Here is a 113673-nt window from a genome sequence, read left to right as displayed (position 1 = left end):
GGCCATCCTCACGCTCGATCTCTACTTCTATTACCTCGCCGATATAATTAGCCTCAAGCCAGTCCAGAATGGACTCTAAGGGCACGACGTCGCCTCGCTGCACTTCACTGTGCAACGCTTCCCAGTGTTGATCACCAATGGCACTACCGGCCAGCGCAATGGCAAACACCGTGACAACGACGTTCACAGGCAGCGCTTTGCGCAAGCGCATGCGTGGCAGGCGCTGCCAATAACGTGAAAGGGTGAGCGTGAGGGGCATCTTTTTCATCGTACTAGAATGCCAAAAGCAACATGAACGTTAGATGAATGGCTTTGTCAGCTTACGGAAAGAACCGCGGTGTTATAACTGTTTTGCCTTATGACGAATGCTGTCTCATTCAACAGACGACGTCATTCAACAAACCAAGAAGGAATTTGATATGAACGCTATGAAAAAAATATTGCTGATCCCGACCTCTGCACTGCTGTTCACTGCGGCTGCAGGTAGCGTGCAAGCGGATACATTGCCGGTTGATCAGATTGATAGTGTGCTAACCCATGCCATTGACTATGGGTTCACCCATTACGAAGAGATCAGTATTAAGAGCCGTGGCCGTGCCGAGGTTGAAGGCTGGCTTGATGACGAATGGTACGCTGACATTGAATTTTCCATCGATAGTGGCGAAACACTGCAAGAAGAGCGTGAGCGTTTAATTACCGGTGCCTGGGGCATGAGTGAAGATGACATTCGCCAAGCGCTCGAGGTAGCAAGCCAAGAGGGCATGGTCGAATTTGAAGATATCGACATTGATAAAAGCGGCATGATCGATGTTGAAGGTCGCGATGAAAATGGCCGTGAAATAGAAATCAGCCTACGCCAAGGCTCCTTTCAAGTAAGCGAAATTGACCGCGATTAACTGGATAGCACAATCCAGCATTAACTAACGCAAACCATTATGCGGGCCACTTAGGCCCGCTTTTGTTGGCAGCTCATAATGTTTGATACGACAAATAAGCGCCGTAAGTTACTTTTTTAATTAGCCAGTGGGACATTGCCAGCAACGCGCTGTAATGTGGTACGCATCATCAATAGTCATTGACTGTGTACTTCTGGGAGATGCCTTTGACGCTACCCGCCACCGCAGAAGGCGTAAGCGACCGCTTAGAAAACGCGGTATTGCGTGATCTTGCCTGGTTGCTCGCCACGCCTGATTTGATTGAGCTACCGGGACCTATTACCTATCCAGGCAGGCCAACACGCCAGGAGCTTGGCCTAGTAGATTCAATTGATGACTGGTTGGCGAATCTTTCGTCACTAGTGGGTGCGCTAGATGGCCAACTGGCGACACGCATGGGGCACTACCATGAGCGGCTGTGGCACCTGATGTTAGATAACGCGCCTAACACACGACTGCTCGCCAAGAACCTGCGCATTACCCAGCGGCGCAATACCCTGGGCGAACTGGATATGCTCTATCGAACACGGGACAACCCCAACCCCATCCATTTGGAAGTGGCGATAAAGTTCTATCTTGGCCTACCAGAAGGGCCTGGCGATGCCACCTGTCAAAGCCGCTGGATTGGCCCTGGCGGGCTGGATAGCCTGGCGCTGAAATGTAGCCATCTTCGCCATCATCAGTTGCCAATTTCGCGCACTGCCACCGCGCAAGCGATTATCGCCCATTGGCTAGCGCCCAGAGATATAGGCCCCACCCCACCACTCCATCATCCACTGACGCAGCGCCTAGCGATGCCCGGCGTACTGTTTTATCCCTGGCACGCAACGTTACCGCCGCCCAGCGGTGCAACGGTCGATCATCGACGTGGTAAGTGGTGTTATTTAAGGGATTGGCCGCAATTCGCAGCCCAGCGAAGCGAGACACTGAAAATGGCATGGCTAGAGAAGCCTCACTGGCTAGCACCGCCACCATTGGCTAGGTTCTACTCTGCCAAGAAACATATGGCAGACGTGACGCCCCTCATCCATCGCTACGGGCCGCAGCAAGTAGTGCTATACGACCCTCAGGCAAAAGCATTAACTGAGGAAAAGCCGTTTGAGCGGCTAGTCATCGTGCCTGATGACTGGCCACGCCAAGTACCGCTACCGCCCCGTACTCGCGATTAAACAACCAGCTCGTTAAACAACCAGCTCGTTAAACAACCACCAAGTTATCGCGATGGATCAGCTCGTGAGCCTCCACGTAACCCAGAATTGCTTCAATCTGGTGGCTCGGCTGGCCCGCTAACTGACGGGCTTCATCAGCGCCGTAGTTCACCAATCCTTTGGCCACGCGTGCGCCCTGCTCATCCACGCACAGCACCATATCACCACGCTTAAAGCTGCCCTGCACTTCACGTACACCCACCGCCAACAGGCTAGAGCCTTTGCCACGCAGTACATTGACAGCCCCAGCATCCAGCACCAAGGTGCCACGCACCTGCAACTGACCTGCCAGCCAGCGCTTGCGAGCAGCGATGGGCGCTTGAGCTGGGCGCAACAGAGTGCCCAGCGCCTCGCCAGCCATGATGCGGGAAATAACGTCCGGCTGGCGGCCACTGGCAATCACCGTGACCGCACCGGAACGGGCAGCCAATTGCGCAGCACGTATTTTGGTGCTCATGCCGCCGCGGCCCAAGGCGCCTCCACTACCAGCAACAGCGGCTAAGCGCGGGTCGTCGGCACGGCCTTCAGCAATCATTTTGGCATTGGGGTCGTGGCGAGGGTCGGCGTCAAATAGCCCCTCCTGATCGGTGAGCAGCAGCAGTGCATCGGCTTCTAACAGATTGGCTACCAGCGCGCCAAGCGTATCGTTATCGCCAAAGCGAATCTCATCGGTGACCACGGTATCGTTTTCGTTGATTACCGGCACCACACGCATCTCAACTAAGGTACGCAGCGCTGACAACGCGTTGAGATAGCGCTTGCGGTTGGAAAGGTCATCGTGGGTGAGCAGAATCTGGGCCGTTAACATACCGTGGCGAGCAAAATGCTGCTCGTAGCACTGGGTGAGACCGTTTTGGCCTACCGCCGCAGCAGCCTGAAGCTCATGAACGGCACTGGGGCGAGCCTGCCACCCCAGGCGCACCATGCCCGCCGCTACGGCACCCGAGGATACCAGCACAACTTCTTTGCCCTGCTGATGCAGCGTGGCAATCTGGTCGACCCAGCCACCAATGGCCGGCTCATCCAAGCCTCGGCCATCGTTGGTGAGCAGCGCGCTACCAATTTTAACCACCACCCGGCGGGCGCTGCTTAACGCCTCACGGCCGGGCAACTGCTCATTGCTTTCCACGTCGCGACTCTCCCAAGCCATTCCGCTCACGCGTTTGATTCCGTTAACCCTGCTGACGCCACCCATTCGGCCGACGGATCGGTTATGGGGCGTACTCTACCTCGACATCGTAATCATCATCGTCAAAGTCGTCGTCATCTTCATCGTCGTCGTCACGCTTACGGCGACGGCCAAGACGCGCTTCCGTACGGGCCACTGATTCTTCTTCCATGCGGCGGCGCATTTCCTGCTCGCGGGCATGGGCTTCTTCATCTTCATTTTCTAGGCGCTGCTGCTCAGTCAGCCAGCGATACGCTGCCTGCACAAGCTTGTCAGTGCCGTCGCTGCTGATTGCCGAGATGCGGAATACCGGGCCATCCCAGTTCAGCGCTTGGATAATCGCCTGGGCGCGGGCTTCACGCTCATCTTCCGGCAGCAGATCAAACTTATTCAACACTAACCAACGCGGCCGCTCAGAAAGCGCCGGCGAGAACTGGCCTAGCTCATGAATAATCGCCTGCGCCGCTTCCACGGGGTCAGACTCGTCAAACGGCGCCACATCCACCACGTGGAACAGCAAACGTGTACGGGTCAGGTGCTTCAAGAAACGCAGCCCCAAGCCCGCGCCATCAGAGGCACCCTCAATCAGACCTGGCACATCGGCCATCACAAAGTGCTCGTGCATCCCCAGCTTCACAACACCCAGGTTGGGCACCAGGGTAGTGAACGGATAGTTCGCCACTTTGGGTTTAGCCGCGGATACCGAACGGATCAGCGTAGACTTGCCCGCATTCGGCATGCCCAGCAGGCCGACGTCGGCCATTACCTTCATTTCCAGACGCAGGTTGCGGCGGTCGCCTTCAGTGCCCGGCGTGGTGCGGCGAGGCGCACGGTTGGTCGAAGATTTAAAGTGAATATTGCCCAACCCACGGCGACCACCTTCGGCCACCAGTACCACCTGACCGATATCGGTGACATCGGCGATCACCTCAAGGGTGTCCTCATCGATCACCGTGGTGCCCACCGGCACTTTCACATGCAGGTCTTCACCAGCTTTACCGCTCATTTGGCGGCCCATGCCGCCTTGGCCGTTTTCAGCTTTGTAAAAACGCTGAAACTTGAAATCAATCAAGGTATTCAGTGAATCGTCACCAATCAGGTAGACGCTGCCACCATGGCCACCATCGCCACCATCAGGGCCACCTTTGGGCACATATTTTTCGCGGCGAAAGCTCAGACAGCCATTGCCGCCTTTACCTGCCTCAACAATAATCGAGGCTTCATCGACGAACTGCATTGGATTCTCCCGGCCGCTTCCGCCGCCCTAACTGCAATATCCCGCCCATTAATAACAGGCAAAAGGGATCGAAAAGACAAAAAAGCCCCGCCATGGCGGGGCTTTTATTTCGTCATCTTCGCTCTGCGCAACAGCTGTTGCTTAGGCAGAAACGATGCTAACGAATTTACGGTTGTTCGGACCTTTGGTCTCGAACTTCACGAAGCCGTCGTTCAAAGCGAACAGCGTGTGATCACGGCCCAGGCCAACGCCAGTGCCTGCGTGGAAACGAGTGCCACGCTGACGAACGATGATGCTACCCGCGCTGGCTGCTTGGCCACCGAAGAGTTTCACACCTAAGCGTTTGGACTCGGAATCGCGACCGTTACGCGTGGAGCCGGCTGCCTTTTTATGTGCCATTGCAAAATCCTCCTTAAGGGAATCGACTGCTTACGCAGAAATTCCGGTAATTTTGACTTCAGTGAACCACTGACGGTGGCCCTGACGCTTCATGCTGTGCTTCCGGCGACGGAACTTGATGATCGTTACTTTATCGCCACGGCCGTGGGAAACGATTTCAGCGGAAACTTTGGCACCGCTTACTAAAGGTGCGCCAACGTTGACGTCATCGCCGTCTGCAACCAACAGCACTTCATCAAACTCAATCGTTTCGCCGGTAGCGACTTCGATTTTTTCGAGCTTGAGGGTTTGACCTTCTTGAACGCGGTACTGTTTGCCACCGCTTTTAATAACTGCGTACATGTCGCTCTCCGGACTTGTCGTTAATGCCGATTACGCCCCGCGTAATCAACGCTCATCGCCTTCCGCTCTTATCGACCTGCTGCGAGTGGCGCCCCTTTTGGCAGCCATCTGACAGGGAGCATGATGAGTGGGTCGCGAATTATAGCGACTATCGCGGTTTACCACAAGACTACGGGGCATTGTCAATCACACATCACACCACGAACGTCTATCACTACCTTGACGCCTCACAGACAGCCCCATAGCATGGCCCCAACTATCCTACCCCCGCGATGAACGGAACCCATGACAGCCAACGTCTCTCAAACCCCGCCTGCCAGCCCAACGCCTTCACCGCTGCACGCCGTGGTGGCCGATGACTTTGACGCCGTAAACCGGACCATTGTCGCGCAATTGAATTCCAAAGTGCCGCTGGTAGAAACCATCGGCCAATATATTATTGAAAGCGGCGGCAAGCGCCTGCGCCCTTTACTCGTGCTGCTGGCTGCCCGATCACTGGGCTATGAAGGCGACAAACACATCACCCTGGCCACGCTAATCGAATTTATGCACACCTCCACGCTGCTGCACGACGATGTGGTCGATGAATCGCACATGCGGCGTGGCAAAAAAACCGCCAACGATGCCTGGGGTAACGCGCCGTCAGTCCTGGTGGGAGACTTCCTCTATTCGCGCTCGTTTCAAATGATGGTGGACGTAGGATCGATGCGCATTATGGCAATTCTGTCCGGCGCGACCTGCGTGATTGCCGAAGGCGAAGTACTGCAGCTAACCAATATCGGTAACCCCAGCATTTCTGAAGCGGATTACTTTGAAACCATTCAAGGTAAAACAGCGATGCTGTTTGAAGCCGCCTCCCACAGCGGTGCCGTGCTTGCCGACGCCACACCTGAGCAAGAGCGCGCCCTGCAGTACTACGGCCGCTACTTAGGCCTCGCTTTCCAGCTCATCGACGACCTGCTGGATTACCAAGGCGACGCCGAGGCCATGGGTAAAAATGTTGGCGACGACTTAGCAGAAGGTAAACCGACCCTGCCACTGATTCACGCCATGGAACGCGGCACTCCGGAACAGGCCAAGCTAATCCGCCAAGTGATTCGCAAGGGCGGGCTGGAACAGCTCGACGAGGTGCTTGAGATCATAAATGTCACTGGCGCACTGGAATATACCCGCGCACGGGCCGTTGAGATGGCCGATAAAGCCCTGGCCGAACTTGATGCCCTGCCACCCAGCCCCTATCGCGATAGCATGGCTAACATCGCTCGGTTAGCGGTTGATCGCAAAGCATAAAGTCTGCGCAACAAAGCAACCCAGCGCGAAAAAAGGGACTTGAAAAAAACCCTTCGCCTGCGTATGATTCGCTCCGTTGTTGAGCACTGCTTAGCGCGCTTTTAATAGCATCGTTGCAACAATATTCGGAATATAGCTCAGCTTGGTAGAGCGCTGCCTTCGGGAGGCAGAGGTCGTAGGTTCGAATCCTGCTATTCCGACCAAAGAATTCAGTAAAAACGGCCACTTGCTCTAAGAGCTAAGTGGCCGTTTTTGTTTGCTTCTCACCCTACCCTGGCGGGTGGATCAGCCCCACCACACTGACCAAGATCAGCACGGCTCCCAGTACGCGGAAGAACAGCCCGGTGTCTGCTTTTAGCATGTAGCGGTGGGCTTTTTCGCCTAACAAATGGCCGATAAATGCGCAGGGCAGTAGCCATAGTTGATGAATTAGCTGGAGGTCGACGCCGGCGATGATAAACGACGCCATCTTGATCATCACCAGGATAAACCACAGCACAAACATGGTATCGCGCAACTGCTCTTTAGCGACGTGAGTGGCGAATACCGCGACAATCAGCGGCGCGCCAATCAACGAGGTGCCACTGACATAGCCACCGAGAGCAAGCAGCACGATATCGACGTATTTGTTGTTACTTCTAAACGGCTTATTCAGCACATAGCCAATGGCATAAATGATCACAATGCCGAAAATAATGTTGGTCATGATCTGAGAGGGCAGCGTTAACAGCCCCACCACCCCGATCAACTTAGGCACGATCATGATTTTCAGGGCTTTGGTTAAATAGCCCCAATCGATATTACTTTCCGGCGACGTACCTCCCACGCCCGCTTTCTGCACTTGACGATGGCCGCTCCAGGCAATCCAACTGGAAAAAATCAGTAGATGAATGGCCACAATTGGTAGGAAGACCAGCGGTTCGTTGACCACCAGCAGCAGAAAAGGCAGCGCCAGCACGGCTCCACCAAAACCAAGGCTGGTGCGAACAAAGCCGCTCCAAGCAAAAATAAGCCCGATGAGAAGGTACTGGTACCAGAGCAAATCCGTCATTGCGCGTGCATGGCCTCTAAGAAGATGAGTGGTTGCCTAGCCCCCACCAGCGTGGCAGCAATGCGCGCACCTTGGTCTGGGCAAAACGGTCGTCCATTAATATCACAACCCCTTCATCCTCGGGGCTGCGAATCACCCTTCCGGCGGCCTGCACCACTTTGATCATACCGGGTATGCGGTAGGTGTAGTCGTCGCCCTGGCCGAAACGGGTGTTCATGCGCGCTTTCAGCGCTTCGTTAAAGTCGTTAAACGGTGGCAGGCCTAAGGTGGCAATAAATGCGCCGATTAGGCGCTCGCCAGGAAGGTCGACCCCTTCGGCGAAAGCACCGCCTAGCACTGCAAAGCCGATGCCCTTACCACACGGGGTAAAGCGCGCCAGAAAGGCGTCGCGCTCGGCTTCCTGCATTCCACGGGTTTGGGCAAACATCGGTACGCTGGGATGTGCGTGCTGAAACTGCGTTATCACCTGCTCCAGATAAGCGAAGCTACTAAAAAACGCCAGATAGTGGCCAGGTTGACGCTGATACTGGTCGGCCAGGACTTCCACAATAGGCGCCACAGAGGCCTCACGGTGATGATAGCGAGTGGAAATATCGGCGCGAATACGCACTTCCAACTGGCGGGCGGCAAACGGCGAGGCCACTTCCCGCCACACACTGTTTTCCGGTAACCCTAGTAAATCGCGGTAGTAATGAAACGGGGTCAGCGTGGCCGAAAACAACACTGCGCTGCTGGCAGCCTTGAAGCGTGCCGCCAGAAAATCCGCAGGAATAACATTGCGCAACCCTAGCACTGCGTCGCCTCGGCCATCACTGGCAAGGTCGCACAGAGAGTGGTCACCAAACCGCTCCGCCAAACGACAGAAGGCCAATGTGTCAAACAGCAGCTCTTGAAGCTCAACGCTTGCGGCGTCGGGGTGTTCAACCAAATAATCGGTGATCGCGCCAGCCAAGGTTTGCATCGCGGCCACTAGCTTGTTGGGCAGCGCATCAAGTAAATGGTAACGCTGTGACGCCGCCGCATTGGTGGTCACTGCCTTCGTTAGCGTCTGCCACTGCCTACCGACACGGGCTAGCGGTTTAGCAAGCGCAGGAGGTGAGCGGCGACGCAGACGGCTCAAGCGCTGCTGGGAAAGCTCGGCACTGTACATGCCCCCCGCTCGTTCAACTAAGTTGTGCGCTTCATCTATCAGCAGGCCTACCCGCCAGTCGTTGGCTTGGGCCAAACCATGCAGCAGCGCATGGCTATCAAACCAGTGATTCACATCGCCCACGACTACGTCGGCCCAGCGGGCTAGTTCCTGGCCTAGATAATACGGGCACACACTGTGGGCAAGCGCCACCTCACGCAGTCCGGCACGATCTAGCCAGCGACGTGCCACCGCGGCTTGGCGAGCGGCAGGCAAGCGGTCATAAAAACCTGCTGCTAACGGGCAAGCATCGCCTTGGCAAGCGGTGCCTGGGTACTCGCAGGCTTTTTGTCTGGCCACCAGTTCCAACACGCGCAGCGGCGATGTGAGTGCAGGCGATGAGAGGGAAGATGAAATAGGCGGTGATGAACTGGAGGTAACAAGACGCGCCAGCGCATCCAGCGCCACACGGCGGCCTGGGGTTTTCATGGTCAGAAAGGCCACCCTATCCAGCTGCTGACGGGGCATTGCAGTCAGCATTGGAAACAGCGTGCCAAGGGTTTTGCCAATGCCGGTAGGGGCTTGGGCCATTAGGCAGCGCCCGGTGCTGGCGGCTTTATAGACATCTTCCGCCAACGGGCGCTGCCCAGGGCGAAAATCAGGATAGGGAAACGTCAGCGTCGCCAGCCACTCATCGCGGCGTTGGCGATGGGCAGACTCCTGCTCTGCCCAGGCCAAAAAGCGTTGGCAGTGATCGGTAAAAAACGCCTGCAGCTCGGTGGCGCTAGCTTCGTGGGTAAGCAGCGTTTCCTGGCCGCTGGTAATCTCCAGATACACTAACGCCAGCGTGACCCGCTCAAGGCCACGCTCGGCACACAGCAGCGCGCCGTATATCTTCACCTGCGCCCAGTGCAACGCCCGCTGATTAGCCGCCATGCGATCTAGATTGCCACGATAGGTTTTGACCTCTTCCAAACGGTTAGCGCTGGGGTCAAAGCCGTCAGCGCGGCCTGCCACGCGAAGCCCCTGATACTCACCGGAAAGCGGCAATTCGGCTAGGTAATCCTCGCCCCGGCGGCTAGCCACTAACCCATGCCCTTCGATACCTTCCTGAGCGCTGGGTGCTGGCGTAAAGCGGTGATCAAGGTCGCCCTCCCGTGCGGTGAAGTCGCATAGCGTGCGCACCGCTACCCGGTAACGGCTCATTCGGCATCTTCTCGTTCAGACTCTTCTCGTTCAAACCTTTCTGGTTGAGACCCTTGTGCTTCAGATGCTGGCTGCCAGCGCACATGACATACTTCAACAGGCATGCCGTGGCGGCAAAAGAAGCTAATCCAGCGGCGTTGGTTATCTTGTAGACGATCCCCAGGCCCTTTCACTTCTATCATTTTGTAGCGTGGTTCGCCGGGCGGTGCATCCGGCATCAACTGAATCAGGTCAGGTAGGCCTGCACGGTTATGTTTAAGGTCATCTAATAGCCGCATAAAACAGGCACGCAAATGGGCAGGCGGCAAGCACTTAAGCGCAAGCGTTAACAGCTCTTCACTGACGATTCCCCAGTGAACAAAGGGCGAGGCGATGCCCTGTTTGGCGTGCCAGGTGCGCAGTATCGTGTCCTGATAGCGGCCATCGTCCAGCAGGGCCAGGCAGGCAGTGATATCGACTTGACGCTGAGAGACAAAATCCTCGCGGTATAAATCCGCTGGCCCGCTGTGAAACGGGTGAAAAAACGCGCCTGGCAGCGGTTTAAAAATGGCCGGCCAGAGCAGTAAGCCAAATAGCCCCGTCAGCAGGCTATTTTCAACGTAATACACCGGCGCGTTAGGGGTCGCCATGTAGTCAGCAACGGCACGCTCGACTGGCTGAGGGCCAGGTAAATGAAGCACATAGGTAGGCGCCTGGGCCGCTTGTTGATCAGCCCAAGCAGAATGATCAACCTGTTGGGGTAATTTGCGTGCTAAACGCGGCAGCAGCCGCATAAGGGCTTGGCTTTCGCCTTCATTTGGCTGCGCGCCAAGCGCGCTGATCGTGAGTTCATAAGCATCTGAATAACGGCCTAAACGCTCTAACACGCGCAGTCTGCGAATACGCGCATCGCTGTTATTGGCGTCAGCGTAAAGTGTTAACGCTAACTCTGCGTCGCCGCCGCGCTCGGCCTCGCGGCCAATGGCAAGCAGCAACCGCGCCCGCCGAGAAGCTAACCAACGGTTGCTGGAAGCTGGTGGCACCTCTATGGAAAGCGCTTGCGGCAACTCGCCGTCGTCCAAGCGTTCACGCAAGCGGTGAAGCGTTAAGTAAGTAGTCACTTCATTGCGGCTTTGGAACGCGCGCGACTCCGCGGTAAGCGGTACCTGCTCAAAGCGCTGCAGGCCCAACTCCGTTAGCACGAACTCTGCCCAGTCCTGGCGCAGATTGCCGAAAAACATCAGCCGAAGTCGATCACACAGCGCCATCACCGTTAGCCGCACAATCTGCGTCGTCGCCGTTGGCCACCACTGCTGAAGGGGGGCGGACACTTCTAGCGATGCTTCCAAAGCTGCTTGAAGCGCAGCTTTCGTGCTGTTGCGGGCTAGACCTGCATTGTTGATCTCGCCTGCCAATGCCTGGCGCAGTTCACTCAGTCGCAACAGGCGAAATAGCTCGCGGCTGCTTAATTGCGGGGCATTGTCTACCCATCCAAGCACCACCAACGGAGCCAAGGCCTGCTCGGCGTCACCGATTTCCGCATAGCTCAGTTTATCCAGACGAAATAATTCCCCTTTACGCATCACCATGCGCACCAATAGCGCCTGGGAGGCTTGGGGTAACGTCTCAAAATGACTAATAGCGTCGCGCTCAGCAGCACTTAATAGGTCGTAGTGGCGGGCTTCCACCCAGGCCAACACGTAACGAAAGTTCGTCAGATAGTAGAAGGGGTCATCTAAGGAGGCGGTCGCTGATGCGACAGGAGCACTGTTCATCTATCCATTGTAACAGTGCTTGATGAAGCAGGTTAACCCACCCGGTGCTGATAAAGTACGTCCAACGCATCGTCATCAGCAGCAGAGGATGACGCCTTTGATTGGGCAACGGGTTTGCGGCCGCCCACCAGCACATACCATTCCGCTTCTGTTAGGTAGTGCTGACACCAGCGGCTTAAGCCCGCGGCCACATCATCGCGAATTCGTTCGCCGCTTCGGAAAGCCTGGGCGAGATGTAACAAGTCCTGGCGAGCAGTGCGAGCACGGGCGTTGCCGCCGTGCACTTTGGAAAGTGGGCAGCGTCGATCATAGGCTGCGTTGGTTAATGCATTTAACCAACGTTCCAATTCATGCGCCTGAATACCGCCGTAAACTGCCACACTGCACTCCATGCTGAATGATGATTGAAATTTAATGAGCTCCGCCCATTAGCACTGGCGAAAAAGGGCGTTAGATTGCCCGATTGTGGTGCAACTGTCATCTTCGGGTTATTCCTGGCCACACCCAGACATAGCCTAAGCCAAGACATAACGACCTATGTCTGTACTATACCTGCTAATCGAACGAAATGATTTGTAAACGTTAGTAATTCATTAGCGTCTCTTTCGCTTTGTGTTTAAGCGACGCCAACACTTTAGACTCATGCCATTCAGGGCGATAAACAATGCCAAAACCAAACGACAACGCAGGCATAAAAGGCAGCACCTTGACATGGTCGTGGCGCGACAGCTGATCTTTCGCAGTAATCGGGTTCATTACCGTGACACCGACCTCATTAGCTACCAGCGCGCTAATCGTGCCGATATTAGCTTCCGTTTTACCTGAAATTTTAACACCGTGCTCGGCGACAAGCTCCAGCAGTGGATTCGTGCTAACACTTGGCTGGTTGCTGATCACTAAATGTTGACCACGCAAATCACTGACTTCAACAACATCATGCGTGGCTAGCTCAAGCTTGTCAGGCACCAGCGCCACGGCTTCTGTCACCAGCAGTGTTTCTGTTAAGAGCTGAGGAGACGTCGCTGGCAATGTGATAAAGCCGATATCCGCATGGCTTGATTCCACCGCCGTTTGTACATCGTGGCTCGACATCATATCCAGACTAATACTTATCCGGCTGTTTTCAGCCAGTAACGCAGCGACTACCTGGGGCACAAAGCCAAAACATAGCCCGGGAATAGCGGCAATTCTCAAGCGTGATGTGCCGAACTCCTTAAGCGCCAACACACTATGGCGTAGCTCTTCAATATTGCCCATCAGCCTGAGAATCTCATCGTACAGCTCGCGTGCTTCAGGCGTTGCTAGCAAGCGGTTTTTTTCACGTAGAAAGAGCTGAATCCCCAGGTTCTCTTCAAGCTGCGCCAGCGAACGACTCACTCCCGATTGCGTCATGCCAAGCAGGCGTGCCGTCCCTGAAGCGCTACCTACTTCATACAGCGTCTTGAAAGTTGCTAATGCTTTCAACGAGTTAATGGTGACTTCAGGCATGACTTTTACTCATTGATATTCGAAAAACGATCATATATTGAAATATAGTAACAAGCCTACCTAGACTGCAAGGGAGATTTTTCACCACACCATAAAAAACGGAAAACGTGATGACCGACTCTCCGCTGTTCTACCAGGCAGGTCCTGCCCTGCCGGAAGTCAGCCACGCTGATGGCGTTATGCTCTGGGATACCCAGGGCAAGGATTATCTGGATGGCTGCTCTGGGGCTATTTCCTGCAACCTAGGTCATGGCCGACAGGATATTCGTGACGCCATGCTCGCCCAGATGGATAAGGTGGCCTTCACCTATCGCACTCAGTTTGAAAGCGCTCCCGCCGTTGCGCTTGGCCATCGGCTGGTCGAGCTATTTGAGGGTGAACTCGGCAAGGTGTTTTTCATTTCCAGCGGTTCCGAGGCAGTGGAGTCGGCCCTCAAGCTGGCAAGGCAATACTTTTTCGCCCTTGGTCAGCCTCAGCGCCAGCGCTTTGTATCGCTGCGCCCGTCTTATCATGGCAGCACCATGGGGGCACTGGGCATGACAGGCTATCAGCCGCTGGAAGCGCCCTTCACCAGCATGACCCATGCGTCCATCAAAGTGCCGGGGCCGGATTTCTATCGTCATCAGGAGTGTGATGATGACACTCACGTTGACCGCATCCTGGCAGAGACCCGCGCCGCCATGGAAGCCGCTGGTCCTGAATCACTGATTGGTTTTGTCATCGAGCCAATCGGCGGTGCCAGCACCGGTGCACGGCTGTTAGGCAAGCGCTACCTACAAGGCATTCGTGCCTTATGCGATGAATTCGGCTGCTTGCTGATTGCCGATGAAGTACTCACCGGCGTGGGCCGAACTGGCACTTGGTTTGCCTGCCAGCACTACGATGTGGTGCCGGACATCCTGGTCACCGCAAAGGGACTGGGCGCGGGCTACTACCCCATTGGCGCGATGCTCGCCCGCAGCGCTATCGTCGAAACGGTCATGGCCAGCGGTGGCTTCCAACACGGCCACACCTATGCTGGCAACCCTTTGGCCTGCGCTACTGGCCTGGCCGTGCTTGAGGCCATTGTGCGCGAAGATTTGCTGGAAAATACCCGCCAGCGTGGCGCGCAGCTGGAAGCAGGGCTGCGCAAGCTTGCCGAGCGCTACGACTGGGTCGGCCATGTGCGCGGTGCTGGCTTGTTATGGGGCGTCGAACTGGTCGCTGATGGCGAATCGCGCCAGCCTTTCCCTGCCGAGCAAAACCGCTTCGCCCAAATCACCGCATTGGCCAAACAGGAAGGCCTATTGATCTACCCTCGCCGCACTCTGGATGGCGTGGCCGGTGATCATTTCCTGGTCTGCCCGCCGCTGACTATTCAGCCCGAGGAAGTCGACACTCTGCTGGAACGCTTAGCGCGTGCCATGGCGCGTTTTGATCAAGCGCTTACCGCCGCTGACTTGCCTCCACAACCTTCCCGGGAGCGCTTAACACCATGACGCTGCTAAACCACAAAAGCTGTGATATTGACGCGGCTATCGCCGAGATTCCCGATGGTGCGACCATCATGGTGGGCGGCTTTGGCTCGCCGGGCACGCCCTTTGCATTGCTCGACGCCCTGCTCGCCAGCGGTCAACGCAACCTGACGCTGATTAAAAACGATGCCAATGAACCTGGGATCGGTATCGGCAAGCTAATTGAGGCAGGCCGTGTAAAGCGCTTGATCACCTCTCACTTAGGCCTTAACCGAACAGCCATTGACGCCATGAATGCTGGCGAGATGGAGGTCATTTTTCATCCTCAGGGGCTGTTGGCTGAAAAAATCCGCTGTGCAGGCGTTGGCCATGGCGGCTTTCTGACCGATATCGGCATCGGTACGGAAATTGCCGAAGGCCGTCAGGAAATCAGTGTGGAAGGTTGCACCTGGGCGATTGAGCCTGCCTTACAGGCTGATATTGCTCTCATTCATGCCGAGCGAGCCGACCGTTACGGCAACCTGATCTATCGCGCCACGGCCAGCAATTTCAATCCCTTAATGGCCATGGCTGCCGAGCGGGTGATTGCCCAAACCTACCGCATCGACCAACCCGGCGATCTGCCTATCGACACCATTCATACGCCTTGTGCCTTTGTCAGTCATGTGGTGCAGGTTGCCCGAGCCTCCAGCCAGCAAGGAGTTCGCCCCCATGCTCTCTGATCAGCAGCGTATGTTGACCCGCGCCGCCCGTGAAGTCATCGACGGCCAGATCGTCAACCTGGGGATCGGGCTGCCAACACGGCTGTTCCACTACCTGCCCGATGATATGAATGTCCTAGTGCATTCCGAAAACGGCGTGCTGGGCTGCCGCCCCCGCCAAGAAGGCGAAGCGCTCGATATCGACATGATTGACTCCGGCGGCGCGTATATCACCACCCGCCCGGGGGCTAGCGTGTTCGATAGCGCTACGTCCTTTGCAATGATCCGCCGCAGTCGCGTGGACGTTACCTTTATGGGCGCCTTCGAGGTGGATCAGGAAGGCAACCTGGCCAACTGGAAAATTCCTGGCAAATTCTCTCCTGGCATTGGCGGCGCCATGGAGCTGGCCCAGAAAGTCGCTCGACTGGTAGTGCTGTGCTCCCACAACGATAAGCACGGCAACCCCAAGATCCTCACCCGCTGCCAGTTACCGCTGACCGCGAGCCGCTGTATTTCCCGCATTATCACCGAGAAAGCCGTGATGGATGTGACGCCAGAAGGGCTTGAGGTAGTGGAAATCGCCGAAGGGCTGAGCGTTGAAGCGCTGCGCGAAGCTACCGACGCCCCCCTGCTGATTGATGAATCACGTTTAGGGAGATTCTGATGCTCGACGCCACCGAACAACGCATCATTGCCTGCTGCAATGCCTTGATGGACGACACCCTGGAACTGACCAGTGACTTGGTGCGGGGCTATAGCGTACTCGGCCAGGAACAGAGTGCGCTGGACACCATGGAGCGTCACCTTGAGCGCCTGGGCCTGCCAGTGACCCGTGTACCCTTGGACGCCCCCGGCTTTGAGGAGCACCCCCATCGTGCTCCCACCGAATGGCCCAGCACTGGCCGCTATAACGTCATTTCAGACCTTAACCCTGGCGCGCCAGGACCACATTTAGTGTTCAACGGCCATCTTGATGTGGTACCTGCCGAGCCTGTCGATATGTGGACCCGCCCCCCCTGGGAGCCGTGGCAAAAAGATGGCTGGCTGTATGGCCGTGGCGCGGGTGATATGAAGGCAGGGATTGCCGCCATGGTGATGGCGGTTGAGGCCGTGCGTCGGGCGGGGGTAGAGATCAACTTTCCGCTTACCCTACAAACCGTAATTGAAGAAGAGTGCACCGGCAACGGCGCGCTGGCCTGCCTGCATCAAGGTTTTAGCGGCGATTTCGTACTGATCCCGGAACCTTTCGGCGCTCAGATCTACGCTGGCCAAGTGGGAGTGCTTTGGTTTCGAATGCGCCTGGATGGCGTGCCTGCCCATGTGCTCGACCCCAGCGCCGGGCGCAATGCGATTGAAGCCCTACAGGACTATCTACCTGCTCTGAAAGCGCTGGAAGCCGAAATAAATGATTTACCCCGGCCTGCGCTTTACGCTGACCATCCTCATCCGTTCAACCTTAGCGTTGGCCGTGTAGATGCGGGCAACTGGGCCTCCAGCGTACCTGCCCACGCCATTCTGGAAGGGCGTGTTGGCTTCCCGCCCGGCATGTCACCAGAGGAGGCCATGCAGCGGGTCAGCGACACCCTGATGACCCGCCACGCCGAGCTTGACGACGCGACACCTCCACCCAAGATCAGCTTCCATGGCTTTCGCTCCGAAGGGCATGTGGTCGATCTCGATACCCCAGGTATCCGGCTCCTCTCGGAGTGCCACGAAGCCTTATTGGGCGAACCACCTGCTCACTATCTTTCCACCTGCACCACTGACCTGAGGGCCTTTCACGTTTCCGGCGAGATCAACGGCACCTGCTACGGCCCGATTGCTCAGCGCATTCACGGTGTAGACGAGTGCGTCAACATCGACTCGATTCGCCACGTGCTCACCACCTATGCCCTGTTCATCCATCGTTGGGCGCGCATGGCAGACAACCAGGAGATCCACTCATGAGAGACGTGTATCTCGCCGACTATGCACGTAGCGCCTTCAGCCGCGCGCACCCCCGCAAACCCGAGGTCGATGCCTGGGCAGATACCCGCAGCGATGCCCTGCTAGCCAGCGTGCTCGATGGCTTATTAGCACGTAGCGGCGTTGACGGCGCGGCGGTGGAAGACCTGAGCATTGGCTGCGCCTTGCCAGTAAAAGAGCAGTGGAGTTTTGGAGGGCGTTACCCGCTGTGGCTGGCCAAGCGTTTCGGCCCCCTGGGAGAGGCATGTGCTACCCGCCAAATTGATCAGCAATGCGGCTCGGGACTTGCCGCGCTGCGCAACACCGCACGGGAAATTCAGGCCGGTGCTATCGAGGTTGGCATGGCCGGAGGCGTGGAAAACATGACCCGCGTGCCCATGGGCCCGGCACTGTTTAAGGAAGGCGTGCTGACCAGCCCTCAAGCGCTGCAAAAAGCCGACTGGCTGACGCTCGACGTGGTGCTCAATATGGGGCTGACCGCCGAACGACTGGCCAAGTCTGCCGGTATTTCGCGTGAGGCGATGGACGCACTCGCCCTCAGTTCCCACCAGCGTGCCGCCAAGGCCAACGCAGCAGGTCACTTCGACGCTGAGCGTTTGACCCTGAACAACGCGGCAGGCGAAACGGTCAGCGCGGACAGCAATATCCGAGCGGATACCAGCGCTGAGCGCCTGGCGGGGCTGGACCCGGTATTTATGCAAGGCGGCGTAGTGACTGCAGGCAACAGCTCGCCGCTAACCTCTGGTGCTGCTGCCACGCTACTGATGTCGGAATCTGCCCTGCGCCAACACGGCATTAGCCCCTTGGCACGCGTTGTGGCCATCGCCGACTGCGGCGTCAAGCCAGAGGAGATGGGCGCCGGTGCCGCCGCCGCCATTCGTCGCGCGCTGAAACAGGCCCAGCTGACACCACAGGATATCGGCGTATGGGAAATCAATGAAGCCTTCGCCGCAGTGCCGCTGCATGCCATAGGTGAGCTTTCGATTGACCCTGAAAACGTCAATATCTGGGGGGGTGCCATGGCGCTGGGGCACCCGTTAGGCGCGACCGGTATCCGTCTCGCGGGCACGCTTAGCCGACTTCTTCACTCCCGCCAGCAACGCTACGGCTGCGCGGCGGCCTGCATCGGCGGTGGGCAAGGCATCGCCATCATTTTAGAACGCTAAAGCCACTAGATGCCGTTTAACCAAGCGGCAAACAACACTAACTCCTTATAAGGAGAATAATAATGTCGACGACAACGTCAACAACAACGAACGACGAAAACAAACGACCCTCGTTTTGGGGCGCCATCATAGGCATCGGCTTCTTATGCTTCATGATGTTTGCGCAGATCTTTTTACTTGGTGAAGACTGGGTCACCCATATCTCGCTGATCTTTGCCATTGTGGTCTGCGCCATCATCGCGCTGTATTCCGGCTTCAGCTGGCAGGATGTGCAGAAAGGCATATTGTACGGCTGCGAAATCGCCATGCTGCCGATGCTGATCTTAATGATGGTCGGTGTGTTAGTCGCCAGTTGGATTGCCTCCGGCACGATTCCCTCGCTGATCTATTATGGCCTTCAACTGATCAACCCCTCCTATTTCCTGGTCACGGCCGTCATCGTGTGTGCCGTTGCATCACTGGTCACCGGCAGCTCATGGACCACCGCCGCCACCTTCGGCGTAGCCTTTATCGGCATCGGCAGCGGTCTGGATATTTCTCCGGCGATGACCGCGGGCGCAGTTATTTCCGGTGCTATCTTCGGTGACAAGATTTCACCAGTATCAGACTCCACCAACCTCGCTGCTGGGGTTGCCGAGGCCAACCTGTTCGACCACATCCGCTCGATGTTCTACACCACCGGTCCTGCACTGATCATTACTATTATTCTGTTCTTCTTTATCGGCATGCAGTTTGACGGCGAAGGGGCTGATATTTCCCGCACCGCTGAACTACTAGCGGGCATTAGCGATAATTTCTCAGTGGGTCTGCTCGCCTTCCTGCCCCCATTAATAGTGGTCGTTTTGGCCTATCGGCGCATCAACGCCCTGGCAGTCATGGTCATTGGCAGCCTATTGGGGGCGGGACTTGCTGTCGCCACTCAAGGCGTCGGACTGGGCAGCATGATGAATTACATGAACTACGGCTATGTATCGGAAACCGGTGTTGAAGCCGTTGATAGCCTATTAAGTCGTGGTGGTTTGCAAGGCATGATGTGGACGATCTCGCTGGGCTTTATCGGGCTTAGCCTGGGTGGCCTACTAGAGAAAACCCGCATGCTCGAAGTGTTATTGGAAAAGATGGGCAAACTGGTCAGTAATTCACGCGGACTAATCGTTACTCACGTTGTCTCATCATTAGCCACCAACCTGTTCTCGGCCAGCCAGTATATTGCCATCATTATTCCGGGGCGCATGTTCGTACCCGCCTACCGCAAACTCAAAATTCTGCCATCGGTATGTTCGCGCACCTGTGAAGACTCAGCCACGGTGACCTCACCGCTGGTTCCTTGGGGGCTAGGCGGTGCTTACTACATGGGCGTGCTCGGCGTGTCCGCGTGGGATTACATGGGTTGGACCTTCCTCGCCATTATCACTCCCGTGATTGCCATTGTGTACGGCCTGTTCAATATCTGCATTTGGCGTGAAGGCGAGCGTAACGACGTCAACACCTATAACCAGCCATACACCGAAAGTCTGCCGCAAGCCGAGCTAGCGAAGTAGATCGCTACCTACCAGACCAACACGTGGCTAGAGGCGACCGAGTTGTCGCCTCGCACCACTGCCTATCAACCTGAGGGCATCTCTCATGTATAAGAATATTCTAATCACAACGGCGGCAGACAATAACTCCAATATCCTGCAAAAAATCGAAGTGGCACGTAAGCTGGCAGACAAAGACAGCACCATACAGATCATTTCGGTAATGGAGCGTATTCCCCCTTATATCGCACCATCACTGCCGAGTGATTACCGCGAAACCACCGCTCAGCGCATCAAGGACGGTATTCGCCAGAAAATTGGCGGCGAGCACTACGAGATTCATGTTGTGGAAGGCAATGCTGCCCATCAGGTGGTCAAGTTTGCCAAACGCAACGGCGTCGACTGCATCATTATTTCCTCGAACCGCCCCGGCTTTCCCGACCACTTTATGGGCTCCACCGCCCTCAATGTTGTACGCCAGGCAGCGTGTACCGTGACGGTGGTTCGGTAGACCGGCCATTCGATCATCTGCGAAAGTTACCTATCCAACGCCGAGCCGGAAAAATCGCTAATCGGCCACTGAGTGGCCCATTGACGTTTTCGGCTTGGCGTTTGGCGCTTCAGCGCATATTCAGCGCGGCTGGCTTCGGCGCGATCTGCGAACGGTTGCGCGCCGAGCAGCGCTATCGGTGGATTCGCTCGGGTATAGCGAGCGCCTTTGCCGTCGCAGTGCGCTTGGTAACGTTTCGCTAGGTTATTGGTAATCCCCACATAGGTGCCGCGTTTGCACTCAAGTAAGTAGAGGAACCATTGGGTATCGGTATTGATACTACTCACCGCAACAACTCTTTATTTTTCGACCGCTACCACATAGACAGCGCTCGTTTCGCCGCGGTTTGAGGCGCTCAATGGTCGGCACGCCATCCACATACCACCAGCGCCCGTCTTCAAACACAAACCGTGAGTTTTCTTCCAGCACATGCCAGCGGTTTTGTTCACGGAAATAGGCTAAAAAATGGACTGTGCCCTGCCTCTCGTTTGCTGGCGGTGCCGCCACAATCGTGAGCGCTTTCCATTGGGTGTCTGGGTCGGGCGCTAGCTGTGCTGGCCGCGTTGATGCGTGCCAAGTGGCGAGTAGGTAATCACGGCTATTCAACGCAAATGCCGTGTAACGTGAGCGCATTAGCGCTTCTGGCGTAGATGCCGTTGCACCTTGGTGATAAGGCTGGCAACACGCCGTAAATGCAGCACCACTGCCGCACGGGCAGTTGGCTGACGTTGAGACTGGCGTTGAAAGCGTCATATTGAAAGCTCTGTATTCTTTGGTTTATAGATTTGGTATACGTTTTGTTTCGGTATTGGCACAGAGTTAGATATAGTACCAGAGCTACATCATCAGACAGACGGAGTACGACACACGACCAAGCATTCTTTCCAAACCCAGTGGAGGTTCTCCTATGAAGGTTTACAAACCCGAGTGGCAGTGCACGTTTAGCGTAAACGAAGGCGCGGTAGAATCAGCAACCTGGAAAGAGCGAATCGCCTGGCGGCTTAGACAAATCGCCGATCGACTAGAAGGCGGTGGCCGTACGGTAAAAATCGACTACAACGTCTCTCCGCACGTTAGCCGAGACGAAGTTGATACCTGTTTGGGAAAAGGGTTTGAGGTGACTCAGCGGCTGCTGACCCAACTTGCCCGCCAACAGGCCTGCGAAGATGTGATGCGCCATGCGAAAGCAGAGCTTTACGAAGAGCAGCATCAGCACTAATAGCCAGTCCGTAAGCGTCTCAAGAAAACACCCGCCTATTTAATATTGGCGGGTGTTTTTTATTTCCCCCTTGGCTGCTATTACACCACTTTCTTCCGGTACCCAGACCATGGCAAGCATGTGAATAGCGCGAGTAGCCCAAGCGCTAGTACCGCATCGCCAAGCACACCAACTCCCGTACCGAACACAGCACTCACCCCCATCGCTACCAATGCAGCACTACCAATCTGGCAGAACCCCACCAGCCCCGATGCCGTCGCCACATGCCCGTGTTCACTGGCAACCGCTCCGGATACCGCTAGCGATAGCGAGGAACCATTAGCAAGGCTGACTAAACACATCGGGAGTATCACACTGGCTGTGCCCTGTAGTTGCAACGCGCCCACGGCCAAAAATGCCACACCGCCAAGTACGAAAAACACGATGCCTGCGGTGATGATGCGATCATAGGGCCAGCGATCGAGCAGTCGTTTAGCCAGTAGATTGGCACCGATGATGCCAGCCGTCAGAGGCAAGTACAGCCAGCCACTCTGCTCCTCGCTCAACCCTTGGCGCGCGAATAGAAAGGGCGACTGGGTTAGGTAGACAAACCAAGCACTGTAGATCGCACAGACGACCAGCGTATAGCGGCAGAAGGTCCGGTCACGCAAAACGTGGCCAAATCCGGTAAAGGGCGAGGTCCGAGTACGATCCTGGACAGGGAGCGTTTCTGGCAGCAGCGTTAGCACCATCAGTAGCGCCATAGCACCGAAAGCAGCCACGCATAGGAAGTCGGCTCGCCATCCGAAGGTAGCGGCCAAGTGCCCACCGATGGCTGGCGCTAACGCTGGTGATAGCGACACTAGCGGGTAGACCATCGCGTAAACCTTGGCCGATGTGCGCTTATCACAAGTGTCGGCGATCAAAGCGCGACCAATCACTAGGCCCGACGCCGCACCAACCGCTTCGAGTATGCGCCAGGCCAGAAATCCGACATAGCTACCAGAGGCCGCACAGCCCAGCGAACCAGCCATGTACAGCGTAATGCCAGCAAGCAGCAACGGCTTGCGACCATAACGGTCCGACAGTGGCCCATAGACCAACTGCGCACTCGCCAGCGCCAGCAGATAAATAGAGACCGTTTGCGGCATTTGCCAGTCGGCAACGCCGAACTCAATGGTCATGCTCGGCATCGCGGGTAGATACACGTCAGAGGCAATCAGGCCAAAGGCACTGAGCATGGCGACGGTCAGGATGAAAGATACACGAGGCATGGCCACTCCCTGCAGCAGTAGCCAACCTGCTGCGCGCGATATGGGTTAAGAAGAATCTAAATTCAGAAGGAATAAGCGCCATGGTACGAGGCAGCTTTGCATGTGAAAATGCATGAATATGCAGTGAGTGGCTGCATATTTGCAGCATGGAGAAATTCATGAACTGGGATGATGTGCAAATTTTCCTAGCGGTGTATCGCGCAGGTACGCTACGAGGGGCAGCGCAGCAGCTATCCATTGACCAAACCACCGTAGGTCGGCGCTTGACTAGCCTGGAGCGAGCACTGGGTAGTCGGCTATTCCTGCGTGCCACGGGCGGGTTGGTACTGACCGATAGCGGTCAACAAGTGCTAACCACGGCCGAGGAGATGGAGCGGCTAGCCGTCTCCTTCAAGCGACGCGGCGAGGGAGCTGACGAACGAGTCGCTGGTGAAGTGCGCGTGACCACGACTGACGCACTCGCTGTGGACTTCGTGGTGCCAGCAATTGAACGCCTGCGTACCAGCCATCCCGAGGTGCGTGTGGTCTTGAGCACCACGACGCGATTATTCGACTTGGCGCGGCGTGAAGCCGATGTCGCCGTGCGTACGCTACGCCCGGAACAACCCGAGTTGATCGTGCGACAACTTGGCCGCTGGGAGGTCGGTTTATACGCGACCCAGCGTTATCTGGAACAGCATGGCGAGCCACAACCCGGTGAAGGCTTCGCAGGTCACGATATTGCGCTCTACCAAAGAGGAGTAACCGGGCGGCAGGATGACACGTTGGCTGGCGAATCAAGGCGACTGGGGCGTGTAGTCGCCGAGCTGGACTCCAGCCTGATGTTGGCAACCTTTGTACGTGCAGGCCTGGCCTTGGGAGAATTACCGGACTACTTGGCCCAGCGTGACCCCAAGCTGATACGCGTATGGCCTGAGCGCCGCCGGGCCAAGCCTTATGAGACATGGCTTGTCTTGCACCAGGATTTAGCACGCACGGCGCGGGTCCGGGTCGTTGTGGAGGCAATCGCGGAAATGTTCGCCCATTGACGTGTACAACTAGCTTACGAAGCCGCCATTATAAGTAACGACCATCATCCCAAATGGGGTGTTTCTAGCGCCTGCCCTAATCGCTGCATAAACGCCGTACACTCGTGCAGCTGCGCCGTCTCAATATACTCATCGGGTTGATGCGCCTGGGCGATGCTGCCAGGGCCAAGAATTATTGTCTGCAAGCCCTGGCCTTGGAACTGCCCTGCCTCGGTGGCATAAGCGACCGCATGATTACAGCAGGCGTGTGGCAGATGGTCTTTGGCTAAGCGAAGCACTTGTTCGTTCTCGCGGTCGGCCAAGCCCGGTACTGTCACGTTTAACGGCTCGGTGGTGATTTCAACGTGCTTGCCTTTAGCCTGCAGCTCAGCGCTTAGCTGGGCGCAATAGGCATCAAAGCGCGCGTATATTTCGTCGAAGGTGTCCGTGGGCAGATGGCGAATTTCCCACTCAAACTGACACTCCCGCGCCATAATGTTGATCGCCGTACCGCCTTTTATTTTGCCAACGTGCAGGCTGGTATGAGGCACATTAAAGGCCTCATCGACGCGGCCCTCTTCCACCAATGCCGCCATGGTGTCTTCAATGAACGTGACGAGCCTTGCCGCAACATGGATAGCAGACGTGCCTTGATTCACTTGGCTACTGTGGGCCTCCTGGCCAATCACGGTAGTGCGCAGATTCGTTGCGCCTTTTTGCGCGACCACAGGCTGCATGCTGGTAGGTTCACCAACAATGACGTGGGCGGTGGTGGAGTAGTGCTCGTAAAAGCGTTTAATAAGACTCGGCGCGCCCACACAGCCAATTTCTTCGTCGTAAGAAAATCCGAAATAGATAGGCTGCTTCAGCGGCGCATTGACCCAGGTAGGCACCATGGCTAACGCACAGGCAATAAAGCCTTTCATATCACAGGTACCACGCCCGTACAGGCGCCCATCGCCGCCATCGCGAAGGGTAAACGGATCACTCGACCATGGCTGACCGGCCACCGGCACTACGTCGGTATGCCCAGAAAGCATCACCCCGCCAGGGGCGTCAGGGCCTACGCGGGCAATCAGGTTAGCTTTGGTGCCACACGGGCTCATCACCCGCTCTGAAGCCACACCATAATCAGCTAGATAGTGCTCAACGAATTCAATTAGGGCCAAATTAGATTCGCTGGAAGTGGTATCGAACGATACTAGCTTCGCCAGTAAGGTGGTCGCGTCAGTCATACTGCTCTCGTCAGTTAGGCTCTTCATATCACCCTATCACCGCCTTTCTCCTTTGCCTACTAAGCAGGCCAACGGACAGCGAAACGTTGACTGTCACGTCGAGTTCATCGTGCATTCATGAAAACGTCATCTACACTTTCTACTGTTCAGTGCACCCAAAAACTTAATAAACGTACTGCGAACGACCCACAAGGAGCCGTTATGTCTCGTTTCACATTGCACGCGCTTGCCCTAGGGGTGGCTACTGCCACGTTTAGCCTTTCTGCCCATTCTGCGACCGAAGTGACCTGGTGGCACGCTATGGGAGGCCAGCTTGGTGAAATCCTTGAAGAAATGACGGAGGAGTTTAACGCTTCTCAGGACGACTACCACGTCACACCCAGCTACCGCGGCAATTATACCGAAACGATGACCGGCGCCATTGCGGCGTTCCGTGCGGGCGAGCAGCCGCATATTCTCCAGGTTTTTGAAGTCGGCACTGGCACTATGATGAACGCCAAAGGTGCCATCTACCCCGTGTACGAGTTGATGGAAGAGCATGGCCGCGCGTTTGATCGCGAAGCCTTCCTGCCAGCGGTAGTCGGTTACTACACCGACACCAACGGCAACATGCTGTCGTTCCCGTTCAACTCTTCTACGCCGATTATGTACTACAACCGCGACATGTTTGAGGAAGCGGGTCTAGACCCTGAGCAGGCGCCGCAAACCTGGTCTGAAGTGGCCGATTTTTCGCGCCAAATCGTCGATTCTGGGGCGGCCAGCTGTGGCTTTACCACCTCCTGGCCTAGCTGGGTAATGCTGGAAAACTTCTCCGCTTGGCATAATGTGCCGCTTGGTACGCTGGAAAACGGCTTTGGCGGCATGGAAACAGAGTTCAATTTCAACAATGAGCTGGTCGCCCGCCATTGGGACAACCTCCATAACTGGCAGGAAGAGGGGGTCTTTAAGTGGGGCGGCCCCGGTTCTGGCCCTGACTCAGAGCCGATGTTCTACTCCCAGGACTGTGCGATTTTCTTCGGTTCTTCTGCTTCCCGTGCGGATGTCGCTGCTAACTCTGACTTTGAAGTCGGTTTCGGTATGCAGCCCTACTATGACGACGTAGATGGTGCGCCACAGAACTCCATCATTGGCGGTGCCACCCTGTGGGCACTACAAGGCCACACCGATGACGAGTATGAAGCCGTTGCCGCCTTCTTTGAGTACCTCTCACAGCCTGAGGTACAAGCCGAGTGGCACCAGCAAACCGGTTATCTGCCCATCACTCAAGCGGCGTGGGACTTAAGCAAAGAGCAGGGCTACTACGATGAGAACCCAGGTGCCGATATTTCGCTGAAGCAGATGACGCTAAACGAACCGACCGAGAACTCGAAAGGCCTGCGGTTTGGTAACTTTGTACAGATCCGCGACATTATCTCCGAAGAGATGGAAGCCGTGATGACCGGTGGCAAATCGGGCCAGGAAGCAGCTGACGACGCAGTGGCACGTGGCAATGATTTACTCCGTGACTTTGAAGCTGCCAACCAGTAAATAAGTACTCACTTCGCCGCTTACCCCACTGGGTAGGCGGCGATTTCGTTTGTCGATGCTTATATTTACTAACCATTTGCAGAGCTGCCCATGCAAACTAAACGCATGACCTACCCTGGTCGCTTTTTGCCCTACGCGCTGCTGGCGCCCCAGGTGATTGTGACGCTGATTTTCTTTATCTGGCCTGCTGGCCAAGCGTTGTATCAGTCGCTATTGCGCGAAGACGCCTTTGGGCTGCGCTCGACGTTTGTGGGCTTGGAAAACTTCGCTCGCCTGTTTCGCGATGGCGCTTATCTTAACTCGCTCTCCGTGACAGCGGTGTTTGCCGTCGGTACCACACTCCTGTCAATGACGGTGGCTCTATTATTGGCCAGCACCGTCAACCGGATGATTCGCTCACGTAGCACCTACACCACACTGCTGGTGTGGCCCTACGCCATAGCCCCCGCCCTTGCGGGCGTTTTGTGGTGGTTTATCTTCAACCCCTCCATCGGCATTGTTCCCTATATGCTAGAAATGGTGGGTTATCAGTGGAACCACCGCAACTCAGGAAGTGACGCCATGCTGCTGGTGATTTTTGCCGCCGCCTGGAAGCAGATCTCCTATAACTTTCTCTTTTTTCTAGCGGGCCTACAGTCAATCCCACAATCGCTGATTGAAGCCGCCTCCATTGACGGCGCCAGCCCGACTAAGCGCTTCTGGACGATTATTTTCCCGCTGCTGACGCCAACGACCTTCTTCTTGATGGTGGTTAACGTGGTTTACGCCATGTTCGATACATTTGGCATTATTCACGCAACTACCCAAGGCGGCCCCGCCCAGGCAACCAACACGCTGGTCTATAAGGTCTACGCCGATGGCTTCGTCGGCTTGAATTTAGGCTCTTCGGCCGCTCAGTCAGTGATTTTAATGGCCATTGTGGTCGCACTCACGGTGGTGCAGTTCCGCTTTATCGAGCGCCGCGTGAACTACTAACACCACTGGCTAATTGTTTGGGAGACTTTCAATGGTTGAAAACCGACCCTGGGCGAATTTTTTTGCTCATCTGACGTTGATGATTGGCGTCGCGGTGGTGGTGTTCCCCGTGTACGTTGCGCTCGTGGCGTCTACCCAGGCGCCAGGCGACTTGCTACGCGGTACACTGCCGATGCTGCCCGGCGCCCATGGTATCGAAAACTTTACCCGTATGTGGCAGTCCGGCGTTTCCAACGCAGGAGCCCCACCAGCAGGCATGATGCTATGGAACAGTTTTGTTATGGCCATGGCGATTACCATAGGAAAACTGTCGATCTCACTACTGTCGGCGTTTGCAATTGTTTACTTCCGCTTTCGTTTTCGGATGTTCTTCTTCTGGCTAATTTTCATCACGCTGATGCTGCCGGTGGAAGTACGCATTATTCCGACGTTTCAGGTCGTTGCGGACCTCAACATGCTCAATAGCTTTGCCGGGCTGTCGATTCCGCTGATTGCCTCGGCCACCGCGACGTTTCTGTTCCGCCAGTTCTTTATGACCATTCCCGAAGAAATGCTCGAAGCCGCCCGTGTCGACGGCGCCGGGCCACTGAAGTTTTTTAAAGACATCTTAATGCCGCTGTCAGTGACCAATATCGCCGCACTGTTTGTGATCATGTTTATCTACGGCTGGAACCAGTACCTGTGGCCGCTACTAATCACCACCGACCCTGATTATTACACCATCGTGATGGGTATCCAGCGCATGACTTCGGAAGAGAATCCCCAGTGGCAACTCGTCATGGCGGCAGTGGTGATGGCAGCGCTACCGCCGGTATTAGTGATTCTGTTTATGCAACGCCTATTTGTGAAAGGCCTGACCGAGACGGAGAAATAAGATGGCTAGCATTACCTTGGAAGGGCTGAAGAAAACCTATAGCGGCGATGTTCACGCCGTCAAAGGCATCGACTTACAGATTGAAGATGGCGAGTTTGTGGTACTCGTCGGGCCATCCGGTTGTGGAAAATCGACCCTGCTGCGCATGGTCGCGGGGCTTGAAACCATTACCGAAGGCACGCTCAAAATCGGCGACCGGGTAGTAAATAAGCTAGAGCCCGCTGAACGCGATATCGCCATGGTGTTCCAGAACTACGCGCTTTATCCGCACATGACCGTCTACAACAACCTCGCTTATGGCTTAAAGAACCGGGGTTTCAAAAAAGATGACATCGATAAACGCGTGCGCTTAGCGGCCAAGATGCTGGAGATTGAAGACTTCCTGGAGCGCAAACCCCGCAAGCTTTCCGGCGGCCAGCGCCAGCGGGTAGCAATGGGCCGAGCACTGGTGCGCGAGCCTTCAGCCTTCTTGTTCGATGAACCGCTTTCCAACCTGGACGCCAAGCTGCGCGTACAGATGCGGGTGGAGATTAAACAACTACAGCGTCGCCTAAAAACCACCAGCCTGTATGTCACCCACGACCAGCTGGAAGCCATGACCCTGGGCGACCGTTTGGTCGTGCTAAATGCCGGGCAAATTGAGCAAGTAGGCACACCGATGGAGATCTACGCCCGTCCGGCCACAATGTTCGTTGCGGAATTTATTGGCTCTCCGGCAATGAACATGTTGCCGCTGGAGTATCTGCGTACTCAAAACAGCAGCGTGCTGGAACACCTTCCCAAAGGCACCGACACCCTCGGCATTCGCCCAGACGACATGCACCTCACCGCACCCGATACGCCACATCTAGCCATCGACGCGACACTCATGCTCTTTGAGGCGGCAGGCGCGGAAAGCCATCTGTACGTTAATCTCGCCGACAGCGAGCAACCCACGGTGATTCGCACCGCTGGCCAGCCAGCCGTTCGTGAAGGTGAAACATTGCGCTTCTACGTGACCCGCGATGCTCTTCATCCTTTTAATAGCACCACTCGAAAGCGCACCGATGGTTAACACCGCTGCTTAAGAAAAATACGCATAAGAAAAGTACGTCATCGGAGACTTCATGCGCTACGTTTGAGCTAATAACAATAACTCGCTGCTCCGCTATTTTTTGCCGGTAGCGTATGGATCTCTGTGATGAATACTGGTCTATGAAGACAGCATGTTATGGCCTCGACACCTTATACCGCGATCATTCTCACCCAAAGTAAACCCAGGAGAAGCGGCATGAATACTACCACCACACCTTATGTCGATGGCTTCATCGCTGCCGTGCCGACCGCTAATAAATCTGAATTTATTGAGCACGCCCGCGCCGCCGCAGAAGTGTTCAAAGAGTTCGGCGCACAGCGAGTGGTAGAAAGCTGGGAAGACGATGTTCCCGAAGGAGAGGTCACCTCGTTCTCCATGGCGGTTAAGCGAAAAGATGACGAAAGCGTTGTTTTTTCATGGATAGAGTGGCTTTCCAAAGCGATACGCGATGTCACTATGCAAAAAGTCATGGAAGATCCACGCTTACAAATGGACGTTAACTCCATGCCCTTTGATGGTAAGCGTCTTATTTATGGAGGCTTTGAAAGCATCATGACTATGTGAGTACGCTGGGCCGTTTCACTCAGTAGGAACGGCCCGAAAACCCTTCCACTTGCTAGTTTACCTCTCCAAGCGCAATCCCATAGCGGCTAAAACGCATCTTAATGGCTCCTTTCATATTGATGTCATCGTTCATCGTTAGCGTGCCAGAAAGGCCTAACAATGTGGTGACATCAATGACAAACCAACCGCGCAAACCACTCAGCGACGAAGAAATCGCTTACTTAGAGGAACTGGCTAACGGCAACGCATTAGCCAAGCAGCGTCGCCGCGAGAAAAAGCGCCAAACGCCAGCGACAAAGAAACCCTTAGACTAACCACGCCTTACCAAGACTGATGTCATGTACGCTTCTTAAAACCATTTAACTATTATCATAGACAGCATAATGCAAAAAGCCGATGTACTTTTAGCACATCGGCAAAACGATCTTAATAAGTGACTTAAGCGCTAAGGAAGCTATTTATTATTTAAAAGTGATAGCGGGCACCTATTGCATAATACAGATCATCTTCGAAGTTATCATTGGCATCTTTATTGGCATCATTTAGCTCGACAAATACATCAAGATTGTTAGAAACATCGTAATGCGCCGCAGCGGCCCAAGCGTCACGATCATTATCCGCATTATCGGGATCAATGTTGTAATAATCGAGATAGAAGGTCCAAGCGCCGGTGGCAAAGCTACCACCTAGGCCTACCGTATCAAAACCGCCTCCCCGCTTATCGTTATCACCACGGGTTTCATAACCTAAACGCGCAGAGAAAGCGTCATTTATATCGTACGTGGCCGTAGTACCAAAACGTGTTTCACCGTTGCCACCGCCACGAACGGTATCTTCTACATAGCCAAGTGCTAAACGTAAGGGGCCAGTCGCGTAAACGACGCCACCTTGTGTGGCGATAACGCTACCTTCGCTAGACTGCTGCGCTTCAGTGAGACCACGCTCAGAAAAGTGTTTTGCTGAGAAAACAGCCTGAAAACCGTTGATCTCAGGCGTTTTATAGCCAAGTGAGTCGCCACGCGCCTGAAGACCACCGCCGGCAAATTCATAGCCACGCTCTACATAAACATCGAACGGTGTCATCACGTAGTTATCGTAGTAACTGTTATAGTTACCCGCCATAAACGTACCGTACTGCTTACTTTCGAGACCAAGGTAGCTATTACGCACTTCGTCAAAGCCCGGGCGGCTGCGCTCATCCCCAGTAAAACGCCACTCTACCCGTGCAAACGCGCGCAGGTCAGCGTTGATTTGATGACCTGCCGTAAAGCGCAAACGAGAACCAAAATTACGGAACTCCTCGCCATTATCAACGCCATTTTTTTCACCACCGCCTTCAAACCCCATGGCGATGCGGCCGTAGATATCTAGCGTCGTGCCGTCTTGGTCATACACCACCGCCGCCTGAGCCGCAGAGGCACCCAACAAACCACTAATAGCTAGAGCAAGTGTCGCCTTTTTAAACATGATTGATCCCATTAAAGTAGTTAGCGCTTGTTATCAGCACTTTTAGTTACAAGAGAATTCAGATACCGAAGTCTTCTAATTCAATTTATTTTTAACCCAATATTCGAAAAAAAAGGGTCGTCATAAAAACCAAAAAATTATATTTAAGCTGCTTACTGAGCTTTTAATTGCGCGTTGCGAAGGCACAATCGAGGATATGTTCACCTCGTCGTCAGCTACCTTAAAACCGATATATGTCATTCTTCTTAAAGTTTTATTTTTTAGCGTTTTTTTTGATAACCATAAAAATGCAACCTGATCGACATATTGATCTGCTACAGCATCACCATTCACTAGGGGCTTCCCCATTAAAAATGGTGGCCTGTCATCCCATGTTCACCAGGCTGTATTGGCAGTGTCACTATCGCTGCGCATAGTCAATGCAACAGTGAATGAAATAGTGAGTAAAAACGTGATAAAGGGATGGATCGCCCATGCGACTCTGTATCGTTAGCGAAACATGGTCACCAGAAATAAATGGTGTTGCGCATACCTTAAATAGGCTATGTCGTGAACTCACTCGGTTGGGGGTAACAGTGGATGTTATTCGCCCTACACCAAGCATGGCTGCCGGCACCAACAATGTTGCTCAAGAGCGTTCTCAAGAACCGTATCAGGAACCCTATCAAGAACTGTCCCAAGAGCTTCAGGTTCGGCGGTTAGCGCTACCGGGTTATAACGCTGTGCAGATTGGTCTTGCCAGCCCCTCACAACTTCGCCGTTTCTGGCAGAAGCAGCGTCCCGATTCTATTTATCTGGCAACCCAGGGCCCACTGGGCTGGGCAGCTCGGCATGCAGCACGCCAACTGAACATACCTTTAGTGGCTGGCTGGCATACTAATTTCGATCACTACTGCCATGACTACGGAGTTTCCTGGCTAGCTGCCGCCACGCGGCGATATTTGCGCTATTTCCATAACGGCTGCGATCTTACCCTTGTGCCCACTCAACAACAGGCTGAAGCGCTACGCGCCCAGGATATCCGCGATGTAAAGGTGCTCTCACGCGGCATTGATGGCGATATTTTTTCCCCAGCCCACCGCGACGACACCCTACGCGAACAGTGGGGGGTTAGCGAACATCAACCTGTTGCGCTGTATGTGGGCCGCTTAGCCCCAGAAAAAAACCTAGCGTTACTGCAAGAAACGCTGCAGGCCATGAGTGATGTGCGCCCCGATATGGCACACGTCATTGTTGGCGATGGCCCAGGCCGCGCTCAGTTACAAAAAGCGCTACCAGACGCTCATTTCACCGGTTTTGTGAATAAACAGGCACTAGCACGCCACTATGCCAGTGCCGATATGTTTATTTTCCCTTCTCAGTCAGAAACATGGGGAAATGTGGTGACTGAAGCCATGGCCAGCGGGCTGGCAGTCGTGGCCTATCACCACGCCGCCAGCGCTGAGCTGATCCAAAGCAGGCACAACGGTATCACCGTTCCCCCTGGCGATACGCTTGCCTTTCAACAGGCTGCCGTCGCGTTATGCCAGCACCCTGCTGACTACGCCCGTCTAGGTAGAACCGCCCGCCTACGCGCGCTAGAGCAAAGCTGGCCGGGAATCGCAGAGCAGTTCTTACGCTATTTACAAAATGCCCAGGAGACTCACCATGCGTCCGCGTCCGCTTGTCGTATTCGATCGTCTTGATGTCTTTGAATGGCAGCTTTGCCAACGGGTAACACACCTATCGCTTTATCGCCCCTGGCGGCTAACGCTGCAAACGGCAAGTAAGCTAGGAGACTGGCCTGTCTGGGTATTACTAATCGCTGCACAGCCCTGGTTACAGCCTAATGGTGCTTGGCGAATCATGCAGTACAGCGCCATCGCACTGTTCGCAGTCGCTATTTATAAGTTGGTAAAAACGCGGCTGTGTCGCGAACGTCCGTTCATCACCTACCTCGGTGGCGTCCATTGTGGTGAGCCTGCCCGAGACAAATACAGCTTCCCCAGTGGTCACACCATGCATGCGGTGATGTTTAGCGTGTTGGTCGCCGCTCATACCCCCTGGTTGCTACCTATTGTGATTCCCCTTAGTTTACTGATTGCCGTTTCACGGGTGGGGCTTGGGCTACACTATGTCAGTGATGTCATTGCTGGCGCAGCCATGGGCTATGGCTTTGCGCTACTGAGTCTTTATTGGATGGGATAACCCTTTGTGGTTGGCTGCTCAATGCCGTATCAATAAAAGCAAAAAGCCACCAACGTGAACGCAGGTGGCTCTTGGTATTGTCGATTAACTATCTCTATAGTTTTAATTATCTACATATCGGGAGGCATATCGTCATGATCCTCTATGGTGGTCATAAATGATGTCTTGAACATCATATAAAGACCGACTCCCGAAAACCCTAGAAACAGCACAAACATGCATAACATCAACACCATCGCCATAGCGCTTGTCCCTGGAAGTGTGCGGCTGCTACGTTGACGTCTTCTAACCGCTGAATTTTGGTTTACACCAGAGGATAGACCAAAATGTCACGCCCATTGATACAAAAGCTGTCCAGAAAATCTGGAAAAGATAAATATTAATAAAAATCAAAGTGTTAAAAACAATTAATTGACGCAAAAAAACCACCCCGCTTTCACGAGATGGTGATTTTGCATCAATGCTGCTCCCTGGCGGTGATGATCAGCGTTTCCTTACACTGATAAGGGTGAGCAGGCTAGTCCTTTCACATCCTTTTGCTAATATGGCTCCATGCCTTCCCTAATTACCTATTAGCCTGCTCACGCTTGTTTACTCATTGTGGCTAAAATTGCTGCGAAGCGTTTTTTGAGATTAATTTCACTTAAAAATTAGAATCACAACATTACTGCTGTAGTCAGGTTATTGCAGACAACAGGCCAAGCGCCACTTTTAACGCAAAAATATACTACAAACAACACCTTAAAAACAAAAAGCAATACCAAGCTAAGAGACAAACGCCGCTATTTCATGGCTAAAACTGACACATGCGACAAAATCACATGGCCAGCTAGCACTCAAACGATGGGAAATTGATGGCACCAACTGCCTGCAACGATTATTTTTAATGACAGCGTACCTAAAGTCTCTCTACAAGCGCTCAGCTGATGAGGATTCTTTCGATGAAGCGTGCAATGGCGATCAGTTTATTGATGATAGTGACACTTCTGGTAATAAGCGGCTGCAATACTATCCGCGGCGCAGGCGAAGACATTGAGCGCGGCGGCGAAGCTATTCAGCGCTCCGCAGGTAGTTAATGGCTATGATGACCGTATACCTTTCACACGGCCTGGAAAGCGGACCTGGCGCTTTGAAAGTACAAGCGTTAAAAGGGGTTGCTGAGCAGCTAGATAACTGCGAACCCGTGGTCATGGATTACCGTGGTATGAAGGAGCCCCAGGAGCGTTTAGAGCATTTGCTTGCCGTGATTGCCGAGCGAAACGACACGCTTGCTAACTGCGTTATGGCGGGCTCCAGCCTCGGCGGATGGTTAAGTGCAGCGGTGAGTGCTCATGAACCTGTGTTAGGTTGTTTTTTATTAGCCCCTGCTCTTGGCTTGCCAGATTACCCGCAAACCTCTATCACACTGCAAGCGCAACACACGCATATCATTCATGGATGGCGAGACGATGTCGTGCCACCCGGTCCAGTGATTGAACATGCCCGCCGTCAACGGCTTTCGCTACGCATGATTGACGATGACCATCGCCTTCACAACAGCCTCGATACAATACTTTCCGATTTCGAGCAATTTTTAGAGCGGTGTCTTTAAAAGCGGTGTCTTTAAAAGTTACATCTTTTAGAACTGTATTTTTAAAACCGCATTTTTAGAACAACGTGAATCGCACACGCCCTCCAGCTAACAAAGTGTTACAACAAATAGTCGACATACGCCAAACAAAGCTATACAAGTAGTGTACAAGCCATAGGAGAATGCTCATGTTTGGTCTATTTAAGCGCGATCCCAAGAAAAAGCTCCAGCAAGATTACGAGCGTAAATTACAGGCAGCAATGGAAGCTTCACGCAATGGTGACATGAGAGCGAACGCGACATTGACGGAAGAAGCAGAAGCTATTCTGACTGAGATCAATCGCCTTAAAGCAGAAGAACGCTAGGACACAACGCCCATGCGCCATCATTTCATCGCTGCCATGGCTCTAGGCTGGCTACCTTTAGCGGCTCATGCTAGCTGCCCTATTCCCGGCCAGTGGTGGCAATCGCAACATGCTGTTGCTAACAGCGCTGTTTTAGCCCAAGCAATACAGCATCAGGTTGTCCTATTGGGCGAGCAACATGATGCCATTGACCACCACCGTTGGCAGTTGCACACCCTAGCGGGGCTTTACGCGCTGCGTGACGATATGGTTATCGGGTTAGAAATGCTGCCCCGGGAAGCGCAACCCGTGCTCGATGATTGGGTTGCGGGCTTGTTATCCGAAGAAGCGCTGTTGGAGCAGTCCGGCTGGGAGGAGAACTGGGGGTTTGATGCTGACCTTTACTTACCCATTCTCCATTTCGCGCGTGTTCAACAGATTCCTCTGATCGCCCTAAACATTACGCCCGAACTGCGTCAGCGCTTAGCTCGTGACGGCTTCAGCAGCGTGCCTGCCGACCAGCGGCATCATATACCTGCACCGCTACCGCCAAGCGCTGGCTATGAAATGCGCTTAAAAGACGTATTTGATCAGCATGCAATGGATGACGACGACCCCGCTATGCTGAGACGCTTTTTACAGGCCCAACTTAGCTGGGACGTCGCGATGGCTGAAGGGCTGGCTAACGCCGCCGTAGAGGGTAAATTGGCCGTTGGCTTAATGGGTTTAGGCCATGTGATTTATCACGATGGTGTGCCCCACCAACTTGATGGGCTAGGGGTGGATCACACCTTCAGCTTACTGCCCTGGTCAACAGAAACCTGTGAGCCACCCGACCCTGCATTAGCAGATGCTGTTTTTGTACTGCCAGCGGCGGAGTAACCGCTAACAGTTTGGTTGCGAATAGATTGATCGCGAATAGATTGGTCACTAACAGGTTATTCGTTAAAAGAATGGTCAGTTAGGCATCATCTGCCAGCGCAGGCAGCAGCGTTTTCAATTTACGGGTAAGAGTATTGCGCCCCCAGCCGAGTAATTCGGCGGCTTCCCCCTTGCGTCCACCGGTATGTTTCAGTGCCGTTTCAATCAGAATGCGCTCAAAATCCGGCACGGCTTCCTCCAACAGGTGGGTATGGCCTTCCGCCAGGGCGTGGTCAGCCCAATCCCTGAACGCGGAACGCCAATCGCCATAAACGCTACCTTCGGAAGCGTTGACCGAGCGCAGCTCTGGGGGCAAGTCCTCAATGAGAATTTCGCGACCAGAAGCCATTACCGTTAGCCAACGGCAAATATTTTCTAATTGACGAACATTACCCGGCCACGGCAAACGAGTAAGGTGCGCTTCTGCTTCGGGCGTTAACACCTTGATATCTGTGGTCAGCTCTTTGGCAGCTTCCGCTAAGAAATGACGCGTTAAACGCGGAATATCCTCCCGACGTTCGGAAAGGCGCGGCAGATGAACGCGAATCACGTTTAAGCGGTGGAACAAGTCCTCCCGGAACCGCCCATCGTCAACTAACGATTCTAGGTTCTGATGGGTAGCAGCAATAATACGTACATCGACTTTTACAGGCGTATGGCCGCCCACGCGATAGAATTCACCATCCGCTAACACACGTAGCAAACGCGTTTGCGTTTCAGCGGGCATATCACCAATTTCATCGAGAAACAGCGTTCCGCCGTTAGCCTGCTCAAAGCGACCTTGGCGTTGCTGCGCTGCCCCTGTAAACGCGCCCTTCTCATGGCCGAATAGTTCGGACTCAATCAAGTCCCGGGGAATCGCTGCCATGTTCAGCGCAATAAACGGCTTGCCTGCTCGTGGGCTATGTTGATGCAGCGCCTGAGCAACACGCTCTTTACCGGTGCCAGACTCACCGTTAATTAACACCGTGATGTGGGAGTGGGAAAGCCGCCCGATGGCGCGAAACACTTCCTGCATAGCAGGTGCTTCACCAATAATCTCAGCACTCAACCCTTCCGGCACGCTGACCGGGCGCTGACGCTCTCTTGCATGAGCGACCGCACGACGCACCAGCGCCAGCGCTTCGTCCACATCAAAGGGTTTCGGCAGGTATTCAAAGGCACCCCCTTGGTAAGACGCCACGGCACTGTCGAGATCCGAATGCGCGGTCATCACAATCACAGGCAGGTCAGGGTGTGCATCACGCACCCGGGACATTAAATCCAGCCCATCAATGCCGGGCATACGAATGTCAGTCACCAGGACATCCGGTGGATTTTCTAACAGTCGCTCCAGCGCGGTATCGGCGCGTTCAATACACTCTATATCCAGGTCTGGCTGCGCTAAGGCCCGCTCTAATACCCAACGGATGGCGCGGTCATCATCGACAATAACCACTCGTGCTACATCGGTTTGTGTCGCCTCAGTCATGACGCTTCTCCGGTGAAATTAACAACCAATGGAATCAGTAAACGAAATTCGGTATGTCCTGGGCGGGAGTCGCATTCGATCAATCCTTGATGTTGGTGCAAAATCGATTGAGCAATTGATAGCCCCAGGCCGCTACCTTCAGCGCGCCCAGACACCATGGGATAGAAAAGCGTTTCACGTAACGTTTCAGGTATGCCAGGGCCATTATCAATAATCCCCACTTCACTGACTAAACGATGGCGTTCAGCCCCCAGCGTAAATTGGCGGCGTGCGCGGGTGCGCAACATAAGCTCCGGCGAAGGCGTTGCTGCATCACTCATGGCCTGTACCGCGTTACGTGCCACATTCAACACCGCTTGGATCATTTGAGATTCATCGCCAGAAAGATCCGGCAAACTCGGGTCATAATCACGACGGACCTCAACATGCGGATGCTCGGCAATCAGCAGCGCTCGCACCCGCTCTAACACCTTATGGATATTGACCGGCTCATGTTTGACGATGCGATTGGGGCCCAACATGGAGTCGACCAAATCTCGCAGCCGATCCACCTCTTCCACAATAATATGGGTGAATTCACGTAGTGCAGGATCGTCCAGATCGCGCTCCAATAATTGGGCAGCACCGCGAATCCCGCCCAAAGGGTTTTTAACTTCATGAGCCAAGCCCCGCGCCAACACTTTGATTGTCTCTTGCCGTGTGGTCAGCGCTTCTTCCCGGGAAATCTGCATTAGCCGATCACGGGGCTCTACTTCGAGTAATAGTTCATCGGCTGAAAGCGGGGTCACGGTGTAGTCCACCGTTAATGGCTCGCTGTTCAGCGGCGTAATACGTGCTTCGCGTTGGGTATAGGGATGAAAGGCATCTCGCGCTTTAGCGAGGACATCATCAATACTCTCATCGCCCCCTAACAGCGTGTCTAAACTAATGCCCTGCACACGGCTAAAACTCACCGCTAGCAACGCTTCCGCTGCCGGATTCATCCAGCGAACGCGGAGTTCACCGTCTAGCAGTAAGACTGCGGTGGTGAGGTGTTCAAGTAAGCGCTGGTACATGGCGTATCCTGAAGCGTCGCTTTAAAAAATAGCGTTATCGAGCGTATGAAAGAGAAACTGCAAAAAGCGCGCCAATTGACCACTTGCACGGCTAATGAGCAGGGGGCGAGGATGTAGCGAGCCGTTATAGCGCAGTTCTAGCAGTCAGCTTGTCACTTATTGCACCATTATAGTGCACATGACTCATCGTCAATAAAAATACTCACCGCATCAGTGCGGTGCCGCAGACAGCGCTCTCCCCCTTGCAAACAGACCTCTTCAACTCACTATCCAATGGTATAAAAAAACCCCGCCGAAGCGGGGTTTTAGGCCAGTCACACCCGAGGGGGTGGTACTAGCTGCTGTGCTTAGCAATCGCTCTTAACAGCTGTAGTACATATCGAACTCAATCGGGTGAGTGGTCATGCGAATGCGCTCCACTTCTTCCATCTTGAGGTCGATGTATGCATCGATCATATCATCAGTAAACACGCCACCTTCGGTCAAGAACGCGCGGTCTGCATCGAGTGCTTCCAACGCTTGGTCCAGGCTGTTGGCAACGGTCGGTACTGACTTACCTTCTTCAGGCGGCAGGTCGTACAAGTTTTTATCCATGGCATCGCCAGGATGTATCTTATTCTTAATACCGTCGATACCCGCCATCAGCAGAGCTGCGAACGCCAGGTAGGGGTTAGCAGTCGGGTCAGGGAAACGTGTTTCAACACGCTTACCTTTCGGGCTAGCGGTGTACGGAATACGGATAGAGGCAGAACGGTTGCGAGCGCTGTAGGCCAACATAACCGGCGCTTCAAAGCCTGGCACCAAACGCTTATATGAGTTGGTAGACGCGTTAGTGAAGGCGTTCAGAGCACGAGCGTGCTTGATCACACCGCCAATGTAGTAAAGCGCCATTTCAGAAAGCCCAGCGTACTCGTCACCCGCGAACTGGTTCTGACCATCTTTCCAGAACGACTGGTGTACGTGCATACCAGACCCGTTGTCACCAACAAGCGGCTTCGGCATGAACGTAGCGGTTTTGCCGTAAGCGTGAGCCACGTTGTGGATCACGTATTTCATTTCCTGAACTTCGTCAGCTTTCTTCACCAGCGTGTTGAATTTAACGCCGATTTCGTTCTGACCCGCGTTAGCAACCTCGTGGTGGTGAACCTCAACGGTCTGGCCAATCGCTTCCAGGGTGTTACACATTGCACCACGAATGTCGTGGAAGCTATCAACCGGGGGAACCGGGAAGTAGCCGCCTTTAACGCGCGGGCGGTGCCCCAAGTTGCCGCCTTCTACCTGATTACTGGTCGCCCAAGCGCCTTCATCAGAGGTAATTTTGTACATGGAACCCTGAATGTCAGATTTCCAATGGACTTCGTCAAAAATGAAGAACTCAGGCTCAGGGCCAAAGAAGGCGGTGTCGCCCAGACCGGTGGACTGCAGGTAAGCTTCTGCGCGCTTGGCAATAGAACGCGGGTCACGGTCATAGCCCTGCATAGTGGCAGGCTCGATGATATCGCAACGCAGGATCAGGGTAGCGTCTTCGGTGAAGGGGTCGAGGAAACCAGTACCATCTTCAGGGCGAAGAATCATGTCGGATTCGTTGATGCCTTTCCAGCCCTCGATAGAGGAACCATCGAACATCTGACCATTTTCGAAAAACTCTTCGTCCACGTCCCGTGCCGGTACGGTGACGTGCTGCTCTTTACCGCGCGTGTCGGTGAAACGCAGATCTACCCATTTAACATCATGTTCTTCGATTAGCGCGAGAGTCTTGGCTGACATAGTGTCCTCCGGTATGAACGTGGCTTAAGCTTTTGACAGTAAGCTACCGATAAAAGAGTTATTAAACAAACCGGCTATCGTTGTAGCACGCCGAGAGGCATCTGCCTACGACCCGCTAGCCGCTGCCTAATACTAAGCACGGAACATGCCAACCTTGCACCAATATGGCATAAAAAAGCAACAAGCAGTTGTTTTATAAAAGATAAAAAATAAAATACTGTGCTTCTTCATGTAGCATAATGCTCTACGAAAGAACGAACTTAGCCCTAAAAAGGCACTTAGCTCAGAAAAACGCACCAATAAAGACCAACCAGAGGCCCACAAGCACCAACATGGTGCATATAAAGCATCTATTATTTTCCTCATCACTGTAAACTTTAGCTTGATACCAAAAGAAACTCACACCTACAATTGATTACAAACAGATAGATTTAATAACAAACAGGTTTCACAACACAGGAAGCCACTCACATGGGCACGGTCTGCTTTATTGTTGATGCGTCAGTCACAGGTGCCCTTTTACCACGTCACCTGCGCGCTATTCGCCAAACAGCCTTTGCAGACCACACACTTCCCATTATCGTGACCAGCGCCACCACCGATCCACGCATGCAGGACATTGAGCAACGCTACCGCGCACACTTTCTCGTTACCCCTTCTCAGCCACTGGGCGCAAGGATCAATCAAGCAGCATATCTCAGCCAAGCTGATTGGTTACTGATTGCAATGCAGCAACGGCCGCTAGCAGCCAAACTATGGTGTTTACTTTATCCCCAGCTAGACACGTACACGCTGGATGCTTTTTTGATTGGCAGCGAACCACCCCGCTTATCCGAACGATTACTCCAGTGCTTTTTAGGCGCAGGCGTCGCTGTTCCTCCCTACATAGCAATCAGGCGCACGTGGTTAGAACGCTTAGGCGGCTTAGACCCAGAGCTAGATGAAGCAGCGCTTGCTGATTTACTACAGCGCCTTTACGCATGCCCTACCCGTTTACAAACGTTCAGCCTGGAAGCATCAGGGCTTACCCGTGACTCGCCATCAAGGAATAACAAACCCTACCGACCTCCCCCCAACTCGCATACGGATACTTAACGTCTCTTATGACTTAGGATATCTTGCTGGCTAAATGTTCAAACGCTTGCCAAATAGCATTGCTCCCGTCGTCGTAGTGTTAACCATATTATTCAGCACAATCGAGCAAATACCGCCGACGAGAATTAACAGCACGGCATAGATCATAAGCGGCAACCTGGAAGGCCCCACGACAGCATCGGTTAACGCGAAAAACATAGGGTGGGCCAAATAAATACCAAACGAGTACGCATTGATGTAACGCACCCAGCGTGGCGCTTTACGACCTTTTAAGTAATGCATTAACCAAAGTGTAAACAGCACAAAGAAAGGTATTACCCACACTTCTTTTGAAGAAAAAACTATCCAACCAGCGAATGTGAGTGCAACGATCAACACCACAAACCCAATTAGCCAATAGGGCTGCGCTAGCCTTTGCAGCCATTTAGGTTGCTCAAACGGATCGGCCTGAGGGGCCAGCGGGTAATAGCGAACTAACACCAGCGCCAGAAAAAACAGATATATCCACCCCAACGGCGCAATCCATAACAGATATCCAGGCGGCTCAACGTCCAACCAATACGCCAACCCCCAGTATGCCATGCTAACTAAGCACCCACCCCAGAGCCACGGCACAGGATTAAAGCGCCACAACCGGAAGTGGGTATAGCACCAATAAGCCGCGTAAAACTGCATGGCAATAATCAAAAAATAGCCATGCCATCCCGCATAAATAAAATACTCTTTAGCATTGTTTATAAAACCAACAGGGTTATCGCTATTCGCTAACCGCACCCACTCTGCCGTCGAGTAAATAAAGCCGTACACCAAATAAGGCAGCATGACGTATTTAACACGCTGAAGAAGAAAACCAGGCGGTACCTGTTTATCGTATCGAACGGCAAAAACAAACACCGAGATAAACAAAAATATGGGCGTACCCAGCACCAGAGGAAGTCGCATTAGGTCGGTGACTACATTATCAACGCGCTGATTCAAGTGATCCAACCAATGAAACAGGAATACCGCGATACACCCGTAAGCACGCAGCCAATAAATCTCCTCGATTTTTTGCATCCGCTCCCTCTCTGCTTCCTTGGCATCAGTCCGTTGGCTGCTACCTTCAGTAAATTGAACAGGGACTCACTCTGCGTTGTCCGACTACTGCAACGCCATTAAATTCCGGGAGGCTTCGTGTTTGGAACATCAACAGCAAGACCCGTTACCCTGCTAATACGACATATTACGGGCCTAGTGAGTTGGCTTTTATTAAGCACTCACGCCTTAGCTGGCGATGTTTCCTACCAACAGTTTTTCTCGCCCACCTTAGGCCATGACTACCCTTATACCGTGTATTTACCCGATAACTATGACACGGATGCGTCTACGCCTTACCCAGTGGTTTATTTACTTCATGGATCGTTTGGAAACGAGAAAGACTGGGTGACACGGGGCAAACTCCCCCAAACAGCTGACCGCTTAATCGCAGCAGGCCACCTGCCACCGGCGGTATTTATCATGCCAGGCAGCCGTAGTTGGTGGGTAGATGGATACAACGAGGCAGCGCGTAGTGCTTTCTTTAACGACTTACTGCCGCATATTGAAAGCACCTATCATGTCGGCAGTGAACGCCACTTGCGAGGCGTTGCAGGATTGTCTGCCGGCGGTTACGGCGCGCTTAATTTTGCCCTAGAGCGCCCCGAGCTGTTCGCAGCCGTTGCCGCCCTGAGCCCGGCCAGCTACGCACCAACGCCGCCTGCTAATTCATCTGCACGCCGCCACCCAGCGTTTTTAAATGAACAAGGTCTATTTGACCGCGAACGCTGGGAAGCTCTTAATTACACGGCTCACCTAGAGGATTACCGGCTACACGTCACTCCACGAACAACCGGAGAGCGTGATATGTCGCCAGTGCCGCTTTATATCAGTGCAGGGCGCAGCGATGTTTACGATGCAGAGTTCCACGCCCGCCTGTTGCGCCAAATGATGGAGCGCATTCAGCCAGGCGACGTGCGACTTGACCTTTACCCGGGTGGCCACACCTGGCGCGTATGGCGAGCCAGCCTGCCTGCCGCCCTAAACTTCATGTTTCAGCATATCGATCAACCTGCCGCTGGCTCTGTTGAGACAAGCGCTGCTGAATAAAGCATCACTATCGCTACGTCCGCAGAATTTGGCTCGATCACGCCAACGCACACTACACTTAAACATCACGCTATATGATACCGCTCAACAAAAGGACACTGACAATGCATCAGCATATCGAATGGGACGAACCTGGCAGCGCAAGCGTTGTAGAGTTTTTTAAGAATGACCCCGACCACACTCCGCCCTACCCAGGCGCCATGCTCTCCGCCCGTTATCTAGGCCGCATTGTGCGGGTAAAAGTAGAAGCCTATCGCGAAGAAGATGCCGTCAGCATCGGCAGCGTTGCCGCCATTCTTGACCGTCACGGGCACCACCACGATTCCCACCACAAGCTTAACGTAGGCGATATCGTCCGACTTCCCGATGACAAACGCGCTATGGAACGCTGGGACGAGGAAGATCAATAGTAACCACCATCACAAACTACGAAAGCAAGGCGCGCCCTTTAAAGGGCGCGCCTTGCCAAACCGTATCAACGGAAAAGTTCACCCCGCTTTCTGAATTTCTACTGAATGCGGGTAAGGTATTGAAACACCTTGCTTATCAAAAGCCTCTTTGACAGCTTTCGTCATATCATATTTCACATCCCAATAGTCCGCAGCATCGACCCAAAGCCGCACGGTAAGGTCCACACTACTGGCCCCCAGGTTAGTGACTTTTATCCAAGGCGCGGGATCACCATGGATACGGCTGTCAGCCTCGGCCAGCCCCCTGATGATCGCCATGGCCTGATCTGCATCATCGTCATAACCAATCCCGAACTCAAGATCGACACGGCGTGTCGAGTGATGAGAAAAATTAGTGATAATAGCCCCCCAAGCCTGCCCATTAGGCACAATAATTTGCACGTTGTCAGGCGTCACTAACTCGGTCACGAACAGATTGAGATCCTTAACCGTACCGGATGTGCCCCCAATATCCACAAACTGACCCAGCTTGTAAGGACGAAACATAATCAGCATAAACCCCGCCGCTAAATCACTGAGCGTGCCCTGTAACGCCAAGCCAATAGCCAGCGTGGCAGCCCCCAATACAGCAACCAGAGAGGTAGCCTGAATACCAAACAGACCGAGTACCGTAATCAATACAACCAGTAGAATGACCCACTTCACCAAGGCTGCAAGGAAGTTGCCCAGAGTTGGGTCTATACGCGGTATCGCGTTCACCCGCTTACGCACTAAGCTGCTGACTACCCCTGCAACAACCCAGCCCACAATCAACACCAACAATGCTTTCACGGCATTGATGATCAAAGGAACATAAGCCCCAAATTGCTCAAGAAAGTTTTCCATGACGTAATATCCTCTAGATGGCAGTTACCGACACACACAGCAATTATTATCTTAAAGCAGTTTTATTTTGGAACATTCTCTTCCTCATCATATTTAACAATTCAAGCACCATCGTGCTAATAACGCCGAAACTGAGAGAGTATTCACAACTGTTGAGCGCTGAATTACCTGGACGGCAACATCCAACTTACTAATTAATGAAGGTAATGCACATTTCGAGTAGCGCGGCGTAAGCGTTAGCGCACCCGCGAAAGCACTGCACAGCGATACCAGCTTCAGGTAGCACCAAAGCGGCCTGGGCGGCAGCGCACGGAGGGGTGATGTGGTTCATTCTTACCTTTATTTTCTGAGCTGCCTGGGCGGCAGCGCACTGCAGCGTGAGGTCTTCCAGTGGGGGCACTGGTTTCTGAGCTGCCTGGGCGGCAGCGCACCGGCCAAACCCTGAGTTTGATCCGTTCTTCATTTTCTGAGCTGCCTGAGCGGCAGCGCACCTTGATACGTGCCACTGGTGGGGCCTGTGAGCTTTCTGAGCTGCCTGGGCGGCAGCGCACACGTCGTTTGATTTTGAGCGCCGAGATGCCATTTTCTGAGCTGCCTGGGCGGCAGCGCACACATCCTTGATTCGCCGCTGTCGGGTGGTGATTTTCTGAGCTGCCTGGGCGGCAGCGCACTAAAGCCTGCCTGCTGAACAGCGACAGCGGCGTTTCTGAGCTGCCTGGGCGGCAGCGCACGGTAGGGCTAGCCCCATCGCGTTGAGTGACGCTTTCTGAGCTGCCTGGGCGGCAGCGCACACGGTCTAAGATGACTCCACATCAATCAAACATTTCTGAGCTGCCTGGGCGGCAGCGCACCTAGCGGCACGGTTCGCCAACGCCCCCGTGATTTTCTGAGCTGCCTGGGCGGCAGCGCACCCCTTATCTGCTGCTTTCTATCCCTGTTTTGATTTTCTGAGCTGCCTGGGCGGCAGCGCACGAGACAGAAAGCGGTACTCAAACAGTCACAGATTTCTGAGCTGCCTGGGCGGCAGCGCACATCAGCACCTAATTCAAAGCCTCGCCCTTACCTTTCTGAGCTGCCTGGGCGGCAGCGCACCATCGGGCCTTGCGTTATCAGGGTTTAGGGCATTTCTGAGCTGCCTGGGCGGCAGCGCACTTCCTTAGCCTCGCTTAGCGGACGTTTTGGTTTTTCTGAGCTGCCTGGGCGGCAGCGCACCTGAGGGACAATAGTCATAGCGGTTTGAGATATTTCTGAGCTGCCTGGGCGGCAGCGCACAACAGAGGAGGGTTAATCTGTTGATTATTGCATTTCTGAGCTGCCTGGGCGGCAGCGCACAACACGGCGTTGTGTTTAATGTTGGTGACTCATTTCTGAGCTGCCTGGGCGGCAGCGCACCTCAGGCTCGCAGAACCACAATTCATGGGTATTTTCTGAGCTGCCTGGGCGGCAGCGCACAGACTGCAAATGATTTCAGGCCCAATGCGGATTTTCTGAGCTGCCTGGGCGGCAGCGCACCTTACCTGTGGGAAACGTTTTCGGCGCTCATGTTTCTGAGCTGCCTGGGCGGCAGCGCACGGATATTGACGTATGGGCGACGAGTTTAGATATTTCTGAGCTGCCTGGGCGGCAGCGCACAAACTGACACCACAGGGGGTGCATCATGGCTATTTCTGAGCTGCCTGGGCGGCAGCGCACTGGGTGACTTCACCCCGGCTAATCAGGATCTATTTCTGAGCTGCCTGGGCGGCAGCGCACTTGATCTCGAATCGGCCATTGACGCTGTGAATTTTCTGAGCTGCCTGGGCGGCAGCGCACACCTGCTCTTCAGCACTAGACACGGCATCGCGTTTCTGAGCTGCCTGGGCGGCAGCGCACTTCTTGGGTGGCCCTGCTGGCGCAGTCATCTTTTTCTGAGCTGCCTGGGCGGCAGCGCACAACCACCGATATACGCGGTGAATTGATCTGGTTTTCTGAGCTGCCTGGGCGGCAGCGCACTAACGATGAACTCGGCATCGCTGATTGCGTCTTTTCTGAGCTGCCTGGGCGGCAGCGCACGCGGGCGCGCTACTAAGCGAAAAGCCGCGCACTTTCTGAGCTGCCTGGGCGGCAGCGCACCGCTAGCCTATTTTGCTGAGGATGCCGCCAAATTTCTGAGCTGCCTGGGCGGCAGCGCACGCGCACGCATCGACGGCATTAAGCTGAGCGTATTTCTGAGCTGCCTGGGCGGCAGCGCACGCACGCCCCTTTGCCAGCCTGCGGCGGTAGGTTTTCTGAGCTGCCTGGGCGGCAGCGCACCTTGCGGAACGGTCTTCTGCCGTTGCCCCGCATTTCTGAGCTGCCTGGGCGGCAGCGCACCAGCTTGGGCAGAAAGTAGTCGGGGCTGTTCATTTCTGAGCTGCCTGGGCGGCAGCGCACAATTACGTTGTCGTTAGCCTCGGCCATCATCAATTTCTGAGCTGCCTGGGCGGCAGCGCACGAGCGAACAGCGACCGTCGGTGAAGTCGTCTATTTCTGAGCTGCCTGGGCGGCAGCGCACAAATACTTGGTTTTCATACATGCGCGCCATCATTTCTGAGCTGCCTGGGCGGCAGCGCACTCCAGGACGGCAAGCAAGTGCTTTCATTCCTTTTTCTGAGCTGCCTGGGCGGCAGCGCACCTGGATTTCGTCGCGCAAAAGTAACGGTAGTGTTTCTGAGCTGCCTGGGCGGCAGCGCACGCTCTGGCGGCGTGGGCGGTGTAGCTTCTGCTTTTCTGAGCTGCCTGGGCGGCAGCGCACAATTCCATGACGGCAGCATGGTGAACCGAAATTTTCTGAGCTGCCTGGGCGGCAGCGCACTCGACTTGGGCGGGTGTTAGCTTTCGGCTTGATTTCTGAGCTGCCTGGGCGGCAGCGCACCTTGCTATTGAGCTTGAGCAGTTGCGCATAATTTTCTGAGCTGCCTGGGCGGCAGCGCACCGTGAACCGTATGGCTAGCCGTCACCACTACTTTTCTGAGCTGCCTGGGCGGCAGCGCACTGCGTCGGTGGCTAACGCTGCGTTCGCTGCTGTTTCTGAGCTGCCTGGGCGGCAGCGCACTCGACAACCTAAGCAACATCGGTTTGCCGGATTTTCTGAGCTGCCTGGGCGGCAGCGCACGATGCCAAGCGCAACAAGTCGCACGTTCGACTTTTCTGAGCTGCCTGGGCGGCAGCGCACTCAAGCGGTTAATTTCAGCATCGGTAGCGATATTTCTGAGCTGCCTGGGCGGCAGCGCACGCCTACCGCCCCATCCTTGAGCCACAAGAGCATTTCTGAGCTGCCTGGGCGGCAGCGCACGTATATACCAAATTTTAAGAGGGGTCGTTTTTTTTCTGAGCTGCCTGGGCGGCAGCGCACTGTACGCCCCCTGAGTTCATCCATGTATCGATTTTCTGAGCTGCCTGGGCGGCAGCGCACCGGGTGCGCTACCATACGTTCAGCGGCGATATTTTCTGAGCTGCCTGGGCGGCAGCGCACAACGCAGCACGGCTAACTGAGCTAACTGACATTTTCTGAGCTGCCTGGGCGGCAGCGCACCGGTGAATTCGTATTTCTCTGGCACGCCTTCTTTTCTGAGCTGCCTGGGCGGCAGCGCACACTGACGAAGCCAGCGACGCTAAGGCCGAAGTTTTCTGAGCTGCCTGGGCGGCAGCGCACCGCTTAGCTCGGCTTCTTGGCTATGAATCATTTTTCTGAGCTGCCTGGGCGGCAGCGCACGAAACTTGGCGGGCGTTGATCAATCAGTACTGTTTCTGAGCTGCCTGGGCGGCAGCGCACTAGAGCATATCAAAATTAATGTGCTGATTGTTAAAGAGCTTCGATGGAAAAAAGCGGTATCACCCTTTTTTGAGCGACACCGCTAAGTGGTTGATTATTGGTTGCCTATTTTCATACTGAAAAAAAGGGTCAAAACCACGGCACGGTAGCGTTACTGCTTAAACCATAGTGGTTAAACGCACCCGCCACTGCGTTTTCATGAGCTTTGCTATGTTCTATAAACAGGCTGAATCGCTGTTGAGTAGAACGGCTATTGATCTGTACAAAGGGTAGCTCTATACGCCGTTCAGCCAACTTAGCATAGATCTGCCGTGCCTCGTTTTCCGTGATGTTGTGCCGTTTAGCGTAGCGTTTTGCACGGCTTGGGCTGCCCGTATTGAACTGCTTGCGCGCCACGTTGATATGCTTCGTTCCTGCAGGCACGGCTAGCAGCTCGCTGACTTTCGTATGGTCGCGCATACCGGTTAGCCAGTCAGCGCCCATCAGTTGCTTCAACCGCGCATGTGGGCCATGCAAACGCAGGTGGCCGCCTAACGTTCGCGCTCGGATACCATGCTTATGACCTGGGAAGCTGACGCCAATATCATTGGCCTCCAGGTCGAAAAGCGCCCGGTGCAACTTGTTGTAAAGCGCGCCCATTAACATCGGCTCTGGAAAATCCGGGTCGGGCCTTAAACGGATATCGATATAGTGATCCATGGCTTACCCCGCTTCGCCGAACACGCCGCCACGGATCAGGGTTGCCATCACAAAGTGCTGGTTCTCCTCAGAAGGCACTTGGTCTTTGATCATCCAGTTATCTAGCAGTGAGTAGAAGTCAGCTTTCTGCTTGGGCTGGCGATACGCTTTGCCCTGGGTGGTCACCGAGCCATAAGGCTCGACAGCAATAGGCCCCAGATCTTCATCGTTTTCATTGGGGTACCAAGTGTCGATGGTACGGATAGCGTTACCCAGCTTCTGCGAATGAATACCGGCAATCTCGCTGACGTGATAAAGCGTTTTGCTCTTGTCGCCACGGCCTCGATCAAGAATCAGCTCTTGAGAAGGAAACACCTCTTGTCCGCTACCCATGCGGACATAAGCCACCACCTCTAGCAGTAAGTGCTGCTCGCCCGCCAACGCGGAGGCGATTACACCCGCAAGTTCTTTAAGCTCAGCGGTGTACTCAAAAGCCCGCAACGAGAGCGACAGTGCATCAAACGTCCACTCTTTGGTGGCTTTGCCTTGAGCCAACTGGCGAATGCTGACCTCGACTTGCTCTGCGCCCATGCGGTTACGCCACAGAAAGCGACCATTAGCGAGGTTATTGGCGTAACGATGCGCCAGCTCATCGAAGCCTTGCGCCTGTTTATATTCGGCAACTGCCTGTTCAAGCTTGGCTTGGTACTCAGCGTTATTACAAGCTGAGGGCGTTCCGGCACCGGCCAAGACACGCAGAGTGAAACGGGCTACTAAGGTGTCTGCATCGTGGGGCAGCGTGGCCACATCGACGGTTTGTAGGTTGGGATTTTCAATCGCGGCATCTAGCTTAGCGGGATCTTGGTCTTTAGCTTTCAAGCGGTTGGAAATAGTGCCGCGTACCGATTTTTCACGCACCTTAACCGACTGCCATTGCGGTTCATCTTGCCGCTTATCCCAGCTGCTGGCGTAAAGCAGCGCATCGGAAGGGTCGAGCTTGCGTTCGAAGGCGAGGACGGAGGCGGTTTTAAGGGTATCGTTTTTAGCCATGATAAAGCTCCTTGTTTACTGTGCTGAGGCGCGAAGGTGATAGTCGTTATTGAGACGGTAGAGGCCCGCTTCTTCGTCGTTATCAACGTACCAAAGCAGGTCTTCAGGTTGCTTCATGCGGTGCGGGCTAACCCATTCACCAATGGAGTAGAGGCTTTCGACAAAGCGGAACGGGGTCTTGGTATCGCGGGCGTTCGCCACTTCTCCAGGCTTAAAAAGATCGGAAATAGCGCCGTAACCCACCGGAATCGGCACCAGCCAGCCGCGATAGGGCCGCTGCGCCTGCCAAACAGGCTTCTCGTTCGGCTCGCCTGCATTTTCTAACGTGCAGTAATGGTTAAGACGAGAGAGGTCTAGCCACGCATCCAGCAAGCTGGCATCGGGGTTGTGCTGTTGCAGCGTTTGAAGGTGCTCGGTGAGGTAATCATCCCGAAGGGTGAGGGCAAAGCCCGGCAGCCAGCGCCGCTTTAAGCGCGCGAACTGCGTTTGACGCCGCTCTTCATCGTCATCAAGCGTGACCCATTGCGGGCGTTGTTTATGGGTTGGCACCGCACGGTTAGGGATGACACTGCCTCCGGCAATGCGCATGCCCGCTACAATCTCTCCGATTTGTTTAGCGATATTCTGATGCTCGCTTTCTACAGCGCCGGTATCAATCGAGAAGATCAGCGTAATATCCAGATGGATACGCCCTTCTTCTACAATCGCTGCCGTACCGCCTGTCTTATCCACCGGATTACGCGTCAAGTGAAAGCCACGGATGTAACCACCCTCAGTGGCCTGGGCTTCAAAGTCATGGCAAATAACCCCAACGCGGTCTAACAAAACGGGAAGACTCGCCCCTGCTAACTTCCGCTCCAGAGCATGCATCAAACCTACAAATGCACTCATGGCAGGAAAGCCCCAGGTCATTGGGCTGGAAATCGCGTTGGCGTTTTGTACACGCAGGCGCGGCAGAACTAGGAGGTTTTTTACTTCACTCATCGTCATCACCTCCTGGCAGGTTGGTTAAGTCTTCCGTTAGGCTTTCCATCCAGCGGCGATCACGATCCTGCAGGCGTTGATGGGTCGCATCGTTCGCGAGCGCTTTCTTCCAGTGGCGGAACTCCACATCACCCAACGGCAGTTTTCCGTCTAACGCGGTATTGAGCCAGCTAGCAAAGCGGTGGCGAATATCGTCTGCCCACTCCACGCTGTTTCGGGCTTCACGAAAAGCGATATCCTCTTCGGCGCGACCAGGGTCTAGCCAATAAATTTCTTCTACTGATAATTCGCACTTTTCATCGTCGCTCCAGCCCGCAGGCAGGCTATGCATCTGCATGGCAAACAGCGCCAGCTCGTCCATCAACATGGCGGTGTAGTCATCGCGCAGGTCGCGGGTATGCATGTCTGACGTAGGGTTCGTTTCAAGAAACTGTTTGAGGTCTTTCACCAGCGAGCGCACGTCTGAACGACTGTCAAAGACGCCAGGGTGAGAGAAAATCGATGCGACTTTCAGCGGTGGGCGAATATCGCGCACATTCCAACTGGGTGGCATGGAAGCTAGTAAATAGTTATTGCCGCCCCGCTCGCTATTCAGCTGCGAGATATTTTGCGGCTTGGTACCGCCCATTTTCTGGGCGGCCAAGTTGGGATAACTGTGCACCGAGTGCTCAGCGTATTTGCCTTCCCTTTTGGCTTTACGTGCCTCTTTGGCCTCTTCGCTAAAACGGTCATGGTTAATGGTTTGAAAGACAAGGTGCGCCAGAGAAGTGGCGTAGAGCGGTGCTAGCAGATGGAAGTTCTCAGCGTCATTTTCTATGTCTGCGGCATCATCTCCCACCAGCCAGTAGAGTTGTTTTGCGCGGGTATGTGAGGACTTAACGGGCTGAATTACATTAGAAAAAACATCTGCCAGCTCTTGTCCATGTTGTTCGTCTTCACCTATAGCTTTTGCAAAAGCTGCATCTTTTTTTAGAACAAGATCAAGCAGTCGCTCGCCACTTGACAGCTTTAGTAGCAAAAACTTATATTCGTTAAGCCGATAGGCGGCATTCCCTACCACATCAATTGGCCTATCGCCCACAGCTCTAGTGCTAACGAGCGTTGAACATTTGTGACCCAACGCTTCAAAAAACAGATTCGCGCCCTGGGCATCGGGATTAATTGGTTTAAGCGTGTGAGTGGTTAGCTTTATAGGGTTCCCCCCTTTCATTGAAGAAAGAATTCTATTCGCCGCATCATTTATCCAGAACTGATATTGGTACTTACCAAGCGCCTCTGCATATTTCGGGCTATCTGAACTCAGTTTGTCCCTATCAACCTTGGCCTTAAAGCAAGCATCTATGAACTCCTGAATCCCAGAGCGTATTTCTAGTGCTTTACTATTATCTGCCATACATTCTCCTTGTCGTTATCCCACCCTGCTGGCATAGAAATGATGATAAATCACAGCGACCACATCTTTAGTATTCTTTGGCATGAAGAAGATCAACAGTTTGTAAGCTTATGCTCTCATTGCCCAAGTCTTTCCTGGCTTGCTAATGACAGCGCGGATACTAAAAGTATGTTTAATGTCATTTGCTCCGCCAAAACCCCAACACCGGGTGATACCCCCACCGCTGGCTTCTAGCCGAGGCCGTTACCGTGCCGAAGGTACGGGCGGCGCGATCCAGGGAGATATCCAGGTCTTCAGCCAAGTCGGCCAGAGCTGTTAAGTAGTCGCTTGCGCCCCAGGGTTGTATCCGCTCGCCCTGCTCTTTTGCCAGGTCTACCCGCACCAGAAGACTCTCTTCCACCGGAACGTAGAGTTTTTCACCACGCCTTGCGCCATCGTCTACGCGGTGTAGCGTCCAGGTTTCACCGCTCTCATCAGGCAGCAACGCTAGCGTTATTTCAGATTCGAGCTGCTTGCGAAATGGGTCGCGCTGTATCAATACACCAGTTAAATGCAGTTGCGGCATCACATGCCAGCTATAGGCTCCTAAGGGTGGCGGCTTAGGCGTTTTGCCGATTCGTAGCTCTTTTTTGGTTAACGGCTCGGCGGGCTGTTCGATCATTAGTTGGTGTAGCCGTTCGTGCTCCAGGTCTACCAGGCTATCTTTGGCGTGCAGCGTTTCCCTTGCCAGCACACGGGGGCGGGCATCAATCACCTTGTACTCATCTTCCGTTAACAGCTCACTAAGCGAGTGGCTACTTAGCCGCCATTGAAGATCTGTTTCAAAGCCAGGTTTGTGGAAGGCAGGCTTTCCAGATTGCTCTAAATGTTTGAGGTTAGTATCGAGCAGCAAAATATTGGGCGATTCACACACCTGCTCGCGGTGTCGGCGTACTCGGCCCGCCAGTTGGATAATCGAGCGCATAGAAGAAGGCTCCACTATGGCCCAATCATAGTCGTGGTCGCGGCCCACCTCCGTTACCGGCGAGCCAAGCACGATAAACAGGTGGTCGCTTTCTTCATTGCTATCTAGCAGGCGACGAATATCCGGCTGCTGGAAAACGCGATCAGGCTCCGCCCGTTGCAGTGTTTTGTCTAATCGGCGCTCAATGCCAGAGCGCATCACCAACGGGTGTCGGGAGTGGTAAACGCAGAGGTGGATGCGCACACCTTCCGGCGCGCCCTGCTGAAACAGCGCCCTGGCAACATCCACTAAGGGATCAATATTAGCCATGCGAACCAAGCCAAAGCTGACCCGTTTACCCGAATGTGGGTCAACGGAGTGATGCTGCTGGTGGAGTGCTAGCGCATTCTCACGCAGTAGGGTAGCAATGGCTGGCCTTATCTCTTCCGGGCGTTTACCCAGCGATGGCAACGCTAAAATATCCGCGCGGCGGCGCACCGGGCTTTTGGCGAGGCGCTCTAACCGATGCTTGGCAAAGGCCTGATGCGCGGCCTTGAAGGTCTCGCTACTGGCACAGTTTTCATGCTGGCGGTCGTGCTCGTCGAACCAGGCGCAGCAAATATCCACCGTCAAACCCGGTTCGCCCCGGTGGCGCTGAAAGGCTTCCCGACCGCTGCGATAGGCTTCATACAAACCTTCCACCAGCGCAGGCGGCAAGGTGGCCGATGACAGCAATACCCGTGAACCTAGCAGCCCCGCCCAATTGACTAGCCGGGTAAGCGCCGGCAGGTCGTTGATATCGAAATCGTCGATTTCGTCGAGCACTAAATCGCTGCTCATCAGGCGCAGCATGGGCACGATCTGCCGCCCGCCGCGTGTGCTTTCCGTGGCAGGCACTAGATGGTCAACGGTACATACCAAAATGGGCGCGGCGATCAGCGCGCGAGTGCCCGGCTCATCGCTCAAACGACGCAGTACCGGGTGGCTATCAAAATTGCCGTCAAACACCACGTGAGCATCTTCTTCGATCAGCGCTTGCTTAGACGCCGAGCCACTAGCTTCGGCTTCTTGCTCGTAGTGTTCAAACAGGGCTTTATTAGCGCTGCCACCCACGCGCACGGCAAGTTCGTCTTCACCCAAATGCAAACGATCACGTAGAGCCTGGCCAGTTTGAAGGGTTAGCGTGCGCAGCCCCAGCGCGATGCTAAAGCGCGCGCCCTGCTGGGGGTCGGCCAGAGCATACATAATACGGCCATTGGCGAGGGTTTTACCGCAGCCGGTGGACGCCATGTTAATGCCAAAAAAGCCTTGGCGCTGGCTGCGCTCCCTTAGCGATTGAGCAAGGTCGAAAGCTTTATCCTGCCAGCGAAAGCGTGGGTGGCTACTGCGCTTACGGAAGCCTTTATGGCGCGCTAAACGGGGTAAGTGGCTGTCTACGCTGGGTAGTGCACGGGCAACCGCTGCCGCGTGTTTCTCAACTCCTAAAATATGCTCGTCTAACGGCTGATTGGGCTGCCCTGTCTTGCGCACGGTATTGGCAATTAACGGATAGTTGGGTTCGCCGCGCACACGATGCTGTAAGTCTTCAAGGCTTGAGTAGTGGTGGTCGGCCAGCATTAAGCTAAGCCGGGCTAAGTGCATAACGTAGCGGCTTTCCAGCAAGTTCCCGCTTTGTGGCAAACGCGCCAGCAGTCGCTTCGCGATTACCGCTGTCCGCTTTTGCCAGCGCGATGTTGTGACAGGCAATCCGCTGCTGAATCGCCAGTAAGGCGCGATGCGTTTAGGGTCTTGCGTCTCAGGAATCTCGTTCCACTCGGCATGAATAGAAGCAAATAAGCCGCCCAGCTGTTCTGCCTGAAGTGGTGAGTTTCCTCTGCCCCAGCGCATTTCTTTTTCACCATCTTTTTCCGGCGGTTTTAAAGGTAGCCGGTGGTGGCTAAGCACCAGCCAACCCAGCACAGCAGCCAGCGGAGGTAAACAACTAAACACTGTAGACGTGGATTTATCTATCCCGTCGCGTTCTAAATTTTCTAGCCACTGCTGTTCTTGGTATTGGCCTTCGGCTAAGCGTGCAAGCCACGTGGCGTCGTCGTCACCCCCTACAAACGCTTGGAATAGGCGTAGTGATATCCACTCATGGCGGTATAAATTACGCCCTTCCAGCTTGCCTTTCAGCCGCTGCTGAAAGGCATCGCAGGCTTTTCCCAGATCGTGGAGTAACGCAGCCATTGCTGTGAGCAATAAAATGTCTTCACCGTTATGCCAGTCGTTTTCATCGCGGCGGCGAAGGATATCTCTTGCAGTGGTATTAGTTGGTACTGCGCCATTGATGTTAAACCGCGACGCATCCCCCACTACCCACATCAGTTCGCTTTGATCGTGGCCACGAATCCAGTGGCAGGCAACAGCGGTATTTTTACGGGCAGTTTTACGCAACAGTTTGCGCAGTGTATCCAATCCTGCCTGGGTAATAGGCGTTTGCCAGGTGCGGTCACCGCGGCGTTCGGCAAATTGATCGAGAACACGGCGAGTTTGCTTGAGTGCATTTTTATTGCACTGGGAAATCAGCAGCACGTTCATGCGTCACTGCTCCCCAGTTCTTGCCCCAGCTCCTGGGCGACTTCCTTTAGCGTATCAATCATAAAGTCGAGAGATTCGGTGCGCGTTAAGCGCTCAATACATGCTTGGCGAAACTCCTGCTCTTCGTCCCCGCGCATGGCGGAAATAAACGCTTGGGGCAGGATCACCGCGTCTTTCACCAAATCCGCTACATCAAACACCAACCCACCCCGGCGGGTTTTACCGTGCAGTACCGCAAGCCCGTGGGGAATGCCCAATACCCAGGTGGCGGTCGCCGCTAGGCCATAGGCGAGGTAGTTGCCGTGATCAAGAAAGCGGTTGGCAGGATCAGTGCCTGCGCCACGCTTGGCGCGGGTGAAATCACCGTAGTCGACAGCATTCACGGCCAGCTTGAAAAGCGTTTTGGTGAGCCGGGCCTCAAGGGTAAGTAAATCGACGGTGCTCGGTGCTTTGCTGATCGCTTCACGGTGGTGGGCAAGTGCGCTGTGCAGGTGATCAGTGGCAATACTAAAGCCAGCGTCTTTCATCACGCGATTTGTCCAGAGCGCTTCAATGCGAGTAAGGCGTGCCTGCTGAAATGCCCTGGCGGCATCCAGACGCTTGGCATCGTCAAACCAGAAGCGCACCCAATATTGGAGATACTCCGTGGGCCGGTACTCGCTTTGCGGGGTCAGCCAAGCAACATCCACATCGACTTCATAGGCAGCAAATAGTGGCGTGCCGCCACCACCGCAAAACCCAACCAGCACACCTGCCTTGGCAAGTTCACGCATGGCCGCTTGTGTTATCGAAGTGCCCGTTCCCAATAGTAGTGAGGTGGTATTGGCAATGGGGATATTCCAGTAGCGGGATTTGCTGCCTTCGTCGGTGACGTATTCTACGCGGCCACCGTTCACCAATACCCGACAGTGTTGGAGGTAGTAGAGATTGGCACGTTTGGAGTGAAGGATGGTTTTAAGATCTGACGGTGAGAAATCATCCATGACAGCGCTCCTTTTTAGTTTCCTCCCATCTAACCATTCTTTACCCAACCTCGCTATTGACCTTAGTCATACTTAGCCCACACCGATTCCACGCTAGCGCCTTTGGCTCAACGTGCTACGCTTCGCGTTACTTTTTATTATTTGGGTGATTCGCTATGCCGATGTTTCGTGTGTTGGCAGCTTCCGCGCTGGTGCTGCTCACGCTGTTTACGCAAGCTCAGGCGCAATCGTCTGCTGACTGGTCGGCTTACGATGAGGTGTTTGAGCGTGGGGCGAACCACGCAGCGTGGTGGGAAGCAGGCTGGACGGGCATTTATGCGGCGAGTTTTGCGCTGAATGCTTACCAGTCAAGCGAGGCTAGCAGCCGTGATGATCGTTTTGATGCGCGGGTGGGGGTGGTGAAGTCGGCGCTGGCTCTCGGGGGTATGCTGACCGATCGGCAGCCGCATCAGGCGGCACTGGTTGAGTACGAGCGCTTGAAGGCACGTGGTGAGTTAAGCGGTGTACAGGCACTCGGCTTAGAGCTTGCTCAGGCAGAACGTGAGCGCCGTGGGTTTGATGCACGCATTAGTTCACTGGTGGTCAATAGCCTGGCTGGGGCCGTGATTGCCGCCGATGGTCGTGAACGGGATGGTGCCGTGAACTTTGCCACCGGCATGTTGGTAAGTGAGCTACAGATTTGGACGCAGCCCAACCAGGCTTCTAGCGCAATTAACCGTTTTCAACCTGCTCGCCTCTCAGTTGGGCCTGTCACGTTGAACGGTGAATACGCACTGCTTGTCTCACCCCAGCAAATTGGCGCTGCTTGGCGCTATTAGCCGCGTAGTAATCGCCGCACACCATGGTCATGTTAAAAACATTGTCAGTGCAACAGGATTGTCAGCACACCAGGAGCGCGTAAAATATCGGGCTCTTTTTTGGTTTTGCCAATTGTTATGTTATAACTTATTTATTGGTTAGCGAGGACACTCAATGAGTGAGCATATGCATCGCCATAACAAGGAAGGTCCTTGTCATTTTTCGCTGATGTCATTATCTGCCGCGAAGCGGTTGGGTCTAGTGGCACTGCCGCTGCTGGGTTTATGGGGTTTAGTTTTGTGGGCAAGTGGGTGGCCGCTATGAGTGAACGTTCACTTTCACGCCTGCAACTGCATGATTTGCACCTTGCCCAAGGCGGGCGCACGGTGCTTGAGCATGTCGATGGTGACATAAAACCTGGTGCTATTACGGCGCTTATCGGCGCCAACGGGGCGGGCAAAAGTACGTTGATCCAGGCGATTATGGGTGAACTGCGGCCTATTAGCGGCAAAGTGATTTGCACCGTTGATAAAGCACGCCGCGCATGGTTACCACAGCAACTGGCTCTGGACCTTACCTTTCCGATGAGCGTGGAAGAGTTGGTGATGACCGGCAGTTGGCCAAGCCATGGGGCGCTGAAAGGCTACTGTGCGGCGCATTATCGCAAGGGTCGCGACATCATGGCGCGCTTAGGCATTTCTCATTTGGCCCACCGCCCTTTGGGTGAGCTTTCCGGTGGCCAGCGCCAGCGGGCGCTGATTGGCCGTACGTTGATGCAGGAAGCGGAGCTTTTGTTACTGGATGAGCCGTTTGCCAACGTAGATAGCGATACGGTGGATATCTTGATTCGTATTTTGCGCCAAATGGCCGATGAAGGCGTGACCATCATTATTGTGCTGCACGACATGGATCATCTGAGCCGCCTAGCCGATGAAGTTTTGATGCTAAGTGGTGGCCATGGTCGCTGGGTCGCGCCTAGTGCGCTTAGCCACCAACATGCATCGGCCAAGGTAGTGCCGTTTGCTTTGGGAGGTCGTCATGCTGGCACTGCTTGATGCATGGTTTGTTGCACCTTTTGATTATGGCTTTATGCGACGTGCGGTTGTGGGTGGCTTGGCACTTTCGCTGGCTGCCCCGCCGCTGGGCGTGTTTTTGGTGCTACGGGGCATGAGCCTGATTGGCGATGCGATGGCGCACGCTATTTTGCCTGGGGTGGCGCTGGGCTTTTTACTCGCAGGGTTCTCTCTGCCGGTGATGAGCGCCGGGGGCGTTTTGTTCGGCGTAATGGTGGCGTTACTTGCCGGTGCCGTGTCAAAAATGGGCGGCCAGCGGGAAGATGCGGCTATGGCGAGTTTTTTTATTATCTCGCTGGCAGCCGGAGTATTACTCATTTCTATGGGCGGCAGCAGCGTGGATTTAACCCATGTGCTGTTCGGCTCAATTTTGGCGATTAACTCCACTGCGCTACTGCTCATTGCCTCTATCAGCACACTGATTGTGATTATTTTGGCGATCATTTTCCGCGCGTTGGTCGTGGAGTGTTTAGACCCGCTGTTTTTACGCGGGCAAAGCCGCCGTAGCAGCTGGGTACATAGCGTTTTTTTAGGGCTATTGGTGCTTAATTTAACCGCGGGTTTCCAAACCTTGGGCACGTTAATGGCGGTGGGTTTAATGATGCTGCCTGCCACTGCGGCGCGGTTTTGGAGCAAGCGGCTGGAAGGCTTGATAGGTATTGCCGTGGTATTGGCCATGATCGCCAGTACCGGCGGGCTATTGATTTCGTTTCATCTTGATACCCCGTCAGGGCCGAGCATTATTCTGCTGGCTGGGGTGGGTTATCTACTGTCGGCACTGTTCGGCCGCTATCACAGCTTAGCCGCTAAGCTGCGGCGTAAGACAACGCCGCTGGCGCTTGAACAGTCGTCATAACTCTTTGTTATTTTTGAAGGAGCGTTATATGTCGCTTTTCTCTTCATCGCGCTGGTGGGTGGGTGTTTCGGCCATGCTGGCATTGCCTGCGGCAATGGCTAACGACCGTGTTCAGGTAGTGACCAGCTTCTCTATCTTGGCTGATATGGTCGAAAACGTGGGCGGCGAGCACGTTGACGTAACGTCGCTTGTCGGCCCTGACGGCGATGCGCATGTTTATTCGCCAAGCCCAGGCGACGCCCGCGCGCTGGCCAGCGCAGATGTGGTGGTCTTTAACGGACTGCTGTTTGAGGGCTGGATGGAGCGTTTGATTGAGTCTAGCGACTATACGGGTGCCCTGGTCACCGCAACCAACGGCATTCAACCCCGCGCCTTTGCCAAACACGATCATGAAGAACACGGCCATGACGATCATGGACACGACGACCATGGCCACGGGCACGACGAGCACGATCACAGTGAACATGACCATGGTGATGACGACCCTCACGCATGGCAGGATCTACAGCAGGCAAAGGTCTACGTTACCAATATTCGCGATGGCTTAATCGAAGCAGACAGTGCTAATGCTGAAAGTTATCAAGCGAATGCTGAGCGCTATTTAGCGACAATAGACGAGGCTGATCATGAAATTCGTGATTTGCTGAGCGATATTCCCGCTTCGGCCAGCGTGATTACCGGCCATGATTCGTTTGGTTATTTCTCAAATGCTTATGGGGTGAACTTTCTTTCCCCTGTCGGCCTTTCTACCGAGGCTGACCCCAGCGGTGCCAGCATGGCCGCGCTGGTGGATGTCATCGAACAGGAAAACGTGCAGGCGCTGTTCCACGAGAACATGACCAACCAAGCAATCATTAATCAGCTTGCCGAAGAAACTGGCCTGCCGATTGCTGGCACACTGTATGCCGATGCGCTGGCGAGTGAGGGTGAAGCCAACACTTACTTGGGCATGATGCGTCATAACGCGAACGTGCTGCACTCAGCATTGGCTCAGCCGGGTCATGACGATCATGCTCATGAACACGACCATCATGGTCATGATCATTAAGCGAAAAAGTTAACTATTGAATACCGCCGCAGGGCGGTATTTTTTTGCGTTGCATTTTGTCCCAGGGATGGGGAGACTTGCACTACTGCTGTAAATTTTCATCTCTGTAAATTCCCCCCTGCAAAGAGCCAACACCATGCGCCTGAACGCCGATTTTAGCCACTTTGCCAGTGTCACGCCGGATCAGTACCATTGGGTGGACTCCCCCAGCGCGGGTGTAGAGCGCATGATGCTAGACCGCATTGGCGACGAAGTCGCCAGAGCCACTAGCTTGGTACGCTACGCGCCCAACAGCCAGTTCAACCGCCATACTCATGGTGGTGGTGAAGAAATTTTAGTGCTGGAAGGTGTCTTTGCCGATGAGCATGGCCGTTACCCGGCAGGCAGCTACTTACGCAACCCGATTGGCACTGGTCATACCCCGCAAATAGGCGAAGAAGGCGCACTTATTCTGGTGAAGCTACACCAGTTTGATGAAAACGATATTCTGCAACTGGCCGTGCCTGCCCATAGGCTGCCCTGGCAGCCCGACCGACGGCCAGGTATTACTTACAAAATGCTGCACACCTATAGTTCAAAACAGTATGGCCCAGAGCGAGTCAGCCTAGAGCGCTGGGAAGCCGATACACTAGTGTCTTATCCACCGCTTGCCGGTGGTTTAGAGCTGTTTGTGCTGGAAGGCTCTCTGCTCAGTGATGAGCAGGAATATGCTACCGGCAGCTGGTGCCGCTACCCAGTAGGTGCGGCACCTCAGTTACGCGCGGGTAATGAAGGCGTGCAGCTTTATCTAAAACGCGGGCACTTAGCCACTGTTAAGCTACCCAGCTAATCTACAAAACTGTTTACAAATCTAGCCTACCAAGCCAATAAACGGCAGCAGCGTTAATAGGGCGATCAGCACCACGGCAACGATTACCAGTACGACTTGCACGGGGTGGGCGAGGAAGCGCCGCCATAATGTTGGTGCATTGCCACTGGCAACCGCTTCTTCGTGCTCTCGCCGTGCTTTAGCTTGACGCTTTTCCTGATACGCCGCCAATGCCGCTTCAGCGGCCTCGCGCTGAGCAGTGTTACGTAGCCAAATTGCATCGACACCCAGGCGAAAAAAGCCCGCCTGGGTTTCATAGACATCAAAGCCCTGCTCATCTAGCAATTGGCGTACTTCCAACGCCTCTTCATCGGTCACGTGGCGTAGCCGAAACAGCAAGTGGGCCATATTAGTCGCCCATGGCTGCCATGCGGTCTGCCTGAATCACTTCGATCCAGTAGCCATCTGCATCTTTGACAAAGATAACGTCTTTCATCTTGCCCTGGTCCGCGCGCTTGATGAACGTCACCTCATGCTCATCAAACCATGCCTCGGCAGCTTCTAAGTCAGGAACACTAAAGCAGATATGACCAAACCCTTGAGGCTCAGCGTTACCGTCATGATAGGCAAAGTCCTGCTGATCTTCTGTGCCCCAATTATGCGTCAACTCCAGCAAGCCTTTCTGACTGAAGGTCCAGGCAGTGCGTGCTTGACTGTCTTCTGGCACGTTATCGCTGCTTTCGAGATTGGCTAGGAAGTAGAGCGAAAACTGCATCTCTTCGAAATCCAATCGGCGTAGCACCTGCATTCCAAAAACCTTAGAGTAGAACGCTAGCGCACGTTCGGGATCCTTCACCCGCAGCATGGTGTGATTTAAGCGAAACCCTTGGGTTTGCGGCGCTACGGGCGCGACTCCGGAATGTTGTTCGCCTTGAAAACTCATTTTGCTCTCCTGTCGCTAATGCTGATCATTGAATCCATTGAGCCTCACTTACCGCTTACCATGGGGGCTTTAGAGCCATAATACCAGCCCTTACAAGCATGTAGGATTCACTAACGCAGTGTCACATTAAGCACACTGGCAATACTAAACAAAACCCCTACACTTATTATTCATAAACTTTACAAAAAGCAGTTCCCGCAACATGAGCGATGCCCCACCTTTGAGGCGCCCACAGGAGTTTTCCATGACCGCGATTGATATGACCCTCGGTGACCACATAACGTTAAAGCAGTTAGCCCATGCCATACACAATGGCTTTTCACCGATTGTGGAAGTTGAATCAATGGATGGTATCTATAAGGTTCGCTTCCATCACGCGAACGGTGTTTCTGATTTAACCAGTGCTGAGGGGCATGTCAGCACGTTTTTGGGCACCGGTGAGATTCGCGACACCCTTGGACAGCTGGGCCTCACTCATGGCGTGCTTACGTTTGCCGACCAGTGTGGCGATGAAATGATTGGTGTTGAGGGTAAGGCGATAACGCCTGATGAGATGCTCACCTACGGAACACGCATCTCGTTTCGTTGATATTTGCTCATAGCGTTTCCCAGGCTTTACAGATTGATCTAAGCCAAGGATAGTACCATCACGACAGGGGCGCCCTTGCTTAACGGGCTGAGAAGCACCCTTTGAACCTGAACCGGATAACACCGGCGTAGGGAGTCGTGGTGCAACTGCATCACCTCCCAGCCGGGAGGATATTATGCCTTCACGCCCACTCGGCGATTATCTCCGCGATCTGCGCGCTGCCACACCGCTGGTACATTGCATTACCAACTATGTGGCGATGAATAGCACCGCTAACTTGCTATTGGCGACAGGTGCTTCCCCCGCCATGCTGCATGCCCAAGAAGAAGTGGCGGAGTTCACGGCTATTTCTGGCGCGCTGTCCATTAATATTGGCACCCTCTCTTCCCCTTGGGCTGACGCCATGGCAGTCGCCGCGCGCACTGCTCATGAAAACCATATTCCGTGGGTGCTTGACCCTGTGGCTGTTGGTGCTACCACATTTCGCCTGCGTGTTTGCGAGACGCTGCTGGCTTATCAGCCTAGCGTTATTCGTGGCAACGCCTCAGAAATTCAGGCACTTAACGGACTCGCCAGCCAAGGGCGTGGAGTCGATGCGACTGCTAGCACCCAAGAAGCTACAACCGCAGCCATTGCGTTAGCACAGCAACATCGCTGCGTGGTGGCGGTCACTGGCGAGAGCGATTTCATCACCGATGGCACGGATCATTATCGGCTTAAAGGTGGGCACGCACTCATGCCTCGCGTGACTACCTTGGGCTGCGGATTGAGTGCGCTGGTGGCAAGCTTTGTGGCCGCAAGCCGCGAGCAGCCGCTGGAGGCCAGCTTGGCCGCCTTGGCGTGTTTCAGCATCGCTGGAAGCCGTGCAGGCGAGCAGGCTCAAGGCCCTGGCAGTTTCCAGGTGGCGCTATTGGATGCGCTGTATCAATTATCCCCTGACGACCTTTCGACTCTTGCTCAATGGGAGGCGGTGCATGCCGTTTGATCTTTCACTCTATTTAGTCACCGATGCTGGTCTGTGCGCTGGCATGGGTCTGGAAAAAACCGTTGAAGCTGCTGTGCAGGGCGGCATTACCATGGTGCAGCTACGCGATAAACACGCTAGTGACGAGCACATGATCGCCCAGGCCAAACGTCTCAAAGCGATGTTGGCTGGCAGTGGCGTCCCTCTGATCATTAATGATCGCCTGAACGTGGCGTTCGCCAGCCAAGCGGATGGCTTACATGTCGGGCAAAGCGACACAGCTGTTCAAGCAGCTCGAGCCACTCTCGGCCAGCACGCCATTATCGGGCTTTCAATTAACACCCCAGCCCAACTTCAGGAGGCACCTGTCGAATTGCTCAATTACGTCGGTTTAGGGCCCGTGTTTGCAACTGGCAGTAAACAAGACCACGCCCAGCCAATTGGCTTTGATGGGCTGGCACGGCTTGCCAATGCTTGCCAACTTCCCAGCGTCGCGATTGGCGGGTTAAAAGCTGAACACATGGCTCAAGTGAAAGCCGCTGGGGCAAACGGTGTTGCGGTTATTTCTGCTATTTGTGGTCAGCCAGACCCCCGCCTGGCTGCACAGGCATTCCACGCGCAATGACCCAGCTCGACCATATCGCGGCGTTTGTAAAGGTCGCTGAGCTGGGTAGCTATACCCGCGCGGCCGAGGCGCTAGACCTTTCTCGCACGCGGGTATCTCGCCAAGTGATGGCGCTTGAAGAGGCATTGGGTGCTCGGCTTATTCAGCGCACCACCCGGCGGCTGCACCTCACTGAAGCGGGAGAACGCTATCTCGTTCGTGCGCAAAGCATTCTGATCGCTTTGGACGAGGCAGCGGCAGAAATCGGCAGTGGCACCAGTACGGTGAGCGGGCAGTTGCGCATCAATGGCCCGATGAGCTTCGGCACACGCTATCTTTCACCGCTGGTTGCACAGTTTATGCAAACGCACCCTGGGCTTGAGGTGCGTTTGGATCTAAACGACCGCCGCGTTGATTTGCTGGAAGAGGGCTACGATGCCGCCATTCGTATTGGCAACCTGCCCGACTCTAGCTTAGTGGCGCGACGGCTCACCCAGTGCCGGATGCTGTTTTGCGCATCACCTGATTACCTCGCCCAGTATGGCACGCCGCTGACTAGTGAAGACTTGGCATCTCACCGCTGCCTTCGCTACCGAAGCGGCCAAAACAGTGGCGATTGGCGGATTGGTCATCAACTACTTAGTATTTCTGGCCCCCTAGAGAGTAATAATGGCGATATGCTGACGCATGCAGCTGAAGCAGGCTTAGGGATAGCGCAACAGCCCAGCTTTTTAGTGACTGATAGCATTGCGAACGGGCGCCTAGTGCCGATTTTGCAGAATCTGCCGCCTGCGTTGCTAGACATCCATGCGCTTTATCCAGCCCGACGCTATTTACCTGCCAAAGTAGAGCGCTTTATTGAGTTATTAGCGGCGGCGTGGGGTGACCCACCAGTATGGGAAATTGAGCTCGGATTGTCGCCTTTATCGCAACAGTGAAGTGCATTAACAGTGGATTATCTCAGTGGCTTTCATCTGTAAAGTGGCACTATCGCATCCAACGTGATGCTCGCGACTAAGAGAGACGGCTATGACCACTGCTAATACTTCACCACTCACCCTCCATGCCACCGCCTTGCTACGTATCAGTTTAGGCGTAATGGCCTTAGCTCACGGCTTGCTTAAGGTGTTTGTCTTCACCCTGCCAGGCACTGTCAGCTATTTTGAATCCCTGGGCTTACCGGGTGTTCTTGCTTACTTAACCATTGCTGCCGAAGTAGGTGGTGGCCTAGCACTTTTACTGGGCATCTATACTCGTTGGGTAAGCCTTGCTCTAGTACCCGTGCTGCTAGGTGCAGCCTCGGTACACCTGGGTAACGGCTGGCTGTTCTCAAACCCGGGTGGTGGCTGGGAATTCCCTATTTTCTGGGCGATTGCTCTGGTGGTACAGGCAGGCCTAGGTGGCGGTAGCGCTGTTGTCAGCCGCAAATTCGCTTAACCGCTCTGCCCGCATTGGCTTCGGCTTGTGCGGGCATCATTAGCCCGCTATAGGCTAACGGAGGTACTAAAATGCTACCCAGCCTGTTTATTTCCCATGGTTCCCCCATGTTGGCGCTGAATAAAACGCCGGCCCACGCTTTCCTACGCGAGCTGGGAAAACGCCTCTCCCCTCGCGCGGTGGTCGTCGTATCAGCCCACTGGGAGAGCCTCACGCTCAAGGTCAGTACTAGCGCACAACCAGAAACGATTCATGATTTTGGCGGGTTTCCACAAGCCCTTTTTGAGTGCCAGTATCCGGCCCCTGGCAACCCTGAATTGGCGGAACAAATTGCAGTATTATTGGGTGCTGAGCGCGTTGAGCGCGGCCTTGATCACGGCGCCTGGGTACCACTTTCGCTGATGTTTCCAGAGGCCAATGTACCGGTCGTTTCCCTGTCGCTACCTGTGCGCTGGGAAAATGACGCGCTAGTCACGCTCGGCGAGCGCCTATCGGCATTGCGAAAAGAAGGGGTTCTGATTATTGGCTCGGGCAGCCTAACCCATAACTTATATGAAACCCTGCCTCAGGACAGCCCCGCCCCCGCCTGGGTAGATGAGTTTGCCCAGTGGGTTAGCGAACATATTGAAGACAATGATCGCCAGGCATTACTTCACTGGGAGCGTGCTCCAAAAGCGCTGGAAAACCACCCGACCCCAGAACACTTCCAGCCCTTACTGGTGGCCATGGGGGCAGGCGGAGATGGAACTCAGTTACACCACAGCGTGGAACATGGCGTACTGGCGATGGATGTCTACGCGTTTAGCTAATAGCAGTGCCTAACGATACAAATTGAGCTTTTCGGGGTGGATCAAGATCGCGCATTAAAAGCGCAAATTCACTCTGCTCCGGGCTAATGCTAACACCTGGCACGGGGAGGCGAACTCGGTGCCCTGAGCCAGGTGCAGCGCGCTGGGCTTCGCCGCGAACGTTCTCCATGTGTTCAAGCACGAAGCGGTGATTGCCACCTGGCAACATGAGTTCCATGCTATCCCCCACTTCGAAGCGGTTTTTAACCTCGATGTCTAACCAGCCACGAACAGGATCGTAGCCCAGCACTTCACCGACAAACTGTTGGTGCACACCGATGGAGCTACCCTGCTGATAACTTTGAAATTCATCGTGAACATGGCGGCGATAGAAGCCTTCGGTATACCCTCTGTTCGCTAAGTTCTCCAGCTCATCCATTAATCCCATATTAAAGGGGCGGCCAGCAACGGCATCATCGATGGCGCGGCGGTAAACCTGTGCGGTCCGTGCGACGTAGTAATGAGACTTTGTCCGCCCTTCGATCTTAAGCGATGCTACTCCCATTTCTGTCAGTCGCGCCACGTGCTGTACTGCACGCAAATCCTTGGAATTCATAATGTAGGTGCCATGCTCATCTTCATACACAGGCATCAGCTTGCCAGGGCGAGTGACATCCTCGATCAGCGCTGAGAGCTCGTCCTGGTCGGCCACCGCCGTTTCAGCGACGTGCTGAGCTGGCAACAGGTCACCCGTATCATCTTGAGTGGCTGCTATGGTGTTATATTTCCAACGACAGGCATTCGTGCAGGTGCCTTGGTTGGGGTCGCGGTGATTAAAATAGCCAGACAGCAGGCAGCGTCCTGAGTAGGCAATACATAGCGCACCATGAACGAAGGTTTCGATCTCTAAGCCTGGGCACTCTGCGCGTATTTCGCCAATCTCTTCAAGGGATAGTTCCCGCGACAAAATAATGCGGCGAATACCTTGGCGCTGCCAGAATTGAGCGGCGGCCCAATTGACGACATTGGACTGCACCGACAGGTGGATCTCTTGATCTGGCCAGCGATCGCGAACCATCATAATCAGGCCCGGGTCTGACATGATCAACGCATCGGGACCGGCCTCAATGACAGGCTCCATATCCCGTAGGTACGTTGTCAGCTTGCTGTTGTGCGGAGCAATGTTGGAAGCAACATAGAATTTCTTACCTCGCGCATGTGCGTACTCAATACCACGATGCAAATTATCGATTTTAAAATCGTTGTTACGCACCCGGAGAGAGTAGCGCGGCTGACCTGCATAAACGGCATCTGCCCCATAAGCAAACGCGTAACGCATATTTTTAAAGGTACCGGCAGGCGAGAGTAATTCGGGAGCTTGCATAGACAGTCACCGTTATCAGGACGATGGCGCGCGTGCGCAGTGATGAAAGAGCCGGATTATAACCAGCTCAAACAGCCTGTCTTGCTCAGCTATCTACTTTGCTGACCCAGATCAAAAAGTAACGACCACAAGCCTCTTTTGACACATATGACGATGAATAACAGCCGCGTTTTACGCCGTTGGGCGGGGTTTCAGCGTCGTACGGCGGTCATGGTAAGCAATTGCTAATCCGCTGCCCATAATCAGCACACTGCCCACCCATACCCACAGATCTGGCAGCTCTCCCCAGAACCACCAGCCAAGCAGCACCGCCCACAGCATTGCGGTGTAATCAAATGGAGCAGCAATCGCGGCGGGGGCAAAGCGGAATGCCAGGGTAATAAACGCGGTCGCGCCAATACCCAAAACACCCGAGACCAAAAAGCCAAGCCAGTGCCAGGGCTCTGGGGTTTGCCAAACCCAGGGCAAACTCAGAGCAGTGACGATAAAGGGCACTAACGTCATGTAGAACACCATTGCCCACAGGTGCTCCCGAGCACCATAGCGCCGCGCAGTGATCATCATCAGTGCATAAAAGAAAGCCGCTCCCAAGAGGGTTAGCGTGCCGAGCTGGAACGCATCACCGCCGGGGCGAACCACAATCAGCACGCCAGCAAAGCCAACTAACGACGCTATTAATACGGGTGGATCGATTCGCTCGCCAAGCAACGGCACTGAAAGCAGCGTTACAAACAAGGGCGCCACAAAAGCGATTGCCGTGGCCTCTGCGAGTGGCAGCAGGGTTAGCCCCCAGACAAAACACACCATCGTGGCGGTATAAATCAATCCTCTGAGAAGGTGTACACGGGGGCGCTTGGTATGCAACTTGCGCAATCCGCCTGCAAAATGCGCCAACAGGGCAATGAGCGGTAATGACACGAGCGTACGAAAGAAAATAATCTGTAGCGGCGAATGGACCTCGCCTAGCCACTTCGATACCGCATCACCGAGCGCTAAGAACAGAACTCCTAAGCACATGCACAGGATACCTTTTAACGACGTTGTCACGACGCTCTCCTTTTGCCCTTTGGACACTTTATCAGCCGGGATTAACAACTAATAAAAAACCCCGCCAATGTGTCACTGACGGGGCTGCGGATCTAACGTGGCTTTACAAACTTGCGTTGACCACCATGCACTCCATCCCCTGCGCCTGGAGCGTTCTACAAGCGCGTCTGGCGCGTGCTTCGTCCAAGGCGACAACCCTGGCGCGGAATACCGGCGTTTGACCAGCTAAAGTATCGATAGCAACCCGCCCCCCCACTTCATGAGGCAGGCGCTGCGCTGCCTGACGTGCCAACTGCTCTGCTCGCGCTGCCTGGCTAAAAGCACCTACCTGGATACCCCAATCACCAGCAGTAACAGACCGTTGAGGCGTAGCTGCCAATTCGCGCTCACGTTCAATAAAAGCGTTCACCGGGTCTGGTCTACGGGTGACAGGAACTTCTGTCGGTGCCTCCATTGAGCGCGCGAGACGATCTTCAATTTCAACAGCCGGTGCAGACGCTGGTGAAGGAGAAAGGGTTGTCGCTGCCAAATTATTCGAAGCCGCTGTATTATTCGAAATCGTTACATTACTGGCCATGACAGGGCGATTAGAGGCTGGCGGTGTCGACATGGGGCGTTGGCTAGGCGCGTTAGAGCCAGAGAAAGCCATAAACTCTCTAGAAAAAGTGGTATTGGCCAGCCACGTTTGCTGGTCACGCAGCGCTGCACGAGCAAAGCTACGGTCTAACAGGTTGGCCATATGAGAATCACGAGATGACCCACTAAAGCCACCCATAACAACGCCCACCATACGGCGATCCCCGTGGACGGCCGTTGTCGCTACATTGAAACCAGATGCACGAATGAAGCCGGTTTTAAGGCCATCTGCACCGGGGTAGTTTTTCACTAAGCGGTTATGGCTGGTGTGCCGGGTACCACGATAGGTGAACTCCTGGAGCCCAAAGTAGTGGTAGTACTGTGGGAAGTCCTGCATCACGCGCACAGAGAGTGTCACCATATCCCGTGCCGTGGTGACCTGCTGATCATCAGGTAGACCCGAGGCATTACGGAACGTGGTGGCATTCATGCCTAGCTCGCGCGCTTTTGCGGTCATCAGCTGAGCGAAACGCTGCTCGCTACCACCTAATGCTTCAGCCACCACGACGGCAACATCATTAGCAGAGCGCACTGCCAACGCACGAATAGCAGAATCAACAGGAATGGTACTACCTGCAGAAAGCCACAGTTTTACAGCAGGCATGGCGGCAGCTTGAGCAGACACAGGAAGCGGCTGATTAAGACTGAGCTGGCCACTCTCCAATGCTTCAAATGTAAGATAAAGCGTCATCATTTTGGTTAACGATGCGGGGTAGCGACGCTCATCGGCATTCTCGGCGTACAGCACCTCTCCGTTTTCCAAATCCACAACAATCCCAGCATAACGCGGATTTGCATGAGCACTCGATATTGTGCTTAGCAGCAATACCATTAACGACAGCGGAAGCCACCAACGCGCGACGATCGTTGCGCATATTCCCCTTGTTGCCATACATGCCCCTTTCTTGTTTTGCTGTGATGTCACACTACCAACCATTAATCTACTTGCCACACTAAGAAATCTAAGACTAGCACGGTAACTCTTCAAGTGAATTAAGAAAGCAGTATAAAAGTTGAAAACGCAATGAAATGAATAGACCAAAAAAAACCGACCCTAAGGGGTCGGCTTTCATTTTGTTGAGCAACAACGCAGAGACTTACTCTTCTGCAGCTGCTTCTTCAACAACCGGACGGTCAACCAGCTCAACGAACGCCATGGGCGCGTTGTCGCCTGTGCGGTAACCGCACTTGAGGATGCGGATGTAACCACCCGGACGCTCGGCATAACGCGGACCTAGCTCGTTGAACAGTTTGCCGACGGCTTCTTTGGAGCGCGTGCGGGCAAATGCCAAACGGCGGTTTGCAACGCTATCCTGCTTGGCTAGGGTAATTAGCGGCTCGATAACGCGACGCAATTCCTTGGCCTTAGGCAGGGTTGTCTTGATGACTTCATGTTCGACCAGCGAGACAGACATGTTCTTGAACATGGCCTGACGATGCGAGCTGGTACGATTCAGATGACGACCACTCTTACGATGACGCATGGTTGTAATTCCTTACCAAACTGGGACTCGAGTCGACACTCACGCGGAGGCCTTGTCGTCCTTCAGGCTAGCGGGTGGCCAATTTTCCAGCCGCATGCCGAGGGACAAGCCGCGCGCTGCCAATACGTCTTTGATTTCATTCAAAGACTTTTTACCAAGATTCGGTGTCTTCAGCAGCTCAACTTCAGTGCGCTGGATAAGATCACCAATGTAGTAAATATTCTCGGCTTTTAGGCAGTTAGCGCTGCGAACTGTCAACTCAAGATCGTCTACGGGGCGCAATAGGATAGGATCAACAAGATCCTCTTCCTCTTCGACTTCCTGCTCTTTATCAGCTTCCAGGTCGACGAAGGCGGCCAGCTGCTCTTGCAGAATGGTCGCACTGCGACGGATAGCCTCTTCCGGATCCAGTGTACCGTCGGTTTCCAGATCGATAATTAACTTATCGAGGTCGGTGCGCTGCTCAACACGAGCGGCTTCAACCGAATAGGAAACACGGCGAACAGGGCTGAAGGTGGCATCCAGCTGCAGGCGGCCAATTGCACGTGTCTCTTCATCAGAGCCACGAGCGTCAGCCGGTTCGTAACCACGACCCAGCGCTACCTTAAGCTGAATTTTCAGCTCGGCACCTTCATTGACATGAGCAATGACGTGATCCGGGTTGACGATTTCGACGCTATGATCAAGCGCAATGTCGCCAGCGGTGACGACAGCTGGGCCCTGCTTGTTCAGCGAGAGCACCGCCTCATCGCGGCTGTGCATCTTGATCGCAACATCTTTCAAGTTCAGGAGGATTTCGATGACATCTTCCTGCACCCCTTCGAGCGCACTGTATTCGTGCTCTACACCGGCAATTTCAGCCTCTACCACGGCAGCGCCGGGCATGGACGAAAGCAGAATGCGACGAAGTGCATTCCCCAGGGTGTGACCAAAGCCGCGCTCGAACGGTTCGAGAACGATTTTGGCATGATGTGCGCTGATTTCTTCGACCTTGATGTCACGAGGACGAAGAAACTCTGTCACTGAACGCTGCATATGAACACCTTTCAGGCTGCCAAACGGATACTGAGTACTCTAGAGCACACTACTCAAGAGCATCTGGGCGGTTAGCTTTGCTACCCCGCCCAGGTCTCAAGAAGCAGAAATGTAAATCAAACTGCTTACTTGGAGTACAGCTCGACGATCAGGTTTTCGTTGATGTCGGCAGTCAGGTCACCGCGTTCAGGCAGAGCCTTGAAAGTGCCTTCCATCTTCTTGGCGTCGATTTCGATCCAAGCGATATCGCCACGGTTGGCCGCAATGGTCAACGAGTGTTGAATACGTGCTTGGTTCTTCGCCTTTTCGCGAACAGAAACAACGTCACCGGGCTTCACTTGGTAGGAAGCAACGTTAACGGTGCGGCCGTTCACGGAAATCGCCTTGTGGCTGACCAGCTGACGCGCTTCAGAGCGAGTCGAGCCAAAGCCCATGCGGTAGACGACGTTATCCAGTCGGGATTCAAGCAACTGCAACAATACTTCACCAGTCGCACCTTTCAGGCGAGCGGCTTCTTTGTAGTAGTTGCGGAACTGCTTTTCGAGTACGCCATACATACGGCGTACTTTCTGCTTCTCACGAAGCTGCAAGCCGTAGTCGGAAAGACGCTGACGACGCTGGCCGTGTACACCCGGGATCTGCTCGGATTTACACTTTTTCTCGAAGGGAGTAACACCGCTCTTTAAAAAGAGGTCGGTGCCTTCACGACGAGACAGTTTGCACTTCGGTCCAATATAACGAGCCATGAATCTGTCTCCTTAAACGCGGCGTTTCTTAGGCGGACGGCAGCCATTATGAGGAATGGGCGTCGCGTCAGTGATGCTTTGCACGCGGAAGCCGGCGGCATTGAGAGCGCGCACGGCGGATTCACGGCCTGGACCGGGGCCCTTGACCAGCACGTCTACGTTTTTCACACCATACTCGGCTGCAGCAGTTGCTGCACGCTCACTTGCCACTTGAGCAGCGAACGGGGTGCTCTTGCGAGAACCACGAAAACCCGAACCACCGGCTGTCGCCCAAGAAAGAGCGTTGCCCTGGCGGTCTGTGATCGTCACGATCGTGTTGTTAAAAGAGGCGTGGATATGCGCTACGGCGTCCACTACCTGCTTTTTAACCTTTTTACGGTTACTACGCGGGTTAGCCATGTTGATGTCTATTCCTGTCTTAACGTCAGCTCTCTATTAAAGAGCCTGCGTGTTATTTGCGGATCGGCTTACGCGGGCCCTTACGGGTACGCGCGTTAGTCTTAGTCCGCTGACCACGCAGCGGAAGACTACGACGATGACGCAGACCACGGTAGCAGCCTAAGTCCATGAGACGCTTAATGTTAAGCGTAACATCACGACGAAGGTCGCCTTCTACGGTGTACTTACCAACTTCAGAACGCAGGGTATCCAGCTCATCGCTAGATAGATCCTGGATCTTGGTAGTAGGCGCGATACCGGCAGCAGCACAAACGTGCTGAGCGCGGGTACGGCCAATCCCGAAGATATAGGTCAGCGAGATCGCCGCATGCTTGTTGTCCGGGATATTGACGCCTGCAATACGGGCCATCAGCTTACTCCGAAATTTGAGCGGCTTGCTCGTTTATTCATCTACAAAAGGCGCAACAGCATACCCCTTTATAAGCCTTATGGCAAGGGGTATGCCGGCACCCGCTTAAAAACAACCCAGGTATTAACCCTGGCGCTGTTTGTGCCGCGGTTCGATACAAATGACGCGGACAGCGCCATTGCGTCGAATGATCTTACAATTACGGCACATCTTCTTTACGGAAGCTCGAACTTTCATCGTTCTCTCCAAATCGCAACGGCGCGCCTCAGCGCATAATGCCGCCGCTACCGTAGCCTTTCAGGTTGGACTTCTTCATCACCGAGTCATATTGATGCGACATGAGATGCGACTGCACCTGGGCCATGAAGTCCATGATGACCACAACCACGATCAGAAGCGAAGTTCCGCCGAAGAAAAACGGCACGTTCCACGCAACGATCAAGAACTGGGGCATCAAGGAAACCGCAGTGATATACAAGGCACCGAACAAAGTAAGACGAGTCATTACTTTATCGATATAGCGAGCGGTCTGCTCGCCGGGGCGAATGCCCGGCAGGAAGGCGCCTGACTTTTTAAGATTGTCAGCCACATCCTTGGGGTTGAAGACCAGCGCTGTGTAAAAGAAGCAGAAGAATACCACTGCCGCCGCGAAAAGCAAGATGTAAAGCGGTTGGCCGGGGCCTAACGCTTGTGATGCACGCTGTAACCACTCCATTCCTTCGCCAGCACCCACCCACTGACCAATAGAGGCCGGGAAGAGTAAAATACTGGAAGCGAAGATTGCTGGAATAACACCAGCCATATTCACTTTCAAAGGCAGGTAGCTGCTTTGGCCTGCATACATCTTATTGCCGACCTGGCGCCTGGGGTAGTTCACTTTCAAGCGGCGTTGACCGCGCTCAATGAACACCACAAACGCAACGGTAGCAATACCTAGCACTGACAGCGCTAACAGCGGAAGAACATTCCAGGCACCTTCATTACGAGCAAGCTCGAACGCTTGCCCAACGGCACTGGGCAGCCCAGCGACGATCCCCGCGAAGATCAACAGCGAAATACCGTTGCCGATGCCCTTCTCGGTGATCTGCTCACCTAGCCACATCATAAACACCGCGCCTGATACAAATGTAATCACGGCGGTGAAAAAGAAGCTGAAGTCAGCGCTGTATGCGATGCCTTGGCTAGCCAGACCGACGGACATACCGGTAGCCTGGACGAAAGCCAGTATCACCGTGCCGTAGCGCGTGTACTGGCTAATCTTGCGGCGGCCAGCCTCACCCTCTTTCTTGAGCTGTTCAAGATGAGGGGAGACCGCAGTCATGAGCTGCATGATAATCGACGCCGAAATGTAGGGCATTATGCCCAGGGCGAGGACGCTCATGCGCTCCAGGGCGCCACCCGAGAACATGTTAAACATGCCTAGAATGGTGCCCTGTTGCTCCCTAAACAAGGCAGCAAGCTGGTCAGGATTGATACCGGGAACGGGAATGTGGGCACCAATACGGTACACCACGATGGCGAGGAGCACGAAGCGCAAACGCGCCCACAGTTCACTCAGACCGCTGCCCATCGCCGGCATATTTCCTGACTTGGCCATTTAGTCCTCTACCTTGCCGCCGGCGGCTTCGATCGCTTCACGGGCACCCTTGGTGACCTTGATACCACGAACGGTAACCGCCTTTTTCAGTTCGCCAGAAAGGATGATCTTCGCATGAAGCGTCGCATCCTTTAGCACGTTGGCTTGCTTCAGAGTTTCCATAGTGACTTCGTCACCGGCAACCTTAGCAAGTTCAGCCAGACGTACTTCTTCAGATACCAATGACTTAGCAGACGTAAAGCCGAACTTCGGCAAACGACGCTGCAATGGCATCTGACCGCCTTCGAAACCAGGCTTGACGCTGCCGCCACTGCGAGATTTCTGACCTTTGTGGCCACGGCCACCGGTCTTACCAAGACCGGAGCCGATACCACGACCAACGCGCTTTTCAGCGTGTTTGGAGCCCGGTGCCGGGCTCAGGGTATTGAGTTTCATGGATTACTCTCCCTCAACGCGCACAAGGTAGTTAACCTTGTGGATCATGCCGCGTACGGCAGGGGTGTCTTCCAGCTCAACCGTATGACCGATGCGACGCAGACCCAGGCCCTTCATAGTAGCCTTGTGCTTGGGCAAAACGCCGATGGTGCTGCGGATCTGGGTAACCTTGATCGTTGCTGCCATGGTGCCTTACCCCGTGATCGCTTCGACAGACAGACCGCGCTTAGCGGCAATGTCTTCCGGTGCTTGCATGGAGGAGAGACCTTTAACAGTCGCTCGCACCACGTTAACCGGGTTGGTGGAACCGTAGCACTTGGCCAGTACATCATGGACACCAGCGAGCTCTAGTACAGAGCGCATGGCGCCGCCAGCGATGATACCGGTACCTTCAGAAGCCGGCTGCATGTACACCTTAGAAGCACCGTGACGGGCTTTTATCGGGTACTGAAGCGTATGGCCTGCAAGGTTAACCTTGACCATGTTGCGACGAGCTTGATCCATCGCTTTCTGGATCGCAACAGGCACTTCACGCGCCTTGCCACGACCAAAACCGACACGACCTTTACCATCACCAACGACGGTCAGCGCGGTGAAGCCGAAAATACGACCACCTTTGACCACCTTGGCGACGCGGTTGACCTGCACTAACTTCTCTTGCAGATCACCGCTTTGCTGTTCGTTCTTCGCCATCGTAAAACCCTTTAGAATTCCAGGCCGCCTTCACGTGCGGCGTCGGCCAGAGCCTTAACGCGACCGTGATACTTAAAGCCAGCACGATCGAAGGCCACCTGGGTGATGCCTGCTTCTTTAGCGCGTTCAGCAATCAGAGCGCCAACCTTAGAGGCGGCTTCTGCGTTGCCAGTCGCACCCTCGCGCAGTGCTTTGTCCAGCGTAGAAGCACTGGCTAGCACTTTGCCACCATCCGGCGAGATAATCTGCGCATAGATGTGACGCGGGGTACGGTTGACGCACAGGCGATACACGCCCAGCTCGCGGATCTTTGCGCGAGCGCGGCGGGCACGACGGAGACGAGATTCTTTCTTCGCGTTCATAACCCTGCCTTACTTCTTCTTGGCTTCTTTGCGACGCACCTGCTCGTCGGCGTACCGAACACCCTTGCCTTTATACGGCTCAGGGGGACGGAAGGCGCGGATTTCCGCGGCGCACTGGCCGAGCATCTGCTTGTCCGCGCTTTTCAGCACGATCACGGTGTTCTTCGGCGTTTCCGCTGAGACACCCTTAGGCAGTTCATAGTCGACCGGGTGCGAGAAGCCCAGTGAAAGATTGAGCGTCTGGCCCTTAGCTTGGGCACGATAACCGACGCCTACAATTTCGAGAGTTTTTGTGAAACCCTCGGATACGCCCGTTACCAGGTTCTGAACCAAGGCGCGGGTAGTACCGGCCATTGCCCAGCTCTTGGCAGACTCACTCGGGGCGAAGGTCAGCTGGCCATCTTCTTGACCAATCACCACGTCCTGGTGAATGGGCATAGATAGCGTGCCCTGGCCGCCTTTGGCGGTCAGCTGGCCAGCGTCGATTTTAATCTCGACACCAGCAGGCACTTTAACCGGATATTTCGCTATGCGGGACATTCCAGCCTCCTAGAATACGGTGCAGATGACTTCGCCACCGACGCCTGCTTGGCGCGCGGCACGATCGGTCATGACACCATTAGAGGTGGTGACAATCGCGATACCCAGACCATCGGCGACCTTAGGCAGGTTGTCTTTGCCCTTGTACTGGCGCAGAGACGGCTTGGAAACCCGTTGAATGTGCTCAATAACCGGCTTACCCTCAAAATACTTGAGAGTAACGGTCAGCTCGGGTTTAACGCCTTCAGCCACCGTAAAGTCGGTAATGTAGCCTTCTTCCTTTAACACGCGGGCCACTTCCACTTTCAGCTTGGAGGACGGCATGGTAGCCGTCTCCTTGGTGGCCATCTGCGCATTGCGGATACGGGTAAACATATCCGCTAGAGTGTCTTGCATGCTCATTTAATGTGCGCTCCTGATGATTCGACGTGACGTTACCAGCTGGACTTTTTCAGGCCAGGGACGTCGCCACGCATGGCGGCTTCACGCAGCTTGTTACGGCCAAGGCCGAACTTGTTGTAAAAACCGTGCGGACGGCCAGTCACGCGGCAGCGGTTACGCTGACGCACCGGGCTTGAGTCGCGCGGCAGTTGCTGCAGCTTCAGCGTCGCCTCGAAACGTTCTTCTTCAGAAGCGTTCACGTCCAAGATGATTTTCTTGAGCTCTGCGCGCTTAGCCGCATACTTCTCGACTAGCTGAGTACGCTTGAGCTCGCGCTCTATCATACTTTTCTTAGCCATGATCCAACCCTTATTTCTTAAACGGGAAGTTCAGTGCCGCTAGTAGCGCACGACCTTCCTCGTCGGTGTTGGCGGTAGTAGTGATAGTGACGTCCAGCCCCCGGATGCGATCGATCTTATCATACTCGATCTCCGGGAAGATGATCTGCTCACGCACACCCATTGAGTAATTGCCGCGACCGTCAAAAGACTTCGGATTGAGACCACGGAAGTCACGCACGCGGGGAATCGCAATGTTCACCAAACGGTCCAGGAAGTCCCACATACGCGCTGAGCGCAGTGTTACTTTGACACCGATCGGCCAACCTTCGCGCACCTTGAAGCCCGCGATGGACTTGCGTGCCTTGGTCACCAACGGTTTTTGACCGGAGAGTTTCTCCAGGTCGCCGATGGCATTGTCGATCAACTTTTTATCGCTGACCGCTTCGCCGATACCCATGTTCAGAGTCACTTTCGTGATCCGGGGTACCTGCATTACGTTGGCGTAGCTGAACTGCTCTTTGAGCTGAGCCACGACCTCGTTTTGATAACGTTCTTTCAAGTTCGCCATTTTGCTACCCGACTCGCGTTAGGCGTCGATCTGCGTCTGCGTCGACTTGTAGATACGTACCTTGGTACCGTCTTCCTTAACTTGGAAGCCGACGCGATCCGCCTTACCGGTCTCCGAATTGAAGATGGCTACGTTGGACGCGTGAATCGGAGCCTCACGCTCGACGATACCGCCCTGATTTCCCGCCATGGGATTAGGCTTGGTGTGACGTTTAATCATATTCACACCGGACACCACGAAGCGGTTTTCTAGTACCCGCTTAACAGTGCCACGTTTGCCTTTATCCTTCCCGGCGATGACGATGACTTCATCGTCACGTTTGATCTTTTGCATATCCGCCTCGCTCCTTACAGCACTTCAGGCGCTAGGGAAATGATCTTCATGAACTTCTCATTACGAAGTTCACGAGTTACCGGCCCGAAGATACGCGTGCCGATCGGCTGTTCGTTGGTATTATTCAACAAAACCGCCGCATTTCCATCGAAACGGATCAGCGAACCGTCACTACGACGGACGCCACTACGGGTGCGAACGACTACCGCTTTCAGCACTTGGCCTTTTTTGACCTTACCGCGCGGAATCGCTTCCTTCACCGTTACCTTAATGACGTCACCAACGCGAGCGTAGCGACGGTGTGAACCGCCTAACACCTTGATGCATTGCACCCGGCGCGCTCCGCTGTTGTCAGCGACATCCAGCATTGTCTGAGTCTGAATCATCGGTTTTCTCCAAACCTAATCTGACTGCACTGATCGGCAGACTTTAGGTATTAACCCTTAGCCTGCTCAACCACCTCGACCAGCGTCCAAGCTTTCTTCTTGGAAAGCGGACGGCACTCCTGAATGGAAACCGTATCGCCTGCCTTAGCCTGGTTCGCCTCATCATGGGCGTGCAGCTTGGTGGAGCGCTTGACGTATTTTCCGTAGATCGGGTGACGCTCACGACGCTCGATCATAACGACGATGGATTTATCCATCTTATCGCTCACCACCTTGCCGGTGAGCGTACGTGTTTTTTTCTCTTCGGCCATCTTATTCACCTGCCTTCTCGTTGAGCATAGTCTTCACACGGGCGATATCCCGGCGGACCTGCTTGAGCAGATGAGTCTGGCTCAGTTGGCCAGTGGCCTTCTGCATGCGCAGGTTAAACTGCTCGCGGAGTAGCTCGAGGAGTTGCTCTTGCAGCTCTCCTACGGACTTTTCACGAATTTCCTGGGCTTTCATCACATCACCGTCCGTTTAGCAAAGGTGGTGGACAAGGGCATCTTCTGTGCGGCCAATTCAAATGCTTCACGGGCCAACTCTTCGGATACACCTTCAATTTCGTACAGGACCCGACCCGGTTGGATCTGGGCTACCCAGTACTCAACGGAACCTTTACCTTTACCCATACGAACTTCGAGCGGCTTCTTAGAGATCGGCTTATCAGGGAAGACGCGGATCCAAATTTTACCGCCACGTTTAACGTGACGTGTGATCGCACGACGGCCTGCTTCGATCTGGCGCGCAGTGATGCGGCCACGACCCGTTGCTTTGAGACCGTACTCCCCGAAGCTGATTTTGCTTCCGCGATGCGCCAGGCCACGGTTGCGGCCTTTCATCATCTTACGGAATTTCATACGCTTGGGCTGTAACATCGACTCGCTCTCCCCTTACCTGGAACCTTTCTTCTTGGGCGCGTTGCCGGCAGGCTGCTGTTGCTTAGCCTTGGCACGTACTTCCTCAATACCACCGAGGATTTCACCCTTGAAGATCCACACTTTGACGCCGATGACGCCGTAGGTGGTGTGAGCTTCGTAAGTGGCGTAGTCGATATCCGCACGCAACGTGTGCAACGGAACGCGACCTTCGCGGTACCATTCGGTACGTGCGATTTCGGCACCACCCAGACGACCTGACAGCTGAATCTTAATGCCGCCAGCGCCAAGACGCATTGCGTTCTGTACCGCGCGCTTCATAGCACGACGGAACATTACGCGACGCTCAAGCTGACCCGCTACGTTAGCAGCGACTAGCTTGGCATCCAGCTCCGGCTTGCGAACTTCTTCGATGTTCACATGAACCGGAACACCCATCATCTCGGTTAGATCGCGACGCAAACGGTCGACATCTTCACCTTTTTTGCCAATCACGATACCCGGACGGGCAGTATGAATGGTGATGCGGGCATTGTTAGCCGGACGCTCGATGTGAATGCGGCTTACGGAAGCGTTCTTTAAACGCTGATCCAGGAAGCTGCGCACTTCGAGATCGTTATTGAGCTTATCGGCATAAGCGCCGCGCTCGGCATACCAGACAGAAGCATGGTCTTTGACGATGCCCAGTCGAATGCCTGTTGGATTGACTTTCTGACCCATCTGGTCGACTCCTACTTCTCGGCTACCTTGACGGTGATGTGGCAGGTGCGCTTCAAGATACGATCCGCACGGCCTTTGGCGCGCGGCTTGATACGCTTGAGCGTCACGCCCTCATCGACACAGATGGTCGAGACACGCAGCTCGTCGATGTCCATGCCGTTATTTTCTTCCGCATTCGCGATGGCGGACTGAAGCACTTTCTTGACCAGTTTGGCAGCCTTCTTCGGTGAGAAGGTCAGCAGGTCAATAGCTTCGGCGACCGGTTTACCGCGCACCTGGTCAGCCACCAAACGGGCCTTCTGTGCGGATAAAGCAGCGCCACTCAGCTTAGCTGTGACTTCCATCTCTTAATCCTCTCTGGCTTACCGTTTGGCTTTCTTGTCCGCAGCATGCCCGCGATATGTGCGAGTAGCAGCGAATTCGCCAAGTTTATGACCCACCATTTCCTCGGAGACGTGCACCGGGACATGCTGGCGTCCGTTATGGACCGCAATAGTCAGACCTACCATGTTGGGCAGGATCATCGAACGACGCGACCAAGTCTTGATTGGTTTGCGATCGTTCTTCTCCACTGCAGCCTCTACCTTCTTCAAAAGATGAAGGTCAATGAAGGGACCTTTCTTTAGTGAACGTGGCACAGCCGTTACCTCTTAAGTTCTTGGCAATTTCGATTAACGCGTCTTGTTACGACGACGGATAATCAGCTTGTCGGTGCGCTTGTTCTTACGCGTCTTGTGACCCTTAGTCGGCACACCCCATGGGGATACCGGGTGACGACCACCACTGGTGCGGCCTTCACCACCACCGTGCGGGTGATCCACCGGGTTCATCGCGACACCGCGAACAGTCGGACGCACGCCTCTCCAGCGCTTCGCACCGGCCTTGCCAAGTTGACGCAGGCTGTGCTCGGAGTTGCTCACTTCGCCCAGAGTTGCGCGGCACTCAGCCAACACTTTGCGCATTTCGCCAGAGCGAAGACGTAAGGTGGCGTAGTTACCTTCACGAGCAACCAGCTGAGCGCTAGTACCGGCACTGCGAGCAATCTGCGCGCCTTTACCCGGCTTCAGTTCGATACCGTGAACGGTAGAACCAAGCGGAATATTGCGCAGCGGCAAAGCATTGCCTTTTTTGATGGGCGCGTTTACACCAGATTCCAGCACGTCACCCGCGCTGACACCTTTCGGTGCAATGATGTAACGACGCTCACCATCTGCATATTTCAGTAGTGCAATATGCGCACTACGGTTCGGATCGTGCTCAAGACGCTCAACGGTGGCTGGAATGCCATCCTTGGTGCGTTTGAAGTCAATCAACCGGTAGTGCTGACGGTGACCACCGCCCACGTGGCGGGTGGTGATGCGACCGTAGTTGTTACGGCCACCGGACTTGGACTGTTTCTCCAAAAGCGGTGCATAAGCACGGCCTTTGTACAGTTCCTCACCAACGATCTTAACGACGTGGCGACGACCGGCGGATGTGGGTTTGGTCTTGACGATTGCCATTATCCGTACTCCTGCCCTTATTCGGCGCCAGAGAAGTCTTCGAGCGTTTCACCCGCAGCCAGGGTCACATACGCTTTGCGGTAACCCTTACGCAGGCCAACGCCGTGAGCAGTACGCTTAGTTTTCCCCTTCACGTTCAATACTTGAACGCTGCCGACCTTCTTGCCGAATAGTGCTTCAACGGCTTTCTTGATCTCGGGTTTGGTAGCATCAGATGCCACCTTGAAAACGTACTGGTTGCGCTCGGCTGCCATCGCGGCCTTTTCGGTCACGTGCGGTCCAAGCAGAACCTTAAATACGCGCTCCTGGTTCATGCCAGCTTCTCCTCGAATTTACGCAGGGCGGAGACGGTGACCAGAACCTTATCAAAGGCTACTAGGCTCACCGGATCAGCTGCAGCGACATCCACCACGTCAACGTGGGGAAGGTTGCGTGCGGCCAGATAGAGCTTCTCGTCAATTTCTTCGGTGACGATCAACACTTTCTCAAGGTTGAGCTCTTTCAGCTTGGCAGCTACCTGCTTGGTCTTCGGCGCTTCAACGCTGAACTCTTCAACAGCGACAAGACGCTCTTGACGTACTAGCTCAGACAGGATGGAACGCATCGCCGCACGGTACATTTTGCGGTTTACTTTCTGGCTATGGTCCTGAGGACGCGCCGCGAAAGTCACACCGCCGCTGCGCCATAGCGGAGAGCGGATAGTACCGGCACGTGCACGACCGGTACCCTTCTGACGCCACGGCTTCTTACCACCACCACGTACGTCGGAACGGTTCTTTTGAGCGCGGGTACCTTGACGGCCACCAGCCAAATAGGCGGTTACCACCTGGTGAACCAGCGCTTCGTTGAATTCTTTGCCAAAAGTGGCATCGGCTACTTCAACGGTACCCGTGCCTGCAGCAAGATTCAGATTCATTGGTAATTATCCCCTTCAGCGAGCTTTCACGGCGCTGCGAACGATAACATCGCTACCGGTCGCGCCCGGAACAGCACCTTTGATCAGCAGCAGGTTACGCTCGGCGTCGACACGGACGATCTCAAGGCTCTGCACGGTGCAACGGGCATTACCCATTTGACCGGCCATTTTCTTGCCTTTAAATACGCGACCCGGAGTCTGACACATGCCGATAGAACCCGGCGCGCGGTGCGACAGGGAGTTACCATGCGTGTTGTCTTGGGTACGGAAATTCCAGCGCTTAACAGCACCCTGGAAGCCTTTACCCTTAGAGGTGCCGGTCACATCAATCATTTGACCAGCTTCGAAGAGGGATACGGTGAGTTCGCCACCCACTTCCGGAGATTCTTCGCCTTCTGCAAGACGGAATTCCATCAGTGAACGACCAGCCTCAACACCCGCCTTGGCAAACTGACCAGCTTGCGCTTTGGTGAGGTGCTTGGCTTTACGAGAACCTGTGGTGACCTGAACCGCTGCGTAACCGTCAGACTCAAGAGTCTTAACGCGCGTTACACGGTTAGGATCAACTTCAATAACGGTCACGGGCACGGAAGCGCCATCTTCGGTAAAGACACGGGTCATCCCGGCCTTTTTACCGACTAAACCGATAGTCATACTCAGTCTCCTATAGTGTACGGGGCTATCACCCGCTATGGCTGCCCTTTCCAGAGCATTCCACTAGCACATTGTGTGGCGCCTCACGGCGCGGCGGCTGCTGCTCATTCTAAAAATTAATGAGCGCTGGGCCGCAAGTGTCTAGTGTAATTAGTCGAGCTTGATTTGCACGTCTACGCCAGCGGCGAGATCGAGCTTCATCAGCGCATCAACAGTTTTCTCGGTTGGCTCAACAATATCGAGCACACGCTTGTGCGTACGAATCTCATACTGGTCACGCGCATCTTTGTTAACGTGCGGTGAAATCAGGATGGTGTAACGCTCGCGGTTGGTCGGCAGCGGGATCGGACCACGAACCTGAGCACCAGTACGCTTAGCGGTTTCAACGATTTCCGCTGTGGACTGATCAATCAGGCGATGGTCGAACGCTTTCAACCGAATGCGAATCTTTTGGTTCTGCATTTGCCCTAAACTCCAATGGATGTCGACGGCGCGAGCCGTCTACCCACGCATTCAAAGGATGCGCATTATAGGCACGCCAAAAGCCCATGTCAAACATTTGCTATTGGTGCGCAGAAAAGGGGGCTCGCAAGAGCCCCCCTTGATCAATCAATCAAGCAAGCTTACTTGACGATTTTTGCAACAACGCCAGCACCAACGGTACGACCGCCTTCACGAATTGCGAAGCGCAGACCTTCGTCCATAGCGATTGGAGCAATCAGGGTAACAACCATCTTAACGTTGTCGCCCGGCATTACCATTTCAACACCTTCCGGCAGTTCACAGGTACCTGTTACGTCAGTGGTACGGAAGTAGAACTGGGGACGGTAGCCTTTGAAGAAAGGCGTGTGACGACCACCTTCTTCTTTGGACAGTACGTAAACTTCTGCTTCGAAGGTAGTGTGCGGGTTGATGGTGCCCGGCTTAGCCAGAACTTGGCCGCGCTCGACGTCATCACGCTTAGTACCACGCAGCAGGGCGCCAACGTTCTCACCTGCACGACCTTCGTCGAGCAGCTTACGGAACATTTCAACACCGGTAACGATGGTTTTAGTGGTGTCGCGGATACCCACGATTTCCACTTCTTCGCCTGCTTTAACGATACCGCGCTCTACACGACCGGTAACAACAGTACCGCGGCCAGAGATAGAGAACACGTCTTCGATCGGCATCAGGAACGGCTGGTCGATAGCACGCTCCGGCTCAGGAATGTACTCATCCAGAGCTTTGATCAGATTCGCAACAGCAGTAGTACCCATGCCGTTCTCATCTTCACCGTTCAGAGCCATCAGCGCAGAACCAGTGATGATCGGCGTGTCGTCACCCGGGAAGTCGTACTCGTCGAGGAGTTCACGAACTTCCATCTCAACCAGCTCAAGCAGCTCTTCGTCATCAACCATGTCCGCTTTGTTCAGGAACACAACGATGAACGGAACGCCAACCTGACGAGACAGCAGGATGTGCTCACGCGTCTGCGGCATCGGGCCGTCAGCAGCAGAACATACCAGGATTGCGCCATCCATCTGCGCAGCACCGGTGATCATGTTCTTGACGTAGTCAGCGTGTCCTGGGCAGTCAACGTGCGCGTAGTGGCGCTCTTCAGACTGATATTCAACGTGAGACGTAGCGATGGTGATACCGCGCTCGCGCTCTTCAGGAGCGTTATCGATGGTATCAAACTCACGCCAGTCGCCGCCGAAAACCTCAGCAGACACACGGGTTAGGGCCGCTGTCAGGGTCGTTTTACCGTGGTCGACGTGACCGATGGTGCCGACGTTGACGTGCGGTTTGGAACGTTCAAATTTTTCCTTAGCCACTGCTATAACCTCTTTACGTTAGCTAACGGTTAACCGTTTTGGTTGATGACGGCTTCTACGACGCTGGAGGGCGCCTCGTCGTACTTCGCGAACTCCATAGAGTAGCTCGCACGGCCCTGGGTCTGAGAGCGCAGATCGGTTGCGTAACCGAACATCTCACCCAGCGGCACCGTTGCGCGGATGACTTTGCCGGAGCTGGAGTCATCCATGCCCTGCACCAGACCGCGACGACGGTTCAGGTCACCCATGACGTCACCCATGAAATCTTCGGGGGTCACGACCTCGACCTTCATCACCGGTTCCAGCAGCACGGCCTTGGCCTTCCTGGCACCTTCTTTAACCGCCATGGAAGAAGCAATCTTAAACGCAGTCTCATTAGAGTCCACGTCATGGTAAGAGCCATCGTACAGCGTGACTTTAACGTCAATCATCGGGTAACCCGCGATGACACCGTTCTTCAGCTGTTCGTAGGCACCTTTTTCTACTGCCGGGATGTATTCCTTGGGAACCACACCACCAACAATTTCGTTGACGAACTTGAAGAAGATTTCTTCATCACCTTCGCCCTTCTCTTCAGCAGCAAGCGGCTCAATGCGCAGATGCACGTGACCGTATTGTCCACGACCACCTGACTGGCGCACAAACTTGCCTTCTTGCTCAATACTGCCACGGATGGTTTCGCGGTAAGCAACCTGCGGCTTACCGATATTGGCCTCAACCTTAAACTCGCGACGCATACGGTCGACAAGAATATCCAGGTGCAGCTCACCCATACCAGAAATAATAGTCTGGCCGGTTTCTTCGTCAGTTTTCACCTGGAAGGAAGGATCTTCCTGGGCCAATTTACCCAGTGCAACACCCATTTTTTCCTGGTCAGCTTTCGACTTAGGCTCTACGGCAACAGAGATAACCGGATCCGGGAACTCCATGCGCTCGAGTACGATCTTGTGATCGATATCACACAGGGTGTCACCTGTAGTCACATCTTTCAGACCAATACACGCTGCAATATCGCCCGCTAGTACTTCTTTAATCTCTTCACGAGTATTGGCGTGCATCTGAACGATACGACCAACACGCTCCTTCTTCTGCTTAACGGAGTTATAAACACCGTCACCAGACTTAAGAACGCCTGAGTAAACGCGAATAAAGGTCAAGGTACCAACGAAGGGGTCGGTAGCGATCTTAAACGCCAACGCCGCAAACGGAGCACTGTCGTCCGCTTCGCGGGTCGCTACGGTACCATCTTTGTCGTCCAGCTCACCTTCGATTGCTTTAACTTCTGTCGGTGAGGGCAGGTACTCAACAACCGCATCCAGGACTGCTTGAACACCCTTATTCTTAAAGGCAGAACCACAGGTCACTAGAACGATTTCGCTAGCCAGCGTACGCGCACGAAGACCTGCTTTGATTTCTTCAATGGTCAGTTCCCCACCTTCGAGGTACTTATCCATCAATTCATCAGAGCCTTCAGCTGCGGCTTCGACCATTTGCTCGCGATATTTTTCGGCAGTCTCTTGTAGCTCAGCAGGAATATCGACAAGCTCATACGAAGTGCCTAAGTCTGCCTCATTCCAGAGGATAGCCTTCATCTCGATCAGGTCGATAACGCCTTTAAAGTCTTCCTCTGTACCCCAGTTAATCTGGATTGGCACAGCGTTAGCACCTAAGCGTTCCTTCAACTGGTCAACAACCATGAAGAAGTCTGCACCGGTACGGTCCATCTTATTAACGAAGACCATACGCGGAACTTCATACTTATTGGCCTGGCGCCATACGGTTTCGGTCTGCGGCTGAACGCCGGAAGAACCGCACAGTACAACAACAGCACCATCAAGAACACGCAAAGAACGCTCAACTTCGATAGTGAAGTCAACGTGCCCAGGGGTGTCGATGATATTAATGCGGTGCTCATCAAACTGGTGATTCATACCTTTCCAGAAGGTAGTAACAGCAGCCGAGGTGATAGTAATACCACGCTCCTGCTCTTGCTCCATCCAGTCAGTAGTCGAAGCACCTTCATGGGTTTCGCCCAGCTTGTGGTTTACGCCAGTGTAAAACAAAACACGTTCTGTCGTGGTTGTCTTACCTGCATCAACGTGGGCAACAATACCCAAGTTGCGATAGCGATTAAGCGGTGTTTTGCGTGCCACGGTGAAGCTCCCGTTAGTTGGCAATGCTCGTTAATTCAGCAGTGTTCATTTTGCGTGTCCCACCGCCGCCACCCATAAAGGTAGCGGCAGTGTGTTGCAGCATGGCGAAAAAACTCTTTAGCGCAGCACAACCAGCAAAATCAAACACAAACTCAGAAACGCCGAGTTTAGAAACGATAGTGAGAGAAGGCCTTGTTGGCTTCTGCCATACGGTGCACATCTTCACGCTTCTTAACAGCCGAGCCTTTGCCTTCAGCGGCATCCAGCATTTCACCTGCCAGGCGCTGAACCATCGTTTTCTCACCGCGGCGACGCGCTGCGTCTACCAACCAGCGCATTGCTAGGGCTTGGCGACGCGAAGGACGAACTTCGACCGGCACCTGATAGGTCGCACCACCAACACGGCGCGACTTTACTTCGACCATCGGCTGGATGGTTTCCAGCGCTTTGTCGAAGATTTCCAGCGGCTCTTCATTACTACGCTCGGCAACCTTGTCCAACGCACCGTATACGATGCGCTCAGCTATGGACTTCTTGCCGCTGACCATCAGGTGGTTCATGAACTTCGCCAGACGCTCACTTCCGAACTTAGGATCCGGCAGGATTTCGCGTTTAGCTACAACTCTTCTTCTAGGCATGATAAGCCCTCAATTAAGGATCCTTCAGGTAAACCCGGGACCAATTACGCTATTTGCGCCGCCCGACCTTACTCTTATCAGACCGTCATATTCATATTAAGGTAACAACGCCAGCGTCATAAGACGCCGCAACAAGACGCCTTAGGACTTCGGACGCTTGGTACCGTACTTAGAACGACCCTGCTTACGGTTCTGTACGCCAGAGGTGTCAAGGGCGCCACGAACGGTGTGATAACGCACACCTGGCAAATCCTTTACACGACCACCGCGAATCAGAACAACAGAGTGCTCTTGCAGGTTGTGACCTTCACCACCGATGTAAGAAGACACTTCGAAACCGTTGGTAAGGCGCACACGGCAGACCTTACGAAGGGCCGAGTTCGGCTTCTTAGGGGTAGTAGTATAAACGCGCGTACAAACGCCACGTTTCTGCGGGCATGCCTGTAGCGCAGGTACGTCACTCTTAGTGACGGGGCGCTTACGCGGCTTGCGCACTAGCTGATTAATCGTTGCCATGGTGTTTAGCTGACTCCAATGGTTGCCTGGCCTTTCAACAAATACTAGCAGCAGGTGCGGGCGCACCCACCCCACTGTTAAAGGCTGCGCATTCTAAAGGCTGACCCTAGGTGGCGTCAAGTCTTGCTGGCGGTTTAACCAGCAAGACTGCACCATAAGGGCCAGCGACTCGTTGTTACTCGTTTTCCTTACCGTCGATTACAGCTCATCGTCTGAATCAAGGGCGGTTAACTGAGCACCAAGCTCCTGTTCAACTTCGGTAGCCGAGGGATTGAACAGACGCTCAACGTCTTCGCGCTTGCGACGACGCTCTGCGTGGTGAGTCAGACCGGTACCTGCCGGAATCAGACGTCCAACCACCACGTTTTCTTTCAGGCCGCGTAGATAATCGCGCTTGCCGGTTACCGCTGCCTCGGTCAATACACGTGTCGTTTCCTGGAACGACGCCGCTGAAATGAACGACTCAGTGGCCAAGCTGGCCTTAGTGATACCCAGCAGCAAGCGTTGATACTTGGCCGGGAATTTACCTTCTTTCTCGAGACGCGCATTCTGTTCTAGCACGCGGACGAGTTCAGCTTGATCGCCAGTAATAAAGTCAGAGTCGCCTGAATCAGAGATCTCTACCTTACGCAGCATCTGGCGAACAATAACTTCGATATGCTTATCGTTGATGCCTACACCCTGGAGGCGGTAAACATCTTGCACTTCGGCGGTGATGTATTTGGCCAGTTCCGCCACGCCCAATAACCGCAGGATATCGTGGGGGTTGCTCGGACCATCCGAGATTACTTCACCCTTCTCAACGGTTTCACCCTCGAAGACAGCGATTTGACGCCATTTCGGGATCAACGCTTCAAACGGGTCGCCAGACTCTGGGGTAATCGTCAAGCGACGCTTACCCTTTGTCTCTTTACCGAAACTGACCACACCACTGATTTCAGCCAAGATTGACGACTCTTTCGGCTTGCGCGCCTCAAACAAGTCGGCAACACGCGGCAGACCACCGGTAATATCTTTGTTACCAGACGCCTCTACCGGAATACGTGCAACAACCTCACCTACACCAATGGTAGCGCCATCATCGACAGAGATAATCGAGTTGCCCGGCAACAGGTACTGTACCGGCGTATTCGATCCAGACACCGACACGTACTCGCCAGCAGCGTCTTTCAGCATCACCATCGGGCGCTTATCGCGGCCTGCCATCGGGCGGGCTGCTGACTCGATAACCTCAATAGACGACAGACCAGTCATTTCATCGACGCTACGGTGCATGGTGACACCTTCGTCAAGGTCGATAAACTGCGCCTTACCTTCTACCTCGGCAATGATCGGGTGAGTGTGCGGATCCCACTTCGCGACAATCGCACCGCCATCGACGACATCACCGTCACGAACAGACAGCTCGGCACCGTAAGGCAGCTTGTAGTACTCACGCTCGCGGCCATGGTCATCAGCAACAGCAAGTGCGCTGGAGCGAGAGACAACGACCAATTTGCCGTCGGCCCGCTCTACATGCTTGATGTTGTGGAGACGTACTTTACCGCCATGCTTGACCTGAACGCTGTCTACTGCCGATGAACGCGACGCCGCACCACCGATGTGGAACGTACGCATGGTCAGCTGGGTACCCGGCTCACCGATGGACTGTGCGGCGATAACACCGACAGACTCACCAATGTTGACCTGATGGCCACGCGCCAAGTCGCGGCCATAACAGGAGGCACACACGCCGTGGGCGGTGTCACAGGTAATGGTAGAACGAACAATGATCTCGTCTACGCCCATGGTGTCTAGCGATGCACACCACTTTTCGTCCAGCAATGTGCCGCGCGGAATAAGCACTTCATCATTACTTGGATCAATAACATCAATCGCAACGACACGACCAAGTACACGCTGAGACAGCGGTACAATGATGTCGCCACCTTCGATGATCGGGTGCAAGGTCAAACCGTTTTCGGTGCCACAGTCGGTCTCAGTGATGACCAAGTCCTGGGCAACGTCAACCAGACGACGGGTTAGGTAACCGGAGTTAGCCGTTTTCAGAGCCGTATCCGCAAGACCTTTACGTGCACCGTGGGTCGAGATGAAGTACTGGAGTACGTTCAGACCTTCACGGAAGTTGGCGACGATCGGCGTTTCGATGATCGAGCCATCCGGCTTAGCCATCAAACCACGCATACCCGCCAACTGACGGATCTGGGCGGCAGAACCACGCGCACCGGAGTCAGCCATGATAAAGACGCTGTTGAACGAGTCTTGCTCAACTTCGTTGCCTTCACGATCGATGACGGTCTCTTTGGAGATACCTACCATCATCGCCTTGGCAACTTTATCGTTGGCCTTCGACCAGATATCGATAACCTTGTTGTACTTCTCACCGGCGGTTACCAGGCCAGAAGAGAACTGATCTTCGATCTCTTTAACTTCCGCTTCTGCAGCGTCGACAATCTCGGTTTTCGCATCAGGAATAACGAAGTCGTTAACACCGATAGAGGCGCCCGACCACGTTGCCAAACGGAAACCGGTGTACATCAGTTGGTCAGCGAAGATAACCGTCGGTTTCAAACCTGCACGACGGTATACCTCGTTGATCAAGCTAGAGATCGCCTTTTTCTTCATCGGCTGATCGATTAGCGAGAACGGCACACCTTCCGGCAGAATGCGGAACAGTAGCGCACGGCCAACCGTCGTATCGTAGATGCGGCGATGGAAACTACGCTCGCCGGTCTCTTCTTCGACATCGACTTCGTCCAGACGCACTTTCACGCGAGCGTGCAGCGATACCGACTGCGTACCGAACGCGCGCTCTACCTCATTGAGGTCAGAGAACACCATGCCTTCGCCTTTGGCGTTGATCTTTTCGCGGGTCATGTAATACAGACCCAGAACAACGTCTTGCGACGGCACGATAATCGGCTCACCGTTGGCAGGCGACAGCACGTTATTGGTGGCCATCATCAGCGCACGCGCTTCAAGCTGGGCTTCCAGGGTCAGCGGTACGTGTACCGCCATCTGGTCACCGTCAAAGTCGGCGTTGTAGGCGGCACATACCAGCGGGTGCAGCTGGATCGCTTTACCTTCGATCAACAGCGGCTCAAACGCTTGGATACCAAGACGGTGGAGCGTCGGTGCGCGGTTAAGCAGTACCGGGTGCTCGCGGATAACATCGGCAAGGATGTCCCACACCTCGGGCAGTTCGCGCTCAACCATTTTCTTCGCTGCTTTGATCGTTGAGGCATAGCCCAGCGACTGCAGCTTGGAGTAGATAAACGGCTTGAACAGCTCAAGCGCCATTTTCTTAGGCAGACCACACTGGTGCAGACGCAGAGTCGGACCAACAGTGATTACCGAACGGCCGGAGTAATCGACGCGCTTACCTAGCAAGTTCTGACGGAAACGACCCTGCTTACCTTTGATCATATCGGCAAGGGATTTCAGCGGACGCTTGTTAGAACCCGTAATGGCACGACCACGACGGCCGTTATCCAACAACGCATCAACCGCTTCTTGCAGCATGCGCTTCTCGTTACGCACGATAATATCCGGCGCATTGAGGTCAAGCAGACGCTTCAGACGGTTGTTACGGTTGATGACGCGACGATAAAGGTCGTTCAGGTCTGAGGTCGCGAAGCGGCCGCCGTCCAGGGGCACCAACGGACGAAGATCCGGCGGCAGCACGGGCAGCACTTCCATGACCATCCACGCCGGCGCGTTGCCGGAGTGGTAGAACGCTTCAAGTAGCTTCAAGCGCTTTGAAAGCTTCTTAATCTTAGTTTCAGAGTTAGTCTGCGGAATCTCTTCACGCAGGTGATTAATCTCTTCTTCCAGATCAATATCTTTCAGCAGTTCTTGGACAGCTTCGGCACCCATGCGAGCGTCGAAGTCATCACCGAACTCTTCTAGCGCTTCAAAGTACTGCTCATCGTTGAGTAACTGACCACGCTCCAGCGTGGTCATACCGGGATCGATGACGACAAAGCTTTCGAAGTACAGCACGCGCTCGATATCACGCAGGGTCATATCGAGGAACATGCCGATACGCGACGGCAGTGACTTCAAGAACCAAATGTGAGCCACTGGCGATGCCAGTTCGATGTGGCCCATGCGCTCACGGCGCACGGCAGCCTTGGTGACTTCAACGCCACACTTCTCACAAATGATGCCGCGGTGCTTCATGCGCTTATACTTACCGCACAAACACTCGTAGTCTTTGACTGGGCCGAAAATCTTGGCGCAGAACAGACCATCCCGTTCCGGTTTAAAGGTACGGTAGTTGATGGTCTCGGGCTTCTTCACCTCGCCAAACGACCAGGAGCGAATCATGTCCGGCGACGCCAGGGTAATCTTGATCGCGTCAAACTCTTCGGACTGAGATTGCGATTTGAGTACTTTCACCAAATCTTTCATGGGACGGCTCCTAGCTCTCTAACTCGATATCGATGCCCAGCGAGCGGATTTCCTTCACGAGTACGTTGAAGGATTCCGGCATGCCTGCCTGCATGGTGTGGTCGCCATCCACGATGTTTTTATACATCTTGGTGCGGCCTTCGACGTCGTCCGACTTGACGGTGAGCATCTCTTGCAGCGTATACGCGGCACCGTAAGCTTCCAGCGCCCACACTTCCATCTCACCAAAGCGCTGACCACCGAACTGCGCCTTACCACCCAGCGGCTGCTGAGTCACTAGCGAGTAAGAACCGGTAGAGCGCGCGTGCATCTTGTCGTCTACCAAGTGGTTCAGCTTGAGCATATACATGTAGCCAACGGTCACCGAGCGGTCAAACGCATCGCCAGTACGGCCATCGTACAGCGTCATCTGGCCAGACTCAGGAATGTCAGCAAGCTTCAGCAAGTGTTTGATCTCGTGCTCTTTAGCACCATCGAACACCGGCGTTGCCATGGGCACACCGCCTTTGAGGTTTTTCGCTAGCGCAATGATTTCTTCATCGCTTAACGAGTCGATATCCTCAACACGGGTTCCCGGCGTGTTATATATCTGGCCCAGGAAGTCACGAATTTCAGCAACTTGCTGACCACGGGCATCACGTAACATCGCGTCAATCTTGACACCCAAACCACGGGCAGCCATACCCAAGTGTGTTTCCAGGATCTGACCAACGTTCATCCGCGACGGTACACCCAGCGGGTTCAACACCACATCAACCGGCTCGCCCTTCTCATCGAATGGCATATCTTCGATGGGCATGATCGCCGAGATAACACCTTTGTTACCGTGACGGCCTGCCATCTTGTCGCCAGGCTGAATACGACGCTTAACCGCCATGTAGACCTTAACGATTTTAAGCACGCCCGGTGCGAGATCATCGCCCTGGGTCAGCTTGCGCTTCTTATCTTCAAAGCGCTCGTCCATCTCTTTACGACGGTTTTCGAGCTGCTCATCGGCCTGGGCCAAGAGCTCGTTGTAAGCCTCATCCTGCATGCGCAGCTTGAACCACTGCTGACGCGGTAGCTCGTCGAGGTAAGCCTCGTCAAGCACATCGCCTTTCTTCAGGTTCGGGCCGCCATTAACAGCCTGGCCTTCCAACGTACGCTGCAAACGCTCAAAAGTAGCGTCTTCAGCGATACGATAGGTTTCCTGAAGATCTTTACGCACTTCGTCCAGCTGCATCTGTTCGATAGCAAGTGCACGAGAGTCTTTTTCAACGCCGTCACGGGTAAATACCTGGACGTCGATGACAGTACCCTTCATGCCGGTCGGCGCACGCAGCGAAGTATCTTTAACGTCAGATGCTTTCTCACCGAAGATAGCGCGTAGCAGCTTCTCTTCCGGCGTCAGCTGGGTTTCACCTTTCGGTGTTACCTTACCGACCAGGATATCGCCGGGGCCAACTTCAGCACCGATGTAAACAACACCCGCTTCGTCCAATTTACCCAGCGCGGACTCACCAACGTTGGGAATATCGGCGGTGATCTCTTCCGGCCCTAACTTGGTATCGCGGGATACACAGGTCAGTTCCTGAATATGAATCGTGGTGAAGCGGTCTTCTTGAACCACCCGCTCAGACAGCAGGATAGAGTCCTCGAAGTTGTAACCATTCCAGGGCATGAACGCGATGCGCATGTTCTGGCCGAGCGCCAAATCACCCATATCAACAGACGGGCCGTCGGCAAGGATATCGCCACGGGCCACACTGTCGCCAGGCCGCACAATGGGGCGCTGGTTCATACAGGTGTTCTGGTTTGAACGGGTGTACTTGGTCAGGTTGTAGATATCAACACCGGCTTCACCGCCGATGATCTCATCTTCATGTACCCGCACCACGACACGACGCGCGTCAACGGAGTCGATCACACCACCACGACGTGCCACGGCACAAACACCGGAGTCACGCGCTACGAAGCGCTCCATGCCAGTACCCACTAGCGGCTTGTCAGCGCGCAAGGTGGGTACCGCCTGACGCTGCATGTTCGCCCCCATCAAGGCGCGGTTAGCATCATCGTGCTCCAGGAACGGAATCAGTGCGGCCGCGACTGAAACAACCTGGCGCGGAGACACGTCCATTAGTGTGACCTGCTCAGGACGCATAAACGTGGTTTCACCACGGTGACGCACCTGAACCAAGTCGTCACTCAGCCTGTTGGACTCATCCACAGTAGCTGACGCCTGGGCAATAACGAAATCACCCTCTTCGATTGCCGACAGGTGAACGATATCGTCCGTCACTTGACAGGAGTTGACCTTACGGTACGGCGTTTCGAGGAAGCCGTAGCTGTTGGTGTGACTGTACGTCGCCAACGAGTTGATCAGACCGATGTTCGGACCTTCCGGCGTTTCGATCGGGCACAAGCGACCGTAGTGCGTAGCGTGTACGTCGCGCACTTCGAAACCGGCACGCTCACGGGTCAAACCACCTGGGCCGAGTGCAGACACACGACGCTTGTGAGTAACCTCAGAAAGCGGGTTGTTCTGATCCATAAACTGGGAAAGCTGGCTAGAACCGAAGAACTCTTTCACCGCTGCCGCTACCGGCTTAGCGTTGATCAGATCTTGCGGCATCAGACCTTCGCTTTCCGCCATGGAAAGACGCTCTTTCACTGCACGCTCTACGCGAACCAAGCCAACGCGGAACTGGTTTTCAGCCATTTCGCCAACACAGCGAATACGGCGGTTACCCAGGTGATCGATATCGTCAACGTCACCAAAGCCGTTACGGATATTGATCAGCTCGCGCAGAACATCAAGGATGTCTTTGCGATCTAGCACGCCAGAGCCCGTGTCGGTATCACGACGCAGACGGCGGTTAAACTTCATACGACCGACGCCTGACAGGTCGTAGCGATCTTCGCTGAAGAACAAGTTATTAAACAGCGTCTCAGCAGCTTCTTTGGTGGGCGGCTCACCAGGGCGCATCATGCGATAAATTTCGACCAACGCTTCAAGCGCGGAGCCGGTGGCATCCAGCTTAAGCGTATCGGAAATAAACGAACCACAGTCGAGATCGTTCGTGTAGAGCGTTTCGATGTGGGTGATGCCACCCTGCGCCATACGCTCAAGTACTTCTGGCGTAATTTCGGTATTACACGGGCAGATCAGCTCGCCAGTTTTAGTATCGATCTGATCCTTGGCCAACGTTTTACCAAACAGGTACTCCATCGGTATTTCCAGACGCTCCAGGCCGGCTTTTTCAAGCTGGCGGATGTGCTTCTGGGTAATACGACGCCCTTCTTCAACAATGACATTACCTTCGCCATCTTTAATGTCGAAAGTCGCGGTTTCACCGCGCAGGCGTGACGGTACCAGCTCTACGAAGAAGCCAGTTTTTTCAATGCTAAACTTGCTAGTCTCGAAAAACTCTTCAAGGATCTCTTCGGTGCTCATTCCCAGGGCACGCATCAACACCGACGCTGGCAGTTTCCGGCGACGGTCAATACGTACGAAGACGTTGTCTTTAGGATCGAACTCGAAGTCCAGCCAGGAACCACGATAAGGAATCACTCGGGCAGAATAGAGCAGCTTACCAGAGGAGTGACTCTTGCCTTTATCGTGATCGAAGAACACACCGGGCGAACGGTGGAGCTGAGAAACGATAACCCGCTCAGTACCATTGATGACAAAGGTACCATTCTCGGTCATCAGGGGGATTTCCCCCATGTAGACTTCCTGCTCTTTAATATCCTTGATTGCCTTGTTCGAGGAGTCGCGATCATAGATGATCAAGCGAACCTTGACACGCAGCGGGGCGGAATAGGTCACGCCACGCAGCTGACACTCCTTTACATCGAACGCCGGCGTGCCGAAACGGTAGCTGACATACTCCAGCGCCGCATTCCCAGAGAAGCTTTCGATCGGAAACACGGACTTAAACGCCGCGTGCAGACCAATCTCGTGGCGCTCGTCGGGCGAACGATCCTGCTGGAGAAAGTCGTAGTAGGAATCAAGCTGGATGGCCAGCAAGTAAGGCACATCCATCACTTGGGGCAGTTTGCCGAAATCCTTGCGGATGCGTTTTTTCTCAGTATATGAGTAAGCCATCTGTATTCCCCAGCTTGTTCACCATGGGTGACCGATGCGTGGTCATCTGCCCCGCGGGCGTTTCAGACGCAGACAGCAAGCTCCTAAATCGGTAGCTCGCCGTCAAAAATCTTGATAGATAACAGTGTTACAGTAGTGCTGCTAGCGCTTCGTTATCACTCGCGCTTCACAACTTACGCTTCACAACTTACGCTTCACAACAACGGTCTTACTGTTTTGCTGCTTCTTACCGCAGCCTTCCTGCTGCAATGCTGCCAAGCAACATGATACAACAGAAAAAGGCCGGCAGCGGGATAAGCCCGCCGCCAGCCGTGGAAGCTTACGCAGCGCGTAAAGCCGTCAGCACAAGAATTACTTGAGCTCGACGCTTGCGCCCGCTTCTTCCAGCTTGGTTTTAGCTGCTTCAGCGTCTTCTTTAGACATTGCTTCTTTGATGGTAGCCGGCGCGCCATCAACTGCACCTTTGGCTTCTTTCAGGCCAAGACCAGTGATTTCACGAACTGCTTTGATGACGTTAACTTTCTTGTCGCCAGCAGAGGTCAGTACCAGATCAAATTCAGTCTGTTCTTCAGCAGCTGCTTCGCCGCCGCCAGCCGGACCAGCCATTACGGCTGCTGCAGCAGAAACGCCGAATTTCTCTTCCATTGCTTCGATCAGCTCGACAACTTCCATTACGGACATGTCGGCTACAGCATTGATGATATCGTCTTTGGTCAGTGCCATTGTCTCATTCCTAACTTTGCGGGAGCCTCGGTCTACCGAGTGCTCAGGATTCATTGCATGGTTCAAGCAGCGCCCTGCTTATGCAGCGCAGACTGCTTGCAAAAAGGCCTGCTTATGCAGCTTCTTCTTGCTTCTGGTCGCGCAGGGCGGCCAGAGTACGAACCAGCTTGCCAGCGGAGGCTTCTTTCATTACCGACATCAACTTGGCAATTGCTTCGTCGTAAGTCGGTAGGGTTGCCAGACGATCGATGTCAGCAGCCGGAATCAGCTCACCTTCGTAGGCCAGCGCCTTCACTTCGAAGTTCTGATCTTGCTTCGCAAACTCTTTGAACAAACGAGCGGCAGCGCCCGGGTGCTCGGTAGAGAAAGCCAGCAGAGTAGGACCAACAAAGCTCTCGTTCAGGCACTCCCACTGAGTACCTTCGAGGGCGCGGCGTGCCAGAGTGTTGCGAACAACACGCAGCTGGACGCCATTCTCACGCGCTTGCTTACGCAGGTCGGTCATTTTACCGACTGTAACGCCGCGAGAATCGGCAACTACGACGGAGAGTGCGCCCTTGGCCGCTTCACTGACCTCGGCAACAATCGCTTTCTTGCCTTCAAGTGCTAGTGGCACAGTGATCACTCCTTCGTGCCGGAACCCACAACAGGCTCCGGTGGTTACCATCTCTTCCAGACGATAAATAAATAACGCTGGAAGCCTTGGGGGATGGTGCTCACCAGAAAGCGGTTTGGCTAAAAACCTCAACCAACTGGCGGCCACACCATCTGCGCAGGCGCTTTAAGGGCGATTAAGCCGCACCTCTAAAAGATGCGGCACCTGCGGTCTTTGACGATGCCCTGCCTGGCTTACGCATTAACAGGGGACCGCAAAGTTCTTGCTCGGTTCTTACAAAAATCGTACGACTACCTGCTTATACCAACGCAGAGTGGTCGATAGTCAAGCCTGGGCCCATGGTAGTGGACAGGGTGACTTTCTTAAAGTAGATACCTTTAGAAGAGCTCGGCTTGAGCCTCTTAAGGTCAGCAACCAGCGCTTCCAGGTTACCCAGAACAGCGGATGCTTCAAAATCAGCTTTACCCAACGTTGTGTGGATAATGCCATTTTTATCGGTACGGAAACGCACCTGGCCTGCCTTAGCATTTTTAACCGCGGTGGCAACGTCAGGTGTAACGGTACCAACTTTCGGGTTAGGCATCAGGCCGCGCGGACCAAGAATCTGACCTAGCTGACCGACAACACGCATAGCATCTGGAGAGGCAATCACGACGTCAAAATCCATCACGCCTTTTTTGACTTGCTCAGCCAAATCTTCCATACCTACGATGTCAGCGCCTGCTTCTTTAGCAGCATCGGCGTTAGCACCCTGGGTGAAGACCGCTACGCGTACGTCTTTGCCAGTACCGTTAGGCATGACAGTAGCGCCACGTACCACTTGGTCAGATTTACGCGGATCAACACCAAGGTTGATCGCCACATCCAAGGACTCTTTGAATTTAACGGTGGACAGCTCAGCGAGCAGCGCAACCGCTTCTTCAAGAGAGTAAGCTTTGTTCGGGTCTACTTTCTCGCGAATAACTTTCGCGCGCTTAGTTAGTTTAGCCATGATCAGAGACCCTCCACGTTTAGGCCCATGCTACGAGCGCTGCCAGCGATGGTGCGCACCGCGGCATCGAGATCAGAAGCCGTCATATCGGGCTCTTTGGTCTTAGCGATCTCTTCGAGCTGTTCACGCGTAACGGTACCAACTTTCTTCTTGTTCGGCTCACCAGAACCAGACTTGATGCCCGCTGCTTTTTTCAGCAGTACGGCAGCAGGCGGCGTCTTGGTGACGAACGTGAAGCTACGGTCAGAGTAAACGGTGATCACGACAGGCGTCGGCAGACCAGGCTCAATTTCTTGAGTAGCCGCGTTGAACGCCTTACAGAATTCCATGATGTTCACGCCGTGCTGACCCAGCGCGGGGCCGACGGGCGGACTAGGATTGGCTTTACCTGCAGCAACCTGCAGCTTGATATAAGCCTGTACTTTCTTGGCCATGTTAAACACTCCAGTTGGGTGATAGCGCCTTACGGCTCCCCGGTACACATAAAGCAGCGCTTAGCTGCTTCACATAATGCAAGGATGGCGTGCAATGCACACCACCCCGCCACTTAATTAAACTTACTCTTTCTCCACCTGAGAGAACTCAAGCTCCACAGGCGTTGCCCGCCCGAAGATCAGCACGCTGACCTGCAAACGGCTCTTGTCATAGTTCACTTCTTCAACGACACCGTTAAAGTCAGCAAACGGACCATCAATAACGCGAACCGACTGACCCGGCTCAAACATGGTTTTGGGCCGCGGCTTATCAGTACCGTCTTTCACGCGACGCAAAATAGCATCAGCTTCGCGCGAAGTAATAGGTGCAGGCTTCTCTTTCGTGCCACCAATAAACCCCATTACACGCGGAGTTTCATTGACGAGATGCCAGGTTTCGTCGGCCATTTCCATCTCGACCAGCACGTAGCCTGGATAGAATTTGCGCTCACTCTTACGGCGCTTTCCGTCACGTACTTCAACGACTTCTTCCGTCGGCACGAGAATTTCGCCAAAGCGATCTTCCATGCCATACATTTTCACGCGTTCGACAAGCGAACGCATGACATGCTTTTCAAAGCCGGAATAAGCGTGGACGACATACCAACGTTTGGACATGAAAGCTCCTAACCAATGACGCCGGACATCGCCCAGCCAAGAAGAGTATCAATCAACCACAGCATCAAACCCACCACCACAACAGCCGCCAGCACAATGGCTGTAGTCTGAATGGTTTCGGGGCGAGTCGGCCATACAACGCGCTGTATCTCTTTCTTGGCGCTGACGGCAAGCTCTACTAAATCGCGACCTTTAGCGGTGGTCAGCGCGATCAAACCCGCAATCGCACACAACACCACCACACCTAATACGCGGTAGAGCAGGCCAATATCAGCGAAATAGGTATTACCAACAACTGCAACAACAAGCAGCGCCACAACCGCCGCCCACTTGAGCCCGTCATGGCGCGACTGTTGCACCTCTTCGCCATGTTTTACGGAACTAGGCTTCATAAAAACGAGACTCCCAAGGGTGCAGCGAGCGACAAAGGAATTCTAGAAAAAGACATACCAACCTGGGGAAGGCTGGCAGGCCAGGAGGGAATCGAACCCCCAACCTGCGGTTTTGGAGACCGCTGCTCTGCCAATTGAGCTACTGGCCTGTATCGTCATGTGCGCAAACAAATGCCTACGCAACAGCGGGCGCCATAATAGCGGATAACTTTCCGCCTGACAACCCTCAACACTCATCAAACTGACAAGTGAAAACAAAAAAAGCGAGCTTAGCTCGCTTTTATGCAATATGGAGCTCATGGACGGAATTGAACCGTCGACCTCACCCTTACCAAGGGTGTGCTCTACCCCTGAGCTACATGAGCTAAATACATCAAACTGGAGCGGGCGGCGGGAATCGAACCCGCACCATCAGCTTGGAAGGCTGAGGTTCTACCATTGAACTACGCCCGCCGAACTTGCCTATGGAATGACAACCCGTTGCACGAGATACAGTAGCTAAGTCCGCTTACCGGCCTTCCATTCCCAAGCAATGACTCAGTCACTGCTCGATAAAACTGGTGGAGAGGGAAGGATTCGAACCTTCGAAGCTTTCGCGGCAGATTTACAGTCTGCTCCCTTTGGCCACTCGGGAACCTCTCCAGCTGTGGCGGCACATTATGCCAGCCTCCAAAGCCATGTCAAGCTTACAAACTCTTTATTTATCAAAGCTTGTAAACTTACCAACACTTGCGCACTAATGTTTAAAGTGGCTTATGCCTTGGAACGCGCTGCATTCTGTCAAAGCAGCATTGAGAATGCAAGACCTGCGCGAATTTTTTCTAACGAAACAGGTTCAGGCACCCCTGGTGCGCCTGACATTTTTCCAGCACGTTCCGCAAAGGTCAGCGGAAAGCTGGCTTCCAACCCCCCGTAGACCATATCAGGCCATACCGCATGGGGCACTTGAACACCACGCGAAACCACCCTGGCATCACCACCCGTCAACAGCACTGGCAGTGCAATCCCCTGTTGATCGCATACTTCACTGTAAATTCTGTTAATCGCACTGACCGCCGCCATATAGATACCGTGATTAACAGCATCTACCGTACGCCTCCCCGGCTCCAATAACGCATCAGCTTCACTTTCTGGATCAATGGCTACGTTGCGGGTGCCTAATTTGAGACTCTCTTTCATTAATCGTAACCCGGGGACGATAAATCCGCCGAGATGGACACCACCCGGTAATACAAAATCAATGGTGATCGCACTACCACAATCGACTGCACAGCAACCGCCAGCCAATTGATAGCCTGCCAGCGCCCCCATCCAACGATCGACGCCCAGTCGCCCAGGCTCTTCATACCCGTTGACAACACCCAGAGCCTCAGGAGTTGAGCGCGCAACATACACTTGGCGCACCTGGCGACGCAGCAAGGCAACGGTCTCCTCCAGCACGGCAGCTCTAGCGACACTGGAAATGCGCACCGCCTCGACGATATCAAGATTCGGAATATCTGACCCAGGCCGCCACTCTTCCCGTGTCCACACAGCACCTCGTGAACGTATTTCACTACTTTCGGCATCTTTTAAACGCCATTTCGATAGCGTATTGCCGATATCCAAATCCAAAATCATAGGCGCCTGCGTACACTGATCTCACCGCCCGACAGGCGTCGCGAGTGATCATTTTCGGTAACCCAAAGATTACCACTCTCATCTACCTCTCTAGCCACTGCATCGCTTGAGCGTTCACCCTGAATAATACGAATCGGCAACCCTGCATAGGCATGGCGACTATTCCATTCATCTCGCCAAGGGGCAAACCCTTCGCTTTCGAAGCCTGCCAGCATATTCAATAACTCAGACACCATATCCGCGGCTAACTGATTGCGCGAAACACCCGCTTTTGCATCAAACAGCGCTGCCACAGGCTGATCAATAGCGGCACGCAGGCTATCGGGTAGCGATAGATTCATGCCAATGCCAATGACCACTTCACAGGGGCCCGCTGCATCCCCAGTGACTTCAATCAAAATACCGGCCAGCTTGCCAAGCTCACTACCTTTTTCTGCCAGCAGTATATCGTTAGGCCATTTTAATTTTGGTGAAACCCCATACTGCTCCAGCACTTGAGCAACCACCACGCCAACCGCAAGACTCAACCCCTCCAGGGCGTTAACCCCTGATTCAAAACGCCAGCCAAGCGAGAGCATCAAGCTTTGCCCCCAAGGCGTAGACCATACGCGCCCGCGACGGCCACGACCTGCGGTTTGTAGCTCAGCAAAGCATACTTCACCGTGCCCGGCTCCCTGCGCAAAGCGTTCGCGCACATATTCATTGCTCGATGGCAGCTGGTCTTCAATGAATAGCCTGGTTAAGAGATGGCGAGCACTAGCGGGCAAACGCTCTACAATTTTTGCCCCATCAAGCGGCTCTAGCGGATAGGCAAGTCGATACCCTCGACCTTTCACAGCCACCAGTTCAACGCCCAGTGCGTCTAATTTTTTTAGTTGTTTCCATACGGCGGCTCGGGAAACGCCCAGCGCTTCACCTAATTGTTCACCGGAATGAACCTCGCCATCGCTCAACAAACGCATCAGGTTACCGATGGTCATGTGCTTGCCCCAACTGGGAAAACGCCTATCTTAACGGAAGCACCGCTGGAGCGAAAACTGCCATGTTTAGGTTATTGACTTGCACCTTTATTTAAGACAGCACTGGTAGTGGACCGCGCCCAGACCCTATAATGCCGCCCTATTTTTCTAGCAGGATCGCGTCGTGATCGAGAATCTTCGCAACATTGCCATCATCGCCCACGTTGACCACGGTAAAACTACCTTGGTAGACAAGCTGTTAAGCCAGTCTGGAACGCTCGACCGCAAGGCCGAAGGCCAAGAGCGCATCATGGACTCCAATGACCAGGAAAAAGAGCGCGGTATTACCATCCTGGCCAAAAACACTGCTATTCAGTGGCAAGATGGCAATGGTAAGGATTACCACATCAACATCGTGGACACCCCTGGACACGCCGACTTTGGTGGCGAAGTCGAGCGGGTTATGTCCATGGTGGACTCGGTACTGCTTCTGGTAGACGCCGTTGACGGCCCTATGCCGCAGACTCGCTTCGTTACCCAGAAAGCATTTGCCCAGGGCCTGAAGCCGATCGTCGTCGTCAATAAAATTGACCGCCCCGGCGCACGCCCGGACTGGGTTATCGACCAGATCTTTGATCTGTTTGACAACCTAGGGGCTTCTGATGACCAACTCGACTTCCCGATCATCTACTGCTCGGCGCTAAACGGCATTGCCGGCATGGACCCTGAAGAGCTGTCCGACAACATGGACCCCATGTTCCAGGCAATTGTCGATATCGTTGAGCCGCCCGCGGTTGAGATCGATGGCCCATTCCAGATGCAAATCTCCGCACTGGATTACAACAGCTACGTTGGCGTTATCGGCCTTGGCCGCATCAAACGTGGCTCGGTGAAGCCTAACCAGCAAATCTCGGTCATCAGCGTTGATGGCTCTACCCGCAAGGGTAAGATCGGCCAGGTCATGACCCATATGGGTCTTGAGCGCGTCCAGACAACGGAAGCGACAGCAGGCGATATCGTCTGCGTTACTGGCATTGAAGATCTATCAATTTCTGACACGCTGTGTGACCCGAGTGCCATTGAAGCGCTACCGCCGTTGTCTGTTGACGAGCCGACCGTTTCGATGACGTTCCAGGTCAATGACTCACCGTTCGCCGGAAAAGAAGGTAAGTTCGTCACCAGCCGTAATATTAAAGATCGCCTGGAACAAGAGCTTATCCACAACGTGGCGCTACGCGTTGAACAGGGCGAAACCCCTGAGAAGTTCAAAGTTTCTGGCCGTGGTGAGCTTCACTTATCAGTGTTGATTGAAACCATGCGTCGCGAAGGCTTCGAGCTGGCGGTTGGCCGCCCAGAAGTCATCATTAAAGAGATCGACGGCGTTAAGCAAGAGCCCTACGAAGAAGTCATCATCGACTGTGAAGAGCAGCATCAAGGCTCGATCATGGAAGAGCTTGGCTACCGCAAGGGTGAAATGACCAATATGAACCCCGATGGTAAGGGTCGTGTGCGTCTCGACTTTATCATTCCGGCGCGCGGCTTGATTGGTTTCCGTGGTCAATTCTTAACCTTGACCTCTGGCACCGGCATCCTGACCAGCCGCTTTGATCACTACGGTCCGCTAAAGCCTGATGCTTCCATCGAGCGTCGCAATGGCGTACTGGTCTCAATGGTTGGCGGCAAAGCCCTTGCTTATGCACTCTACGCCCTGCAAGAACGCGGCAAGCTGATTATTGATCACGCCACTGAAGTATACGAAGGTATGCTGATTGGTATTAATAATCGTGCCAATGACATGGTCGTTAACCCGACCAAAGGCAAAAAACTCGATAACATGCGCTCAACGGGTAACGATGAAAACATCGTGTTGACGCCGCCGATCAAGTTTACTCTTGAGCAGGCTATCGAATTCTTGGATTCCGATGAACTGGTTGAAGTTACTCCCAGCCATATTCGTCTACGCAAGAAGCACCTGACCGAAAACGAGCGCAAGCGTGCTAGCAAGAAGTAAGCTCTTGCCAGTCAATGCTCGATAGTAAGTACCCCTAAAGCCCGCCATGTGCGGGCTTCTTTTTTTGGCTTCGGTTAACGATCACCCCTCACTCATTTCCTGCCTTCGCATTACCCCACACGCCCCGCCCCCTGCGCCAAGTGGCTTCATAAACGCAGCCTTAACGCTAGCAGGCTGGTAAGCGTAGGCGTTCTATCGCAAAGTAACGCTATTAACAGTGCGCCCCTAGGCCGCTGGCAATCTACAATTCATACAAGTGTTTGGATAGTTACCCTCATCCTTTCACTACCACACGGACACTCCTCCACATGAGCGGTCATAACGTCTGGACTCACAAAGGCACGTTTTTGCTGGCAGCGGTAGGTTCAGCCGTCGGCTTAGGCAATCTCTGGCGCTTCCCCTATCTCACCGGGGAAAATGGTGGTGGCGCGTTTATTTTAATTTATGCACTGACCATCTTTGCTGTCGGCATCCCCATTTTAATTGCTGAAACAATGCTTGGGCGTACCAGTCGTCAAAGCCCTATTATGGGGATGCGCCATTTAACTAAAACACACAAGACCTCCCGTGCCTGGGAATCCATTGGCTGGCTGGGCGCTGCTTCCGCCTTTTTAATTTTGAGTTTTTATTCTGTCATTGCAGGCTGGGCACTGCATTACACGTGGCTGATGCTAACCGGCTCACTCGTGGGTGCCGATGCAGCAACGATTAGTGCTGGCTTTGATGCGTTGCTGGCGTCTCCGGGCCTGATGACGCTTTATCACACGCTGTTTATCGCCTTCTCGGCATTAATTGTCGGCATGGGGATTCATAAAGGGATCGAGTCAGGGCTACGCATCATGATGCCAGCGCTGTTTGTTATTCTCATCGTGGTGCTTATCTACGGCGTCATCAATGGCGACGTAAGAGCGGCAGCCAGCTTTCTGTTCACGTTCAATATTGCTGATCTCAGCTTAGAAGGCTGGTTACAGGCGATGGGGCAATCCTTCTTCACCCTGAGTCTTGGGATGGGTGCCATCATGGCCTACGGCGCTTATATGTCCAGCGAAGCCTCTCTAACCCGTACCGCTATTGCCGTGGCATTTGTAGATACTGCAGTTGCCATGGTGGCAGGGTTAGCAATTTTCTCGCTGGTATTTGGTGCGGGGCTCGAAACCGGCCAAGGCCCGGGACTGATGTTTGTCACTCTGCCGCTAGCATTTGCTGACATGCCGTTTGGTGCTCTGGTGGGCGGGGTCTTTTTTATTCTGGTGCTAGGGGCCGCGATTAGCTCGTCTATTTCATTGATAGAGCCGGTCGCTGCCTTCCTGGTTGAGCGTTTTGATATGACGCGCCCTCAGGCAGTCGCCATCATGGTCGTCGCGGCTTGGGCGATGGGCTTATTGACAGTGGTGAGCTTCAATATATGGGCCGAAGGTACGATTTTCCACGCTCTATTTGGACGCAGCGCTTTTGAATTCATTGAGCTGTTGACCAATATCTTTATGCCGCTGGGCGGGCTAATGATCGCTCTATTCGCGGGCTGGGCACTGACTCAAAGCGAAGTAATGAAAGAGCTTGGCACCAACATCACTTGGTTTAAAACCTGGCGGTTCCTGGTGCGCTTTGTTGGCCCTGCTGCGGTGTCGTTTGTATTTTTACGCACTATTCCACAGGTGGAAGGCTACGTTGTCCCAACCCTCGGCGCACTGCTCATTGTGGGTGTATTTGCCTTGAGTCAGCGACTGCGTAAGTCTGCTTAATATAATTCTAATAACGCGGGTGGACAAAGGTCGCCTGCGGCGCGAGGACACGATGACTCCCCTTATTGAGGTACAACACGTCAACAAAGCCTTCGGCGGGCTGCACGTTATCAATGACTGCTCAATCCGGGTTGAAAAGGGTTCGATTACCGGCATGATCGGCCCCAATGGGGCAGGTAAGTCGACGCTTTTCAATTTAATTGCGGGCGCACTTACGCCAGATAGTGGCCGCATTCTGTTGGACGGTGAAGACATTACGTCGCTGAGCGCTGATCAACGTTTCCACAAAGGATTACTGCGTACCTTCCAAATCGCCCATGAGTTCAGCCAAATGAGCGCGCTGGAAAACTTGATGATGGTGCCACCCAACCAAGCAGGGGAGCATCTATTTAACACCTGGTTCAAGCCTGCTCTGGTCCGCAGCCAGGAGGCTGAGGTGCGCCGCCGCGCACTGGAAGTCATTGAGTTTGTTGGTTTGCATCATGTACGCAACGAGCTTGCGGGCAACTTATCGGGTGGTCAGAAAAAATTGCTAGAGCTTGGCCGCACGATGATGACCGATGCCAAAGTTGTGCTGTTAGACGAAATCGCCGCCGGTGTAAACCGCACGCTACTCGGCGACTTGATGGGCAACATCGAACGTTTAAATCGCGAAATGGGCTATACCTTTCTGGTGATTGAGCACGATATGGATATGATTTCGCGGCTCTGCGATCCAGTGATTGTACTGGCACAAGGCAGCGTTATGGTTGAGGGTTCAATTGAAGAAATACAAAACAATCCGGCCGTTATAGAAGCCTACTTCGGTACTGATGCCGCTTGATAGCGCTGAGTTTGTCACCGAAACAATAGCCACAACAACATGGTCGCCATTGTTCACCGCAGTGCGACCCAGCTGAGACGCGTTTATGTCATCCACACCGTCATCCCCACAGCCACTGCTCGAGGCACGCGATGTGCACGGCGGTTATGGCAGTATGAATATCCTTAACGGGGTCAATATGACCCTGTATGCCGATGAAGTCGGTGTCATTGTTGGCCCTAACGGGGCTGGCAAATCCACTATGCTAAAAGCAGTATTTGGGCTGCTGAACGTTAATCAAGGCGAGATTTTGCTTAACGGTCAGCCGATCCATAACCTGCCGCCGAATCAGTTGGTTGAGCGTGGAATGGGGTTTGTCCCCCAGGAGAAAAACGTTTTCCCCAGCCTGACGGTGAAAGAAAACCTGGAAATGGGCGCCTATCTAAAACCTCAAAACGTAAAGCGCATGCTGGAGCAAGTTTACGACTTCTTCCCCCCTCTCGTTGAGAAGCGCCACCAGCCCGCAGGAGAGCTTTCCGGTGGCCAGCGCCAAATGGTCGCCATGGGCCGTGCGCTAATGGCTGAACCTAGTCTGCTGCTGCTGGATGAGCCAACCGCTGGCTTATCGCCCCTTTACATGAATGAAATTTTTGACCGGGTTAAAAAAATTAACGCTGCCGGCGTGGGCATTTTGATGGTGGAACAGAACGCCAAACAGGCCTTAGCCATCGCCGATAAAGGCTTTGTGCTGGCGGCGGGACAAAACCGCTTTACAGACACGGGGGCTGAGTTACTGGCTGACCCTGACGTCGCCAAAAGCTTTTTGGGCGGCTAGCCCGAGGGAGAAACGCGTGAACGAACTGGTCTTTTTTATCAATAACGTAGTGATTGCAGGTAGCGTCACTGGCTCTGTTTATGCCATTGGCGCCATTGGTGTCACGCTAATTTTTAGCATTATGCGCTTTGCCCACTTTGCCCATGCCGACATCATGACGTTTGGTGCCTTCATGGTGCTGCTCCTGACGACCGCCTTCCCAGCGGTGGGCGCCAGTATCGGGGTGCCGACGGCGCTCATCATGCTGCCGCTAGCGATGCTGCTTACTGCAGCGCTGGCAGTAGGCATTGATAAAGCGTTTTATAAGCCGCTACGCGCCCATGGCGTCAAGCCTATCGTGATGGTGATTGGCTCGCTGGGCGTGACACTTATGCTCCAAGGGCTTATCCGGCTATTTTCCGGCACCGGCGGTCAGAGCTTATACGTCGACGACCGCAAAGAAATCTTCCGTCTCGCGCTGCCTTTCGAGGGAGTTCGGGCTCCCATCGTGATTACCGAACCACAGATTTATCTGTTTGTGATTACGCTAGTGGCCGTGGTCGCCCTACACCTATTCCTCAATCGCTCACGACTTGGCAAAGCCATGCGCGCCATGTCAGACAACCCCGAACTTGCCCAGGCATCTGGCATTAATACCAACACCATCGTGGCCGTCACTTGGGTGATTGCAGGCGCACTGGCGGCGATTGCGGGCACCCTGCTGTCATTAGACGTCACGTTTAAACCCGACCTAAGCTTCTTCCTGCTACTGCCTATTTTCGCGGCGGCCATTGTCGGAGGCGTAGGCCACCCCTACGGGGCCATTGCAGGAGGATTTGTCGTCGGCTTTGCAGAAACCCTGGCAGTATTTAATTGGAATGTTCTCCTGCGCCCGTTCCGCGACAGTCTACCTACTTGGCTGGAGCTCCCCTCCAATCTCGCCTTTGTAGGCACTGAGTACAAAATTGTGGTGCCGTTCTTTATTTTGGTAGCCATCTTAGTGTGGCGTCCTACCGGCCTGTTTAAAGGCAAGGTGATCTAATGAGCCATTCCACAAAAAACCGTAATCCTGCTTACACGCCCAAGGATGCCACTCCTGAACGGCGTTTTCCGTTGCGCGAACTGGTGCTGTTTGGCGCTCTATTAGCTGCCGTGCTAGCGGTCTACGCGGTAATGGGAGCAGCCTACAGCACGCGTATGCTGGTAGAGGCTGCTTGTTACGCCATTCTTGCCCTTGGCCTAACGATTCAATGGGGCTATGCCGGGCAGTTTAATGCTGGCGTCATGGGCTTTGTCGCGCTCGGCGGTTTCTGCGCCATGCTATTTAGCGTTCCGGTGAATGACGCATTCTGGGGTACCGAACTACCGGGAGAACTTGGCCAAGTTCTGCTGTATGGCATTGCGGCAACCCTGATCGTCGTCGGAGTGACGAAGCTTGATCGATTCGGCGTGCCGAAAAAGCTACGCACCGTGCTCGCCATCGTGATCGGGGTCGTGCTCTATTTAATTGTTATCAGTCTGCTTCGCGAAGTGACCAGCCAAATACAGTCTCAGGCGGGCTTTATTGGCGGATTTGGCTTACCTGCCTGGGTAGGCTGGATTGTGGGTGGCGCGTTGGCGGGCGGCGTTGGCTACTTTATTGGCCACGTTTGCCTTGGCCTACGCAGTGACTACCTCGCCATTGCCACCCTGGGTATCGCAGAAATCATCAAAGCTTTTTTGAAAAATTCCGACTGGCTGACACGCGGCACGGCCACGGTATCGCCTCTCCCTTGGCCTACTCCCGGCCCAGCTGAACTCGGCTTTACACTTTCCCGAGCGATTTATCTTTCAGTGACGGCTGTCGTGATAGCAGTGATTTTCTTTTTACTCCATCGGGCTTACCACGCCCCCTGGGGAAGAATGATTCGTGCGATTCGCGATAACGAAGTCTCGTCAGCGGCCATGGGTAAAGATATCAACAAGCGGCGTTTGGAGATTTTCGTATTAGGCTGCATTTTGATGGGCCTTGGCGGCGGCATACTGGGCACCTTTAACAGCCTGTTTGACCCTCAGGGCTACTTGCCACTCAATCACACCTTCCTGGTGCTGGTCATGGTTATTTTAGGTGGCCCAGGTAATAACCTTGGCACCATTTTTGGGGCGGTCGCGGTTTATATCATTTGGATTATGTCAGAACCGCTGGCGCTATTTTTAATGCAACTAGCGGTCACACTGGGGGAAAACGCCTTCGGCTGGGAAGCGCCTAGCAATATGGATAGCCGGGCACTGCAAGCAAGGGTTCTGGTAATCGGTATGTTGATTACCCTGGTACTGCGCTTTGCTCCGAAAGGTCTGCTGCCAGAGAAAATTAAAACCCACGGTTAACGTCCTCACCGTGCTAAAAACGCACAGTGCTAAAAAAACGCCCCAGGCTCGCTGCCCGGGGCGTTTTAGTTATTTCTCAAGTACCGTCATTTTGACTAGAGTTCAACCAAGCCTTTGCCAGTGAACGAGCCATCTTCTACCACCATTTCCACAACAACGCCGGGCACGTCGCCGTTTTCGTCAAATTCATGAGAGCCAGAGGCGCCTTCGTAGTTGATTTCGGTACCTGCTGCGATCAGCTCAAGCGCTTTTTCCCACTCGCCCGGCAGTATCACTTCACCTGGCGCACTGGAAACACTGCGTAGTGCTTCAGAAAGCCCTTCACGCTCGGCACTGCCATTTTGCTCAATAGCCAACGCCACTAGGAAGGCCGCGTCATAAGCTTGGGCAGCAAACACGGCACTAGGATCAATGTCTGCCGCTGTAGCCGCTTCATTAAAGATGTCCGTGCCGGGGAGATCAGGGCTACCAGGCCGTGTGGCGATCATGCCGTCTAGCACGTCTGCGCCAATCGCTTCTATTAAGCTATCACCTAC

At 54.1% G+C, this 113673-nt stretch carries 119 protein-coding genes, 5 tRNA genes, 1 CRISPR repeat array and 1 riboswitch (2 of these 126 cut by a window edge); of the genes, 45 read left to right on the top strand and 79 right to left on the bottom strand.

All coding sequences use genetic code 11. From position 1 onward, the window contains the following. Positions 1-211 carry the 5' portion of a PepSY domain-containing protein gene (locus ACN06F_RS01390; RefSeq protein WP_433925100.1) on the bottom strand. It extends 125 nt beyond the left edge of the window, so 211 of the gene's 336 nt are visible here — the first part of the coding sequence; its start codon is at positions 209-211; its stop codon lies off the left edge, out of view. 208 nt (positions 212-419) lie between these two features. Between ACN06F_RS01390 and ACN06F_RS01385 the strand changes: the two genes are divergently transcribed. Further along, positions 420-896, top strand: coding sequence for a PepSY domain-containing protein (locus tag ACN06F_RS01385; protein ID WP_433924539.1), 477 nt, complete (start codon positions 420-422; stop codon positions 894-896). Between the two features lie 206 nt (positions 897-1102). Beyond that, positions 1103-2104 carry a DUF1853 family protein gene (locus ACN06F_RS01380; protein WP_433924538.1) on the top strand — a complete coding sequence of 334 codons (1002 nt, stop codon included), beginning with the start codon at positions 1103-1105 and terminating at the stop codon, positions 2102-2104. A 28-nt stretch (positions 2105-2132) separates the two neighbouring features. Here ACN06F_RS01380 and proB read toward each other — a convergent pair whose 3' ends face one another. From proB to rplU, 4 genes are all read right to left on the bottom strand, one after another. Further along, positions 2133-3293: a glutamate 5-kinase gene (proB, locus tag ACN06F_RS01375; RefSeq protein WP_231658234.1), complete on the bottom strand. Its 1161-nt coding sequence runs from the start codon at positions 3291-3293 to the stop codon at positions 2133-2135. Between the two features lie 61 nt (positions 3294-3354). Continuing rightward, positions 3355-4548 carry an Obg family GTPase CgtA gene (cgtA, locus tag ACN06F_RS01370; protein WP_301397248.1) on the bottom strand — a complete coding sequence of 398 codons (1194 nt, stop codon included), beginning with the start codon at positions 4546-4548 and terminating at the stop codon, positions 3355-3357. 141 nt (positions 4549-4689) lie between these two features. Then, positions 4690-4947: a 50S ribosomal protein L27 gene (gene rpmA / locus ACN06F_RS01365; protein ID WP_009097313.1), complete on the bottom strand. Its 258-nt coding sequence runs from the start codon at positions 4945-4947 to the stop codon at positions 4690-4692. Between the two features lie 30 nt (positions 4948-4977). Further along, complete coding sequence (rplU, locus tag ACN06F_RS01360) at positions 4978-5289, bottom strand: 50S ribosomal protein L21 (protein ID WP_009723801.1); 312 nt, start codon at positions 5287-5289, stop codon at positions 4978-4980. A gap of 285 nt (positions 5290-5574) precedes the next feature. Here rplU and ispB point away from each other — a divergent pair, with 285 nt between their 5' ends. After that, positions 5575-6579: an octaprenyl diphosphate synthase gene (gene ispB / locus ACN06F_RS01355; protein WP_038480567.1), complete on the top strand. Its 1005-nt coding sequence runs from the start codon at positions 5575-5577 to the stop codon at positions 6577-6579. Positions 6580-6705: 126 nt separating this feature from the next. Further along, positions 6706-6782 (top strand) — tRNA-Pro (locus ACN06F_RS01350). 65 nt (positions 6783-6847) lie between these two features. Here ACN06F_RS01350 and ACN06F_RS01345 read toward each other — a convergent pair. From ACN06F_RS01345 to ACN06F_RS01325, 5 genes are all read right to left on the bottom strand, one after another. Continuing rightward, positions 6848-7630: a sulfite exporter TauE/SafE family protein gene (locus ACN06F_RS01345; protein ID WP_038480564.1), complete on the bottom strand. Its 783-nt coding sequence runs from the start codon at positions 7628-7630 to the stop codon at positions 6848-6850. A 16-nt stretch (positions 7631-7646) separates the two neighbouring features. Continuing rightward, positions 7647-9965, bottom strand: a complete 2319-nt coding sequence (locus tag ACN06F_RS01340) for an ATP-dependent DNA helicase (RefSeq protein WP_433924537.1) — start codon at positions 9963-9965, stop codon at positions 7647-7649. Beyond that, on the bottom strand, positions 9962-11719 hold the full coding sequence (locus ACN06F_RS01335; RefSeq protein WP_038480558.1) for a VRR-NUC domain-containing protein: 1758 nt from the start codon (positions 11717-11719) through the stop codon (positions 9962-9964). The genes ACN06F_RS01340 and ACN06F_RS01335 overlap by 4 nt, the downstream gene beginning before the upstream one ends. A 32-nt stretch (positions 11720-11751) precedes the next feature. Continuing rightward, positions 11752-12099: a hypothetical protein gene (locus tag ACN06F_RS01330; protein WP_038480555.1), complete on the bottom strand. Its 348-nt coding sequence runs from the start codon at positions 12097-12099 to the stop codon at positions 11752-11754. Positions 12100-12301: 202 nt separating this feature from the next. Beyond that, positions 12302-13207 carry a LysR family transcriptional regulator gene (locus ACN06F_RS01325; RefSeq protein WP_120385905.1) on the bottom strand — a complete coding sequence of 302 codons (906 nt, stop codon included), beginning with the start codon at positions 13205-13207 and terminating at the stop codon, positions 12302-12304. Between the two features lie 110 nt (positions 13208-13317). Here ACN06F_RS01325 and ACN06F_RS01320 point away from each other — a divergent pair, with 110 nt between their 5' ends. From ACN06F_RS01320 to ACN06F_RS01290, 7 genes are all read left to right on the top strand, one after another. Then, positions 13318-14685: an aspartate aminotransferase family protein gene (locus tag ACN06F_RS01320; protein WP_433924536.1), complete on the top strand. Its 1368-nt coding sequence runs from the start codon at positions 13318-13320 to the stop codon at positions 14683-14685. After that, the gene (locus ACN06F_RS01315) at positions 14682-15383 is read left to right on the top strand and encodes a CoA transferase subunit A (protein ID WP_433924535.1); all 702 of its coding nucleotides are present in this window, start codon (positions 14682-14684) and stop codon (positions 15381-15383) included. The genes ACN06F_RS01320 and ACN06F_RS01315 overlap by 4 nt, the downstream gene beginning before the upstream one ends. Beyond that, on the top strand, positions 15373-16026 hold the full coding sequence (locus ACN06F_RS01310) for a 3-oxoacid CoA-transferase subunit B (protein ID WP_433924534.1): 654 nt from the start codon (positions 15373-15375) through the stop codon (positions 16024-16026). The genes ACN06F_RS01315 and ACN06F_RS01310 overlap by 11 nt, the downstream gene beginning before the upstream one ends. Beyond that, entirely contained in the window at positions 16026-17309 is a 1284-nt protein-coding gene (locus tag ACN06F_RS01305; protein WP_433924533.1) for an ArgE/DapE family deacylase, read from the top strand. Before ACN06F_RS01310 ends, ACN06F_RS01305 begins: the two co-directional genes overlap by 1 nt. Next, positions 17306-18493 (top strand): acetyl-CoA C-acyltransferase, encoded by a 1188-nt coding sequence (locus ACN06F_RS01300; RefSeq protein WP_120385909.1) that lies wholly within the window; start codon positions 17306-17308, stop codon positions 18491-18493. The genes ACN06F_RS01305 and ACN06F_RS01300 overlap by 4 nt, the downstream gene beginning before the upstream one ends. Before the next feature lie 62 nt (positions 18494-18555). Next, positions 18556-20034: a Na+/H+ antiporter NhaC gene (nhaC, locus tag ACN06F_RS01295; protein WP_051626408.1), complete on the top strand. Its 1479-nt coding sequence runs from the start codon at positions 18556-18558 to the stop codon at positions 20032-20034. A gap of 85 nt (positions 20035-20119) precedes the next feature. Next, a complete protein-coding gene (locus ACN06F_RS01290; RefSeq protein WP_038480531.1) occupies positions 20120-20524 on the top strand; it encodes a universal stress protein in 405 nt (134 codons plus the stop codon). Between the two features lie 26 nt (positions 20525-20550). Here the strand turns inward: ACN06F_RS01290 and ACN06F_RS01285 are convergent, their stop codons facing one another. Both ACN06F_RS01285 and ACN06F_RS01280 read right to left on the bottom strand, forming a co-directional pair. Further along, positions 20551-20850, bottom strand: a complete 300-nt coding sequence (locus ACN06F_RS01285; RefSeq protein ID WP_038480528.1) for a GIY-YIG nuclease family protein — start codon at positions 20848-20850, stop codon at positions 20551-20553. Beyond that, entirely contained in the window at positions 20843-21316 is a 474-nt protein-coding gene (locus ACN06F_RS01280; protein ID WP_038480525.1) for a YchJ family protein, read from the bottom strand. The genes ACN06F_RS01285 and ACN06F_RS01280 overlap by 8 nt, the downstream gene beginning before the upstream one ends. Positions 21317-21470: 154 nt before the next feature. Between ACN06F_RS01280 and ACN06F_RS01275 the strand changes: the two genes are divergently transcribed. Next, the gene (locus ACN06F_RS01275; RefSeq protein WP_030074158.1) at positions 21471-21782 is read left to right on the top strand and encodes a hypothetical protein; all 312 of its coding nucleotides are present in this window, start codon (positions 21471-21473) and stop codon (positions 21780-21782) included. Positions 21783-21862: 80 nt separating this feature from the next. Here ACN06F_RS01275 and ACN06F_RS01270 read toward each other — a convergent pair whose 3' ends face one another. After that, positions 21863-23035: a multidrug effflux MFS transporter gene (locus tag ACN06F_RS01270; protein ID WP_433924532.1), complete on the bottom strand. Its 1173-nt coding sequence runs from the start codon at positions 23033-23035 to the stop codon at positions 21863-21865. Between the two features lie 158 nt (positions 23036-23193). Here ACN06F_RS01270 and ACN06F_RS01265 point away from each other — a divergent pair, with 158 nt between their 5' ends. Further along, the gene (locus ACN06F_RS01265) at positions 23194-24063 is read left to right on the top strand and encodes a LysR family transcriptional regulator (RefSeq protein ID WP_433924531.1); all 870 of its coding nucleotides are present in this window, start codon (positions 23194-23196) and stop codon (positions 24061-24063) included. 44 nt (positions 24064-24107) lie between these two features. Here ACN06F_RS01265 and argE read toward each other — a convergent pair whose 3' ends face one another. After that, complete coding sequence (argE, locus tag ACN06F_RS01260; protein WP_038486472.1) at positions 24108-25277, bottom strand: acetylornithine deacetylase; 1170 nt, start codon at positions 25275-25277, stop codon at positions 24108-24110. A 201-nt stretch (positions 25278-25478) separates the two neighbouring features. Between argE and ugpB the strand changes: the two genes are divergently transcribed. The 6 genes from ugpB (at position 25479) to ACN06F_RS01230 (ending at position 30606) form a co-directional block, all read left to right on the top strand. After that, positions 25479-26804, top strand: coding sequence for a sn-glycerol-3-phosphate ABC transporter substrate-binding protein UgpB (gene ugpB, locus ACN06F_RS01255; protein ID WP_271910393.1), 1326 nt, complete (start codon positions 25479-25481; stop codon positions 26802-26804). A gap of 90 nt (positions 26805-26894) precedes the next feature. Next, positions 26895-27779, top strand: coding sequence for a sn-glycerol-3-phosphate ABC transporter permease UgpA (ugpA, locus tag ACN06F_RS01250; RefSeq protein WP_433924530.1), 885 nt, complete (start codon positions 26895-26897; stop codon positions 27777-27779). Between the two features lie 31 nt (positions 27780-27810). Beyond that, entirely contained in the window at positions 27811-28653 is an 843-nt protein-coding gene (ugpE, locus tag ACN06F_RS01245; RefSeq protein ID WP_433924529.1) for a sn-glycerol-3-phosphate ABC transporter permease UgpE, read from the top strand. Between the two features lies 1 nt (position 28654). Beyond that, the gene (locus tag ACN06F_RS01240) at positions 28655-29707 is read left to right on the top strand and encodes a sn-glycerol-3-phosphate import ATP-binding protein UgpC (RefSeq protein WP_433924528.1); all 1053 of its coding nucleotides are present in this window, start codon (positions 28655-28657) and stop codon (positions 29705-29707) included. A gap of 216 nt (positions 29708-29923) precedes the next feature. Then, positions 29924-30292, top strand: a complete 369-nt coding sequence (locus ACN06F_RS01235; protein WP_433924527.1) for a DUF1428 domain-containing protein — start codon at positions 29924-29926, stop codon at positions 30290-30292. A 173-nt stretch (positions 30293-30465) separates the two neighbouring features. Next, positions 30466-30606, top strand: coding sequence for a hypothetical protein (locus ACN06F_RS01230; protein ID WP_167457096.1), 141 nt, complete (start codon positions 30466-30468; stop codon positions 30604-30606). Positions 30607-30757: 151 nt separating this feature from the next. On the opposite strand, the gene ACN06F_RS01225 is transcribed toward ACN06F_RS01230, so the two are convergent. Both ACN06F_RS01225 and ACN06F_RS01220 read right to left on the bottom strand, forming a co-directional pair. Further along, positions 30758-31759, bottom strand: a complete 1002-nt coding sequence (locus ACN06F_RS01225) for a porin (RefSeq protein ID WP_038480504.1) — start codon at positions 31757-31759, stop codon at positions 30758-30760. A gap of 120 nt (positions 31760-31879) precedes the next feature. Continuing rightward, a complete protein-coding gene (locus ACN06F_RS01220; RefSeq protein WP_433924526.1) occupies positions 31880-32092 on the bottom strand; it encodes a hypothetical protein in 213 nt (70 codons plus the stop codon). 140 nt (positions 32093-32232) lie between these two features. Between ACN06F_RS01220 and ACN06F_RS01215 the strand changes: the two genes are divergently transcribed. The 6 genes from ACN06F_RS01215 (at position 32233) to ACN06F_RS01190 (ending at position 36742) form a co-directional block, all read left to right on the top strand. Continuing rightward, a complete protein-coding gene (locus ACN06F_RS01215; protein ID WP_433924525.1) occupies positions 32233-33444 on the top strand; it encodes a glycosyltransferase family 4 protein in 1212 nt (403 codons plus the stop codon). Then, entirely contained in the window at positions 33407-33946 is a 540-nt protein-coding gene (locus tag ACN06F_RS01210) for a phosphatase PAP2 family protein (protein ID WP_038480499.1), read from the top strand. The genes ACN06F_RS01215 and ACN06F_RS01210 overlap by 38 nt, the downstream gene beginning before the upstream one ends. Before the next feature lie 941 nt (positions 33947-34887). Continuing rightward, positions 34888-35022 (top strand): entericidin A/B family lipoprotein, encoded by a 135-nt coding sequence (locus ACN06F_RS01205; protein ID WP_433924524.1) that lies wholly within the window; start codon positions 34888-34890, stop codon positions 35020-35022. A 5-nt stretch (positions 35023-35027) separates the two neighbouring features. After that, positions 35028-35537, top strand: coding sequence for a YqiA/YcfP family alpha/beta fold hydrolase (locus ACN06F_RS01200; RefSeq protein ID WP_039869380.1), 510 nt, complete (start codon positions 35028-35030; stop codon positions 35535-35537). 167 nt (positions 35538-35704) lie between these two features. Continuing rightward, positions 35705-35881, top strand: coding sequence for a DUF6435 family protein (locus tag ACN06F_RS01195; protein WP_120385915.1), 177 nt, complete (start codon positions 35705-35707; stop codon positions 35879-35881). Positions 35882-35893: 12 nt separating this feature from the next. Continuing rightward, entirely contained in the window at positions 35894-36742 is an 849-nt protein-coding gene (locus ACN06F_RS01190; protein WP_038480490.1) for a ChaN family lipoprotein, read from the top strand. 79 nt (positions 36743-36821) lie between these two features. Here ACN06F_RS01190 and glnG read toward each other — a convergent pair whose 3' ends face one another. From glnG to glnA, 3 genes are all read right to left on the bottom strand, one after another. Continuing rightward, a complete protein-coding gene (glnG, locus tag ACN06F_RS01185) occupies positions 36822-38252 on the bottom strand; it encodes a nitrogen regulation protein NR(I) (RefSeq protein WP_038480486.1) in 1431 nt (476 codons plus the stop codon). Further along, complete coding sequence (gene glnL / locus ACN06F_RS01180) at positions 38249-39307, bottom strand: nitrogen regulation protein NR(II) (protein ID WP_433924523.1); 1059 nt, start codon at positions 39305-39307, stop codon at positions 38249-38251. The genes glnG and glnL overlap by 4 nt, the downstream gene beginning before the upstream one ends. A 360-nt stretch (positions 39308-39667) precedes the next feature. Continuing rightward, complete coding sequence (gene glnA, locus ACN06F_RS01175) at positions 39668-41074, bottom strand: glutamate--ammonia ligase (RefSeq protein ID WP_038480480.1); 1407 nt, start codon at positions 41072-41074, stop codon at positions 39668-39670. 471 nt (positions 41075-41545) lie between these two features. On the opposite strand from glnA, the gene ACN06F_RS01170 reads away from it, so the two are divergent. Then, positions 41546-42169, top strand: coding sequence for a hypothetical protein (locus ACN06F_RS01170; RefSeq protein WP_038480477.1), 624 nt, complete (start codon positions 41546-41548; stop codon positions 42167-42169). A 30-nt stretch (positions 42170-42199) separates the two neighbouring features. On the opposite strand, the gene ACN06F_RS01165 is transcribed toward ACN06F_RS01170, so the two are convergent. Beyond that, the gene (locus ACN06F_RS01165; RefSeq protein ID WP_038480474.1) at positions 42200-43225 is read right to left on the bottom strand and encodes an acyltransferase family protein; all 1026 of its coding nucleotides are present in this window, start codon (positions 43223-43225) and stop codon (positions 42200-42202) included. A gap of 117 nt (positions 43226-43342) precedes the next feature. Here ACN06F_RS01165 and ACN06F_RS01160 point away from each other — a divergent pair, with 117 nt between their 5' ends. Then, on the top strand, positions 43343-44293 hold the full coding sequence (locus ACN06F_RS01160) for an alpha/beta hydrolase (RefSeq protein WP_433924522.1): 951 nt from the start codon (positions 43343-43345) through the stop codon (positions 44291-44293). Positions 44294-44397: 104 nt separating this feature from the next. Continuing rightward, a complete protein-coding gene (locus ACN06F_RS01155; protein WP_433924521.1) occupies positions 44398-44703 on the top strand; it encodes a hypothetical protein in 306 nt (101 codons plus the stop codon). Positions 44704-44781: 78 nt separating this feature from the next. On the opposite strand, the gene ACN06F_RS01150 is transcribed toward ACN06F_RS01155, so the two are convergent. From ACN06F_RS01150 to cas1f, 7 genes are all read right to left on the bottom strand, one after another. Then, positions 44782-45588, bottom strand: a complete 807-nt coding sequence (locus ACN06F_RS01150; protein ID WP_433924520.1) for a mechanosensitive ion channel family protein — start codon at positions 45586-45588, stop codon at positions 44782-44784. Positions 45589-45931: 343 nt separating this feature from the next. Then, a CRISPR array of direct repeats spans positions 45932-49381; the repeat unit is 28 nt; unit sequence TTTCTGAGCTGCCTGGGCGGCAGCGCAC. Positions 49382-49510: 129 nt separating this feature from the next. Beyond that, positions 49511-50080, bottom strand: coding sequence for a type I-F CRISPR-associated endoribonuclease Cas6/Csy4 (gene cas6f / locus ACN06F_RS01145; protein ID WP_433924519.1), 570 nt, complete (start codon positions 50078-50080; stop codon positions 49511-49513). A 3-nt stretch (positions 50081-50083) separates the two neighbouring features. Next, a complete protein-coding gene (gene csy3, locus ACN06F_RS01140) occupies positions 50084-51109 on the bottom strand; it encodes a type I-F CRISPR-associated protein Csy3 (RefSeq protein ID WP_433924518.1) in 1026 nt (341 codons plus the stop codon). Between the two features lie 15 nt (positions 51110-51124). Further along, positions 51125-52093: a type I-F CRISPR-associated protein Csy2 gene (gene csy2 / locus ACN06F_RS01135; RefSeq protein WP_433924517.1), complete on the bottom strand. Its 969-nt coding sequence runs from the start codon at positions 52091-52093 to the stop codon at positions 51125-51127. Then, positions 52086-53486, bottom strand: coding sequence for a type I-F CRISPR-associated protein Csy1 (gene csy1, locus ACN06F_RS01130; protein ID WP_433924516.1), 1401 nt, complete (start codon positions 53484-53486; stop codon positions 52086-52088). The genes csy2 and csy1 overlap by 8 nt, the downstream gene beginning before the upstream one ends. A gap of 178 nt (positions 53487-53664) precedes the next feature. After that, entirely contained in the window at positions 53665-57009 is a 3345-nt protein-coding gene (cas3f, locus tag ACN06F_RS01125) for a type I-F CRISPR-associated helicase Cas3f (protein ID WP_433924515.1), read from the bottom strand. Continuing rightward, on the bottom strand, positions 57006-57992 hold the full coding sequence (cas1f, locus tag ACN06F_RS01120; RefSeq protein WP_433924514.1) for a type I-F CRISPR-associated endonuclease Cas1f: 987 nt from the start codon (positions 57990-57992) through the stop codon (positions 57006-57008). Before cas1f ends, cas3f begins: the two co-directional genes overlap by 4 nt. A gap of 155 nt (positions 57993-58147) precedes the next feature. Between cas1f and ACN06F_RS01115 the strand changes: the two genes are divergently transcribed. The 5 genes from ACN06F_RS01115 (at position 58148) to ACN06F_RS01095 (ending at position 62596) form a co-directional block, all read left to right on the top strand. Further along, entirely contained in the window at positions 58148-58810 is a 663-nt protein-coding gene (locus ACN06F_RS01115; RefSeq protein WP_433924513.1) for a hypothetical protein, read from the top strand. A gap of 300 nt (positions 58811-59110) precedes the next feature. Continuing rightward, positions 59111-59845: a metal ABC transporter ATP-binding protein gene (locus ACN06F_RS01110; protein WP_038486467.1), complete on the top strand. Its 735-nt coding sequence runs from the start codon at positions 59111-59113 to the stop codon at positions 59843-59845. Further along, positions 59829-60719 carry a metal ABC transporter permease gene (locus ACN06F_RS01105; protein WP_009723865.1) on the top strand — a complete coding sequence of 297 codons (891 nt, stop codon included), beginning with the start codon at positions 59829-59831 and terminating at the stop codon, positions 60717-60719. Before ACN06F_RS01110 ends, ACN06F_RS01105 begins: the two co-directional genes overlap by 17 nt. Before the next feature lie 28 nt (positions 60720-60747). Further along, positions 60748-61767, top strand: coding sequence for a metal ABC transporter solute-binding protein, Zn/Mn family (locus ACN06F_RS01100; RefSeq protein WP_433924512.1), 1020 nt, complete (start codon positions 60748-60750; stop codon positions 61765-61767). Positions 61768-61903: 136 nt separating this feature from the next. Next, the gene (locus ACN06F_RS01095) at positions 61904-62596 is read left to right on the top strand and encodes a cupin domain-containing protein (protein ID WP_287705680.1); all 693 of its coding nucleotides are present in this window, start codon (positions 61904-61906) and stop codon (positions 62594-62596) included. A gap of 21 nt (positions 62597-62617) precedes the next feature. On the opposite strand, the gene ACN06F_RS01090 is transcribed toward ACN06F_RS01095, so the two are convergent. After that, positions 62618-62983 carry a DUF6164 family protein gene (locus tag ACN06F_RS01090; RefSeq protein WP_038480437.1) on the bottom strand — a complete coding sequence of 122 codons (366 nt, stop codon included), beginning with the start codon at positions 62981-62983 and terminating at the stop codon, positions 62618-62620. Between the two features lies 1 nt (position 62984). Further along, positions 62985-63518, bottom strand: a complete 534-nt coding sequence (gene gloA, locus ACN06F_RS01085; protein WP_095604377.1) for a lactoylglutathione lyase — start codon at positions 63516-63518, stop codon at positions 62985-62987. 244 nt (positions 63519-63762) lie between these two features. On the opposite strand from gloA, the gene ACN06F_RS01080 reads away from it, so the two are divergent. The 6 genes from ACN06F_RS01080 to ACN06F_RS01055 all read left to right on the top strand — a co-directional run bounded on the left by ACN06F_RS01080 (position 63763) and on the right by ACN06F_RS01055 (position 67921). Continuing rightward, positions 63763-64107, top strand: a complete 345-nt coding sequence (locus ACN06F_RS01080; protein ID WP_038480431.1) for a hypothetical protein — start codon at positions 63763-63765, stop codon at positions 64105-64107. Positions 64108-64162: 55 nt separating this feature from the next. Then, positions 64163-64258, top strand: a riboswitch (TPP riboswitch). A gap of 24 nt (positions 64259-64282) precedes the next feature. Next, positions 64283-65092, top strand: coding sequence for a hydroxyethylthiazole kinase (gene thiM, locus ACN06F_RS01075; protein WP_038480428.1), 810 nt, complete (start codon positions 64283-64285; stop codon positions 65090-65092). Continuing rightward, on the top strand, positions 65082-65696 hold the full coding sequence (gene thiE, locus ACN06F_RS01070; protein ID WP_433924511.1) for a thiamine phosphate synthase: 615 nt from the start codon (positions 65082-65084) through the stop codon (positions 65694-65696). Before thiM ends, thiE begins: the two co-directional genes overlap by 11 nt. Then, positions 65693-66613, top strand: coding sequence for a LysR family transcriptional regulator (locus tag ACN06F_RS01065; RefSeq protein WP_433924510.1), 921 nt, complete (start codon positions 65693-65695; stop codon positions 66611-66613). The genes thiE and ACN06F_RS01065 overlap by 4 nt, the downstream gene beginning before the upstream one ends. Positions 66614-66704: 91 nt before the next feature. Then, positions 66705-67112 carry a DoxX family protein gene (locus ACN06F_RS01060; protein ID WP_038480423.1) on the top strand — a complete coding sequence of 136 codons (408 nt, stop codon included), beginning with the start codon at positions 66705-66707 and terminating at the stop codon, positions 67110-67112. Positions 67113-67183: 71 nt separating this feature from the next. After that, positions 67184-67921 (top strand): DODA-type extradiol aromatic ring-opening family dioxygenase, encoded by a 738-nt coding sequence (locus tag ACN06F_RS01055; RefSeq protein ID WP_433924509.1) that lies wholly within the window; start codon positions 67184-67186, stop codon positions 67919-67921. Here the strand turns inward: ACN06F_RS01055 and yegQ are convergent. From yegQ to ACN06F_RS00810, 49 genes are all read right to left on the bottom strand, one after another. Next, positions 67914-69284, bottom strand: a complete 1371-nt coding sequence (yegQ, locus tag ACN06F_RS01050) for a tRNA 5-hydroxyuridine modification protein YegQ (protein ID WP_038480416.1) — start codon at positions 69282-69284, stop codon at positions 67914-67916. The genes ACN06F_RS01055 and yegQ overlap by 8 nt on opposite strands. A 171-nt stretch (positions 69285-69455) precedes the next feature. Continuing rightward, the gene (locus ACN06F_RS01045; protein ID WP_038480413.1) at positions 69456-70331 is read right to left on the bottom strand and encodes a DMT family transporter; all 876 of its coding nucleotides are present in this window, start codon (positions 70329-70331) and stop codon (positions 69456-69458) included. Between the two features lie 103 nt (positions 70332-70434). Beyond that, positions 70435-71859, bottom strand: coding sequence for a serine hydrolase (locus ACN06F_RS01040; protein ID WP_193061469.1), 1425 nt, complete (start codon positions 71857-71859; stop codon positions 70435-70437). A gap of 205 nt (positions 71860-72064) precedes the next feature. Beyond that, positions 72065-72451 carry a 50S ribosomal protein L17 gene (rplQ, locus tag ACN06F_RS01035; RefSeq protein WP_009723880.1) on the bottom strand — a complete coding sequence of 129 codons (387 nt, stop codon included), beginning with the start codon at positions 72449-72451 and terminating at the stop codon, positions 72065-72067. Between the two features lie 39 nt (positions 72452-72490). Next, a complete protein-coding gene (locus ACN06F_RS01030) occupies positions 72491-73486 on the bottom strand; it encodes a DNA-directed RNA polymerase subunit alpha (RefSeq protein WP_009723881.1) in 996 nt (331 codons plus the stop codon). 125 nt (positions 73487-73611) lie between these two features. Further along, the gene (gene rpsD / locus ACN06F_RS01025; RefSeq protein ID WP_009723882.1) at positions 73612-74232 is read right to left on the bottom strand and encodes a 30S ribosomal protein S4; all 621 of its coding nucleotides are present in this window, start codon (positions 74230-74232) and stop codon (positions 73612-73614) included. 12 nt (positions 74233-74244) lie between these two features. Then, on the bottom strand, positions 74245-74631 hold the full coding sequence (gene rpsK / locus ACN06F_RS01020) for a 30S ribosomal protein S11 (protein ID WP_009723883.1): 387 nt from the start codon (positions 74629-74631) through the stop codon (positions 74245-74247). A 52-nt stretch (positions 74632-74683) separates the two neighbouring features. Beyond that, positions 74684-75040: a 30S ribosomal protein S13 gene (gene rpsM, locus ACN06F_RS01015; RefSeq protein WP_009723884.1), complete on the bottom strand. Its 357-nt coding sequence runs from the start codon at positions 75038-75040 to the stop codon at positions 74684-74686. 123 nt (positions 75041-75163) lie between these two features. Further along, complete coding sequence (gene rpmJ, locus ACN06F_RS01010) at positions 75164-75277, bottom strand: 50S ribosomal protein L36 (protein ID WP_009099023.1); 114 nt, start codon at positions 75275-75277, stop codon at positions 75164-75166. A gap of 28 nt (positions 75278-75305) precedes the next feature. Further along, positions 75306-76637, bottom strand: coding sequence for a preprotein translocase subunit SecY (gene secY, locus ACN06F_RS01005; RefSeq protein WP_038480406.1), 1332 nt, complete (start codon positions 76635-76637; stop codon positions 75306-75308). Further along, positions 76638-77072, bottom strand: coding sequence for a 50S ribosomal protein L15 (gene rplO, locus ACN06F_RS01000; RefSeq protein ID WP_038480402.1), 435 nt, complete (start codon positions 77070-77072; stop codon positions 76638-76640). Between the two features lie 3 nt (positions 77073-77075). After that, positions 77076-77258, bottom strand: coding sequence for a 50S ribosomal protein L30 (rpmD, locus tag ACN06F_RS00995; RefSeq protein WP_009723888.1), 183 nt, complete (start codon positions 77256-77258; stop codon positions 77076-77078). A 6-nt stretch (positions 77259-77264) separates the two neighbouring features. After that, the gene (gene rpsE, locus ACN06F_RS00990) at positions 77265-77765 is read right to left on the bottom strand and encodes a 30S ribosomal protein S5 (protein WP_009723889.1); all 501 of its coding nucleotides are present in this window, start codon (positions 77763-77765) and stop codon (positions 77265-77267) included. A gap of 11 nt (positions 77766-77776) precedes the next feature. Beyond that, positions 77777-78127, bottom strand: coding sequence for a 50S ribosomal protein L18 (gene rplR, locus ACN06F_RS00985; RefSeq protein ID WP_009723890.1), 351 nt, complete (start codon positions 78125-78127; stop codon positions 77777-77779). 9 nt (positions 78128-78136) lie between these two features. Then, entirely contained in the window at positions 78137-78667 is a 531-nt protein-coding gene (gene rplF, locus ACN06F_RS00980) for a 50S ribosomal protein L6 (RefSeq protein ID WP_038480399.1), read from the bottom strand. 9 nt (positions 78668-78676) lie between these two features. Further along, positions 78677-79069: a 30S ribosomal protein S8 gene (gene rpsH, locus ACN06F_RS00975; protein ID WP_009723892.1), complete on the bottom strand. Its 393-nt coding sequence runs from the start codon at positions 79067-79069 to the stop codon at positions 78677-78679. 32 nt (positions 79070-79101) lie between these two features. Then, entirely contained in the window at positions 79102-79407 is a 306-nt protein-coding gene (gene rpsN, locus ACN06F_RS00970) for a 30S ribosomal protein S14 (protein WP_038480396.1), read from the bottom strand. Between the two features lie 10 nt (positions 79408-79417). Continuing rightward, positions 79418-79957 carry a 50S ribosomal protein L5 gene (gene rplE, locus ACN06F_RS00965; protein ID WP_009723894.1) on the bottom strand — a complete coding sequence of 180 codons (540 nt, stop codon included), beginning with the start codon at positions 79955-79957 and terminating at the stop codon, positions 79418-79420. A gap of 18 nt (positions 79958-79975) precedes the next feature. After that, entirely contained in the window at positions 79976-80290 is a 315-nt protein-coding gene (gene rplX / locus ACN06F_RS00960; RefSeq protein WP_009723895.1) for a 50S ribosomal protein L24, read from the bottom strand. 14 nt (positions 80291-80304) lie between these two features. Then, complete coding sequence (rplN, locus tag ACN06F_RS00955; RefSeq protein ID WP_009723896.1) at positions 80305-80676, bottom strand: 50S ribosomal protein L14; 372 nt, start codon at positions 80674-80676, stop codon at positions 80305-80307. Positions 80677-80726: 50 nt separating this feature from the next. Further along, complete coding sequence (gene rpsQ, locus ACN06F_RS00950; protein WP_009723897.1) at positions 80727-80987, bottom strand: 30S ribosomal protein S17; 261 nt, start codon at positions 80985-80987, stop codon at positions 80727-80729. A 1-nt stretch (position 80988) separates the two neighbouring features. After that, positions 80989-81180, bottom strand: coding sequence for a 50S ribosomal protein L29 (gene rpmC / locus ACN06F_RS00945; protein ID WP_009723898.1), 192 nt, complete (start codon positions 81178-81180; stop codon positions 80989-80991). Next, on the bottom strand, positions 81180-81593 hold the full coding sequence (gene rplP / locus ACN06F_RS00940; protein WP_007112000.1) for a 50S ribosomal protein L16: 414 nt from the start codon (positions 81591-81593) through the stop codon (positions 81180-81182). Before rplP ends, rpmC begins: the two co-directional genes overlap by 1 nt. A 15-nt stretch (positions 81594-81608) precedes the next feature. Further along, positions 81609-82313, bottom strand: a complete 705-nt coding sequence (gene rpsC / locus ACN06F_RS00935; RefSeq protein ID WP_038480389.1) for a 30S ribosomal protein S3 — start codon at positions 82311-82313, stop codon at positions 81609-81611. Positions 82314-82324: 11 nt separating this feature from the next. Then, positions 82325-82657 (bottom strand): 50S ribosomal protein L22, encoded by a 333-nt coding sequence (rplV, locus tag ACN06F_RS00930; protein ID WP_038480386.1) that lies wholly within the window; start codon positions 82655-82657, stop codon positions 82325-82327. Between the two features lie 18 nt (positions 82658-82675). Beyond that, on the bottom strand, positions 82676-82951 hold the full coding sequence (gene rpsS, locus ACN06F_RS00925) for a 30S ribosomal protein S19 (protein WP_009098993.1): 276 nt from the start codon (positions 82949-82951) through the stop codon (positions 82676-82678). Between the two features lie 33 nt (positions 82952-82984). Beyond that, positions 82985-83815 carry a 50S ribosomal protein L2 gene (rplB, locus tag ACN06F_RS00920; protein WP_009723901.1) on the bottom strand — a complete coding sequence of 277 codons (831 nt, stop codon included), beginning with the start codon at positions 83813-83815 and terminating at the stop codon, positions 82985-82987. 17 nt (positions 83816-83832) lie between these two features. Further along, complete coding sequence (gene rplW, locus ACN06F_RS00915) at positions 83833-84129, bottom strand: 50S ribosomal protein L23 (protein WP_009723902.1); 297 nt, start codon at positions 84127-84129, stop codon at positions 83833-83835. Then, positions 84126-84731: a 50S ribosomal protein L4 gene (rplD, locus tag ACN06F_RS00910; protein ID WP_038480381.1), complete on the bottom strand. Its 606-nt coding sequence runs from the start codon at positions 84729-84731 to the stop codon at positions 84126-84128. The genes rplW and rplD overlap by 4 nt, the downstream gene beginning before the upstream one ends. A 15-nt stretch (positions 84732-84746) precedes the next feature. Continuing rightward, positions 84747-85385, bottom strand: coding sequence for a 50S ribosomal protein L3 (gene rplC, locus ACN06F_RS00905; RefSeq protein WP_009723904.1), 639 nt, complete (start codon positions 85383-85385; stop codon positions 84747-84749). A gap of 150 nt (positions 85386-85535) precedes the next feature. Then, a complete protein-coding gene (gene rpsJ / locus ACN06F_RS00900) occupies positions 85536-85847 on the bottom strand; it encodes a 30S ribosomal protein S10 (RefSeq protein ID WP_009098983.1) in 312 nt (103 codons plus the stop codon). 161 nt (positions 85848-86008) lie between these two features. Then, a complete protein-coding gene (gene tuf, locus ACN06F_RS00895) occupies positions 86009-87202 on the bottom strand; it encodes an elongation factor Tu (RefSeq protein ID WP_206048526.1) in 1194 nt (397 codons plus the stop codon). A gap of 29 nt (positions 87203-87231) precedes the next feature. Next, positions 87232-89355 (bottom strand): elongation factor G, encoded by a 2124-nt coding sequence (gene fusA / locus ACN06F_RS00890; protein ID WP_253486406.1) that lies wholly within the window; start codon positions 89353-89355, stop codon positions 87232-87234. 167 nt (positions 89356-89522) lie between these two features. After that, positions 89523-89993 carry a 30S ribosomal protein S7 gene (rpsG, locus tag ACN06F_RS00885; RefSeq protein ID WP_009098975.1) on the bottom strand — a complete coding sequence of 157 codons (471 nt, stop codon included), beginning with the start codon at positions 89991-89993 and terminating at the stop codon, positions 89523-89525. 141 nt (positions 89994-90134) lie between these two features. Further along, positions 90135-90509 (bottom strand): 30S ribosomal protein S12, encoded by a 375-nt coding sequence (gene rpsL / locus ACN06F_RS00880; RefSeq protein ID WP_009098973.1) that lies wholly within the window; start codon positions 90507-90509, stop codon positions 90135-90137. Positions 90510-90707: 198 nt separating this feature from the next. Next, positions 90708-94922, bottom strand: a complete 4215-nt coding sequence (rpoC, locus tag ACN06F_RS00875; protein WP_095604371.1) for a DNA-directed RNA polymerase subunit beta' — start codon at positions 94920-94922, stop codon at positions 90708-90710. A 10-nt stretch (positions 94923-94932) separates the two neighbouring features. Beyond that, positions 94933-99009, bottom strand: a complete 4077-nt coding sequence (gene rpoB, locus ACN06F_RS00870; protein WP_038480365.1) for a DNA-directed RNA polymerase subunit beta — start codon at positions 99007-99009, stop codon at positions 94933-94935. Between the two features lie 351 nt (positions 99010-99360). Further along, positions 99361-99732, bottom strand: a complete 372-nt coding sequence (gene rplL, locus ACN06F_RS00865) for a 50S ribosomal protein L7/L12 (protein WP_038480362.1) — start codon at positions 99730-99732, stop codon at positions 99361-99363. A 112-nt stretch (positions 99733-99844) separates the two neighbouring features. After that, positions 99845-100348 (bottom strand): 50S ribosomal protein L10, encoded by a 504-nt coding sequence (rplJ, locus tag ACN06F_RS00860; RefSeq protein WP_009723910.1) that lies wholly within the window; start codon positions 100346-100348, stop codon positions 99845-99847. Between the two features lie 298 nt (positions 100349-100646). Beyond that, complete coding sequence (gene rplA, locus ACN06F_RS00855) at positions 100647-101339, bottom strand: 50S ribosomal protein L1 (RefSeq protein WP_030074217.1); 693 nt, start codon at positions 101337-101339, stop codon at positions 100647-100649. A gap of 2 nt (positions 101340-101341) precedes the next feature. After that, a complete protein-coding gene (gene rplK, locus ACN06F_RS00850; protein ID WP_009098963.1) occupies positions 101342-101773 on the bottom strand; it encodes a 50S ribosomal protein L11 in 432 nt (143 codons plus the stop codon). A 123-nt stretch (positions 101774-101896) separates the two neighbouring features. Next, complete coding sequence (nusG, locus tag ACN06F_RS00845) at positions 101897-102430, bottom strand: transcription termination/antitermination protein NusG (protein WP_038480355.1); 534 nt, start codon at positions 102428-102430, stop codon at positions 101897-101899. An 8-nt stretch (positions 102431-102438) separates the two neighbouring features. Beyond that, on the bottom strand, positions 102439-102822 hold the full coding sequence (gene secE / locus ACN06F_RS00840) for a preprotein translocase subunit SecE (RefSeq protein ID WP_030074218.1): 384 nt from the start codon (positions 102820-102822) through the stop codon (positions 102439-102441). 73 nt (positions 102823-102895) lie between these two features. Next, positions 102896-102971, bottom strand: a tRNA-Trp gene (locus ACN06F_RS00835). A 141-nt stretch (positions 102972-103112) separates the two neighbouring features. Then, positions 103113-103187 (bottom strand) — tRNA-Thr (locus tag ACN06F_RS00830). 14 nt (positions 103188-103201) lie between these two features. After that, positions 103202-103275: transfer RNA gene (locus ACN06F_RS00825), tRNA-Gly, on the bottom strand. 105 nt (positions 103276-103380) lie between these two features. After that, positions 103381-103464, bottom strand: a tRNA-Tyr gene (locus ACN06F_RS00820). Between the two features lie 138 nt (positions 103465-103602). Next, positions 103603-104442: a type III pantothenate kinase gene (locus tag ACN06F_RS00815; protein ID WP_415964665.1), complete on the bottom strand. Its 840-nt coding sequence runs from the start codon at positions 104440-104442 to the stop codon at positions 103603-103605. Next, positions 104439-105422 carry a biotin--[acetyl-CoA-carboxylase] ligase gene (locus ACN06F_RS00810; protein WP_433924508.1) on the bottom strand — a complete coding sequence of 328 codons (984 nt, stop codon included), beginning with the start codon at positions 105420-105422 and terminating at the stop codon, positions 104439-104441. Before ACN06F_RS00810 ends, ACN06F_RS00815 begins: the two co-directional genes overlap by 4 nt. A gap of 163 nt (positions 105423-105585) precedes the next feature. Here ACN06F_RS00810 and typA point away from each other — a divergent pair, with 163 nt between their 5' ends. The 6 genes from typA (at position 105586) to ACN06F_RS00780 (ending at position 113137) form a co-directional block, all read left to right on the top strand. Then, positions 105586-107412, top strand: a complete 1827-nt coding sequence (gene typA / locus ACN06F_RS00805) for a translational GTPase TypA (RefSeq protein ID WP_038480345.1) — start codon at positions 105586-105588, stop codon at positions 107410-107412. 308 nt (positions 107413-107720) lie between these two features. Continuing rightward, a complete protein-coding gene (locus tag ACN06F_RS00800; RefSeq protein ID WP_433924507.1) occupies positions 107721-109154 on the top strand; it encodes a sodium-dependent transporter in 1434 nt (477 codons plus the stop codon). 52 nt (positions 109155-109206) lie between these two features. Beyond that, positions 109207-109977, top strand: a complete 771-nt coding sequence (locus ACN06F_RS00795; RefSeq protein ID WP_030074223.1) for an ABC transporter ATP-binding protein — start codon at positions 109207-109209, stop codon at positions 109975-109977. Between the two features lie 85 nt (positions 109978-110062). Next, positions 110063-110791: an ABC transporter ATP-binding protein gene (locus tag ACN06F_RS00790; protein WP_271910329.1), complete on the top strand. Its 729-nt coding sequence runs from the start codon at positions 110063-110065 to the stop codon at positions 110789-110791. Positions 110792-110807: 16 nt separating this feature from the next. Further along, a complete protein-coding gene (locus tag ACN06F_RS00785) occupies positions 110808-111812 on the top strand; it encodes a branched-chain amino acid ABC transporter permease (protein WP_433924506.1) in 1005 nt (334 codons plus the stop codon). Continuing rightward, positions 111812-113137 (top strand): ABC transporter permease subunit, encoded by a 1326-nt coding sequence (locus ACN06F_RS00780; protein WP_433924505.1) that lies wholly within the window; start codon positions 111812-111814, stop codon positions 113135-113137. The genes ACN06F_RS00785 and ACN06F_RS00780 overlap by 1 nt, the downstream gene beginning before the upstream one ends. A 95-nt stretch (positions 113138-113232) precedes the next feature. Here ACN06F_RS00780 and ACN06F_RS00775 read toward each other — a convergent pair whose 3' ends face one another. Then, positions 113233-113673, bottom strand: the 3' portion of a protein-coding gene (locus ACN06F_RS00775) for an ABC transporter substrate-binding protein (RefSeq protein ID WP_253486402.1). 768 nt of this gene lie beyond the right edge of the window; the window shows 441 of its 1209 coding nt (coding positions 769-1209); its start codon lies beyond the right edge, outside the window; it ends in the stop codon at positions 113233-113235.

This window comes from Vreelandella sp. 21 (assembly GCF_050995515.1).
GTDB lineage: Bacteria > Pseudomonadota > Gammaproteobacteria > Pseudomonadales > Halomonadaceae > Vreelandella > Vreelandella alkaliphila.
Note: the sequence above shows the minus strand (reverse complement) of the source record. Positions and strands in the feature narration are given on the sequence as shown.

Bases quoted from the DNA above. Each gene is read 5' to 3' on its own strand.
- ACN06F_RS01385 (WP_433924539.1), top strand. From the start codon at position 420: ATGAACGCTATGAAAAAAATATTGCTGATCCCGACCTCTGCACTGCTG.
- proB (WP_231658234.1), bottom strand. From the start codon at position 3,293: ATGGCTTGGGAGAGTCGCGACGTGGAAAGCAATGAGCAGTTGCCCGGC.
- cgtA (WP_301397248.1), bottom strand. From the start codon at position 4,548: ATGCAGTTCGTCGATGAAGCCTCGATTATTGTTGAGGCAGGTAAAGGC.
- rpmA (WP_009097313.1), bottom strand. From the start codon at position 4,947: ATGGCACATAAAAAGGCAGCCGGCTCCACGCGTAACGGTCGCGATTCC.
- rplU (WP_009723801.1), bottom strand. From the start codon at position 5,289: ATGTACGCAGTTATTAAAAGCGGTGGCAAACAGTACCGCGTTCAAGAA.
- ispB (WP_038480567.1), top strand. From the start codon at position 5,575: ATGACAGCCAACGTCTCTCAAACCCCGCCTGCCAGCCCAACGCCTTCA.
- ACN06F_RS01345 (WP_038480564.1), bottom strand. From the start codon at position 7,630: ATGACGGATTTGCTCTGGTACCAGTACCTTCTCATCGGGCTTATTTTT.
- ACN06F_RS01340 (WP_433924537.1), bottom strand. From the start codon at position 9,965: ATGAGCCGTTACCGGGTAGCGGTGCGCACGCTATGCGACTTCACCGCA.
- ACN06F_RS01335 (WP_038480558.1), bottom strand. From the start codon at position 11,719: ATGAACAGTGCTCCTGTCGCATCAGCGACCGCCTCCTTAGATGACCCC.
- ACN06F_RS01325 (WP_120385905.1), bottom strand. From the start codon at position 13,207: ATGCCTGAAGTCACCATTAACTCGTTGAAAGCATTAGCAACTTTCAAG.
- ACN06F_RS01320 (WP_433924536.1), top strand. From the start codon at position 13,318: ATGACCGACTCTCCGCTGTTCTACCAGGCAGGTCCTGCCCTGCCGGAA.
- ACN06F_RS01315 (WP_433924535.1), top strand. From the start codon at position 14,682: ATGACGCTGCTAAACCACAAAAGCTGTGATATTGACGCGGCTATCGCC.
- ACN06F_RS01310 (WP_433924534.1), top strand. From the start codon at position 15,373: ATGCTCTCTGATCAGCAGCGTATGTTGACCCGCGCCGCCCGTGAAGTC.
- ACN06F_RS01305 (WP_433924533.1), top strand. From the start codon at position 16,026: ATGCTCGACGCCACCGAACAACGCATCATTGCCTGCTGCAATGCCTTG.
- ACN06F_RS01300 (WP_120385909.1), top strand. From the start codon at position 17,306: ATGAGAGACGTGTATCTCGCCGACTATGCACGTAGCGCCTTCAGCCGC.
- nhaC (WP_051626408.1), top strand. From the start codon at position 18,556: ATGTCGACGACAACGTCAACAACAACGAACGACGAAAACAAACGACCC.
- ACN06F_RS01290 (WP_038480531.1), top strand. From the start codon at position 20,120: ATGTATAAGAATATTCTAATCACAACGGCGGCAGACAATAACTCCAAT.
- ACN06F_RS01280 (WP_038480525.1), bottom strand. From the start codon at position 21,316: ATGACGCTTTCAACGCCAGTCTCAACGTCAGCCAACTGCCCGTGCGGC.
- ACN06F_RS01275 (WP_030074158.1), top strand. From the start codon at position 21,471: ATGAAGGTTTACAAACCCGAGTGGCAGTGCACGTTTAGCGTAAACGAA.
- ACN06F_RS01270 (WP_433924532.1), bottom strand. From the start codon at position 23,035: ATGCCTCGTGTATCTTTCATCCTGACCGTCGCCATGCTCAGTGCCTTT.
- ACN06F_RS01265 (WP_433924531.1), top strand. From the start codon at position 23,194: ATGAACTGGGATGATGTGCAAATTTTCCTAGCGGTGTATCGCGCAGGT.
- argE (WP_038486472.1), bottom strand. From the start codon at position 25,277: ATGACTGACGCGACCACCTTACTGGCGAAGCTAGTATCGTTCGATACC.
- ugpB (WP_271910393.1), top strand. From the start codon at position 25,479: ATGTCTCGTTTCACATTGCACGCGCTTGCCCTAGGGGTGGCTACTGCC.
- ugpA (WP_433924530.1), top strand. From the start codon at position 26,895: ATGCAAACTAAACGCATGACCTACCCTGGTCGCTTTTTGCCCTACGCG.
- ugpE (WP_433924529.1), top strand. From the start codon at position 27,811: ATGGTTGAAAACCGACCCTGGGCGAATTTTTTTGCTCATCTGACGTTG.
- ACN06F_RS01240 (WP_433924528.1), top strand. From the start codon at position 28,655: ATGGCTAGCATTACCTTGGAAGGGCTGAAGAAAACCTATAGCGGCGAT.
- ACN06F_RS01235 (WP_433924527.1), top strand. From the start codon at position 29,924: ATGAATACTACCACCACACCTTATGTCGATGGCTTCATCGCTGCCGTG.
- ACN06F_RS01230 (WP_167457096.1), top strand. From the start codon at position 30,466: ATGACAAACCAACCGCGCAAACCACTCAGCGACGAAGAAATCGCTTAC.
- ACN06F_RS01225 (WP_038480504.1), bottom strand. From the start codon at position 31,759: ATGTTTAAAAAGGCGACACTTGCTCTAGCTATTAGTGGTTTGTTGGGT.
- ACN06F_RS01215 (WP_433924525.1), top strand. From the start codon at position 32,233: ATGCGACTCTGTATCGTTAGCGAAACATGGTCACCAGAAATAAATGGT.
- ACN06F_RS01210 (WP_038480499.1), top strand. From the start codon at position 33,407: ATGCGTCCGCGTCCGCTTGTCGTATTCGATCGTCTTGATGTCTTTGAA.
- ACN06F_RS01205 (WP_433924524.1), top strand. From the start codon at position 34,888: ATGAAGCGTGCAATGGCGATCAGTTTATTGATGATAGTGACACTTCTG.
- ACN06F_RS01200 (WP_039869380.1), top strand. From the start codon at position 35,028: ATGATGACCGTATACCTTTCACACGGCCTGGAAAGCGGACCTGGCGCT.
- ACN06F_RS01195 (WP_120385915.1), top strand. From the start codon at position 35,705: ATGTTTGGTCTATTTAAGCGCGATCCCAAGAAAAAGCTCCAGCAAGAT.
- ACN06F_RS01190 (WP_038480490.1), top strand. From the start codon at position 35,894: ATGCGCCATCATTTCATCGCTGCCATGGCTCTAGGCTGGCTACCTTTA.
- glnG (WP_038480486.1), bottom strand. From the start codon at position 38,252: ATGACTGAGGCGACACAAACCGATGTAGCACGAGTGGTTATTGTCGAT.
- glnL (WP_433924523.1), bottom strand. From the start codon at position 39,307: ATGTACCAGCGCTTACTTGAACACCTCACCACCGCAGTCTTACTGCTA.
- glnA (WP_038480480.1), bottom strand. From the start codon at position 41,074: ATGTCAGCCAAGACTCTCGCGCTAATCGAAGAACATGATGTTAAATGG.
- ACN06F_RS01170 (WP_038480477.1), top strand. From the start codon at position 41,546: ATGGGCACGGTCTGCTTTATTGTTGATGCGTCAGTCACAGGTGCCCTT.
- ACN06F_RS01165 (WP_038480474.1), bottom strand. From the start codon at position 43,225: ATGCAAAAAATCGAGGAGATTTATTGGCTGCGTGCTTACGGGTGTATC.
- ACN06F_RS01155 (WP_433924521.1), top strand. From the start codon at position 44,398: ATGCATCAGCATATCGAATGGGACGAACCTGGCAGCGCAAGCGTTGTA.
- ACN06F_RS01150 (WP_433924520.1), bottom strand. From the start codon at position 45,588: ATGGAAAACTTTCTTGAGCAATTTGGGGCTTATGTTCCTTTGATCATC.
- cas6f (WP_433924519.1), bottom strand. From the start codon at position 50,080: ATGGATCACTATATCGATATCCGTTTAAGGCCCGACCCGGATTTTCCA.
- csy3 (WP_433924518.1), bottom strand. From the start codon at position 51,109: ATGGCTAAAAACGATACCCTTAAAACCGCCTCCGTCCTCGCCTTCGAA.
- csy2 (WP_433924517.1), bottom strand. From the start codon at position 52,093: ATGAGTGAAGTAAAAAACCTCCTAGTTCTGCCGCGCCTGCGTGTACAA.
- csy1 (WP_433924516.1), bottom strand. From the start codon at position 53,486: ATGGCAGATAATAGTAAAGCACTAGAAATACGCTCTGGGATTCAGGAG.
- cas3f (WP_433924515.1), bottom strand. From the start codon at position 57,009: ATGAACGTGCTGCTGATTTCCCAGTGCAATAAAAATGCACTCAAGCAA.
- cas1f (WP_433924514.1), bottom strand. From the start codon at position 57,992: ATGGATGATTTCTCACCGTCAGATCTTAAAACCATCCTTCACTCCAAA.
- ACN06F_RS01115 (WP_433924513.1), top strand. From the start codon at position 58,148: ATGCCGATGTTTCGTGTGTTGGCAGCTTCCGCGCTGGTGCTGCTCACG.
- ACN06F_RS01110 (WP_038486467.1), top strand. From the start codon at position 59,111: ATGAGTGAACGTTCACTTTCACGCCTGCAACTGCATGATTTGCACCTT.
- ACN06F_RS01105 (WP_009723865.1), top strand. From the start codon at position 59,829: ATGCTGGCACTGCTTGATGCATGGTTTGTTGCACCTTTTGATTATGGC.
- ACN06F_RS01100 (WP_433924512.1), top strand. From the start codon at position 60,748: ATGTCGCTTTTCTCTTCATCGCGCTGGTGGGTGGGTGTTTCGGCCATG.
- ACN06F_RS01095 (WP_287705680.1), top strand. From the start codon at position 61,904: ATGCGCCTGAACGCCGATTTTAGCCACTTTGCCAGTGTCACGCCGGAT.
- ACN06F_RS01090 (WP_038480437.1), bottom strand. From the start codon at position 62,983: ATGGCCCACTTGCTGTTTCGGCTACGCCACGTGACCGATGAAGAGGCG.
- gloA (WP_095604377.1), bottom strand. From the start codon at position 63,518: ATGAGTTTTCAAGGCGAACAACATTCCGGAGTCGCGCCCGTAGCGCCG.
- ACN06F_RS01080 (WP_038480431.1), top strand. From the start codon at position 63,763: ATGACCGCGATTGATATGACCCTCGGTGACCACATAACGTTAAAGCAG.
- thiM (WP_038480428.1), top strand. From the start codon at position 64,283: ATGCCTTCACGCCCACTCGGCGATTATCTCCGCGATCTGCGCGCTGCC.
- thiE (WP_433924511.1), top strand. From the start codon at position 65,082: ATGCCGTTTGATCTTTCACTCTATTTAGTCACCGATGCTGGTCTGTGC.
- ACN06F_RS01065 (WP_433924510.1), top strand. From the start codon at position 65,693: ATGACCCAGCTCGACCATATCGCGGCGTTTGTAAAGGTCGCTGAGCTG.
- ACN06F_RS01060 (WP_038480423.1), top strand. From the start codon at position 66,705: ATGACCACTGCTAATACTTCACCACTCACCCTCCATGCCACCGCCTTG.
- ACN06F_RS01055 (WP_433924509.1), top strand. From the start codon at position 67,184: ATGCTACCCAGCCTGTTTATTTCCCATGGTTCCCCCATGTTGGCGCTG.
- yegQ (WP_038480416.1), bottom strand. From the start codon at position 69,284: ATGCAAGCTCCCGAATTACTCTCGCCTGCCGGTACCTTTAAAAATATG.
- ACN06F_RS01040 (WP_193061469.1), bottom strand. From the start codon at position 71,859: ATGGCAACAAGGGGAATATGCGCAACGATCGTCGCGCGTTGGTGGCTT.
- rplQ (WP_009723880.1), bottom strand. From the start codon at position 72,451: ATGCGTCATCGTAAGAGTGGTCGTCATCTGAATCGTACCAGCTCGCAT.
- ACN06F_RS01030 (WP_009723881.1), bottom strand. From the start codon at position 73,486: ATGCAGCGTTCAGTGACAGAGTTTCTTCGTCCTCGTGACATCAAGGTC.
- rpsD (WP_009723882.1), bottom strand. From the start codon at position 74,232: ATGGCTCGTTATATTGGACCGAAGTGCAAACTGTCTCGTCGTGAAGGC.
- rpsK (WP_009723883.1), bottom strand. From the start codon at position 74,631: ATGGCTAACCCGCGTAGTAACCGTAAAAAGGTTAAAAAGCAGGTAGTG.
- rpsM (WP_009723884.1), bottom strand. From the start codon at position 75,040: ATGGCCCGTATTGCAGGCGTCAATATCCCGGACAACAAGCATGCGGCG.
- rpmJ (WP_009099023.1), bottom strand. From the start codon at position 75,277: ATGAAAGTTCGAGCTTCCGTAAAGAAGATGTGCCGTAATTGTAAGATC.
- secY (WP_038480406.1), bottom strand. From the start codon at position 76,637: ATGGCCAAGTCAGGAAATATGCCGGCGATGGGCAGCGGTCTGAGTGAA.
- rplO (WP_038480402.1), bottom strand. From the start codon at position 77,072: ATGAAACTCAATACCCTGAGCCCGGCACCGGGCTCCAAACACGCTGAA.
- rpmD (WP_009723888.1), bottom strand. From the start codon at position 77,258: ATGGCAGCAACGATCAAGGTTACCCAGATCCGCAGCACCATCGGCGTT.
- rpsE (WP_009723889.1), bottom strand. From the start codon at position 77,765: ATGGCGAAGAACGAACAGCAAAGCGGTGATCTGCAAGAGAAGTTAGTG.
- rplR (WP_009723890.1), bottom strand. From the start codon at position 78,127: ATGAACGCGAAGAAAGAATCTCGTCTCCGTCGTGCCCGCCGCGCTCGC.
- rplF (WP_038480399.1), bottom strand. From the start codon at position 78,667: ATGTCCCGCATAGCGAAATATCCGGTTAAAGTGCCTGCTGGTGTCGAG.
- rpsH (WP_009723892.1), bottom strand. From the start codon at position 79,069: ATGAGCATGCAAGACACTCTAGCGGATATGTTTACCCGTATCCGCAAT.
- rpsN (WP_038480396.1), bottom strand. From the start codon at position 79,407: ATGGCTAAGAAAAGTATGATAGAGCGCGAGCTCAAGCGTACTCAGCTA.
- rplE (WP_009723894.1), bottom strand. From the start codon at position 79,957: ATGGCGAACTTGAAAGAACGTTATCAAAACGAGGTCGTGGCTCAGCTC.
- rplX (WP_009723895.1), bottom strand. From the start codon at position 80,290: ATGCAAAAGATCAAACGTGACGATGAAGTCATCGTCATCGCCGGGAAG.
- rplN (WP_009723896.1), bottom strand. From the start codon at position 80,676: ATGATTCAGACTCAGACAATGCTGGATGTCGCTGACAACAGCGGAGCG.
- rpsQ (WP_009723897.1), bottom strand. From the start codon at position 80,987: ATGGCCGAAGAGAAAAAAACACGTACGCTCACCGGCAAGGTGGTGAGC.
- rpmC (WP_009723898.1), bottom strand. From the start codon at position 81,180: ATGAAAGCCCAGGAAATTCGTGAAAAGTCCGTAGGAGAGCTGCAAGAG.
- rplP (WP_007112000.1), bottom strand. From the start codon at position 81,593: ATGTTACAGCCCAAGCGTATGAAATTCCGTAAGATGATGAAAGGCCGC.
- rpsC (WP_038480389.1), bottom strand. From the start codon at position 82,313: ATGGGTCAGAAAGTCAATCCAACAGGCATTCGACTGGGCATCGTCAAA.
- rplV (WP_038480386.1), bottom strand. From the start codon at position 82,657: ATGGAAGTCACAGCTAAGCTGAGTGGCGCTGCTTTATCCGCACAGAAG.
- rplB (WP_009723901.1), bottom strand. From the start codon at position 83,815: ATGGCAATCGTCAAGACCAAACCCACATCCGCCGGTCGTCGCCACGTC.
- rplW (WP_009723902.1), bottom strand. From the start codon at position 84,129: ATGAACCAGGAGCGCGTATTTAAGGTTCTGCTTGGACCGCACGTGACC.
- rplD (WP_038480381.1), bottom strand. From the start codon at position 84,731: ATGAATCTGAATCTTGCTGCAGGCACGGGTACCGTTGAAGTAGCCGAT.
- rplC (WP_009723904.1), bottom strand. From the start codon at position 85,385: ATGACTATCGGTTTAGTCGGTAAAAAGGCCGGGATGACCCGTGTCTTT.
- rpsJ (WP_009098983.1), bottom strand. From the start codon at position 85,847: ATGCAGAACCAAAAGATTCGCATTCGGTTGAAAGCGTTCGACCATCGC.
- rpsG (WP_009098975.1), bottom strand. From the start codon at position 89,993: ATGCCTAGAAGAAGAGTTGTAGCTAAACGCGAAATCCTGCCGGATCCT.
- rpsL (WP_009098973.1), bottom strand. From the start codon at position 90,509: ATGGCAACGATTAATCAGCTAGTGCGCAAGCCGCGTAAGCGCCCCGTC.
- rpoC (WP_095604371.1), bottom strand. From the start codon at position 94,922: ATGAAAGATTTGGTGAAAGTACTCAAATCGCAATCTCAGTCCGAAGAG.
- rpoB (WP_038480365.1), bottom strand. From the start codon at position 99,009: ATGGCTTACTCATATACTGAGAAAAAACGCATCCGCAAGGATTTCGGC.
- rplL (WP_038480362.1), bottom strand. From the start codon at position 99,732: ATGGCACTGACCAAAGACGATATCATCAATGCTGTAGCCGACATGTCC.
- rplA (WP_030074217.1), bottom strand. From the start codon at position 101,339: ATGGCTAAACTAACTAAGCGCGCGAAAGTTATTCGCGAGAAAGTAGAC.
- rplK (WP_009098963.1), bottom strand. From the start codon at position 101,773: ATGGCCAAGAAAGTACAGGCTTATATCAAGCTGCAGGTTGCTGCAGGT.
- nusG (WP_038480355.1), bottom strand. From the start codon at position 102,430: ATGTCCAAACGTTGGTATGTCGTCCACGCTTATTCCGGCTTTGAAAAG.
- secE (WP_030074218.1), bottom strand. From the start codon at position 102,822: ATGAAGCCTAGTTCCGTAAAACATGGCGAAGAGGTGCAACAGTCGCGC.
- ACN06F_RS00815 (WP_415964665.1), bottom strand. From the start codon at position 104,442: ATGATTTTGGATTTGGATATCGGCAATACGCTATCGAAATGGCGTTTA.
- ACN06F_RS00810 (WP_433924508.1), bottom strand. From the start codon at position 105,422: ATGACCATCGGTAACCTGATGCGTTTGTTGAGCGATGGCGAGGTTCAT.
- ACN06F_RS00800 (WP_433924507.1), top strand. From the start codon at position 107,721: ATGAGCGGTCATAACGTCTGGACTCACAAAGGCACGTTTTTGCTGGCA.
- ACN06F_RS00795 (WP_030074223.1), top strand. From the start codon at position 109,207: ATGACTCCCCTTATTGAGGTACAACACGTCAACAAAGCCTTCGGCGGG.
- ACN06F_RS00790 (WP_271910329.1), top strand. From the start codon at position 110,063: ATGTCATCCACACCGTCATCCCCACAGCCACTGCTCGAGGCACGCGAT.
- ACN06F_RS00780 (WP_433924505.1), top strand. From the start codon at position 111,812: ATGAGCCATTCCACAAAAAACCGTAATCCTGCTTACACGCCCAAGGAT.